This is a genomic window from Sphingomonas sp. CFBP 8760 (assembly GCF_014841615.1).
Classification (GTDB): Bacteria; Pseudomonadota; Alphaproteobacteria; order Sphingomonadales; family Sphingomonadaceae; genus Sphingomonas.
Window position 1 is genome coordinate 1 of the sequence record NZ_JACYUG010000008.1, and the last position, 111857, is coordinate 111857.

The following is a 111857-nucleotide window of genomic DNA, read 5'->3' on the forward strand; positions in this document are numbered from 1 at the left end:
TGAATCACAAGCTGCTGAAATCGCTCAACTCAATTTTCGGTCGGGCTCTCAGATGTCTGCGTGACGTCCAAGTGCCAGATCATGGTGCGGACGATACTGCCCGTTTTATCGCGCGCGCCGCCGAAACGTTCCAAATGACAGCCGGTACGCATGACCTGACACCAGACGTCTTCGACAAGAAGCCGCCCGAACATTGCGATGTCCCAACGTTGTTGGCTTCTGTCAAAGCAACAGGACAGGTTTCGCCGATCCGGCGTTGAAGCTACCAGAAGCAGCCTCCGTTCGAGGTGTGCAACAAGGAAGATTGCATGGGCGAGTTCACCGACAAGGCAGCAGCAGCAGGCAACAAGGTCGCTGGAAGCGTCAAGGAGGCGATCGGCAAGGGCACCGATAACGAACACCTCGAGGCCAAGGGCAAGGCCCAGCAGCTCAAGGGTACCGGCCAGGACGTTAAGGGCAGCGTCAAGGGCGCTCTGGGCGACGAGATTTAAGAAGTTTCCCGTCCTGCGGCCGTCGAGTAGTCGGCGGTCGCAGGATGCGTCTTATTACATGGCAGCGTGACGATCACACGAAGTCCGGGGTGGTTGTCTTTCAGACGCATGGCACCACCATGCGCGGCACTAATCGCAGCTACGAGGTTCAAACCGAGGCCATGACCGTCGTCACGCTCGCGGTCGAGTCTGGCGAAGCGTTGCACGGCGCGTTCCCGATCCTGTTCATGAATACCCAGGCCATCGTCAGCCACCTCCAGGGTAGCACCATCGTCGGTCTGCGTCAGACTAAGAGCGCCTAACAGAACCGTATGATCTGATTGATGGTGATGATGCTGGCGGCGAGGGAGGTGAAGGCCTCGTAGATATCGCTTCGTCGTTCGTGGCGGATCGGGATGCGACGGAAACGGTTGAACCATGCATGGGTGCGCTCGACGACCCAGCGGTGCCTGCCGAGGCGTTCGCCGGTATCGACGCCGCGTCGGGCGATGCGTGGGGTGATGCGTGGGGTGATACCACGGGCGCGACACTCCTGCCGCCGTGCGCGGGCATCATAGGCCTTGTCGGCGTGCAGTTTGGCTGGTCTTTGCCTGGGTCGCCCATGTTGGCCGCGCAGTGGTGGGATGGCATCGAGGGTGGATGCCATCATCACACTGTCGTGGCGGTTGGCGCCGGTCAGCCGGAACCCGAGTGGCGTGCCGCGGGCATCGGTGACGAGATGGCGCTTCGTGCCCGGTTTGCCCCGATCTGTCGGGTTCGGACCTGTCGCGCATCCCCCTTTTTGGCGGGCACCGTCGCACTGTCCAGCGCGGCCCGCGACCAGTCGATCTGCCCTGCGGCATGAAGCCGCTCCAGCAGTAGCCGGTGCAGCTTTGCCCATATCCCTGCAGCCTGCCAGTCGCGCAGCCGCCGCCAGCACGTCATCCCCGAACCGCAGCCCATCTCCGCAGGCAGCATCTCCCACGGTATTCCCGAGCGCAGCACGAACACGATGCCAGTCAGCACCGCACGCGCCGGCACCATCGGCCGGCCACCCTTCGGGCGCGGTCGCTCAGGCGGCAGCAAAGGCTCGATCGTCGTCCATAACTCGTCCGGTATCAGCGTCTTGGCCATAGTCCAAAGTTTGGAACTGATACGTAACGCTTCAAGGTTCTGTTAGGCGCTCTTAATCGGTGCCGTCGCCTCGCCAAGGACTGGGAAGCCTTCATCGCTTCGTCCGAAGCCTGGATGGTCGTCTCATCCATCAGGCGAATGACGCGTCGTATCGCCAAACTCAAATTATGAGGCGGGCTCCTAGACGTTGTAAACCTGCACCAATGACGAGAAGACTTTGCCTCAAGTACAGGTAATATTCATAATTATTGCGCTCATCTTGGTAAGAAATAACTATGCAAAACGCAAAGCTAAGCTATCAATGATCGGAGTGCTGGGCTTGATAGGCCATCCGGCGGCAGGCGCAAATTTTGCATAAGTCGCGGCGCCGTACATTCAAAGCATCTCACGGCCGATCAGGATTGCATCTACTGGCGTACTGCCGCTCAGAGGGGCGACCTTACCACTTTTCCGGTGGTGTACTGTTTTTGCGATGCATCCACGCCATAGAGTGCTTGGGCACAAGGGGGCGGCCAGAGCGTGATGGATCGCACCAAATTCTCCACGGTTGCAGGATGCCGATATTGCCGCCTCGTTTTATTGGGTCTTAAACTCATCAGATTTGCCATATGTTTGAGAGACATATCAAAAAAATCGGCATTCGAAGAGATAATTGGCAGATTTAATATATTTCCCTACTCGGCAGTTTGTTCTGCAAAATAAATTTTACCATCAAATTTTTCTATTTGGGACAATTAAGACTGAAAATGCTGCGTTATAAAGTACTGGCGATAGTATATAGCGGTGGAGGGGAATAAAGGTCGCGAGGGGGCGCCATGGCAGATCGCAAAAATAACGTAGGATTCCTGAGGCTTGTGCTTGCCTGCGCCGTCATTGTCGGTCATGCGCCGGAAATGATTGACGGAAATGTCAGCAGAGAGCCGCTTGCCACGCTAACTAGCGTTCTTACCTTGGGTAGCGTTGCCGTCGATGGCTTCTTTTTGCTCAGCGGCTATTTAATTACCGCAAGCATGACCCGTTCGACCCCATTGCGGTACCTTAGTCGCCGGGTGATGCGGATTTATCCGGCTTTCATCGTAGCTTCTCTTATTAGCATATTTATACTAGGGCCGTTAGTTGGTGCTCAAGTATCGGGGGCATTGCCAAAGGCAATTGCTAAAATAGCATTTCTACGACAGCCCGATTACTATATAGGCCAATTCCCCGGCTTGAAACACTATCCGCTGTTGAATGGTGCGATGTGGACGATCGCCTATGAATTCCGCTGCTACCTGCTTGTCTTCGCGTTGGGGATATGTGGTGTCTTACGAAAGCCAGGGATGATGATGGCAATCACTTTGGTTGTACTCGGCCTGTTCGCTGCACTGGGCATCAAACCGTTCGCTACCTCGCTGGCGGAATGGGGAGATCATGGGGCTATAAAACTGCTGATTGGTGATCCGACGCAGGTCATTCGCCTTACCAGTGCATTTCTGGTTGGCTCCTGCTTATGGGTGCGAGGCGATGGCCGAACGCCGCAGATCAGCGGCAATGTCGCTGCCATATCCGCGATGGCGATGGTCGTCACCATCGTCGCTGTCCCGGTGATGGGGGAGGTCGCGGTACTGACTTTGGGTGCAGTGGGCCTGTTCTGGGCATCGTTCCGGGCGAACTTAGGTGTGTTGCAAACGATTAATGACCGGTGGGACATCAGTTACGGTACGTATCTCTATGGATGGCCTATCGCGACGTACATCCGATGGGCCTACCCCTCGATTGATCCCTGGACATTGGCCGCCAGTACTGTTCCGCTGGCCCTCATCGCAGGGGCGGTAAGCTGGCATCTCATCGAGGCGCCTACGAAGGATATTCGTTTGTTCAGGCGTCTGACGTCGTGGCAACGGCAGAGTCTGGTGGGTTAAATTGTCGCCATTCCCTCTTGATTTAACATTCCCTCTTGATTTAAAAGGTGTGTGTCAGCCAATCGATCCTGACGCCGAGCAGGTGGTCAATAAAAATATATTCGCTGGCACACGTGACAGATTTCCTTGCAGGAAATGTTCACCGAAACTGATCGCAGGTCGGCTTTTTATACGGGGGGAACAGGCTGATCCCTTGAAAAGGTCTTCTCCCCGCGCCGGTTGAGAATTACCCGCCGGTGGCAGCTCGCCAGGTGTTTAGTCCCGGCATCTGGTGGATCGGATCGATGATGAACCGGTTTGGCTCTGACTTCCAGATCTTGGCGATGTACTCGTAGGGTGTGAGGCCGCTGAGCGTCTTGAGCCGGCGGGCGAAGTTGTAGGCCGCCATGAAGTCGGCGAGGTGCGTCCGGAGCTGGTCATGATTTTCGTCGTGGAAGCGTTTGACGGTCGCCTCCTCGATGGTGCGGTTCATCCGCTCGACCTGTCCGTTGGTCCACGAGTGATCTTCCCTCGGTTTGACGGACACCGATGATAGGCTCTGCGGAGTCAGGAGGTGTATGGTGGCGATTACGACAAAGCGTCGGTTCACGGACGAGTTCGAGCGCGAAGCGGTTGCGCTGTGGGAGACGAGGGGTCGGATGCAGGCCGAGGTAGCGGCCGAGTTGGGAATCATGCCGACGATGGTGCGTCGTTGGCAGCGCGAGTTGGGGGATGGCAGCGCTGTGCCGGCAAGCCCGGCGGCGAAGCCGCCAGTATCGCCGCTGGCGTCGCCAGCGGATCAGGCGTCGGAGATCGCGCGGCTGCGGCGCGAGCTGGACCGGGCGCGGTGGTTGCCGCCAGTATCTTGCCGCGAAACTTCAGCGCAGGCTTGCCGTGAGAAGTGCCACAGTCGACGCCAGACTAATTCTTGCCGGCCGCGATGATGGCGGGCCAATCCGTTACCGCATTTTTCCCACAGCCGGATGGTCCGGGAACCTCATGTAAACGCGCCGGCTTCCTGTACCCGGTCAGACGTCAAGACGAAGTCCCTCGGCATAGGGCCGAACCGACCGGCTACGACACGGTCACGATGTTGTCGTCTCCATCCCGATCGATATATTTGTTATAGGGGTCGATGCCGACGAAAGCAGGTTTGCGGGCGGTGACGATCCGCACCTCCTGCACGCCGTTACGGATCGGCTTTTGCTCCATCGCAAGAACGTCGGCGCGGGAAAAGCCTCCGAAACCCGGCCGCGCCGTGAATGCCCCGACATCGAACCGGCCGGCGAGGGGAACCGGCTTCTCATTCCCTTGGCCATCGGCGACAAACTTGGTCGCGTCCACCGTCAGCAGCGTCTCCCAGCGACCGTCCGGCAACCTGCGTGTCGCGGCGGACTTCGCCTTCAGGTCCCACAAGGTGATCCGCTCGAACAGATCCGCGACCAGCGTGCGTTCCTCCGCATCGCGTGCCAGCGAGGCGAAACCGGCGATCAGATCGGTGGAGCGTGGATAGGGCGCCCCCCGGAAACGATAGCGGTCGAGCAGCCTGGCAAGCATCCGGTTGACCCGATCCTCGCCCAGCCGGTCCTGCAACAGGTACAGCGCCAGCGAACCTTTGTTGTAATGGATATATGCCTGGTTCTCCACCCGCATTAGCGGTAGTTCCTCCACCGCCTCACCGCGGCGGCCACGGAGATAGTTGTCGAGTTCGTATTTCAGGAATCGGCGGATTTTGTCGGGGCCGTAGAGCTGCTTCATCACCATCAGTGCCGAATATTGCGCCATGGTTTCCACCCATAGCGTACCGCCCTGCATGTCGGCGCTGATGACTTGATGGGCCCAGTACTGATGGGCGATTTCGTGTGCGGTGACATAGGTGACGTAATCGACGCTGTCCGCCGAGCGCGCATCGGCGATGAAGCCGATCCGTTCCGAATAGGGGATCGTCCCGGCGAATGCCTGCGCATAAGTCGAATAGCCGGGATATTCGACGATCCGGGCATAATCGAACTGATAGGGGCCGAAATTGGCGCGATAATAGCCGAGCGCGGCCTGCATCGCGCCAAGCATCCTGTCGACGTTATAGGGGTGGTGCGGATCGTAATGGACCGACAGCCGGACGCCGTCCGCCATCCGCGTCTTCTCCGCATAGCGTGCGGACTGGATCGAGAAAAAGGCGAGGATCGGCCTGTCCGAGACGAAACGTGCAGTGCGGCGGCCATCGGCGATCGTATCCTTCACCTTGCGGCCGGGGGCGATCGGGACCTGATCGGCATCGGTCGTCAACGTGATGTCCGACCGGACCCAGTCCGCATGGACATAGTTGCGCCACTGCGCCGCGCGATCCTCCAGCTTGGCGAGGCGCAGTTCGGCAGGCAGCCCCTGCTTGCGGCGCTTGGCGCGATCCTGCAGCAGGCCGTCCCGGTCCATCCCGATGACGGGAGCGAACTCATAGTTGTTCAGAAAGGTGCCGTTGCCGACCAGTCGGGTGTCGTCGGTATTGGCGGCGAAGCCCCGCACCGCCCGTTCGGTACGGAAGCGCAGCGTGCCGGTCGCGCCCGACGCCAGTGCCCGGTCGAAGCGATAGATGCGGTACTGATAATCGGCATCGATCATCACCGCACGGGCGCCGGGGACCACCACGTCGGTCAGGCGCGTCCGATCGTCCTGCATCCGCAGGTGGAGATCGCGAAGGGGCGCGCCGGTATCGTTGACGAACGTAAAACTGCCATCCGCTGTCATCCGCAATGCCGCGGGATAAAGCGCGACGTTCAGCCGGATCGCGGTGAGCGTCGGCTGACGCAGCGCGGCATAGCGGAGATATTTACGCTCGAACGCCGCGAGACGGGCTTCCTGCTCCGGCTCGCTGCGATAGGTGTTGAGTACATCCATCTGGCGATAGGCGTAGGTGCCGCTCGCAACGATCACGACCGATGCCGCCGCGATCAGGATGCCGGGCATACCCACCAGCCGCCGTGGTACGCGCCTCAGGCGATGCGCGAGCTTCACATCGGTGCCGCGCCGCCAGAGCAGGTGCGCGCCCACCGCTAGGATCAATGCCCAACCGGTCCAATACAGCCTCAACCACCAGCCGCGCGCGCCGCCGATCGCATCGCCGTTCATGTCCGACAGCTTGGTCGAGCCTACGGAGCCGTACAAATAGAGCGGATGCTCCCAGCCGATCGTCGTGAAGACGCTGGTCGCGACGAAATAGACGACCATCACCGCCCAGCCGAGATATTTGTTGGGGCTGATGGACTGGATGAACACGGCGAGGACGGCGATCAGGACGAAGTCGATCGTCAACGGCGCCACGTACCAGGCGAGATATTCATCCAGACGGAGATCGGTGATGCCGCGTGATAGTTGCACGACGATCGCCGCCAGCATCGATACCAGCAGGGCCGTCACCAGCACGCCTGCGACCGCCAGCGTCTTGGGCACCATATAGGCCCAATTCGGCAGGGCGGTGGCATCGACGATCTCGTTCATGCCACGCTCGCGGTCCCGCCATACCAGCTCGCCCGCATAGTAGATGGCGATGATGAGCGGCATGATTGCGAACGCGCCGGTCAGCTGGTCGATGATCGCGAAGGTCAGCGGATAGGTGGGTGTGCCGTATTGCTCGCCCGAGGACAGCAGTCGGGCGACGGCATTGGCAAGGCCGATCGCCATCATGATGGCGAAGCCGGGGCTGCGGAAGATCAGCGCCATCTCGAACCGGGTCCGCGCGACCAGCTGCGTCCACCCCGCCTTGTCCGGCGTGGTCGACGGCAGTATCGCGACGACTTCGGCTTCGCGCGCGGCGAGCTTTATCGCACGGCGTTGCTGGCGGCGGAGCAGTCGCTTCGACGCCCCCCGTTCGGCGAACGAGAAGCGGGCATAGGCGATGGCCAGTGCGATAGCCCCGATCGACAGACATATCATCCGGTTGATGACCAGAATGCCGGTGAAGATCGGCATGCCCCCATTCGCATCGGCCGCCGTCCAGTAACGGGTGATCCAGCCGAACGCGGCACCGCCGAACGGCTCGACATAGGCGATCGTCTCGCGCCATTCGGGTTTGCCGGCCGCAACCCCCATCAGCGAGGAATAGCATATGATGAAGACGACGACGGCTAGATAGCTGTACGTCATCGATCGGGTGGTCGTCGCCACCGCGAAGAACACGGCAGCGGTCAGGAACAGGTTGGGCAGGGCAAGAAGCGCATAGGCGTAGAGATAATCGCCCAGCCGGTTCGGGCCGAGCGTTTCCGGATCGACCCACGGCATCAGCGAGCCGAGCCAGATCGCCGACGGCACGGCCAGAAAGGCGATGGCCGCCGCGGCGAAGGCACCGGTGAAGCGGGCAAGCAGGTACGATGCCTTGGTGACGGAGGTCGAGCGCACCATCGCGCCGAATCCACTCTCGTCATCGCGCACCACCACGTTCGAGACGAACGCGGTCGTCACGAACATGAAGAAAATCGACATGACGATATGCGTGCGCGCCAGCGCGGTTGCGGCGTTCTTGTGGACGTTGCCGCCGCTGCCGATCTGGATCTGGTCGATCGTCATCGAACCGAAAGCCAGCAGGAAGAACAGGATCGTGACGACCCAGAAGACGGGGTTCCTTAGCTGGTAGCGCAACTCGAACCCGGCGATCGCGGCGAACATGGCCGGTCAGCCTGCGACAGGGGCGGCGGGGGTACGGCGCGAGCTGGCGAGGGTGGAAAAATATACGTCCTCCAGCCCACCGGTCGCCGGATGGAAGCCGTCGCCCGGATCATGGTCGGCGAGGATGTGGATGATGGTGCGACCGGCAAAAAGCCGGGTGGAGATGACCTCGTGGTTCGTCCGTGCGTTATCGAGTTCGTCGCGCCCGATCGTCTTCGCCCATATATTGCCGCGGGTGCGGTCGATCAGGTCGAGTGGCGCCCCTTGCAGCTGGATGCGCCCGGCAGCGAGTACCGCCATGCGTGGGCACAGATCGGCGACATCCTCGACGATATGGGTCGACAGGATCACTACGACGTTCTCGCCGATCTCGGCCAGTAGGTTCAGGAAGCGATTGCGCTCCTCCGGATCGAGTCCGGCGGTAGGCTCGTCGACGATGATGAGGCGCGGGTTGCCGATCAGCGCCTGGGCGATGCCGAAGCGCTGACGCATACCACCCGAGAAGCCCGCGATCGCCTTTTTGCGGTGTACCCAGAGGTTGGTCTGCGCAAGCAATGTCTCCACCGTCGCGCGCCGGTCGGCGGCAGAGACGATGCCTTTCAGCACCGCCATATGGTCGAGCATGTCGTAGGCGGATACGCGCGGATAAACGCCAAAATCCTGCGGCAGATAGCCGAGTGTCTCCCGCAATCGTTCCGGCTGGGCGATCACGTCGATGTCTTCGAACCGGATCGTTCCGTCAGTCGGCGTCTGCAACGTCGCTACCGTGCGCATCAACGTCGACTTGCCGGCACCGTTGGGGCCAAGCAGCCCGAACATTCCCGTCGGGATCGACAGCGACACATCGTCGAGCGCACGCGTGCCGTTGGCGTAGACATGGCTTACGCCGATAAGTTCGAGCATCTGGTCCCCCCGGATATCCGGGCAAACTACATGGTCGTATCGGTGGCGCAACGTATAAACATCGGATCAGACGAGCGCGGCCATCCGGTCGCGCCAGGCATCGGGCAATGCCACAGGCCGCCGCGTGGCGCGATCGACATAGACATGGGTGAAGCCGGCCTCCGCGGCGGCATCGTCGATACCCGCCACGAACGCGCCTAGGCGATAGGTCACGCTCGACGTACCGAGCCGGTCTATCGCCAGCCCGATCTCTACCGGATCGGGATAGCTGATCGATCGCGCATAACGACAGCGCGTCTCGACGACGAGCCCGATCGGGTCGCCCGTCGCCACGTCGAGCAGCCCCGCCTCGATCAGCCAGGCGTTCACTGCGGTATCGAACCAGTGATAATAGATCGCATTGTTGACGTGGCCATAGGCGTCGTTGTCGCTCCAGCGCGTCGTGATCGTCCGCCACCAGCGATAGGTCGCACGTTGTCGCAGCGCCACGTGTGTCATGATGGTCCCCCGTTCCAGGCCGTTTCGATACTCACCACCGGCCACCGTTGCCGTTAATCGGGGCAGCATCTTGCCACCAGCGGTATTCGGCTTCACGGTATGCCGATATTCCGCGACCGAGAGAGTATCTAGCGATGAAGATCGAGGCTGCGGTACTGCGGCGCCGGGGTGCGGCCTACCCCTACGCAAAAAGCCGGCCGCTGGCGATCGAGACGATCGACCTCGATCCCCCCGGCCGAGGGGAGGCGCTGGTGCGGATAGCGGCGGCGGGGCGAACGGGGCCGGCACGTTGCTGGGCGGCCCGACAAGGCTGGGCGACGGGGACGGCATGATCCATCATCATCTCGGCTGCTCCGCCTTCGCCACCCACGCCGTCGTCTCGCGCCGTTCGCTGGTGAAGATCGATCCAGCGTTACCGCTGGCCGAGGCGGCACTGTTCGGCTGTGCGGTCCTGACCGGGGTCGGGGCGGTGGTAAACACCGCGCGCGTCACCGCCGGTCAATCGGTGGCGGTCGTGGGGCTGGGTGGCGTGGGCCTTGCGGCGGTACTCGGGGCGGTGGCGGCGGGGGCGTCGCGGATCGTGGCGGTCGATCTGCTGGAGGACAAGCTGGCATTGGCGCGGCATCTCGGTGCGACCGATACGGTGATGGCGGCAGGCGATACGGCGGCGGCGGTCCGCGCGCTGACCGATGGCGGGTGCGACGTGGTCGTGGAGATGGCGGGATCGGTGCGCGCGCTGGCGGCGGCGGTGGCGATGACCCGGCGTGGCGGCATCACCGTCACCGCGGGGTTGCCCCCGGCCGGAACGGCGCTGCCGGTCGACATCGTATCCCTCGTCGCCGAGGAACGGACGCTGAAGGGCAGCTATATCGGCACCTGCGTGCCCGCGCGCGATATCCCCCGCTATGTCGCGCTCTATCGCGCGGGGCGATTGCCGGTCGATCGCTTGGTGAACGGATATCTGACCCTGGCCGATATCAACGAAGGGTTCGATCGATTGCAGGAAGGGCACGCGGTACGGCAGATCGTCAGAATGACGCCATGAAGCGTGAGGTCTTTCTCGGGATAGACTTTTCCGGTGGAGCGGCGGCGTGGCGACCGCGGTGCTCCCGACCGTCGGTGTGGATCGCCACTGTCGAGGTGGCCGATCGTCCGCGGTTGATCGACGTGGTGCCGGTACAGGCGCTTGCCGGTTCCGGTAAACCGTTCGATCGGCTGGTGCAGTTGCTCCGGTCCGGCGATCATGTCGCGGCCGGCATCGATGCGCCGTTCAGCCTGCCGGCGCGACACCTGCCGCCGGGTGGGCATCGCGGTCTGCTGTCGACGGTAGCGACCCTACCCGACGCACCGGATCGACCATTTCCGTCCGGCGCATCGCTGGTCGCCCTCGCCGCAGCGGTCGCGCCGATCGAAACCGCAAAACCCCTTCGCACCACAGAAAGACACTGGTCATCGCGCGGCGTGAATACCCGGTCAACCTTATGGAATGGTCCCCGCGGCGGCGCGCCGTTCACCGCAGCGTGTCTTACCCTGCTGACCCGTGTGGGGCGGCCGTGTTGGCCTTGGGCGATCGGCTCCGGAATGCTGGTCGAAAGTTTCCCCGCCGCCCAATTGCGGGCATGGTGCCTGTCGCACACTGGCTATGCCGGGCGTGACCAGCGGGCCGCACGCCGGATCATCCTCGACGGACTGACCCACCGCATCGGCATCAGTCATGCGCAGACGGGGCTGCTGCTCGACCATCCCGATGCGCTCGATGCGGTGCTGGCCGCCTTCGGAGCGATCGCGGCATCCACCAATGGTCCGCCGGCGGTGGCGCCGCCCGATGGCCTGATCTCCGTCATGGATGGCTTGATGGCGGTATAAGCCATTGCATTTTTAGAAAAGTTTTACCTCCACCAGTCGCATCGCGCGATTGGGCTGCTGGTCGAACAGGATGCGGATCTGGCTGGTGGTCGCCGGCTTCCAGCGGACATGGGTGATGCCGTTGGCCAAGGGCCGATCGCCGACCGCCGGCAGATCGTACCATCCGCTGCCATTCCAGGCCTGCATGCGATAGCTGACGGGGACCGCAAAACGACCGCCATCGGCAAAAAAGGCGAGTTCGGCTCGCGTCAGCGCGGTGGGCTTGCCGAAGTCGATCGCATACCATTGCTGCCGCGCCTTCGGGTCGGATGACCAGCCATTGCCCAGTTCCGGGAAAAACCAGACCCGTCCATCGATCGCGTCGTGGACGTTTTCCGGATCGGTGGCGGACGAGGTGCTGCCCTTCGGAAAGTCGCCGCGTTTCAATTGCACCGCGCGATCGATCGGTCTTACGATCGGCGGGGGCGCCAGACGCGTAATAGGTACCGTCAACCGGCCCATGGTCGATCGATGCGCGACCTCGCGCCCGTCGATTTCGATCGCCAGTCCTGCGGCCCGCCCGTAATGTCGGCCGTCCGCGTCCCAGGTCACGGCGATGCGATGGCCGTGATACGGCACATCCTGCACCCTGAACCATGACAGCGACTGGGGATCGCCCGTCGGCGGGAGAATGGGATTCACCTCCAGCATGTCATCGGCACGAGGGCGGATACCGACCAGCCCGCCGAGGATCAGATCGACATAGCCGGAATGGAAGTAATGATGGCTGCGCGCCAATCCGACCAGCGGCCTGCCGGTGTCAGGAAAATAATCCTCCTCGATGTCGAGCAATTCACCCTGATAATGCAGCTGCGTGTACTGCCGCAGCAGCCGCGTATAGTCGGATGGGGTTACCACGGTCTGCCGATAATGATCGAGCAGGTTCGCCAGACCCAGCAGGACCTGCGTCGTCTGGAACGGCCAGACTGGACCGTTCCACTGGCATTCCCGCAAGCCCCCGGCGAACGTGCCGCCTTCGTAGCGGTACTGCCGCATGTAATGCTCGTAGCTTGGCTCGACGGTACGCATCCCCGCCGGACCGCCGAGTTCGTCGGGCGATATCAAGTGCGACCAGGCGGTGGCATAGGCCGGATCGTCGTCCACCATGTCGAACGCCCAGGGAACATAGCCGACGAGCTCACGGCCGCGGATCGGCTGCCAGTACGTCACGAACGGCGTGGTCCGCTGATGCCGGTCGATGAAGTGCCGGAGGGCCGGACTCCACAGATCGCGCTGGAACGTCGTCTTCAGCGTCGCGGCACGGTTGTCGAACGTCGCCGCGGTGGCACCGTCGTTCGCCAGCCGCGCGATGCCGGCGATCGCGCGGGCATTGGCGAACATGTACGCGTTGATCGATGGCCGGAACGCCTGACCACCGAAGAAGCCGTCCAGCCCGCCCGATGCATCGATCGATGCGATCGTATATTCCGTCGCATCGGCGAGCGGTTCGGTCCAGTACAGTCCCTTGCCGCGATCGAGATGATCGTCCCACTGATCGTACAGACGGCGCATGGCCGGCAGATGCCGCGTCGCACCGTCCCGATCGCCATCGACCAGATAGCGCCCCCAGACGGAATCAGCCATATAATCGGTGAAGTGGCGGTCGTTGCCCCCGTTATACATGTGGGCGATGTAATCGTCGGCATAGCGCCTATCGCGCAGCCAGCGCCCTTCGCCGATGTGGAAGCCGGTGGCATCGTTCAGGCTCGCCCAGGGTTCCAGTTGCCATGATACGTCGTCGAGGAACTCGGTCGAGATGAACCCTCGCACGCCCAGATCGCGCTGATGCGCACGGAACAGCGACCAGCGGTAATAATAGACCGCGTCGATCCGTCGATCTGCGGATTCGAAGAAGGGAATACGACCTTCATACCATGGCGCATCGTTGCCGAACCGGGTCACGGCGATGCGATGCGTATCCATCGCGGGAAGGGCCGCGGACGACGGGGGCGTCGTCCCGATCAGCAGCGTGGCCGCCGTCGACAGGATCGCGGCCAGCCGTCGTGTCCGGTGTCGGATCATGTCGTTCTCTCCCCCTCGATCACCGTCACCGGTCTGGCCATCATGGTATGACCGGTTCGGCAACGGCGTCGCCAGTGATGGGACAGAACCCGACCATGACGGTCATCGTCCATCTAGTCCTACATATCCAGCGTCGCTCGGGCTTGTAAACGGGAAAGCGGCCGCCGTCGGGAAGTCCCACCGCCAAGTCGTCAGGTAGCCGTCCGGTCGAGAAAGGCTCGGCAGGCGGCATGATCCTCGGCAAGACGGTACAAGGCCTGCTGCGCCGGCCCTTCACTGATCGAAGCGGCAAGGCGGCGGCAGCGCCACGCTTCCGCCTCATGGTCGACACCGGGTTTCATCAGCGAGCGAAGATGGTCTGGCGGATCGTCGGTCATGTCCGGCCCTCGGGCAGGTGGCCGGTCCCATAACCGGTCGTCAGCGAGGTACGATGCCCGCGACAGAAAGATGCGAGACGGATCGTGAGCAGACCGCGATCATCGGCACGGGCCGGCGTTTCGAACGGGCGGCTCGCCGCAGCGCTATTGTCTACCGTTTCGATGGGAATTAAATGGGAAGCACGAAGGATCACCGGTGACGGTCGACCACCGACCGATCCTGTTCCTCGGGAGATATGTCATGGGTTCATTCGCACCGCACGAAACCACCCGGCCGACGTTCCTCACCGTGCCCGGCCTCGGCGGGTCAGGCCCCTCGCACTGGCAGACGCTGTGGGAACGCAGCCGGCCGGGTACGATGCGGGCCGATCTCGGGATGTGGCATACGCCCCATCGTAACAGCTGGGTGACTCGGCTTGATCTCGCCATCCGTCAGGCGGAGGCGCCGGTGATCCTCATTGCCCATTCGCTCGGTTGTCTGGCGGTCGCGTGGTGGGCCGAGCTGAGCCCGCAACCCTATGGCTGGCCGGTTGCCGGAGCCTTGCTGGTCGCACCGGCCGATGTAGACCGGGTGGGAGTGCAGGATGAATTACGTGGCTTCGCGCCCAGCCCGCATACGCCGCTGCCTTTTCCATCGATCGTCGTCGCCAGCAATGACGATCCGTGGATCACCATCGACCGGGCACACAGTCTGGCGGCGAACTGGGGCAGTCATTTCATCGATATCGGCGAGCAGGGTCATATCAACGCCGCCAGCGGTCTGGGCATGTGGCCGGAAGGGCAGGAGCTGCTCGACCGGGTCGTCGCGGCGACGATCGATGGTAGCGGCCGGACGCGGACGCCGGGCGATGCCCATGCGATGCTGCGCCGTTCGGACGCTCCCCGGGCCATGTCCGATCCCGCCGATGAACCGTTCGCGACGATGGCACCGGCGGCACTCAGACAAGGCTTTGCCGCCGGTCGCTGAGCCGCGGCGTTACGCCGGGGAGCCGGCGAACATCCTTGGCGAATGGTCCTGACCCTGGGGGTAGAGCCGATCGCGGGCGGCGGCGCGGGCCTGCATCAACGTCCACAAGCCGTGATGCTGCGCGAGCAACTGCCGGGCGCCAAATGCCATCGCTCGCTCCGCCGCCGCGTTTTCGCCCAAGGCCGTGATCGCCGCGGCGGTGACCGCTCCGGGTGGCAGGATCGCATCGGGAAGGGCGATGCCGCAGTCGACCGCCGCCGCGACCAGGATGGCACGCATCGCCTGCCAATCACTGACCAGCGCGGCCACCGCCCCGGTGGCGCAACCCGTCCGGCCGGATGTCGCCAGCGTCGACAACGCATGGCCGATCCCCGTCACGGCGGCTTCGAACGCCGCCTGACCCGGGGTGGAGGGCAGGGGGCCGACCACCGCCGCCAAACGCACCAGCGCCGCCCGTTCACCGGCGAAACCCGCCGCTACCGCCGTCAGCCATGAATCCGCCTCCGGCTGGGCGCGTTGCGCGACCGCCATATCGACCGGGCCGGGTCGGCTGCCGTGGATCAGGCATAGCGCGTGGACGGCATCGGCCAGATCGCGGCGTGACGGCTGCGGGCCCAGCAGATAGCGGAGATGGGCGTGGCGGGCACTGCCCTCCACCGCTACGATCGCTGCCACCAGGCTCGCCGCGTTTGCCGGCCGTTCGCGCGTCACATTATCCAATTCGTCTTCCCTGGCCTGTCACGGCGGGCGGCCCTGCCGCCCCTCTACCCGTAGCCAGTATCGCTATGGCCGGTGCGTAAAGATCGAGTGTATGGCGACCGCGTGCCAAATGGCGCGGCAGGCCCTTGAAGCCGGCCTCCCTGCCCGCGATAAGGCGGGCGCCTCCGCGACGGTGCGGGAGTGACGATCCGCCGGAGAGAGACGGGATGCGCGCATGGATGCTGGGATTTGCCTTGGCCTCGGTAGGGACGGCGGCGATGGCTGCTGACCAGACGGTGCCGGTTTCACAGGCGCCGGCACCTGTGCCGGTACCGCCCGAGACCGCGGATCTGACCCTGTCCCGCGTTTTCGCCAGCCCAGACCTGTCCGGGCAGCAGCCACGCGCGCTCAGACTGTCGCCGGATGGAACCCTGCTGACCAGCCTTCGTCCTCGCCCCGACGATCGCGAGCGGTTCGACCTCTGGGCGACGGATACCAGTACCGGCGCCGAACGGATGCTGGTGGATTCCGCGAAGATCGGTTCGGGCGCAGAACTGTCCGAAGCGGAGAAGATGCAGCGCGAACGGGCAAGGATCGGTGGATCGAAGGGGGTCGTCGCCTATGATTGGGCACCCGACGGCAAATCGATCCTCGTACCGCTGGACGGCGATCTGTACATCGCCACGCTCGACGGCAACGTTCGCCGGCTGACCGACACTCCCGGTGGCGAACTGAACCCCGTCGTCTCGCCCCGCGGCGCTTTCGTCAGCTTCGTGCGTGATCAGAACCTGTTCGTTCAGCCGATCACCGGTGGCGCGGCGCGTGCCCTGACCAAGGGGGAGGGCGGGACCGTCCACTGGGGCGAGGCGGAATTCGTCGCGCAGGAGGAAATGGATCGTCGTACCGGCTATTGGTGGAGCCCCGACGAACGCTATGTCGCCGTCGAACGGTTCGACGAGGCGCCGGTCCACGTCGCCACCCGCGCCGCGATCGGTGCGACGGGCACGAAGGTGTTCGAACAGCGTTATCCCGCTGCGGGTACCCCCAATGTGCTGGTCGAACTATATGTGATGAAGGCCGACGGCACCGGTCAGGTGAAGGTGAATCTGGGGCCGGAACCCGACATCTATCTGGCGCGGGTCGACTGGATGCCGGACGGGTCCGGCCTGCTGGTCCAGCGTCAGTCGCGCGATCAGAAGCGACTCGATATCCTGCGCGTCGATCCCGCGACGGGGCGGGCGACGATCCTGTTTTCGGAAAAGGCGGGCGCAAAAAGCTGGCTTAACCTTTCCGACAGCTATCACGTCCTGCGCGACGGCAGCCTGATCTGGCGGTCCGAACGCAGCGGCTATGGCCACCTCTACCACTTCGCCGCGGGCAAGTGGACGCAGTTGACCAAGGGCGACTGGGTGGTCACCGGGCTGGTCGGTGTCGACGAGGACAAGCGCCGGATTTATTTCACCGGCACGCGCGACGATGTGCTGGAACAGCATCTCTATGCATTGAACATCGCCAAGCCCGGTGACGTGACCCGCCTGACCGAACGGGGTTATACCAACAGCGCGACCATGGATGGATCGGCGACCCGGCTGATCGTGTCGCGCTCCGGCCCCGCCCAGCCTGCCCAGGTCTATCTGGCCGATGCCGATGGCAAGCGGCTGCGCTGGATCAACGAGAATGCGATCGCACCCGGCCACCCCTATTTCCCGCATCTTGCCAGCCACGAACCGACGAAATTCGGCACGATCAAGGCGGCTGACGGTACCACGCTGCACTGGGAGATGATCACCCCCAAGCTGGAGCCGGGCAAGACCTACCCCGTGTTCTTCCAGCATTACGGCGGCCCCGGTACCGGCCAGCAGGTAACGCGTGGCTGGCAGGGGGCGCTGCCGCAGTTCCTCGTCGATCAGGGGTGGATTTTCTTCCAGATCGACAATCGCGGATCGTACAATCGTGGCAAGGCGTTCGAAGACCAGATCTACCACGCGATGGGAACCGTCGAGGTGGCCGATCAATTGGCGGGCGCGAACTATCTGAAGTCGCTGCCGTTCGTGAACCCGGCCAAGATCGCCACCTATGGCTGGTCCTATGGCGGCTATATGTCGATCAAGATGCTGGAAAAGACGCCGGGCGTCTATGCCGCCGCGGTTTCGGGCGCCCCGGTGACCGAATGGTCGCTCTACGATACCCATTATACCGAGCGATATCTGGGTGATCCGCGGCTCGATCCACAAAGCTATGCCGGATCGGCGGCGATCGTCGATGCGGCGAAGATCACCGATCCGCTGTTGCTGATCCACGGAATGGCCGACGACAACGTCTTCCTCGACAATTCGACGGCCTTCGCATCCCAGATGCAGAAGACGGGCACCCCGTTTGAGATGATGTTCTACCCGGGGCAGACCCACCGCGTCGGCGGACCGGGTGTCGGCGAGCATCTGTGGAAGACGATTCTCAACTTCCTCGATCGCACCGTAAAGAACCATACGCTGGTGACGGCAGCGCCGATGCCGGACCTGAATGCCGCGCCGGCGGAACCGGCGACCAATACCGTCTCCAAGTAAAGCTTGGCTGGTCAGCCGCGCTGTCGCCGATTAGGGCGGCGCGGCAATCGGAGTGAAAGTCATGGGTTACCGGGTCGTGGTCGCGGGGGCGACGGGCAATGTCGGGCGTGAGATGGTCAATATCCTTGCCGAGCGTCAGTTTCCCGCCGACGAGATCGCCGTGCTGGCCTCCAGCAGGAGCCAGGGCGAGCAGATCGAATATGGCGATACCGGCCGGATGCTGAAAATCCAGAACATCGAGAATTTCGACCCGGCCGGCTGGGACATGGCGCTGTTCGCGATCGGATCGGAGGCGACGGCGGTCTATGCGCCGAAGTTCGCCGCCGCCGGCTGCACGGTGATCGACAACAGTTCGCTCTATCGCATGGACCCGGACGTGCCGCTGATCGTGCCGGAAGTGAACGCCGACGCGATCGACGGGTACAAGGTGAAGAACATCATCGCCAATCCCAATTGCTCGACCGCGCAGATGGTCGTGGCGCTGAAGCCGCTGCACGATGCCGCGACGATCAAGCGGGTGGTGGTGGCGACCTATCAGTCCGTTTCCGGCGCGGGCAAGATCGGGATGGACGAGCTGTTCGAGCAGAGCCGCAACATCTTCGTCGGCGATCCGGCCGAGGCAAAGAAGTTCACCAAGCAGATCGCGTTCAACGTGATCCCCCACATCGACAGCTTCCTGGACGACGGATCGACCAAGGAAGAATGGAAGATGGTGGTCGAAACCAAGAAAATCCTGGACCGGAAGATCAAGGTGGTCGCCACCTGCGTCCGCGTTCCCGTCTTCGTCGGCCACTCCGAGGCGCTGAACATCGAATTCGAGAACGAAATCTCGGCGGAGGAGGCGAAGAACATCCTGCGCGAGGCCCCCGGCATCATGCTGATCGACAAGCATGAGGACGGTGGATACATCACGCCGATCGAGGCCGCCGGCGACGACGCCACCTATATCAGCCGGGTCCGGGAGGACCCGACAGTCGAAAATGGCCTATCGCTGTGGTGCGTGTCTGACAACCTCCGCAAGGGTGCCGCGCTGAACGCGGTGCAGATCGCCGAACTGTTGGGGCGCAGGCATCTGAAAAAGGCGAACTGACGGGTTTCCTCACCCTTGTCCTTTCCGTGTTCTCCAAGTCTCTCCTACTCTATCGGGAGCAACTGGTAACATGAGGCGTCGCAGGGGTGGGGCCGGCGGCATGCAGCCTTGCGGTACCGATCGGCCGATATATTTGTGTGCGTATCGATCAAAGCCGGGTGACGTGAACGCCCCGTCAATGACCGATATACCGTCCCGGCCGATGCCACGCGATCAGGATCAGGCTGATTGCCACCGCACTCAGGATCGACCAGCCGAGTTGGGGGCCACTGACGACGGGAATCGCGGCGGCAAGGATCAGCACGTCGATCGCGATCTGCGTCGTGCCGGCATTCCACCCGCGGGTTCGCTGCAACCATAAGGTGACGACGCCGGTACCGCCCACGCCGGCCTGATGCCGCGCCAGGCACAATATGCCCATGCCGATCACCGTTCCGCCGACGATCGCCGCAAACGCGGGATGCACGTCGATGACGTGGATCGATACGCGCGTGAGGCCGGAAAAGGCGGCGATACCCAGATTGACCAGCATCGTCTTGATCGCGAACCGGCTACCCATCGCCCGGTGCGCGAAGGCGATGAACGGGATGTTGATGATCGTGAACAATACGCCTGCCGGCAGCGGCACCAGGTAGGACATCAGCAACGCGATACCGGCGATGCCCCCGGTCACCAGTCCGGCCGCCTTCAGGAACACCAGTCCCACGACCAGCAGGATGCAGCCGATGGCCAGCGCATAGGCATCTTCCGCCACGCTGTGCGGTCTACCGAGCGGCAGGGAGTCTTCGCGTGGCTGCAATACCGGTTCCTCGTAGCTGGACGAGGCATCCCCTGCGCCGCGATGGAAGACGCGATCTGTTCGTCGTTTCCTATCGCGCATCACGCCATGTGCAAGCCCCTGTCCATCATCGTCGTCCAGCTGTCGCCGCCGATCGATGCCCCGGCACCAACCGCCCTCTGGCGCAGCGGCGCCATCTTGGTTACATGGCCCGCCACTTGCCCTTCATGCAGGATTCGGCACACCCCATGAATATCCGCCTCGGCCTGACCTTCGACGACGTGCTGCTCGTTCCCGCGGCCTCGTCGGTATTGCCCAGCCAGGCCGATACGCGGACGCAGGTAACCAAAGGTATCGCGCTCAACATTCCCGTGCTGTCCGCCGCGATGGACACCGTGACCGAAGCGGACATGGCGATCGTGATGGCGCAGTTGGGCGGCATCGGCGTGCTTCACCGCAACCTGACCGTGGCCGAACAGGTCGCCGCGGTACGGCAGGTGAAGCGCTTCGAAAGCGGCATGGTCGTCAACCCGATCACCATCGCCCCCACCGCGACGCTGGCGGCGGCGCAGGGGCTGATGGCACAGCACCGGATCAGCGGCATCCCGGTGGTCGAGGCGGATGGCCGCCTCGTCGGTATCCTCACCAACCGCGACGTGCGCTTTGCCGGCAATCCGAGACAGCCCGTCAGCGAATTGATGACGCATGAGAACCTCGCCACCGTCTCGACCGATGTCGGGCAGGAGGAAGCGCGTCGCCTGCTCCATCAGCGTCGCATCGAAAAGCTGCTGGTGGTGGACGAGGCCTATCGTTGCGTCGGCCTCATCACCGTCAAGGATATCGAGAAGGCGGCGATCCATCCCGATGCGACCAAGGACGGCACTGGTCGACTGCGCGTCGCGGCGGCAACCACGGTCGGCGACAAGGGGTTTGCAAGGACGGAAGCGCTGGTCGATGCCGAGGTCGACCTGATCATCATCGACACCGCGCACGGTCACAATGCCGAAGTCGCCGCCGCGGTCGCGCGGGTCAAGAAACTGTCCGGCTCGGTACAGGTCATCGCCGGCAATGTCGCCACCGGTGCCGCGACGCAGGCGCTGATCGATGCCGGGGCGGACGGGGTGAAGGTCGGGATCGGTCCCGGCTCGATCTGCACGACACGCATCGTCGCGGGCGTGGGCGTACCGCAGTTGACCGCGGTAATGGATTGTGCGGAAGCCGGCGCCAAGGCGGGCGTACCGGTAATCGCCGATGGCGGTCTGCGTACCTCCGGCGATCTTGCCAAGGCGCTGGCGGCGGGCGCATCGGCCTGCATGGTCGGGTCGCTGCTTGCCGGTACCGAGGAAGCGCCGGGAGAGACTTTCCTGTATCAGGGGCGTGCCTATAAATCCTATCGTGGCATGGGATCGGTGGGCGCGATGGGCCGGGGTTCGGCGGATCGCTATTTCCAGGGCGACATCAAGGATCAGATGAAGCTGGTGCCCGAGGGAATCGAAGGGCAGGTCGCCTTCAAGGGCCCCGCACGCGACGTGATCCATCAGCTGGTAGGCGGCGTGAAGGCCGCGATGGGCTATACCGGCGCGGCGACGATCCGCGATCTCCAGCAAAAGGCGCAGTTCGTGCAGATCACCGGTGCCGGCCTCAAGGAAAGCCACGTCCATGACGTGACGATCACGCGCGAGGCCCCTAACTATCCGACGCGCGGCGGATGACACCCGGCGCCCGGGTCGAAGCGGCGATCGAGCTGCTTGACGGCATCATCACTGCCGCCCGTGAAGGTGGTGCGGCGGCCGACACGCTGATTGCCCGCTATTTCGGGACGCGTCGCTATGCCGGATCGAAGGACCGGCGAGCGGTACGGGAACTTGTTTACTCCGCGATCCGGCTGGCGGGTGAACCGCCGGCCAGCGGCCGCGCCGCGATGCTGGCGCTGGCCGATCGTGATCCGGCGATTGCAGCCGGCTTCGACGGATCGCCGCATGGCCCCGCACCGATCGGCCAGCACGAAGCCCGGGCGGAGCCCGGCATCGCACCGGTCTGGCTGGTCGAGGCGCTGACGACATCGGGTGTTCCGGTGACGTCGCTCCCGGCCCTGGTCGAGCGCGCCCCGCTCGACGTTCGCGTCAACACGTTGAAGCCGGTACCCGACCTGCCCGACGCGACACCATTGCCAGCTGCCCCCCATGGCTGGCGGTTGCCCAGCGGCACCAATATCGAGACGCTGCCTGCATGGCGCGATGGCGCGATCGAGGTGCAGGACGAGGGCAGTCAGGTCGTCGGCCTTGCGCTGCCGGCCGCGCCGGGTGACGTGATCGTCGATCTATGCGCAGGCGCGGGCGGCAAGACCTTGGCGCTGGCGGCGCGGATGGACAACCGCGGCACGCTGCTCGCCTGTGACACCGATCGTGCGCGGTTGTCACGCCTGCGTCCCCGTGCGGAGCGCGCTGGCGCGACGATTATCGAGACGAAGCTGCTCGATCCCGGTCGTGAAGCCGCGGCGCTGGCCGATTGGCTGGCGTGGGCGGACGGCGTGCTGGTCGATGCGCCCTGCTCGGGTACCGGTACCTGGCGTCGCAATCCGGAAGCCCGCTGGCGGCTCGATCCAGCGCGGCTGAACCGGCTGATCGACACGCAGGCGCACGTCCTGACGCTGGGGGCGTCGCTGGTGCGGCCGGGCGGCAACCTCGTCTACATCGTCTGTTCGCTGCTGGATGCGGAAGGCCGCGATCAGGTCGATCGTTTCCTGGCGAATCATCCGGGCTGGACGGTCGACGTGCCGACGTTGCCTGCCGGGCAGACGCATGGCGGCGGCATCAGACTTGATCCCGCCAGCGCCGGCACCGATGGCTTTTTCGTCGCGCGACTGATCGCCCCATGCTAACCGACTGACGTTGTGCCCCGTCTGGAGACGATCATGCGCCTTTCGTCCGTCGCCATCGCTGCCGCGCTGGCGACCGTCAGCATTACGACCGCGTTGCAGGGGCAGCGGCCCGACGACCAGATCGATCCACGGTCGTTGCAGTGGCTAGCACAGGGCAAGGTGCAGCGTTCGGCGGGCAACCTCGACGGCGCGACCGATACGCTGGAGACGGCGATCGCGCTCGACCCGCGTAATCGCGCCGCTTTCATCGTGCTGGCCGAGGTGGCAAGCCAGCGAGGCCTGCCGGGCAAGGCGATCCGCCTGTACCGCGAGGCGTTACTGCTGGAGCCAGCCGATCGGATCGCATTGAAGGGGCAGGGTGAGGCATTGGTCGCCAAGGGCGCGGTGGTGCGGGCGAAAGAGAATCTCGCGCGGTTGAAGACGCTTTGCCGTGGCAATTGTCCGGAGGCAGCCAGTCTGGCGGCGACGATCGCCAAGGGGCCGCCGGTCACCACCGCGCAGGTGGCACCAAAGGTCACGGCAGCGAAGCAATAGGCTTATTGGGCGACCGATCCGTCGCTCGCTCGATCCATCGTCCGCGCCAATGCGACGAATTCGTCGATCGTGACAGTTTCCGCGCGTCGGGTCGGCTCGATCCCCAGCACAGCCATCGCGTCGCCCGCGCCGGTCACACCCTTCAGACTCTGCCGCAGCATCTTGCGCCGCTGGCCGAACGCGGCGGCGGTCAGCCGTTCCAGTACGGGCAGGCGCACCCCGGCGGGAGGGTCGGTCGGTACAAGATGGACGACCGCCGACATCACCTTGGGGGGGGGCGTGAAGGCGGAACGATGAACCGGCATCGCGATGCGGGCGGCACTGCGCCACTGTGACAGGATGGCGAGGCGCCCATAGGCATCGTCGTTAGCCGTCGCGACGATCCGGTCGGCGACCTCACGCTGGAACATCAGGGTCAGCGATCGCCACCATGGCTGCCAGTCCGCCGACAACCAGCCGATCAACAGCGCAGTGCCGACATTGTAGGGAAGGTTCGACACGATATGCGGCCGCCCTTCGAACAGGGCAGGGGCATCGATCGCCAGCGCGTCACCTTCGATGACGCGCAGTCTGCCGGGATAGGCGTCGCCCAGTTCCGCAAGTGCCGGGATGCAGCGCCGGTCGCGCTCGATCGCGGTGACCCGTGCGCCCGCTGCCAGCAGCGCACGGGTAAGGCCACCGGGGCCGGGGCCGACCTCCAGCACCTCGGCATCGGTAAGATCGCCAGGTACGGCGGCAATGCGTGCGAGCAATTGACCATCGAACAGAAAATTCTGCCCGAGTGCCTTGGAGGCGTTCAAGCCATAGCGGGCGATGACCTCGCGCAGCGGCGGCAGGTCGACGCTCATGACATGGAACGGCGTGCTGCGGCTTCTGCCGCCATCACGATTGCCGCAATCATCGCGCCCGGCTCCGCCACATTCTGCCCCGCGATGCCGAATGCGGTGCCATGATCGGGTGAGGTACGCACGATCGGCAGACCCATCGTCATGTTGACGCCATCGTCGAAGAACAGTGTCTTGATCGGCACCAGCGCCTGATCGTGATAGGGGCACAGCGCGACATCGTATCTCGCCCGTGCGCGCGGATGAAACATCGTATCGGCGGCATGAGGCCCCGTTACCGACAACCCCTCGGCCAGCAGTTGGGCAATCGCCGGCTCGATCACGTCGATCTCTTCACGACCGAGCGCGCCGTTCTCACCGGCGTGGGGGTTGAGTCCCGCAATGGCGAGGCGCGGCTGATCGATCCCGAAGTTGCGTTGTAGCCCACGCGCGGTAGCGCGCGCTTTCGCCACGATCAGATCGATCGTCAGCAACGCCGGCACTGCCGCCAGCGGCACATGCGTCGTTATCGGCACCACCCGCAGATCGGGGCCGGCCAACAGCATCACCGCATTTTTATAGGCGATGCCACACCGCTCGGCGACGAATTCGGTCTGCCCCGGATGGGTGAAGCCGACCGCGTATAGTTGTGACTTCGATACCGGCCCGGTGACAAGGGCGCTTGCGGCGCCGGTGCGAACAAGGCCGACCGCCAGTTCCAGCGAACGCAGGGCGCATCGGCCACCTTCCAGATCGGGCGATCCCGGTAGGATGTCGCCAGCATCCTCGACGGTCAGTACCGGCAGCGCATCGCCGAACACCGCCGCGGCGGCACGCGGATCGGATATTTCCGCAATCGGCCCCCGCCACACTCGCGATACGGAGCGGGCATCCCCCACCGCGAAGAAGGGGGGCAGCCTGCGGGCATGGCGGGCATCCCACGCCTTGGCCGTCACCTCCGGCCCGATGCCGGCGGGATCGCCCAGTGATACTGCGATCGGCAGCGTCATGACGGCCGCCCCTCCGTCAGCGATATTCGACCACGGCGTCGCGACGCAGATCGCGCAGCTTCTGTTGGGCGCGCAGGTTTACCCGCTGCTGCTGCAACTGGTTTTCGACCTGATCCGATGAGGGAAGCTGACCGGTCTTGGGGTCGTCGCGTCCGCACAGCACCAGGGCACGCACCCCTTGCTCCGCGGACCCGAAGGGTGGCGACGACTGGCCGATCTGAAGCTGAAGCATGATGTCGGCCAGCTGCGGGGGCAGGTCGCGAACGCGGACGGTATCGTTGTCGACGACTTCCGCGTTGACCGATGCGGCGATCTTTTCAACCGTGCCGCAACCCTGGATTTCCTTGATTGCCTTGCCGAACGCTGCCGCGCGGGCGGACGCCTCGGCCTGCGTGATCTTGGGCGGGAAGGGCAGGGTAAGCTGTTTCAGGCTGAGTCGCGCATCGCGCGGATCAGCGGTCAGCACCTGCCGTTTGTCGGTCAGATAGATGATCGAATAGCCACCCGGTATCTCGATCGGCCCCGCGACCTGTCCGACCTGCATCTGCTGCGAAGCGGCCGCCAGCTCCGCAGGCAGCTGTGCCGCGCGGACCCAGCCCAGATCGCCCTCGACCCCGCGGGTCGACGCTTCCGAATATTGCCGCGCGAAATAGCCGAAGGGCTGCTGGCCTTTCTGGATTTCGGCGATCAGCTGCTTGGCGGTCGCGAACACCTGGGTCTTCGTCGCGTCGTTGGCGGACAGATAAATTTCCCGGAGATTGAACTCCTCGGTGCCCTTCGAGGCTTCCAGCCGGTCGAGAATTGCCTTCACCTCGGCATCGCCGATGTTGACGAAGGGCTCGACCTTGCGGCGTAGATAACGCTGCCATGCCAGTTCGCCTTCGATCTGGCGACGCAGCGAGCGATCGGACGATCCCGATTCGCGGAGATACACCGCCATCTGCGCGGGGGTGCGGTTGAAATTGCGGGCTACGCCATTGTAGCTCTGCTTCAATTCGTCCGCGGTGATCGTGATATCGGCGCTCTTCGCTTCCTGAATCTGCAATGTCTCGTCGATCAACTGACGCAGGACCTGAAGTTTCAGGCGATCGAGTTCGGCGGGCGGCAGCTGGGCGACCTGCGGATTCGCGGCACGGATCAACCCGACGCGCTGATCGACATCGGTGCCGGTAATGACCGTCTCGTTGACGATCGCGGTTGGCTTGCGGACATCGGGATCGAACTTGCCGAAAATCTGCGCATCGGCAGGAATATCCAGATTTTCGGCGGAATTGGGCGCGGTGGCCGCAGGCTGCTGCGCCATGGCGGCGGTGGCCACCGCGACCAGTGCCACCATTCCCAGCAATCGGCCCGTCATGGCCCGTCGACGATCATGCTTCACGTAAACCCGATCCCACTCAGCCATACCGGCATAAACCGACGCGACTATCCGCATCTTGCTGAACCGTCGCTTAGCGGCCGAGGTTGGTGAATGCCAGCGTCAGGAGGAAGTTGTTCCCCTTTCGCGCATCACCGATCTGCCGATAATCACGCCGCCACGATACGCCCAGGCGCAGGCAGTCGTCCTCATATTCCACCCCCAGCCGGTGGCGGATCGGATCGAACCCGTCGGCGAGCGACAGCGGGTCCTCGTCCCGGTTGGTCAGGTCGACGATCGCGGACCCGAACACCGACCAGAAGCGGGCGAATTGCAGCCGGCCGGCGACGCGTGCCTCCTCCCGATCACGTAGATCCTCGACGGTGGTGATATCGCGGTTGAGCTTCAGGTAGCCGATCAGCGCATAGGTGCTGCGCGATCCCAATGTCGCATCCACCTCGTTGCGGCGGACCGCGAATCCATCCTTGTCGAGACGGTAGCGATGTATGACCGACACGAGGTCCCGGAACCGCAATTCGGTGCGCCCGACATAATCGGACCAGCGATCGGACAGGCCGGTACCGTCTGGCAGGATCGATTCCCGCTGGGTCAGACGATAGCTTTGCCCCACCACCGCATCGAGCGAGAAGCCCGGCAGGTCCACCGCCCACTGCGCGCCATAGGTCGCGCGGGTAGAATCCTCGAACCGGTCGTATCCGGGAAAGCGATTGAGCGCGAAGAGGTTGGCGTCATCAAGATCGACCGCGCGCGAATCTTCGTTCGGGATCGAGAAATTCTTGATCCGCGGGGCGGCGACGATCTGGAACCGTGGCGTCAGCCGCTGCGTCCCCCAGGCGAATTGGCCGATGAACGGCCATTGGACGTCGATGGCAACCGCACCGATCGCGCGCCCCTGGAAGCCGGCATCGCCGCGGTAGCTGGCGACCGTGGTCGCCAGCGTATCCCGCGCGTTATACGCATCGCCCCGCGCAAACGCGGTGAAGGTCACTTCCTGCCCCCAGGTCGTCAGTCGACGCAGGTCCCAGCGCAGGCTGGTGAATGCCCGCTGCGTATCCTGTCCAGCCGGGCGGGTGAGCGCCAGCGTATTGACCTGGAGATCGAACCGGCCGCCGATCAGTCCGTCCGAAAAGCGGTTGCGCCAGTCGATTTCCGGCAGCGCGATCGGCTGCATACCCTGCGCATCGTTCACCCGAAGCGTCTGCACCGCCCAGCCGGTCAACGCGAAGTAGCTGTTGGTGCCGATGCGTTGCAGGCTGGCGGTATTGCGCAGCCGATCGTCGCGTGAAATGCCGTAGCGGCGCAGGAAGGTCCGGTCGGTGGTCAGGCGCAGCGAGGCGCTGGCACTCCATTCGGGCGTGAACTGATAGCGCAGCGTGCCATCGATATAGCCCCGCAACGCACGCTGGGTATCGCCCAGATCGGTCGTATTCAGATCGTCGCTGCGTCGGCTTTCGGTCAGGTAGCCGCGCAGGCGGAAGGCGCCGGTCTCGCTCAGCTGCTCGTAGGCCACGTCCGCCATCGGCAACACGCCCGAATAGATATGCGGGGTTAGCGTCAGCCCGCGGTTTGGCGCGAGGCGGATGTAATAGGGAAGCGCCAGTTCCAGCCCGTTGACCCGGCTATATTGCGCATTGGGGCTCAACAGGCCGCTGTCGCTGCCGCCGCCGACCGGGTGGGAGAATCGGGGCAGGGGCAGGGTCGGCAGACCGAACAGGTTGATACGCGCACCGTCGTAGAACACCCGCTGCCGGTCGGGGCGATAGGTGACGCGGACCGCCGTGATCTTCCAGCTCGGCTCCTTGGGGCATCCCGCCGCCGTTTCGACCGCGCACGGCGTATAGGCGGCGCGATCCAGCCGGACGGTGCCGTTCTCCTCCCGCGTGCCGCGCACCGCGGCCAGCCGTCCCCCCTGTTCGAGCACGACGAGCATATTGTCGACCACGCCGTCCTTCAGCGAATCGGTCAACTCTATCTGGTCGCCATATGCGATATCGCCTTGCGGGTTGGCGACGGCGATGTCGCCGGTGGCGACCACCTTGCCGGTCTTGCGGTTCCACACCACCTTGTTTGCGCGCAGCCGCTCACCCTGTCGCACCATCCGCACATCGCCGGTCGCAGTGACGATATCGGCCTCGTAGTCATAGTCCAGCGCTGCCGCACTGAACCGGACCTGATTGTCCGACGATGGCGCGTCGGCGGCTCCCGCCGGGGCAGGCGGTGGTACGGGGCGGTCGCCCAAATCCTGCGCCAGCGCGGGTGCGGCAAGGACGATGGCTAGAGCGCAGCCGAAGGGCAGGCCGATACGCGACACGTGGTGATGACCCTTCATGGTCCGCGCCCGCCCCGATACGGCCGCTTCGAACCCGCGCCTATCGCATCGTGCGGCGCGGCCCGCAACGCTGCGCTTGTCGTTCGCGCCCGGCGCCCTAGATGGATCGGGCAAATAGAGGACGCCATGCAGATCAATTTCATCCCCGCCGTTTCGCGCGACGCCGCGCTCGTCGTCATGCCCGTGGCCAAGGACGGGTTGGCACGGACGATCTGGACCTCGGTCGGCGAAGGTGGCGTCTCGATCGCGGCGGCGGCGGCGTCTGCCGCCCGCTTTGCGGGAGAGGCGGGAACGAGCGCGGAACTGTTCGTGCCGGGCGACACCGTACGCCGCGTACTGTTGCTCGGTATCGGCGCTGGTGCGGAGGGTGACTGGACCAAGGCGGGGGGTGCGCTGGTCGCCAAGCTGCTGACATCGGGTACGATTGAAGCGACGGTCGACCTTGGTGCCTTGGCCGCTGCCCCGACCGCAGCGGCGGTGGCGCGCTTCGCCGCCGCCGCGACCCAGCGAGCGTGGCGGCACGATATCTACCGTACCAAGCTGCCCGATACCGCCCGGCCGACTCTGAAGACCGTCACGATTGCCGGCGCCCCGACGGGGATCGACGCGGCATGGATACCGCAGGAAGCGGTCAGTAAGGGGCTGGCACTGACGCGGACGCTGGTCGCGGAGCCGGCGAACATCATCTATCCGGAAAGCTTCGTCGAGCGGGTGCGGGCGGAAACGGAAGGCCTGGGCCTCGACATCACCGTGCTGGATGAGGCGGCGATGCGTGAGCTGGGCATGGGGTCGTTGCTGGCGGTCAGCCTCGGCTCCGTGCGCGAGGCGCGCGTGCTGGCCGTGCGCTGGCAGGGGGCGGGCGAGGGTGATCCCGCACTGGCGCTGGTCGGCAAGGGCGTGACCTTCGACACCGGCGGCATCTCGATCAAGCCGGCGGCAGGCATGGAAGACATGAAGTGGGATATGGGCGGTGCCGGCGCGGTGGTCGGCGCGATGAAGGCGATCGCCGGACGCAAGGCGAAGGCGAACGTCGTCGGCGTCTGCGGTCTGGTCGAGAACATGCCCGATGGCGCGGCCACCCGGCCCGGCGATGTCGTGACCTCCATGTCCGGGCAGACCATCGAGGTACTAAATACCGATGCCGAGGGACGCCTGGTGCTGGCCGACGTCATCACTTGGACGCAGAAGACGTTCCGGCCAAAGACGATCGTCGATCTAGCGACCCTGACCGGGGCGATGATCGTCAGCCTGGGCAATGAATATGGTGGCCTGTTCGCCAACGACGACGCGTTGGCCGATCAGCTGCTGGCGGCCGGGCTGGCCGAAGGTGACAAGCTGTGGCGGTTCCCGCTGTCCGACACCTACGACAAGATGATCGACTCGCCGATCGCCGACATGAAGAATGTCGGTCCGCGCGGGGCCGGATCCATCACCGCGGCGCAGTTCATCAAGCGCTTCGTCGATGAGGGCGTCAAATGGGCGCATCTCGATATCGCGGGCATGGTGTGGTCGGACAAGGCCAGCGCGACGTGGGACAAGGGCGCGACCGGTTACGGCGTGAAGTTGCTTGACCGGTTCGTCGCGGACAATTTCGAGGGGTGATCGGCCTGGCCTGGTCGGGGTGACGGTCGCGATCCCAGCGGCTACACTCCGGCCATGCAGGTCGACTTCTATCACCTCTCCCTGACCCCGCTCGATCGCGCGCTGCCGCAGATCGCCGAAAAAGTGGTGGCATCAGGCGCGCGTCTGCTGATCGTAACGGCACAGGACGAGCGGCGGCGGCATCTCGACCGGCTGTTGTGGAGCTACGCCCCCGACAGTTTCCTGCCGCATGGTCAGGCGGGTTCCGGAGACGACGAACGACAGCCGATCCTGATCGGCGCCGATGTGGCTGCGGCGAACGGCGCGCGTCATATCGCGCTGGTCGATGGCGTCTGGCGCGACGAGGCCCTGACCTTCGATCGCGCTTTCCATTTCTTCGACGACGACAGCATCCGCGAGGCACGGCTGGCATGGAAGGCACTGGCCGACCGTGACGGCGTCGAGCGACGCTATTGGAAGCAGAACGACGCGGGTCGCTGGGAGCAGGCGGCCTGACGGCGGGCGTTCCCCACCGGCGTTGCAAGATCGGTCCCGCCCGACTAGGGCGACGCGCATCCCATCCCGTTCACTTCAGGAGCCCGTGACCATCATGGCCGCGAACCGTACCTTTTCGATCATCAAGCCCGATGCCACCCGCCGCAACCTCACCGGTGCGGTCACCAAGATGCTGGAGGAAGCCGGCCTGCGCGTCGTCGCGTCCAAGCGCATCCAGATGACCAAGGAACAGGCCGAAGGATTCTACGGCGTTCACCGTGAGCGTCCGTTCTTCGACGACCTCGTGTCCTTCATGATCTCCGGCCCGGTCGTCGTGCAGGTGCTAGAGGGTGAAGACGCCGTGAAGCGCAATCGCGACATCATGGGCGCGACCAACCCCGCCAATGCCGAACCGGGCACGATCCGCAAGGAACTGGCCGAGTCGATCGAGGCGAACTCGGTTCACGGCTCGGATTCGGACGAAAACGCGGCAACCGAAATCGCGTATTTCTTCAAGCCCGAAGAACTGGTCGGCTGATGCGCTGGTCCCTGCGACGGGCGACCGCGGCGGATGCGCCGATGGTATCGCTCGTCGCGGGGGCGAGTTTTCTCGAAACCTTTGCCGGCGTACTGGCAGCGGCGGATATCGTCGCGCATCTGGCCGGCAAGAGTTCGCCCGCCGCTTTCGTCGGTTGGGCTGATGATCCCCGCAGCGTCGTCACGCTGGCGGAGCATCCCGATGGTGCGGCTCCGGTCGGCTACACGGTGCTGACCACCCCCGCCGAGGTTGGCGAGACCACCTTCGGAGACCTTGAGCTTCGGCGCATCTATACGCTGGACCTGACCCGCGGGACCGGTCTCGGCACCATGTTGATGGCGCGGGCGATCGGCGATGCGCGAGCGTTGGGCGCAAGCCGGCTGCTGTTGGGTGTTTTCGCCGGCAACAAGCGGGCGTGCGCGTTTTACGAACGTCAGGGTTTTACCGTGTCGGAAGCTCGCCGGTTCAAGGTCGGGGCGACGTGGCATGACGATCTGGTCTACGCCCGATCGCTCTGATCCCCGGCTATTTTACCGGCGGCTTCGGCTTGTCCCTCGCCCACAGAACATCGATCCGCCGCTGGCTGCCCCCGGCCTCCCGTAATCGGAAATCGACCAGCGTCACCCGGCGGCCTCGCAGTAACTGGCCCTCGGTCTTCCACACGATGTCGTAGATCGCGCGGCGGGCGATCGGCTTGTCGTCGGCCATGAACGAATAATCGACCAGTACGGGCAACCGCCCGGTCACGTCGTCTTCACCGCCGTCGGTCTGTTCGCGCAACGGCCGTTCGAACCAGTCGGCCTCGATCGTATGACCGACCGCGTCCTGCGATGCGACGCCCAGCGCGGTGGGAAAGCTGACGCGGACATCACCCAGCGGATGGGCCTCGTCTCTGGTCAGCAGGATCGAGCTATGCCCTGACGCTGGCACCCCGCGCAGTTCGAAGCGGCTGCGATCCCGGGCGGCGGCGGCTCGTTCCTCGATCCTGGTGGTGGCGCTGTCACGGCGTTCCTGCCAGCTGTTGTACAGCGTCAGCCCGGCGATCACGACGCCGGCCACCGCCAGCACCTCGGCCAACGTGACCCAGCGCCGCCTGGTCTGCTGGTCCGACGTCTCCTTCATCGCCCGCCGGCCTCCAGCAGGTGCGCGGGTGCCGTCAGTTCCCAGCTGCGGGCGATGCGGTCTTCCACCGAAATCCAGTCGATATCCCCGGTAAGATCGATCGATATCCATGTTGTCGAGCCATCCGCGCCGTCCCTGACGCGGCGGACCGTCATGGTGGCATCGCCATCGAATTTGACGAACGCCTCGCCGGCTACCGTGAAGACGGACTTGCCGATCAGTTCTTCGGTTTCGGGCAGCGTCAGCGCCACGTCACGCACACGGTCGAAGGGGGTCATGACGAACTCCGATAGGATTCGAGGGTACAAGGCATGTTCGGCGGCCAACACGCGGGCGGCGAGTTCGTCGGCATCGTCGTCCGGCAGGATCGGCACGCGCGACTGACCGAGCACCTTGCCCCCATCCAGTTCCTCGGTAACGACATGGACCGAGCAACCCGCCTCCGCATCGCCTGCCGCGATCGCGCGGGCATGGGTGTCGAGCCCTTTGTAAAGCGGCAGCAAAGAGGGATGGATGTTGACGATCCGCCCCCGCCAGCGCGCGACGAAATCATCCGACAACAGCCGCATATAACCGGCCAGCGCGATCGTACCGACTCCCGCCGCGTGCAATGCCGCATCGAGACGGGCTTCATAGGCGGCCTTGCCGATGCCCTTCGGGCTCAGCGACCATGTCGCCAGCCCGTGCGCAGCGGCCCAGACCAGTCCCGCCGCCTCCGGCTTGTCCGAGGCGACCAAGGCGACACGGTAGCCACGGGCCTGTTCTATCAGCGAGATCATGTTCGACCCCCGTCCAGAGATCAGGATCGCGACCGCTTGTTCATTGCTCATGCGTGGCGGTCCAACCCTGCCGGGCGCTCCATGTTTCCACCGAACCGGTGACGGTGCAGCCGCGCGTGCCACGCTCGATCCGGCCGATCGTCGCGACCGTCTCGCCCGTCTGTACCAGCGCGGCGGTCACCGCCTCCGCTTCGTCCGCCGCGACGATCACCGCCATGCCGATGCCGCAGTTGAAGGTGCGCGCCATCTCCTCCGGCTCGATCGCACCCTGCGCCTGCAAAAACGCCATCAGCCGTGGCTGTTCCCAGGCATCGGCATCGACCATCGCATGGACATGGTCCGGCAATACGCGCGGGATGTTCTCCAGCAGGCCACCGCCGGTGATATGCGCCAGCCCCTTGATCCGGCCGTCGCGCAGCAGCGGCAGCAGGCTGGCGACATAGATCCGGGTCGGCGCCATCAGATGGTCGATCAACAGACGATCCTGATCGAACAGCGCCGGCCGATCGAGCTTCCATCCACGATCCGCAGCGAGTCGGCGGACCAGGGAGAAACCGTTGGAATGTACCCCGGACGATTCGAGGCCGAGGATCACGTCGCCGTGATCGATCGTCCTGCCGGTCAGCAGCCGCTCCCGTTCCACCGCGCCCACACAGAAGCCGGCAAGATCATAGTCACCCGGCGCATACATTCCCGGCATCTCCGCCGTCTCGCCACCAATCAGGGCGCAGCCTGCCTGCCGACAACCCTCCGCGATCGAAGCGATCACACGTTCGGCGATTCCCGCCTCCAGCTTGCTGCTGGCATAATAATCGAGGAAGAACAGCGGCTCGGCGCCCTGCACGATCAAATCGTTGGCACACATCGCGACCAGATCGATGCCGACGCCCTCGTGCCGGTCCCATTCGATCGCCAGTTTGAGCTTGGTGCCGACACCATCATTCGCCGCGACCAGCAAGGGATCGACGAAGCCGGCCGCCTTCAGGTCGAACAGTCCGCCAAAGCCGCCCAGATCGGCATCTGCGCCGGGCCGCCGCGTCGCGCGGGCCAGCGGGGCAATGGCGCGGACCAGCGCGTTGCCCGCGGCGATCGAGACGCCGGCATCGGCATAGGTATAGGGTTGCGTATCGGTCATTCCCGAGCGCCTAGCCACATCGCGCTTGGATTTCCACGCCCGCTTCTGCAAAAGACGCCGACATGCGCCGCGCCCTTCTCGTTTCCCTTGCCGCCGTGGCGTTCGTCGCGGGCAGTGCCACGCTCGCACAGATCGAAGGATCGGGCCGCGGCGTCGCGCCAGTCGACAGTGGCGGCGCGTTCGAGGTGAGCGGTGTTGCGGTCGACTTTGCGGGCAAGACCGCCGATGCCGCGCGCTATGGCGGCTGGCGGCTGGCGCAGCGCAAGGCATGGGTACAACTGTCGCGGCGACTGGGTGGTGGCGGTACGTTGGTGTCGGATGGCACGCTCGATCAACTGGTGTCGGGCATCGTCGTCGAGAATGAGCAGATCGGCACGACACGCTATGTCGCGCGGTTGGGTGTGCTGTTCGACCGCAACCGGGCAGGGGCGTTGCTGGGTGTGGCGACGGATACCGACCGCTCGCCACCGATGCTGGTGATGCCGGTGCAATGGTCTGCAGGGGTAGGGCAGGTCGTGGAACGGCGCTCCGACTGGCAACTGGCCTGGGCCCGGTTTCGCACCGGCAATTCCAGCGTCGACTATATCCGCCCCACCGGGGCGGGCATCGATCCCCTGCTGCTGACGATCGGCCAGACCAACCGGCCCGGGCGCGGCTGGTGGCGGACAATCATCGACCAGTATGGGGCGGCAGACATCCTGATCCCGTCGGTGCGCCTCTACCGGCAATGGCCGGGTGGTCCGGTGATCGGTCAGTTCGAGGCGCGCCATGGTCCCGATAATCGACTGCTCGGTCGCTTCTCGCTCAGGGTCGGCAGCGCACAGGGTCTGGCGCAATTGCTCGATGCCGGCGTCGCGCGACTCGATGGGTTGTATCAGCAGGCGCTGCGGCAGGGACTGCTATCGCCCGACATCGCGCTGTCGCCCCAGCCCGATCCGACTGCCACGCCGACGCCGGTGGCGCTTGAGGGCATCGATGGGATCATCGCCGACCTCAACGATCCTGCGGCAAATACGACGACGGTGACGGTGCAATATGACACCCCCGGCGCATCGAGTGTCGCCAATACCGAAGCCCTGATCCGCACATTGCCGGGTGTCCGCAGCGCTGCGACCACCAGTCTGGCGCTCGGTGGCGTATCCCTCATGCGGATCGAACTTGCCGGTGATCCGGCAGGGTTCGCCGCTGATCTGCAGTCGCGCGGCTATCAGGTCGCGGGATCGGGCACGACGCTCCGGATCAGCCGTCCGGCTGCCGTGCCGGCGACCGGACCCGACGGATGAGCCAGATGGCGCTGCCGCTCGGCTGGCCGGCCGATCCCCGCGACGACGCCTTTCTGGTCACCCCCTCCAACGCGCAGGCGGTGCAACTGCTCGAACGTTGGGGCAACTGGCCGGTCCGCACCGCGATCCTTACCGGGCCGCGCCGTTCGGGCCGAAGCCTGCTTGCCCGTATCTTTGCCGCGAAGAGCGGTGGCATGATCGTCGACGACGCGGAGCGAGTCGACGAAACCGACCTGTTCCATCTCTGGAACCGCGCGCAGGAGGAGCGGCGGCCGTTCGTCATCGTCGCGGACCAGCCACCGCCGATCTGGGCGGTGACGCTGCCCGACCTTCGGACCCGGTTGGCGGCCAGCCCTCATGGCGAACTCCATCCGCCCGACGATGCCCTCGCCATCGCGCTGCTCGACCGGCTGTTCGCCCGCCGCGGCCTCGATGCCAGGTCCGATCTGATCGAATGGCTGGTTGCGCGGATCGAGCGTAGTCATCTTGCCATCGAACGCGTGGTAGACGCACTGGATCAGGGAAGTCTGGAACGCCATCGCCGGCTGACCATTCCCCTGGCTCGCATCACGTTGATCCAGGCCGGGCTGATTCCCGGCAAAGCCGAGGACGCATGACCCGCCCAGCGCATATCGCCCATCTCGACCGGGCCGACGACGATCTCTCGCCAGCCGGTGACGGAGAGCGATATTTCAATCGCGAACTGTCTTGGCTCGCCTTCAACCGACGGGTGCTGGAGGAGGCGTGCAACGGCGCGCATCCGCTGCTCGAACGGCTACGCTTCCTGTCGATCTGCGGATCGAACCTCGACGAGTTCTTCATGGTCCGTGTCGCCGGGCTCAAGGGGCAGCAGGCGCACGAGGTCGATCGCCGTTCCGCCGATGGTCTGACCCCCGGTCAGCAGCTCGGCGCGATCATCGCCGAGGCGGATCGCCTGATGGAAAGCCAGCAGGCGGTATGGGCGGACCTGCGCACGTTGCTCGACGAGGCAGGGCTGTGGGTGCTGCGACGCGATGCGATCGAGGACAATGTCGAGGAGTGGCTGGAGCAGCATTTCCGCGATCAGGTCTTCCCGATCCTGACGCCGCAGGCGCTCGACCCCGCCCACCCGTTTCCCTTCATCCCGAATCGCGGGCTGTCGGTGATCTTCGATCTGGAACGGATTTCCGACAAGGAGCCGATCCGCGAACTCGTCATGCTGCCGGCGGCGACGCCGCGGTTCGTGCGCTTGCCGGGCGAGGTCGCCCGGTACGTCGCGGTGGAGACGATGGTGAAGCGGTTCGCGCCGCTGATCTTCCCCGGCTATATCGTCCACGGGGCGGCGGCGTTCCGGGTGCTGCGCGACAGCGATATAGAGATCGAGGAAGAAGCCGAGGATCTCGTCCGCTACTTCAAGAACGCGATCAAGCGTCGCCGTCGTGGGCGGGTCATCCGGCTGGAACTCGAAACGGGAATGCCCGATTCGCTCGCCGCAGTCCTGAAGACCGAACTGGGCGCCAGCGGCACGATCATCACCGAGAGCGGCCAGTTGCTGGGCATCACCGACCTTGATTCGCTGTATGACGAAGATCGGCCCGACCTGAAGTTCCTGCCCTTCACACCACGTTTTCCAGAAAGAATCCGGGAGTTTGACGGCGATTGCTTTGCTGCGATCGCAGCCAAGGACATCGTCGTCCATCACCCCTACGAAACGTTCGAGGTGGTGCTGGCCTTCCTGAAACAGGCAGCCGCCGGTCCGGACGTGATCGCGATCAAACAGACGCTGTATCGCGCCGGCAAGCAGTCCGCCGTCATCAACGCATTGGTCGCGGCGGCGGAGGCGGGCAAGTCGGTGACCGCCGTGGTCGAACTGAAGGCACGCTTCGACGAGGAGCAGAATCTACTATGGGCTTCGCAACTCGAACGGGCCGGGGTGCAGGTCGTCTATGGCTTCATCGACTGGAAAACCCATGCCAAGGTGTCGCTGGTCGTTCGGCGGGAGAATGGCCAGTTCCGTACCTACTGCCACTTCGGAACCGGTAACTACCATCCGGTTACGGCCAAGATATACACGGATATCAGCTACTTCACGGCCGATCCTCTGATCGGTCGCGATGCCGCACAGATGTTCAATTTTGTGACCGGCTATGTCGAGCCGCATGACATGAATTGCATCAGCCTGTCGCCGCTCGACCTGCGGGCACGGCTGGTAGAACTGATCGATGCCGAGATCGGCCACGCGCGCGCCGGCCGTCCGGCCGGGATGTGGGCCAAGATGAACAGTCTGGTCGACCCGGCAATCATCGACAAATTGTACGAAGCAAGCGCGGCGGGCGTCGAGGTCGATCTGATCGTCCGCGGCATCTGTTGCCTGCGTCCGCAAGTGCCGGGTCTGTCTGAGAATGTCCGGGTCAAATCGGTGATCGGCCGGTTTCTGGAGCACAGCCGCATCTGGGCGTTCGGATCGGGCAAGCGCCTACCCAATGACGGGGCGCGGCTGTACATATCCTCGGCGGACTGGATGCCGCGCAATTTCGATCGGCGGGTCGAATATATGCTGCCGATCACCAACCCGACCGTACATGACCAGATTCTCGATCAGGTAATGGTCGCGACATTGCTCGATGACGAACAGAGCTGGGTGCTGGGCCCGGATGGAGAATATACGCGGGTGATACCGGGCGAGCGGCCGTTCAATCTCCACCGCTACTTCATGACCAATCCGTCGCTGTCCGGTCGTGGCGCTGCCCTGAAGAAGGTACCGACGCTGTCGCTCAGGGCGGCACCATGAGCCTTGCCGTCAACCTGTTCGGACGCAAGCCGGCAGACGCGCTGCCCCGGACCGGGATCATCGACATCGGCTCCAACTCCGTCCGTCTCGTCGTCTATCAGGGGCCGGCCCGAATCCCGGCGGTGCTGTTCAACGAAAAGGTGATGGCGGGGCTTGGTCGCGGCCTCGCCGCCACCGGACGGATGCCGGAAGCCGGGGTCATCCTTGCGCGGACGGCGCTGGCGCGTTTCGCCGCCGTCGCGCGGGAGATGGAGGTCACCTCGCTCCGGACGGTCGCTACCGCGGCCGTCCGGGATGCCGCCAACGGGCCTGAATTCATTGCCTGGGCGGAGCGGCTGGGCCTGTCGATCGAACTGTTGTCGGGCGAACAGGAGGCGATCGGCGCGGGCGAGGGGGTATTGTCGGGCATCCCCGATGCGGACGGTATCGTCGGCGATCTTGGCGGCGGCAGTCTCGAACTGGTGCGGATCAAGGACGGCAGGGTTGGTGATCGCGTGTCTTTCCCCCTCGGCGTGCTGCGCATCGCGGGCAAGCGTGGCAAGCCGCTGGACCGGATGGTCGGGCGTCTGCTGGAACAGGCAGGCTGGCTGGGGCGTGGCAGTGGTTTGCCGCTCTATCTGGTTGGTGGCTCGTGGCGGGCGCTGGCGCGAATCGATATCGGCCTGTCCGATTATCCGCTGCCGATCGCCCACCAGTACACCATGACTGCGGAAACGGTGCGGCGGCTGGGCCGGACGATCCCGCATCTTGGCAAACCGAAGTTGCGGAGCATCCCCGGTCTGTCGACGGCACGCGCGGGTACGGTGGCGGATGCGGCGGCGCTCCTTGGCGTGCTGTTGCGCCAACTTGGCAGCCGCACGACGATCGTGTCGGCGTTCGGCCTGCGCGAAGGGCTGATGTTCGGAATGCTCGATGGGGACACTCGTGCCGCCGATCCCCTGATCGTGGCGACGCGGGACGAGGGGCGGGTGCTGGGCCGGTTTCCCGAACATGGCGATCTGCTCGATCGTTGGGTCGCGCCGCTGTTCGTCAACGATCCGGTGGCGGAAGCGCGCGTTCGCCACGCCGCCTGCCTGCTGGCGGACGTGGGCTGGCGCGCCAATCCGGAGTTCCGCGCGGAGCGGGGGCTGGAGATCGCCTTGCATGGCCAATGGGTTGCGATCGATCCGTCCGAGCGTGGGCAGTTGGCCCAGACATTGTTCACCTGCTTGGGCGGGGGGCTGGCGTTTCCCGATCCCCTGCCGCGACTGACCGATGAAACCGGATTGCGACGGGCGGTCGCGTGGGGGCTGGCAATCCGGTTCGGCCAGCGTCTGAGTGGCGGATTGGCGGGGCCGTTGACGCGCACCAAACTGTCGATCGATCCGCAGACGGTGACGCTGCACATGCGGCCCGCGGATCGGGCGCTTTACGCGGATACCGCGGAAAAGCGCCATATCGCGCTGGCTGGTTTTCTCGGGCGGCGGGCAGTGGTCAAAGGCTGACCACTTGCCCTGGAACGATCAGATCAGCCGCATGTCAGCGCGTTGATCTTGCCATCCTCGCCGAGCAGGATGTTAAGCCGGTCAGTGCGAAAATCCTTCGTCACCGGATCGTCCAGGTGCAGGATGCGGGTGATCCGGGCATTGGCCGCGTACTGGATTTCCTCGCGCAGCGGCATTTTGAATTCGCTGCCGACATAGCGCATCTGGAAGCTCATATCGACGCGGCACGGGCCAGTCGGTTCGGCCGGTCCGGTCATCGTCGTGCATCCGGCCATCAGGCCGAAGAGCGCCGGTATCGTCATCATCCTCACGCGTCATCCTCCGCCCTGGTCATCTTCAACCGTCCGCCCTTGACCGCAAAGGCAAGGCGCCCTTCGACCAGATCGACCGCGTCGCGGCCGAACTGATCGTAACGCCAGCCCTGCAACATCGGCAGCCCGGTTCGTACGCCAGCAGCCAGCGCCTCCAGTTCATCGGACCGGGCCAGCAGCTTCGACGCGACATCGATATCGCGTGAGCGGATTTTCAGGAGCAGCTTGAGCAGGTCCGCGACCAGCGACCCTTCCTTGCCCAGCCCCGGCTTGCGATCGTCGCGCGGGGGCAGCTCGTCGATCGACAGCGGCGTCGCATCGGCCAGCGCCTGCATCAGTCGGGCACCGATATCATTGCCGGCCCAGGTGGCGGACAGACCGCGCACCTTGGCCAGATCGGCCTGCTTGCGCGGCGGGTTGCCGGCGAGATCGCCGAGCGTTTCGTCCTTGACGATGCGTCCGCGTGGCAGGTCCTTGGCCTGTGCCTCCAGTTCGCGCCAGCGCGCCAGTGCCTTGAGGCGCCCCAGCATGTCGGGTTTGCGCCCCGACACCCGCACGCGCTTCCACGCCAGATCGGGATCATTCGCATAATTGGACGGATCGGCAAGCCGCTCCATCTCCTGATCGAGCCATGCACCGCGGCCGGTCTTCCGCAGTTTTTCCAGCATCTTCGGAAAGATCGCCGCCAGATGGGTGACGTCGCCGATCGCATATTCGATCTGGCGCGCGTCCAGGGGCCGACGCGACCAATCCGTGAAGCGCGCGCCCTTGTCGACGACGATGCCCAGCCAGCTGTCGACGAGGTTCGAATACCCGATCTGCTCGCCTTGACCCAGTGCCATCGCCGCCACCTGCGTATCGAACAGGGGATGGGGGGTCTTGCCTGTAAGGTTATAGACGATCTCGATATCCTGACCGCCGGCATGGACGACCTTCAGCACCTCCTCGTTCTCGACCAGCAGGTCGAGCAACGGCTTCATGTCGAGGCCCGGCGCCAATGGATCGATCGCCGCCGCCTCGTTCACGTCGGCGATCTGGATCAGGCAGAGTTCGGGCCAATACGTGCTTTCGCGCATGAACTCGGTATCGACCGTGATGAAGTCGGCCTTGGCAAGCCGCGCGCACAGATCGGCGAGCGTGGCACTGTCGGTAATCAGGGGATGGATATGCATCGGTCCATCCATAGCGGTCTCGCGCGGGTTGACAAAGAGGGGGCGGGAAGGGGAGTGACCGGCGATCCCTTTGGCCGTTCCCCCCGCTTTCGCGCGGACAGGCATATGCGAGAAGACACCATGCACGCCTATCGTACCCACCACTGCGCCGGCCTGACCGCCGCCGACGTCGGCGAAACCGTCCGCCTGTCCGGCTGGGTCCATCGCAAGCGCGATCATGGCGGCGTGTTGTTCGTCGATCTGCGCGATCATTACGGCATCACGCAGGTGGTGGCCGATGCCGATTCGCCAGCGCTGCCGGTGCTGGAGGCATTGCGCACGGAATCGGTCGTTACGATCGACGGCACTGTGAAGGCGCGCGCGGACGGCACCGCCAACACCAATCTGGCGACCGGCGAGATCGAGGTCTTCGCGCGCGGCGTCACGGTACAGAGCGCGGCGCACGAACTGCCGATGCCGGTGGCGGGCGATGCCGAATATCCGGAGGACATCCGCCTCCGCTATCGCTTCCTCGATTTGCGGCGCGAGCGGCTGCACGCCAATATCATGCTGCGCAGCCAGGTGATCGCTTCGATCCGCAACCGGATGATCGGGCAGGGCTTCACCGAATTCCAGACGCCGATCCTGACCGCATCGTCCCCGGAGGGTGCGCGCGACTATCTCGTGCCCAGCCGCGTCCATCCTGGCAAATTCTATGCGCTGCCGCAGGCGCCGCAGATGTTCAAGCAGCTGTTGATGGTCGCCGGGTTCGATCGCTATTTCCAGATCGCCCCCTGCTTCCGCGACGAGGATGCGCGGGCGGATCGATCGCCGGGTGAGTTTTACCAGCTCGATTTCGAGATGAGCTTCGTCACGCAGGAAGATGTCTTCCAGGCCATCGAGCCCGTCCTGCACGGTCTGTTCGAGGAATTTGCGAACTGGCAGGGTAAGGGCCGGCAGGTGTCGGCATTGCCGTTCAAACGCATCCCGTACCGGGAATCGATGCTCAGATACGGCAACGACAAGCCGGATTTGCGCAATCCGATCCTGATCTCCGACGTATCGGATCACTTCACAGGATCGGGCTTCGGGCGCTTCGCGTCGATCGTGGAAGCGGGTGACGTCGTCCGCGCGATCCCGGCACCCAACACCGCCGATCGCAGCCGAAAATTCTTCGATGACATGAATGCCTGGGCGCAGGGCGAAGGCTTCGCCGGTCTCGGCTATGCCACGCGCAAGGGTGGCGAATGGGGTGGACCGATCGCCAAGAACCATGGCGAAGAAGGCATGGCGAAGCTGGCCGAGACGCTCGGCCTCGGCCCCGACGACGGAATTTTCTTCGCCGCCGGCAAGGAAGCGCAGGCCGCCAAACTGGCAGGGCTTGCCCGTACGCGCGTGGGCGAGGCGCTGGGATTGATCGACCAGAATCGTTTCGAGTTCTGCTGGATCGTCGATTTCCCGATGTTCGAATATGACGAAGACAACAAGAAGGTCGACTTCAGCCACAATCCTTTCTCGATGCCGCAGGGCGAGATGAACGCACTGGAGACGATGAACCCGCTCGATATTCTCGCCTATCAATACGATATCGTCTGCAACGGCATCGAGCTGTCGTCAGGGGCGATCCGGAACCATCGGCCGGAGATCATGTACAAGGCGTTTGAGATCGCCGGCTACAGCCAGGCCGATGTCGACACGAATTTCGCCGGCATGATCAACGCCTTCAAGTTCGGTGCGCCGCCACATGGTGGCTCCGCACCCGGCATTGACCGGATGGTGATGCTGCTGGCGGGCGAGCCGAACATCCGGGAGGTCGTGCTGTTCCCGATGAACCAGAAGGCGGAGGACCTGATGATGGGCGCGCCCAACTTCGCAACGCCCAAGCAGTTGCGCGAACTCAACCTGCGCTCGACCGCCGAGCCGAAAAAGGACGTGACGACGATCGTCACGCCCGCTGCCGGCTGACCGGCGCCGTTGCCGCACCACCCGACCGGGTGGTGCGGCAGGTTCTTCAGGCCGCCTCGAAGGTCGTGCCGTTGTCCGACAGCACGCGCAGCTTGCCATCAGCGATCGCGAACACCGCGCCCTTCAGCGCCAGCGTACCGTCGTCGAGGCCCGCCTGAACGAACGGGAAGGTCTTCAGGTTCTCGATCGAAACCTTCACACCCTCCTGCTCCAGCGCAGTCTGGCCTTCGGCGCCCGTCCCATGCTCGGCCACCACGCGTTCGCGCGCATCCTTCAGCAGCTTGATCCATTCCGCGACGAAGCCGCCCTCGCCGGGCTTGGCATCGGTCAGCGCACCCGACAGCGACGCCTTCACGCCCCCGCACTGGCCGTGACCCAGCACAAGGATTTCCTCGACCTTCAGGACCGTGACGGCAAATTCGATCGCGGCGGAAACGCCGTGAAGGCCGCCGCTGGGATCGAACGGGGGTACCAGATTGGCGACGTTGCGAACCACGAACACTTCACCCGGACGCGTGCCGAAGATGGTAGCGGGGTCGACGCGGCTGTCGGAGCAAGCGATGACCATCACCTTGGGCGTCTGCCCGCCGGCCAGTTCGGTCCACTTCTCCCGCTCGTCGATCCATTCGTTCCCGCGGAAGCGGTAGTAGCCGTCGATCAGGTCCTTGAACTTTCGCATTCGATATCAGCCCTTCGTTGTTTCGTGCCACGTGACACGCTATCTTAGACGACATGAACGATCTGTCATCTGTTTCGGCTCCCGTCCGGCAACGTAAACCCGACTGGATTCGCGTAAAAGCGCCCACTTCGGCCGGATTCGCGGCGACCCGTGAGCTTATGCGGTCGAAAAGCCTGACGACGGTGTGCGAGGAGGCGGCCTGCCCGAACATCGGTGAGTGCTGGAGCAAAAAGCACGCAACCGTGATGATTCTGGGTGATACCTGCACCCGCGCTTGCGCCTTCTGCAACGTCAAGACCGGAATGCCGCGTGCCGTCGATCCGATGGAACCCAACAACGTCGCCGATGCCGCCGCGCAGATGGGATTGCAGCACATCGTCATCACCTCGGTCGATCGCGACGATCTGCCCGACGGCGGGGCGAAGCAGTTCGTGAAGGTGATCGAGGCGATCCGGCGGTCGAATCCGACAACCACGATCGAAATCCTCACCCCCGATTTTCGGAACAAGCACGAAGCCGCGGTCGAGGCGATCGTCGCTGCGCGGCCGGACGTCTACAATCACAATCTTGAAACCGTGCCGCGGCTGTACCCGACGATTCGGCCCGGTGCGCGCTATTATGCGTCGATCCGGCTGCTGGAGAGCGTCAAGAAACTCGATCCGTCGATCTTCACCAAATCCGGCGTGATGCTGGGGCTGGGGGAACAGCGGTTGGAAATCCATCAGGTGATGGACGACATGCGTTCCGCCGATATCGATTTCCTGACGATGGGTCAGTATCTGCAGCCGACGCCGAAGCACGCCAAGGTTGCCGAGTTCGTGACGCCCAAGGCGTTCGATGCCTATGCCAGCATCGCGCGGGCCAAGGGTTTTCTGCTGGTCGCCTCGTCGCCGTTGACCCGGTCAAGCTACCATGCCGGTGATGACTTCCAGCGGATGCGTGCCGCGCGCGACGTCAAGCTGGGGCGGGCGCCCGTCGCGGTCTGATGCCCAAGCATCAGGAAACCCGCCATCTGCCCTATACGCCGGAGCAGATGTTCGACCTCGTTGCCGACGTGAAACGCTACCCGGAGTTTCTGCCATGGGTCAGCGCGATGCGCGTTCGCAAAGACAGCGAGACGGAGACGCTGGCAGACATGATCGTCGGCTTCAAGGGGTTGCGCGAGACTTTTACCAGCCGGGTAGAGAAAGAACGGTCGAACCGGATTGTGGTCGATTATGTCGACGGGCCGCTCAAGCATCTGCGCAACGACTGGCGGTTCCGGCCTGAGGGCGATGGGGGTTGCGCGGTCGACTTCTCCGTCGACTTTGCCTTCAAAAACCGGGTGTTCGAGATGCTGGCCGGGCAAGTATTCGGGCAGGCGTTGCGCCGGATGATCGGCGCGTTCGAGACGCGGGCGGCCGCTCTTTACGGCTCCAACCCGGCGGGCGGCGGGGGCGGCAGCAACAATTCCAGCGCACACAGTGCCGCCTGAAGCCTGATTCCGCCACGGCCATTATCGTCGAACTGGCGGCGATCGGCATGGATGTCGGTCGCCTCGCCACCCCGGTCCGCCCGGGCGAAGACGACGGTGCCGACCGGTTTCTTTTCCGATCCGCCGCCGGGGCCGGCGACACCGGTGATCGCGACGGCGGTATCCGCCCCCGTCTTTTCCAGCGCGCCGCGCGCCATGCTCCACGCCACCGCCACCGACACGGCGCCGAACGTCTCCAGCACATCGGTGCTGACGCGCAACAGCGCCGCCTTCGCCTCGTTGGAATAGGTGACGATCGAGGCTTCCAGGACATCGGAAGACCCCGGTATCTCGGTCAAGGCCGCCGCGACGAGCCCGCCGGTGCAGCTTTCCGCCAAGGCGATGCGGCGGTTCGCGGCACGATACGCCTCGACCACGCGGGTCGCGGCCGCGATCAGTTCGGGGGGGAGCAACGTGTCGATCATCGCGGACTCGGACATAGCGGTAATTCCGGCACCGCGACCTTGCCGCCGCGTGCCTTGCTTTCCTTGAAATAGCGCAGGACCGTCACGATCGCGTCGGCGGTGTTGCGCGCCGGCAGCGGTTCGAGATCGGTGACCAGCCGGTCGATCGTGGTACAGTCGGTCAGTTCTATCCGCCCCACGATCTGCGGAGCGATCAGGCTGGTCAGCACCGGGCGGGCATAATCCGATTGCAGCAGCAGATCGACGGCGGGATCACTGAGTTTGACGATCGCCGCGCGGGCCGCGGGCCATGCCCGGTCCGCCGCCGCCTGATACTTGGCGATCACCGGTCCGCCCTCGCGCCGGATCAGGCTGGCCGTCGGCAGGCGGTCGGCACAGACGCGACCGGTTTCACGAATGATCTCGGGAAGCGCGACCAGCGCCAGCGTCTGCGCCTCGTCATCCGACAAGCATAGTCGCTGCGCCGTGGCCGGAGTCGTGAGCAGCGCGATGGCAGCGAGCAGGGCGGAGATTCTCATCGCAGCTGTCCCGGCAGGCTGACCGTCGCTATCGCCTGTGCCGCGATCCCTTCGCCACGGCCCGTGAAGCCTAGTCGTTCGGTCGTGGTCGCCTTCAGGCTGACGCGATCGGGATGGAGGCGGAGAATCTCGGCGATGCGCGCCGTCATCGCCGCGCGATGCGGGCCGATCTTGGGTTCCTCGCACATCAGCGTCAGGTCGACGAAATCGATCCGGCCGCCACGATCGGCGATCAGCGACGCGGCATGCGCCAGGAAATGATCGGATGAGGCACCGCGCCATTGGGGATCGCTGGGCGGGAAATGCGTACCGATATCCCCGGCGGCGATCGTGCCGAGCAGCGCGTCGGTGATCGCATGCAGCGCTACATCCGCGTCGCTATGACCGGACAGCCCCTTGTCATGGGGGATCAGAATGCCACCGAGCCATAATTCCTCACCCGACTCCAGCCGATGCACGTCGAAACCCATCGCGGAACGGGTTTCCCATGTCAGGCGGGCTTCGGCCGCGGCGAAGTCCTGTGGGTAGGTGACCTTGTCGAGCATGATGTCGCCCTGCACCAATGCGACGCGTCCGCCAAGCCGCCGCACCATCTGCGCATCGTCGCTGGCATCCTCATCGATCGGCCATGCCGCGTGTGCACTGGCGAGTATCGCCCTGCCAAATCCCTGCGGCGTCTGGATACGGTGCAGGTCATCACGGCGTACGAGGGCGCCGTCGCCACGGGTCAACGTATCGGCGACGGGCAGCGTCGGTACCGCGCCGTCTGCTTCGTCGAGAGCGCACAACACCCGGTCGATCACCTCCACGGGAACGAATGGCCGGGCGGCATCATGCACCAGCACCCGCTCGATCGCGGGATCCAGTGCGGCCATGCCGATCGCCACCGAGTCGCGGCGCAGCGCCCCGCCGATCACGATTCGCGCCGCCCGCCCCAGCGCAACCCGCGCGAGTTCCTGTTGACCGTCTCCGATCACGGTCACCACCTCGTCGATCAGCGGATGCGCGGCGAAGGCGGCGTGAGCGTGCGCCAGCATCGCTCGCCCCGCGATCGGGGTATATTGCTTGGCCACGGCGGTGCCGGCACGCAGGCCACGGCCGGCGGCGACGATCAGGGCGGCGGTACGGGGACGGGTCATCGCCACGGGGCCTAGCGGGATGGCGCCATGCTTGCCAGTCGGTGCAGTTCCGCGTAAGTAGATGCCTAAATTTCAGGCACATTCATGCGTAAGCTTGCTCCTATCCAGATCGGCCCCGTCCGGATCGATTGCCCCGTCGTGCTCGCCCCGATGACGGGTGTCACGGACATGCCGTTCCGCACCGTCGTCCGTCGCTATGGTTCCGGCCTCAACGTGACCGAGATGATCGCCAGTCAGGCCGCGATCCGTGAGACGCGGCAATCGATTCAGAAGGCGGCGTGGCATCTGTCGGAGGAGCCGGTGTCGATGCAGCTCGTCGGCTGCACGCCGTATGAAATGGGCGAGGCGGCGAAGCTGGCAGAGGAACGTGGCGCCGCCATCATCGACATCAACATGGGCTGCCCGGTCCGCAAGGTGACGAACGGCGACGCCGGATCGGCACTGATGCGCGATCTGAAACTGGCCGCGACCCTGATCGAGGCGGTCGTGAAAGCGGTGAAGGCGCCCGTCACGCTCAAGATGCGAATGGGCTGGTGTCATGACAGCCTGAATGCCCCTGACCTTGCGCGCATTGCGGAAGATCTGGGTATTCGCATGGTGACGGTGCACGGGCGCACTCGCAATCAGATGTACAAGGGGGAGGCGGACTGGCGCTTCGTCGCCGGGGTCAAGCAGGCGGTATCGATCCCGGTGATCGTTAACGGCGACATCTGTTCGATCGAGGATGCCGATGCCGCGCTCGACCAGTCCGGGGCGGACGGGCTGATGATCGGTCGCGGTGCGTATGGCCGGCCATGGCTGCTCGGTCAGGTGATGACGTGGCTGGATGAGGGGCGCCGCGTTCCCGACCCCGATCTCGACGAACAATATCGTACGATCGTCGAGCATTACGAGGCAATGCTGGAGCATTACGGGAACGTCACGGGTGTGAACATGGCCCGTAAACATATCGGCTGGTACACCAAGGGGCTGACCGGATCGGCAGAATTCCGCAACGCCGTGAACCAGATTCCCGATGCCAACCGCGTAAAGGCGATGCTGGCGGAATTCTATGCGCCGTATCTCCGGCGCGCGGCGGCTTGAACCGGCGGCCAGGATTTGCCGAACTGTTTGCCGCGTTGCCCGTCGCGGTGCTTGTTATCGGTCCCGACGACCGCATCGCCCATGCCAACGCACTGGCCGAACAGATGCTCAACCTGTCGGAGCGGGTGATGACCGGGCAGCCGCTGGTCGCGATCCTGCCGCCGCCAGAGGGGGTGGAGGCGCGGGACGGTTATGGTTTCGCGGTCTACGATACCGAAATCGCTACGGCGCGCGGGGTGCGGATGCGGGTCGATTTCGTCGAGGCGAAGATTGCCGATCATGACGGTTGGCGGGCGGTAACGCTGCATCATGCCGCCAATTCGCGCCGACTGGGACAGGCGCCGGATCGCTCGGCTGCTCGTGCCGCGGTGGGGGCGGCCGCGATGCTGGCCCACGAAATCCGCAATCCCCTGTCGGGCATCCGCGGCGCGGCGCAACTGCTGGGTGCTGGCGAACTGACCCGGCTCATCACCACGGAGGTGGACCGGATTGCCGGCCTGATCGACCGGATGCAGGAGTTCGGCGATACCCGTCCCTTGCCGGTCGCCGCCGAGAACATCTATCCGCTTCTGGGTCATGCCCGGGGCGTGGCGCTGGCGGGGTTCGCGCGCGGAGTCCGCATCGACGAGCGGTATGATCCCTCGCTGCCCCCTGCGCGGATCAACCGGGATGCGCTGACCCAGATCGTCATCAACTTGCTGAAAAATGCGTGTGAGGCGGTGCGGGACGAACGTACGCCGTGCATCACGATCACCACCGCCTATCGGCACGGCTTCACCCGATCCGCCGGACAGGGGCATGCCCGGGTGCCGTTGCCGATCGAAATCTGCGTGATCGACAATGGCCCCGGCGCGCCGGCCGATATCGCCGACCATCTGTTCGATCCGTTCGTCTCCAGTCGTCCCGAGGGGCAGGGGCTGGGGCTGGCGCTCGTCGACAAGCTGGTCCGCGATATGGACGGCATCGTTCAATATGGCCGCGAGGGTACGCCGGCGGCGACCGTTCTGCGGCTGCTGCTGCCAAGGGCGGGAACATGAGCACGATTCTCGTCTGCGACGACGATGCCGCGATCCGCACCGTGGTGGCGCAGGCGCTGCGCCGGGCCGGATACGCCGTCGTTACCGCCGACAGCCTGACGCGCCTCGATCAATTGCTCGCGACCAGCACGCCCGACGTTCTCATCAGCGACGTGGTGCTGCCCGACGGTGACGGGATCGAGCGGATGCGTGAAGTGACGAGCCGCTTTCCCGATCTGCCGATCATCATCCTGTCGGCGCGCAACACGCTGACGACGGCGGTGCGCGCGGCGGATGTCGGTGCATATGAATATCTGCCCAAGCCGTTCGATCTCGACATACTTGTCCGTGCGGTCGCCGGGGCATTGGCGCGCGGTGGCGGCGTCACCGAGGCAGAGGCACCGGCGGACGATACGGCACTGCCGCTGATCGGGCGTTCGTCGGCGATGCAGGATGTATATCGCGTGATCGCGCGGGTGGTGTCGAACGACCTGACCGTGCTGGTGTCGGGCGAATCGGGCACGGGCAAGGAACTCGTGGCCCGTGCGATCCACGATCTCGGGCAACGCCGGGCGGCGCCCTTCGTGGCGATCAACATGGCCGCCATACCCCGCGACCTGATCGAGGCCGAACTGTTCGGGCACGAGCGCGGGGCCTTCACCGGCGCTGCGACGCGCACCGCCGGCCGGTTCGAACAGGCCGGTGGCGGCACCCTGTTCCTCGACGAGATCGGGGATATGCCGATCGAGGCGCAGACCCGGCTGCTCCGCGTTCTCCAGACCGGTGAGTTCACCACCGTCGGCGGTACGCGAACCATCCGCGCCGATGTCCGGATCGTCGCGGCCACCAACCGCGATCTGACCGCGCAGGTGGCGGCGGGGTTGTTCCGGGAAGACCTGTTCTATCGGCTCAATGTCGTGCCGATCGCTCTGCCGGCATTGCGGGAAAGACGACAGGACGTGGCATTGCTGGCGCAGCATTTCCTGGGCCGGGCCGCCGATCAGGGGCTGCCGCGCCGTCGCTTGGCCGCGGATACGGTGGCGGCGCTCGAAGCCTATCACTGGCCAGGCAACGTCCGCGAACTGGAAAACCTGATGCGCCGGCTCGCCGCATTGACGCGTGACGAGGTGATCGCGGTCGATGTCGTCGAGGCGATGCTGGGTGTGCCCGCCGGGGCAACCGTCAGCGCGCCGGATATCGAGATGGCTGCCGCCGTTCATGCACTGATCGATCGTATCGCACGCGAACGGCCTGAGGCCATCGACGACGGCACCCTGTACGATCGCGTGATCGGAGAAGTGGAGCGTCCGCTGATCGAGGCGATGCTGGCCCGACACGGTCAGAACCAGCTGCGCGCGGCCCGCGCGCTGGGTATCAATCGCAATACATTGAAGAAAAGACTCGATCTGCTCGGGATCGGGACAGGTCGTGGCTGATCGATGTGATTATGTGGTTTTAATGCAACAGCACAGGTTGTAGAGGGAGCGGTAATGACCGCCACCCCGGCACTCTTCCAATCCGATACTGCCCCGGTCAGGCGCTTCACCGTCACGCCCGCGATCGAGGCATTGGTGCTGGTGGTAGCGATTGGCGTAGCCACTGGCAGCTACATGCTATTGGCCGGGGCGGACGATCCGCAGCGGCTGATCGCCCCGCCTTTCGTAGCGCTGTTGCTGGTCGCCAATCTGGTGCCCGGTATTCTCCTGCTCATGCTGTTCGGCCGGCGCGTGGCACGGCGTCGCGCCGCCCGGTCGCCGGTGGGAGGGGAGGGGCGGTTACACGTCCGGCTGGTCGCGTTGTTTTCGGTCGTGGCGGCGGTGCCGATGCTGCTCGTCACGATCTTTGCCTCGCTGCTGTTCCAGTACGGTGTTCAGTTCTGGTATTCGGACCGGGCGCGCGGCGTGTTCGAGAACGCGACGCAGCTGACCATGGCATCCTACAACATGATTTTGGGGCGATGGGAGGATGCGACCCTCACGATGGCCGACGATCTGGCCTTCACGCTCAGGACTGATCCGATCGACAGCCCGGGGTTCAAGGCATATTTCGCTCGTCAGGTCTATTATCGCAGCCTGTCCGAAGGCGCGCTGTTTACGGTCACATCAAACGGTGACGTGCAGACGCTGGCGATCGTGAATCCGTACGCGACCGATTTCGATAGCCAGATCACCCCCGCGTCGATCGCCAAGCTGCGACGGGGGCAGCGTAGTCCGGTTATCGTCACCGGCGATCGCATTCAGATATTCACGCGGATGCCGGGGTCTGAGGACCTTTTCCTCTACGCGGCACGGGTCAGCAGCAACCCCGGAGAAATGACCGCGCAGACCAAGCGTGCGATGGCTGCGCAGGCGGACTATCGCGCCCTGCTGGTTCGCGCGCGATCGCTCCAGATCCGCTTCAACGCGGCGTTGCTCATCATCTCGCTGTTGATCGTCGGGGTGGCCGTGTGGATCGCGCTGGCGGTGGCTGACCGGCTGGTGAGGCCGGTCGGCGAACTGGTCGATGCTGCGCGACGGGTGGCGAGCGGCGATCTGTCGGCGCGGGTGGCGAATACGCGTGAACGCGACGAGGTCGGTACGTTGGCTAACGCGTTCAACCGCATGACCGAGCGGTTGCAGGAACAGAATACCGCGCTGGTCACCGCCAACGACCAGCTCGAAAGCCGGCGCGCGCTGATCGAGGCGGTGATGGCGGGAGTATCGGCCGGGGTGATCGCGACCGGGCCGGATCGCGTCATCAGCATCGCCAACGCCTCGGCGATCCGGCTGCTGGGCGTCGATGGCGAGGGCATGGTCGGCCGCCGGCTGGCCGACGTCTCGGCCGAACTGGACGCCCTAGTCACACCTGCCAAGCGCGAGGCGGTGGTGCAGGTAGGTGAGGGGACGCAGGCGCGCACGCTGGCGGTGCGGCTCGCAACCACGGATCGCGGCCCGATCCTGACCTTCGACGACGTGACGCAGCAATTGTCGGATCAGCGCCGTGCCGCCTGGGCCGATGTCGCCCGCCGCATCGCGCACGAGATCAAGAACCCGCTGACCCCGATCCAGCTTGCCGCGGAACGGCTTCAGCGTCGCTACGGCAGCAAGATCCAGGCGGACGACGGCACGTTCGTCCGGCTGACCGAAACGATCATCCGTCAGGTCGGCGACCTGCGCCGAATGGTCGACGAGTTCTCCTCGTTCGCGCGGATGCCCAAGCCCGTGTTCCAGCGGGAGGCGCTGGCGGACACGGCGCGACAGGTGATGTTCCTCCATGAAGTGGCGCACCCCTCGATCCGCTTTACGATCCACGGCGACGATCCCGGCCCCAGTCTGGTGTGCGATCGCCGCCAGATCGGGCAGGCGCTCACCAATATCATCAAGAATGCTGTGGAGGCGATCGAGGCACGTGGCACGGGGGAAGACGGGATCGTCACCCTGACGCTGGCGTCGGGCACCGAACCCGGGCAGACCTGCATCGTCGTCACCGACAATGGCGTCGGCCTGCCCGCCGCCCGCGAACGCATTGTCGAACCTTACATGACGACACGGGCGCGCGGCACCGGCCTTGGTCTCGCGATCGTCAAGAAGATCGTAGAGGAACATGGCGGGACGATCGCCTTTACCGACCGGCCCGGCGGCGGCACGGTGGTGACGATGACGTTCGACGCCGCCCGGCTGGAAACGCTGGAGCAGGGCGACGACATGGGCGAGCCGGTCGGAGAGGACCAGCTCGCCGCACTCACATCGAATCGGACATGAACTGATGCCTCTCGATATTCTTGTGGTCGATGACGAACAGGACATCCGCGAACTCGTTGCGGGAGTGCTGGAAGACGAGGGCTATGAAACCCGCAGTGCCGCCGATGCTGATGCCGCGCTGGAGGCGATCGCCACCCGCCGCCCCTCACTGGCGCTGCTCGATGTGTGGCTGCAGGGATCGCGGCTGGACGGGCTGGAACTGCTTGATGAGATCAAGCGGCGCGATCCATCGATTCCGGTGCTCGTCATCTCCGGCCATGGCAGTCTCGACACTGCGGTCGCCGCGATCCGCAAGGGCGCGGTCGATTTCATCGAAAAGCCGTTCGAAGCCGAACGCCTGTTGCTGATGGTCGAACGGGCGACCGAGACCGAGCGTTTGCGGCGTGAGGTCGCCGCTTTGCGCGCGGTGGCGGGGCGCGATGCCGACCTGACCGGCAGTTCGGGGGCGATCAACGGCGTCCGTGCCACCCTGAAACGCGTCGCCGCCACCGGCAGCCGTGTGCTGATCGTCGGCGCGGCCGGTAATGGCAAAGAGGTGGCGGCACGCCTGCTCCACGGCTGGAGTTCGCGCGCGGCCGCCCCGTTCGTCATCGTCAGCGCCGCCAACATGACGCCCGAACGCGTCGAGGAGGAATTGTTCGGTGTTGAGGAAGGTGGCGATCTGGTTCGCCCGGGGCTGCTCGAACAGGCGCATGGCGGCACGCTGTTCCTCGACGAGATCGCGGATATGCCGATGGCCACGCAGGCGCGCATCCTGCGCGTGCTGACCGACCAGAGTTTCAGCCGCGTCGGCGGATCGCGGGTGGTGAAGGTCGACGTCCGCGTGGTCTCCGCCACCTCCCGTGACCTGGCCGAGGAGATCGCGGCGGGTCGGTTCCGCGAAGACCTGTATTACCGGCTCAACGTCGTGCCGGTGGTGATCCCGAAACTGGCCGACCGGCGCGAGGATATTCCACCGTTGGTCCAGCACTTTCTCGCTTATTATGCCGGCGAGCGACGCGTGCCGACACCGGAGATCGCACCCGATGCGATGGTCGCGCTGCAAAGCTACGAATGGCCGGGCAATGTCCGTCAGCTGCGCAACGTGGTGGAGCGGACGATCATCATGGCGCCGGGCGACCGGGTGGGGCGGATCGAACTCGATCTCCTGCCCGCCGAAGTGCTGGGCGGCGAGGCAGGCGGCGATCGCGGTACCACCGCTATCATGGGAACGCCGCTGCGTGAGGCACGCGAAAGTTTCGAGCGCGACTATCTACGGGTCCAGATCAGGCGGTTTTCCGGCAATATCTCGCGCACCGCCAGCTTCATCGGCATGGAGCGATCGGCCTTGCACCGGAAGCTGAAGCTGTTGGGGATTACCGAAACCCGCGACGAATGATCGTCGCACGGCTGGACGCTCGGGGTACGGCACCCTAGATTATGACGGTCGCCTTGCCGGGCGGCGCTCCGACGTCGGGAAACGGCGCATCGTGGATTATCATCCGCCAATAAAAGGGCTGTAGCAATGGCCGAAAAGCAGACATCCTTGCAGGATCTATTCCTGAACGCGCTGCGGCGCTCGAAGACGCCGGTGACCATGTTCCTGGTCAAAGGTGTGAAACTCCAGGGTATCGTGACCTGGTTCGATAATTTCTCCGTATTGTTACGCCGCGATGGTCAGTCGCAGCTGATCTACAAGCACGCCATCTCGACGATCATGCCGGGTGGGGCGTTCGATGCCAATGCGGTGATCGATGCGGTCGGCGAACAGCAGCGCAAGACGCCATTGTTGCAGGAATTGTTTCTAAACGCCGTCCGCAAATCTGAGGACAGCGTGACGATGTTCCTCATCAACGGTGTGATGTTGCAGGGGCAGATCGCGGGGTTCGACCTGTTCTGCATGTTGTTGCAGCGCGAAGGCATGGTGCAGCTCGTCTACAAGCATGCCGTCTCCACCATTCAGCCCGCCCGGCCATTGAACTTGGCCGAGGAACAAGGATCGATTGAAGATTGAGTACCGGATTCGAACGCGATCGTGACGAATTCACCCGTGGTGCACGGGCGATCGTTGTGCTGCCGGACCGGGGCGATTCGTCCCGCGACGCGGACGCTCGTCTGGAGGAGAGCGCCGGGCTAGCGGCGGCAATCGGCGTGGAAGTGGTCGACCGCGTCGCCCTGCGTGTCCGCCAGCCGCGCGCGGCGACGCTGATCGGTAGCGGCCAGATGGAGGAACTGGCGACGCGGGTACGGATGGAGGAGGCGACCCTGGTCGTCGTCGACGCCGCGCTGTCGCCGATTCAGCAACGCAATCTGGAAACCGGACTGGAAGCCAAGGTGATCGACCGTACCGGCTTGATCCTCGAAATCTTCGGGGAACGCGCGGCGACGGCCGAAGGGCGGTTGCAGGTCGAACTGGCGCATCTCGACTACCAGGCGGGGCGGCTGGTGCGCAGCTGGACCCATCTCGAGCGTCAGCGCGGCGGCTTCGGCTTTCTCGGTGGTCCCGGCGAAACCCAGATCGAGGCGGATCGCCGGCTGATCCGCGATCGCATGGCACGGTTGCGCCGCGAACTGGAACAGGTGTCACGTACCCGCGGGCTCCATCGCGAGCGGCGCCAGCGAGCGCCATGGCCCGTGATCGCACTGGTCGGTTATACCAATGCCGGTAAATCGACGCTGTTCAACCGGCTGACCGGCGCGACCGTGATGGCCGAAGACCTGTTGTTCGCGACGTTGGACCCGACGCTGCGGCAGATTTCGCTGCCGGGGCTGGACAAGGCGATCCTGTCCGACACGGTCGGTTTCGTGTCCGATCTTCCGACCCAGCTGGTCGCTGCGTTCAAGGCGACGCTGGAGGAGGTAGTATCGGCGGACCTGCTGATCCACGTTCGCGATATCGCCCATCCCGATACCGAGGCGCAGCGCGCCGACGTCGAGACGGTGCTGGCTGAGATTGGTGTGTCGGAGGCGACACCCCGGTTCGAGGTGTGGAACAAGCTCGACCTCCTCGAAGACGAGCATCGTGAGGCGATGCTGAGCGAGGCGGAACGGCGTGACGGGGTAAGACTGATCTCGGCGCTGACGGGGGAGGGGATCGACGATCTTATCGCCTCCGTTGCGGGCCGGCTGACCCAGGGCCATCGTCGGTACACCATCGCGCTTCCCGCCGGCGACGGGGCGGGCGCAGCATGGCTACATGCCCATGGCGAGGTGATCGGCCATCATCAGGATGGTGACGACGAGGTGTATGACGTGCGCCTTGATGAGGGCGATTACGGGCGCTTCATCCGACGCTTCGTTTAGCGTCCTGCCACCGCGCCTCCTTGTCCGCCAGGTCCAGTCCGGCAAAGTCGGCACCGGCCTGACGTTCCATTGCCGCAAAGCGCCGCTCGAATTTGGCATTCGCGCGGCGTAACGCGGCTTCTGCGTCGATACCCAGATGGCGCGACCAGTTGACGACGCTGAACAGCAGGTCGCCGATCTCGTCTGCGCGCTCCGCCTCGTTTGCCTCGGCTACTTCGATCAGTTCCTCGTCGATCTTCGCACGTGGACCGGTGGTGTCGGGCCAATCGAACCCGACGCGCGCGGCGCGCTTCTGAAGCTTGTCCGCCCGTTGCAGGGCGGGCAGGCCAAGCGCGACACCGGCCAGCGCACCAGCCGTTTCCTTTTTCTCAGTTCGCTCCGCTGCCTTGATCGCCTCCCAATCGGGGCGTTCGGTTGCAGTCGCAAAGATATGCGGATGCCGACGCTCCATCTTGTCGGCGATCGCCGTTGCGACATCGTCGAACCTGAACAGGCCGGCCTCCTCCGCGATGCGGCTCTGGAACACCACCTGGAACAACAGATCGCCCAGTTCGTCGCGAACAGCGTCTGGATCGCCGTGCTCGATCGCGTCCGCGACTTCATACGCTTCCTCGATCGTATAGGGCGCGATCGTCTCCCAACGCTGGGCCAGGTCCCAGTCACAGCCACTCAAGGGATCGCGCAGCCGCGCCATGATTGCAAGCAGCCGGGCGAGTGGCGGACGGGCAGGGGCGATAGGATCAGTCATGATATCGTCTTGCCCGCACATCATCGACGATGGCAACCGCGCGGCCCGAGATCGTCCGTGGCCACGATGGCTTACAATTCCGGGGCACTTGGCCTATATGGGTGATGCTACAGTCGCATATCGACGGTCTACGGCGCCATGCGGCACCTTCTTCCTTCTTTCCCTGCCTCCCACGCGACCCCGCGTCCGGCAGTCGGATGCGGGCCGACAAGAAGGAAGTCACCATGAGCCAGACCGGCACCGTCAAGTTCTTCAACGCCGACAAGGGCTATGGCTTCATCGCACCGGACAATGGCGGCACCGACGCCTTCGTCCACATCTCGGCCGTCGAGCGCGCCGGCATGATCACGCTGAACCAGAACCAGCGGGTCGGTTACGAGCTGGAAGAGGATCGCCGCGGCAAGATGGCCGCGGTCAATCTGCAGCCCGCCGATTGATTCGACGTTGCGGCGGCTCCTGACGGAGCCGCCGTTTTCGTATCGTCTCTATCGTCTAGGAGTTGCCCTTGTCCGAAGCCGCCATCTTCCGTGCCCGCGCCGAGCAGGAACTCGCCAACGCCGCCACTGCGACGCTGAGCAACGTTCGCGATCGCGCAGAACGCTCCGCCAAGGCTTGGGGTGAAATGGCCGACCGCGCCGAACGTACCGTTGCTCTCCGCGAAAGTCGCGAAGCCGCCCGAGTCGTCGTCTAGGCGAACAATCCACACGCCGAATACCCGCTGTCCGGCAATTCAGTTTGCCGGGCGGGCAGGCGCGTTGTGTCGGTTCAAAGTTTGTTATGACGTCATGCTAGATCGTTACGATCTTGCTACATCTCGCGTTCGGCTGGCGGAACGCGTATATTCTGTTCGCTACGAATGCGAATATTTCCCGAATGGTGGAGCCGAGGGGGATCGAACCCCTGACCTCTGCAATGCCATTGCAGCGCTCTCCCAGCTGAGCTACGGCCCCATCCGTCTCGGGAAGGCGGCCCAACTAGCGGGCCTCCGAGTGCTTGGCAAGCGGCGTTTCCACCGCTTGCCAGCTTTTTTATTTCTTCAGATCAATGATCGTCGTCTTCGGTCGGCGCTTCCACGCCGAGATCGTCGTCACCGCCCAGATCGACCTCGTCGTCGGCCGAGGGTTCCTCGTCCTCGCCGGTGATCGCCTCGATATCCTCGTCATCGCCTTCCAGGTCCGCATCGGGCTTGGCCTGATCGGGCTTGGCCTGCTCGAAGGGCAGGGGCTGCTTGGATTTCAGGATCGGTTCGGGCTCCCACGCATACCCGCAATTGATGCAGGTGACGGGATCGTCCTTGGCGAGATCGTAGAAGCGCGTTGCGCATTTCGGACACGTACGCTTCGTGCCCCATTCCGGCTTAATCATGCCGTTCGTGCCTTTCGGAATTGGTAGACGCGGCCGAAGGTGGCCCCTCGTCCGTGACGTGGCCGCGCCTTGCCATAGCGGGGGGGCGGTGTCAAAGCGCGCCTCCCATGTCCCATCCTCCTTCCCAACCGTATCGGGTCGACGCCCGTGGCCCGCTGACCGGCACGATCACGGTGCCTGGCGATAAATCGATCAGCCATCGCTCGCTGATGCTGTCCGCCCTGGCGATCGGCACCAGTCGGATCGACGGCCTGCTGGAAGGGGAGGACGTGCTGGCCACGGCGGCGGCGATGCGCGCGATGGGCGCACGGATCGAACGGCAGGCGGGCGGCAGCTGGCAGGTTGACGGGGTAGGGGTGGGTGGCCTGCTGCAACCCGCCACCGCGCTCGACATGGGCAATTCGGGCACATCCACCCGTTTGCTGATGGGCCTCGTCGCCAGTCACCCGATCACCGCGACCTTCATCGGCGACGCGTCCCTTTCTGGGCGGCCGATGGGGCGGGTGATCGAACCGCTGGAACGGATGGGGGCTGTTATCACCGCGTCGCCGGGTGGCCGATTGCCGCTGATGGTACGCGGCCTCGTCCCGGCTGTTCCCATCGAGTATACGCTGCCGGTCGCGTCCGCGCAGGTGAAGTCCGCGATCCTGCTGGCGGGACTCAACACGCCGGGTATCACCCGGGTGATCGAGCCGGTCGCAACGCGCGATCATTCGGAACGGATGCTGTCGGGCTTCGGGGCGGCACTGACGGTCGAACCGTCACCGGCCGGCCGGATCATCAGCATCCATGGCGAGGCGGAACTGAAGCCGCAGACGATCACCGTGCCCGGTGACCCATCATCCGCTGCCTTCTGGCTGGTGGCGGCGTCGATCGTGCCGGGATCGGACATGATCGTGCGCAACGTCGGCCTCAATTCGACGCGGGTCGGACTGATCGCGGCGTTGCGGATGATGGGTGCCGACATCGTCGAACTGGATGCCCGCACCGTCGGCGGCGAACCGGTGGCCGATCTTCGCGTCCGGCATGCGCCCCTGACCGCGATCGAGGTCCCACCCGATCTGGCGCCGAGCATGATCGACGAATATCCAGTGCTTTTCGTAGCGGCTGCGTTTGCATCGGGCCGGACGATCGCATGCGGCGCTCACGAACTGCGGGTCAAGGAATCGGATCGTATCGCGACGATGGCCGCAGCGCTGTCCGCGTGCGGTGTCGCGGTGACGGAACATGAAGACGGACTGTCGATCGACGGGTCCGGCGGCGACGCGATACCGGGCGGCGCGACGATCGCCTCCAGGCTGGATCATCGTATTGCGATGAGCATGGTCGTGGCCGGCCTGCACGCCGCCCGTCCCGTCACGATCGATGATGCGGCCCCGGTCGCGACCAGCTATCCACGGTTCTTCACATCGCTCGATCGATTGACCGGCATAACCGGAGCGGATGCGTGATCATTGCCGTCGATGGTCCCGCCGCAAGCGGGAAAGGAACGATCGCACGTGCGCTGGCGCGGCATTATGGTTTGCCGAACATGGACACGGGGCTGCTCTACCGCGCCGTGGCGGCGACCGTGCGGCACATGGCACTGGACCCGACGATCGAGGCCGATGCGGTGGCCGCGTGCGATTTCGACGAGGAATTGCTGGCCGATCCGACCCTGCGCGACGACGAGACCGGGCAAATGGCCTCGATCGTGTCGGCCCATCCATTGGTCCGGGCATCGCTGCTGCAACGGCAGAGGCGCTTCGCGGCGCAGCCGGGTGGTGCGGTGCTGGACGGTCGTGACATCGGCACGGTGATCGCGCCCGATGCCGATGCCAAGCTGTTCGTTCGCGCGACGCCCCAAATTCGCGCCCGACGCCGCCATGCCGAGCTTCAGGCAAACGGATCGGTGCTCAGCTTCGACAAGGTACTGGCCGACATCCGCGCGCGTGATCTGCGTGATTCCGGTCGCGCCTCGGCACCACTGGTGCAGGCGGTGGATGCGGCTACGCTCGATACGAGTTTCCTGTCGATCGAAGCGTCTATCCAACGAGCGATCGAGATCGTGACAGAACAAACTGGGCAAAAGTTCGTTACCGGCTGAACTTTAACCATAATTTGTATCGCTATGGGATTGTTGGTCCCGACCAGCTTGTTGATCGTGAACGCGAATATCGGGAATAGCCCCTCATCATCATGAGGGTTCGATCCTTGAACAAGCTTATTTGCATTGCAATCGCCACTGGCACCTTGCTGTCAGCCGCACCGGCTAGCGCGACCGAATTCACGTTCGATCTGCGTAATGACGGCATCGGCACGCCAGCCGTCGCATGGGGCAACGCCTTTAAATATCAGGCGACGGTCGGTAACGAAACGCTCGACGTCATGGTCAGCGGCTGGTCGCGTCAGTTCGACAATACGATCAAGCAGGGCGCGGTCGCATCCTGGGACCCGAATGGTCTCGGCATCTTTCAGCAGGGTGAACCAGATCGCGGCGCGCTGCACCAGGTGGATAACGTCAATGGCTGGGAATTTCTGTCGTTCCAGTTCAGCAAGGCGGTAACGCTGACGTCCGGCGTGTTCAATTCCTACCAGCTGGCTGCAACGAACCCCGACGGTACCCTGCAGCTGAACTGGCGCGGCGATACGATCGGCCGCGGTTATATCGATAACGACGCCTTCATAGGGTGGGGCAACAGCCCGGTCAGCTGGAACAGCAATCTGGGTCTGAACAGCTACAATCAGCAAACGGTGTTCGGTCAGCTTTCCGGCAGCATGAACACCAATTCCGATGGCACCGCCTATCAGAAGCTGAACCTCGGTACCGCGTCCGGCAACACGTGGCTCATCGGCGCGTCGATCGACGGCCCCGACTGGCGGAACGATGCGTTCAAGCTGGCGGGCCTCACGGTCCGTACCGTCGGCGGGACGAGCGTCGTCTCCCCGGTGCCGGAGCCGGCGACGTGGGCGATGATGCTCGTCGGATTCGCGATGGTCGGCGCCGCCGCCCGCTATCGCCGTCGCAAGACGACCGCCGTCATCGCCTGACAATACCAACAATAGCGATCGGCCGGTGATTGACGCCGGTCTTCTGACGAAGCCGGTGCGCCCGATTGCGGCGTGCCGGCTTTGTTGCTATGATGAACCATCCGATGGGCAGGCGCCCGTGGAGGTCCGGCGCGGGAGGGTAATCCTCCACGCGCCCTTTTCGCATACGCGTCTTGACTCTCCACCCGCCTTTCCGAAGGATGCCGCGACCGGCACGGGGTCGACGCGGCGTTTTGGCCAAGACCATCGGACCCAACCGATTGGCCGGAAACAACGACCGAGGAATACTGCTCTTTATGGCTACCCAGGTTCAGCCCACCCGCGACGATTTCGCGGCGATGCTCGATGACATGTTCGGCGGCGCCGACAGCTTCGAGGGGCGCGTGGTGCATGGCACCGTTACCGCAATCGAAAACGACATGGCCGTCATCGACGTCGGCCTGAAGTCCGAGGGTCGTGTACCCTTGCGCGAATTCGCGCCCGCCCCCGGCCAGAAGGCCGAGTTGAAGGTCGGTGACGAAGTCGAGGTCTATGTCGACCGCGTCGAGAACATGCACGGCGAAGCGATGCTCAGCCGCGACCGTGCCCGTCGCGAAGCTGCATGGGACAAGCTCGAACTCGAATTCTCCAAGTCGGCCCGTGTCGAAGGCACGATCTTCGGTCGCGTCAAGGGCGGCTTCACCGTCGATCTGTCGGGCGCCGTCGCGTTCCTGCCGGGCTCGCAGGTCGATATCCGCCCGGTTCGCGACGTCACGCCGCTGATGGACATTCCCCAGCCGTTCCAGATCCTGAAGATGGACCGCAAGCGCGGCAACATCGTCGTATCGCGCCGCGCCGTACTGGAAGAAACCCGCGCCGAGCAGCGTTCGGGCCTGATCCAGAGCCTGGCCGAGGGCCAGATCATCGACGGCGTTGTCAAGAACATCACCGATTACGGCGCGTTCGTCGACCTGGGTGGCATCGATGGCCTGCTGCACGTCACCGACCTGAGCTACAAGCGCGTCAACCACCCGTCCGAGATGATCAACATCGGCGATACGGTGAAGGTGCAGATCATCCGCATCAACAAGGACACGCAGCGTATCTCGCTGGGCATGAAGCAGCTCGAGTCCGATCCGTGGGATGGCGCCAGCGCCAAGTATCCGGTCGGCGCCAAGCTGTCGGGCCGGGTCACGAACATCACCGAATATGGTGCGTTCGTCGAACTGGAAGCCGGTATCGAAGGCCTTGTCCACGTTTCGGAAATGTCCTGGACCAAGAAGAACGTCCATCCGGGCAAGATCGTCTCGACCTCGCAGGAAGTCGATGTCGTCGTGCTGGAAGTCGATCAGGACAAGCGGCGCATCTCGCTGGGCCTGAAGCAGGCACAGGCCAACCCTTGGGAGGCATTCGCCGCCGCCCATCCGATCGGCTCGACCGTCGAGGGCGAAGTCAAGAACGCCACCGAGTTCGGCCTGTTCATCGGCCTGGACAACGACGTCGACGGCATGGTCCACATGTCGGATATCGCTTGGGGCGTGTCGGGTGAGGATGCCCTCAACCTGCACCGCAAGGGCGAGACCGTGCAGGCCATCGTTCTCGACATCGATGCCGAAAAGGAGCGTATCTCGCTCGGCATGAAGCAGCTCGAGCGCGGTGGCCCGTCGGCCGGTGGCGTTGCGGCCGCGGGTGATCGTCTGGGCAAGAGCCAGGTCGTCACCGTCACCGTCCTCGAAGTTCGCGATGCGGGCCTCGAAGTGCAGGCGGGCGACGATGGCGCGGCAGGCTTCATCAAGCGTACCGATCTCGGCCGTGATCGCGATGAGCAGCGTCCGGAGCGTTTCCAGGTCGGGCAGAAGTTCGATGCGATGGTGACGGGCTTCGACCGTTCCAAGAAGCCGACCTTCTCGGTCAAGGCGATGCAGATCGCCGAAGAGAAGCAGGCCGTGGCGCAGTATGGCTCGTCCGACTCGGGCGCATCGCTCGGCGACATCCTGGGTGCCGCGCTGAAGGCCCAGAACGAAAAGAAGTAAGCGTCAGCACTCCTATGCGAGGGGCCGGGTTCATTCCCGGCCCCTTTTTTATGTCCGCACCGGTATAATTTTTACCGAATGATCTGTTCGAAACACATGTTAATCTGTATCAACCTGGTCACATTCAGACCGGGGGGTCGATTTTGATTCGTTCAGAACTCGTGCAGTCGCTGCTGGAAGACCACCGGACGCTAAGTCCGCGGGAAGTCGAAACAATCGTTTCCACCTTCTTCGATACGATCACCATGCGCCTGGCTGAAGGGGGCAGGGTGGAGATTCGCGGGTTCGGGGCTTTCTCGACCCGGCCGCGCGAGGCCCGTGTCGGACGCAATCCCCGCACCGGCGAAACCGTCGATGTTTCCGCCAAGCGCGTTCCCTATTTCAAGCCCGGCAAGGAAATGCGTGCTCGGCTCAACGTCTGACGTCGTTCTGGCTTGACGCTGGGCTGCGGCCACGCTTTCGGGTTGATGCGCGGCGGACGTGGCGGAATGGTAGACGCTACCGACTTAAAATCGGTTTCCTTATGGAGTGCGGGTTCGAGTCCCGCCGTCCGCACCACTAGGTAACGAAGGGAGGGAGATTACCCTCCCAACTCCGTCAGCCCATTTATTCGATAATATATATTATGTTAAATTGGGTTATCGAACGACATGGATAGCGAGCATCCCCAAGCCGAATATGATGACCCAAGCCAAGGCCGACTTGATGAGCGTGGTTGCAGGTACCCGTCGTGCTATCAGCGCCGTGATCGGTAGAATCAGTAACAGCGCATAAAACAGCAGCGCCGGTCCGTCGCTCACAACTCCACCACCATCCCGTCGTATCCGGGTTCGACTCCCTTGGGCAGCGATCGGCATAGCGTCACGTAATCCATGCTCTGGTCCATATGGATCAGTATCGTCCGGCGCGGCTGGAGTTCCTCTACCCAGCCCAGTACGGCCGTGACGGTGGCATGGGCCGGATGCGGCGCATAACGCAGCGCATCGACGACCCACAGGTCGAGCCCGGAATACAGATCCCGCATCGCCGGCGTCATGTCGTGAAAATCGGTCGCGTAACCGATGGTTTTGCCCGACGCGGTGAACCGGAGGCCCGCACTGAAGATATTGCCATGCGGCTGGTCGGTGACGTCCAGCTCGATCCCGCCGATCGACAGGCTATCCGGTAGCGTCTCGGCCGTGATCGTCGGCGGATACCCAGGTCGCCCCTGAAAGGCGTAGGCGAAGCGTGACTCCAGTGTCTGCATCGTCGATGCTCGCGCCAGTCCGCGAACAGGTGCCCGCATCGCGTGAAACAATTGCCGCAGATCATCGATGCCATGACAATGATCGGCATGATCGTGCGTCCAGATTACCGCATCGACCCTTGAAGCATCGGCGGCAAGCAGCTGTTCCCGCATATCGGGACCGGTATCAATCAGCAGACGCGTCGCACCTTCCTCGACGAGGATCGACGCTCGGCTACGCCGGTTACGTGGTTCGGCGGGGTCGCAGGCGCCCCAGTCGTTGCCGATCCGCGGCACGCCGGACGAGGTGCCGGACCCAAGGATCCGGACCCTCACGAGGTGGTCTTGCCGAACAGTCTGTGGAAATTGGCCGCGGTCGTTGCCGCCAGCGCGGTCGGCTCCTCGCCTCGCAACTGCGCGAGAAAGGCAAGCGTATCGGCGACGAAGCCGGGTTCCCCAGTCTTCCCCCGGTGTGGCACCGGTGCCAGGAAAGGCGCGTCCGTCTCCACCAGCAGCCGATCGGCCGGCAGATCGCGGGCGATCACCTGAAGATCGGTCGCATTTCGGAACGTCACGATGCCGGAGATCGAGATGTACAGGCCAAGTGCCAATGCCTTGTCCGCGAAAGCCCTGCTGGCGGTGAAACAATGGATGACGCCGGGATAGGCCCCCTTCCCCATCTCTTCCGTCAGGATCGCCGCGGTATCGTCTTCGGCGTCACGGGTATGGACGATCAATGGCAGACCAGTGTCACGGCACGCGGCAATATGGGCGCGGAAACTCGCACGCTGCCGATCGCGATCGGAGTGGTCGTAATGATAATCCAGCCCGGATTCACCGATCCCGACTACCTTGGGATGGGCGGCGCGATCCACCAGCATGGCCCGGTCGACATGCGGGTGCTGATCCGCTTCATGCGGATGGATGCCGACCGTCGCCCACACATCCGGCTCGCGCTCCGCTGTTGCGATCACCGCATCCCATTCGCTTTCCCGCGTCGCGATGTTGAGCATCGCGGTGACGCCGCGTGCGCGTGCGCGCGCCAGTATGGCCGGCTGATCCTCCTCCAAGCCCTTGTAATTCAGATGACAGTGGCTGTCCGCAAGCATCAGCCCGCCTCCACCACGGCGGGCATTTCCAGGCGTGGAAAAGCGGGTGTCGGCGTACCGAGCCGAAAGCCGGATGCCGCCTGCCGATCGTACCAGTCATCGTCGTCGATCGCGGCATGGTCCCGCGTCTCGGCGCCCAGCAGGTCGAGAATGCGCCCCGCCCCTTCCGGTACCACCGGCAGGATCGCGATCGCCAGCATCCGGATCGCCCGGACGAGCGTACCGAGAACGGCATGCATCCGTTCGGGATCGGCCTTTCGCAAGGCCCATGGCGCCTGCGCATCGATATACTGGTTGCAGGCATGGACCCCGCGCAGCCACGCCTCGATGCCATGGCTCAACGCCAGATCGCCGAACGCCGCCTTCATCGCGGCGCAAGCCACCAGCACTTCTTCGACCAGTATCGCGTCGGCCGGGTCGGTCCGGCCCTCTGCCGGCAGCGTGCCATCGAGATTCTTGGCGATGAACGACAGCGTCCGCTGCGCCAGATTGCCGAAGGCGTTCGCCAGTTCGGCATTGATCCGCGTCACGATGGCGTCGGCCGAATAGCTGCCGTCCTGCCCGAAACTCACCTCGCGCAGCAGGAAATACCGCAGCGCATCGACGCCGAACGCCCCTGCCAATTCGCCCGGATCGACCACGTTGCCGAGCGATTTCGACATCTTCTCGCCCCGGTGGAGCAGGAAGCCATGGCCGAACACCTGCTTCGGCAGGGCAATATCCGCCGACATCAGGAAAGCAGGCCAATAGACGGCATGGAAGCGCACGATATCCTTGCCGATCAGATGCAGGTCGGCTGGCCAGTACCGCATGTCAGAAGTTTCCCGCGGGAAACCCAGACCCGACAGGTAATTGGTCAACGCATCGACCCATACGTACATGACATGCCCATCGCTACCGGGCACCGGCACCCCCCAGTCGAAGCTGGTCCGCGACACCGACAGGTCGTTCAGGCCACCCTCGACAAAGCGGACAACCTCGTTGCGGCGGCTGTCGGGGCGGATGAAATCGGGATTGGCGGCGTAGAAATCGAGCAGGGGCTGCTGATATTTCGACAGGCGGAAAAACCACGTCTCTTCGGCGGTCCATTCCACCGGGGTACCCTGCGGCGACAGCTTGCCGTCCGTTCCGTCGACCAGTTCCGTCTCGTCGTAAAACGCCTCGTCGCGCACCGAGTACCAGCCCTCGTAGCGGCTGAGATACAAGTCGCCACTGGCCGCCATGCGCTCCCACAATGCCTGACTGGCACGGTGATGGTCCGGCGCCGTGGTCTGGACGAACTGATCGTAACTGATGTTGAGTGTGTCGCACATCATCTTGAAATGTGACGACATTTCTGCGGCATAGTCGCGTACCTCGCGGCCCAGATTGCGCGCGGTCTGGACCATCTTCAGTCCGTGTTCGTCGGTACCGGTCTGGAAGCGCACGTCACGCCCCGCCTGTCGTTGGAAACGCGCGATGGCGTCGGCTGCGATCGCTTCATAGGCATGGCCGATGTGCGGCCGACCGTTGGGATAGCTGATCGCGGTGGTGATGTAGAAGGGTTCGCCCATCCGCGCGCACCTAATGCATCGCGGTGCCGTCGTGAAGCCTTGCGACGATCCCCGCCATCTCGATGACCGTGGCCTGCGGATCGAGTGACAGACCGCGTGCCGCGCCGGCCAGATCGCGGGCAGCGACATGGGCATCCAGCGCGGTGAGCAGGGCATGGCCGGTACGGATACGCGCCTGCCGCGCGATGAACCCGGGGACCCGGTCCAGAAACGCCTCGTATCGGGGTTGTGCCGCCTTTCCCATCAGTTGCCGGGCCAGCGCCGTGCGACGGCCATTGTCGCGGTCGCCATCACCCGCGATCGCAGCGATCGCCTGATCCACCGCACCTAGATCGAGCCCGGCAAAGCGCAATGCTCGCCCGGGTGCTCCGTCCGCCGCAGCCATTAAGACCGCGATCTCCGCGTCGTCGGCATCGGGCAATGCCGCCCGCAATGCCTGCGCAACCTCCGGCTCACGCATCGCTTCGAACCGGAGCAGTCGACAGCGCGACCGGATCGTCGGCAGCAGCTTGCCGGGGGCATGACTGACGAGCAGGAAGATCGTGCCGGCCGGCGGCTCCTCCAAATTCTTGAGCAAGGCGTTGGCGGCGTTGCGTTCCAGATCGTCGATCGCATCGATCACCACGACGCGCCGCTTGCTCAGCGCGGGCATCGTGGCGAATAGCGGCTGGAGCGTGCGAACCTGTGCGATGGTGATCGAACGGGCCAGCTCGCCATCCGGCTTTTCGGCATCCTTGGCCAGCCGCGCCAGCATGCGGAAATCGGGGTGGGAGCCTGCATCGAGCAGCGAAGCGATGCGATGCCCGGCCGGCACGTCCAGCCCGGGCGGCAACATCGGATCGACTGCTGCCGCCAGCATCCGCCGGGCGGCGGCCTTGGCAAACAACGCCTTGCCGACCCCTTCCGGCCCCACCATCAGCCAGGCATGATGGAGCGAGCCACTGTCCAGCGCCGCAAGAAAGGCGGCATGGGCAGCGGCATTGCCAATCGGAACCGTCACACCCCTTCTCCGTCAGGCGAAGAACGAGGTCAGTCCGTTCCAGGCCCGACGAAAAAACCCCGCCTCGCCCACGTCGGTCGCGGCGACCAGCGGCAGCCGTTGTTCGGGAACATCGGGCGAGGTGATGACCAGGTCGGCAATATGCTGGCCCGCCTTGATCGGGGCCTTGATCGGGCCCTGATAGACCACCTTGGCGGACAGTTCGGGGGCCAGCCCGGCGGGCAGCGTGACCTTCAGGTCCTGCCCGGCGATCAGCGCTACGCTACCGGCATCGCCCGCCTGCACCTCGGCGGTTTCGACCTGCTTGCCCTTGGTGGCGATTGGCTTGGCCTGCCAGGCACGGAAACCCCAGTCCATGAAACGGACCGATTCCTCGATCCGCTGATTGGCGCTGGTCAGCCCCGCCATCACCATCACCAGCCGCCGGCCGTTCTGATCGGCCGATCCGGTGAAGCCATAACCGGCCTCCTCGGTATGCCCGGTCTTCAGTCCGTCTGCACCGGCAACCCGACCCAGCAAGGGGTCGCGATTGGCCTGGGTGATCGCGCTGCCGCCCATCGTCTTGCCCCAGGTGAAATCCCGGCGAGAATAGAACTGCTTGTACAACTGCGGATAGTTGGTGATCGTCTGCTGCGCCAGCCGCGCCAGATCGCGGGCGGTAACATAGGTGACGCCATTGTCGGGCCAGCCGTTCGACGTGCCGAACTGGCTGTTCTTCAGCCCGATCTGCTGCGCGACGCGGTTCATCCGTTCGACGAACGCCTGCTCGGAGCCCGCGATGTGTTCGGCCAGCACGACGCAAGCGTCGTTACCCGACAGGGTGACGATACCGTAGAGCAGATTGGCGACGCTGACCTGTTCGTTCACCGACAGGAACATCGTCGATCCGGCAGCCGGTCCGTGCCAGCGCTTCCACGTTTCCGGCCGCACCGTCGCCGTGTCGGTCAGTTTCAGTTCGCCACGACGGATCAGGTCGAACGCGACATAGACCGTCATCATCTTTGCCATCGACGCGGGCGGCATGCGCCGGTCGGGATCGCGTGCGAACAGTACGGCGCCCGTCGACAGGTCTTCGAGATAGGCGACCGGCGCAGCCGTCTGGAATTGCGGCGCGGCCGCGGTCGACGGACAGGCGAGCAGTGCCGTCATGACGGGGGCCATGACGAGGGTTTTGATGGGGGTAGCGAACGGCGTCTTCATGGGGCGGCAGGTCCGTTATCGGTCGGTGGCACAGGAACGGCGACCGGCATAGCGACGCATCACGGCGACGTCACGCGGGGATGACGGATGACACGCCATCAGCCCGCGCGCAGGCTCCATGCCAGCCACAGCCAGCCGCCGATCAGCAACGCCCCGCCGATCGGGGTGACCGCCCCCAGCCAGCGTGGCGCGCCGAAGGCCATCGCGTAGAGCGTGATCGCGAAGACGGCCCCCCCTGTCACGAACAACGTCGCGGGGCCGCGCGCTTCCCAGCGCAAGGCAATGAGGGCGGCGACGGCATGGATCAGTTGATATTGCCCGCCGGTGCGTAGCCATTCCGCCGCCGGGCCGGAAGCACCATGGGCGCCGAACGCTCCAGCGGCGACCGCCAGCGCCCCCGACAATGCGGCAAGCACCGCCAGCATCATACCGGCCGCGACGGTTGCGTGATGATCTGGTCGCTCGCCGCCTTCAGGTCACCCGCCTCGACCTGGGCATGCAGCCGCTCCTTGTCGCGGGCGCGATAGAGTTGTTCGGTCCGGTCGATCTGCCCCGTTTCGACACCGAGTGCCCCCAGCGCGCGTCGTGCCATCGACACCGCCGATTCCAGCACCTCACGCACGACATATTCCACCGGCGCACCGCGCAGCTTGATGAGCGCGCGTCGGTCGAAGGCGCGGACGAAGATCGTCGCGTCTGGAAACGCGGCATGGACGCCTTCGAGCATGGTCGGCTCGATCTGGTCGCCGTCGAGGCAGAACAGGATCAGTTCCGCCTCCGCCGCGCCGGCCTGTCGCAACAGGTCGAGCCGGGTCCCGTCACCGTAATAGACTTTGGCCCCGAATTCGCCGGCGATGTCGATCATCTCGATATCGCGATCGATCAGCGTGACGGGCACCCCCTCCGCGATCAGCATCTGCGCGACCGTCTGCCCGAAACGACCATAGCCGACGATGATCGCATTGGCGCCATCGGTCTGCGGCCCGTCGCGATGCTGGTCCGCCTTCACGATCGGGGCGGTGCGGAAACGGCGGGTGGCGCTCATCAGGAATGGCGTCGTCGCCATCGACAGGGTGACGATCGCGCCGAACAGGCTGGCCGCCTCCGGCTCGATCAGCAGCCCGATCTGCGCCTGCGCGAACAGCACGAACCCGAATTCGCCGCCCTGGCTGAGCAACAGGCCCAGCGCGAGGGCGCCGCGCCACGGCATCCGGAAGGCAAGGCCGATACCAAACACCACCAGCGCCTTGGTCGCGATCAGGGCGAACGCCATCGCCATCACGAACAACGGCCGATCCGCGATCGCCTGAAGGTCGAGCATCATGCCCACCGCAAGGAAGAACAGACCGAGGAGGATCGACCGGAACGGCTCGACATCCGCCTCCAGTTCATGGCGATAGGGGCTGTCGGCCAGCATCACCCCGGCAATGAATGCACCCAGCGCGGTCGACAGGCCCAGCACTTCCATGACGGCGGCGCTGGCGATGACGGTAAACAGCGCGGCGAACACGAACATCTCGCGTTCGCCCAGATTGCCGATCAGGCGGAAGAAGGGTCGCAACAGGAAGCGCCCGGCCAGTACCAGTCCGACGACGGCGGCGGCGGTGTAGAGGCCGAGCAGCCAGCCCGGCGGTGCCCCGGCATCGGCCGGGTTCCGGCTCATCGCGGCGATGATGGTGATGAGCGGAACGATCGACAGGTCCTGGAACAGCAGGATGGCGAAGGTCCGCTCGCCGAACGGCGTCCGCATCCGCCCGGCCGATTGCAGCATCGGCAACACCTGCGCGGTCGACGACAGCGCCAACGGCAGCCCCAACGCCAGTGCGGCGGCCGGTGAAAATCCGGCGATCCAGATGATCGCGGTGATCGCCAGCCCGCACAGCACGACCTGCAACAGACCAAGCCCGAAGATTTCCTGCTTCATCCGCCACAATCGCGACGGGTTCAGCTCCAGCCCGACGATGAACAGCAGCAGGGTGATGCCGAGTTCGGCGATGCCCATCTTGGATTCGGCATCGCCGACCAGCCCCAGCACATGCGGCCCCACCACCGCGCCGGCCACGAGATAACCCAGCGTCGCCCCGAGACCGAGCCGCCGGAACAGCAGGACGAACAACAGTCCTGATCCCAGCAGCACCGCGCCGTCGCGCAACAGCGAGAAGCCCGCCTCTTCATGCATCAGGTATGGGCCGACATATGCTCTGCCGCCAGCGCCGCCGCTTCGGCCGCCGCCTCGAACGCGAGGCGGATCGAAGGATGGCGGGCGGTGTAGGACAGGGCCGGCGTGAAGATGGCGAGACCCGGCCAGTCGGGTGCGTCGCCCTCGCCCGCTGTCAGCCATGCCGTCATCGCGTCGCGGGCGACGGCGAGTTCCGCAGGGGTCCGGCCGATCACTTCCGCCGCCAGCAGCGATGCGGATGCCTGACCAAGGGCACAGGCGCGGACCAGCAGCCCGATTTCCTCGACCCGGCCGTCCGCATCAAGGCTGACGTCGACGGTAATACGGCTGCCGCAGATCGGCGAACGCCGCTCGCTCGTCCCCATCGGCGCGTCGAGGCGGCGATGATGCGGGATCGAGGCGGCGAGGCGCAGAATATCGGTATTGTATAGAGCGGCGCTCATCGACCGTTGCCTGTGCGGGTGCTGCTGTCCGGGGTTTCACCGACCATGGTCGACCGGGCGCCGAATACCGGCAGGCCACGACGACGGCGATCGACGAAATCGGCGATACCCGCGCTGGTCGCATTCAGCAGCGGATAGGTGCGACTGGTGGTCATCCATGCCGGCCGTCGTGACGGACCGCCGCCGACCGTGTCGGTCACCAGGGCGACGAGAAGAAAGGCGAGGCTGGACAGGATCAACCCCTTGAGCGCGCCGAACCCGAAGCCGAGTGCGCGGTCGACCGGGCCCAGTATCGAGGTCCGCGTCCGCGCCCCGATCGCGCGAGCGACCAGTCGACCCCCAAACCAGGTGACGCCGGCGATGAGCGCGAAGGCCAGCACGGCCGCGCCCGAGGCGGTGCCGACATAGCCGGTCAATGTCTGCGCGACCGCGATGTGGAACAGCTTCAATGCCGCGACCACCGCGACCCAGGCGAACAGCGACAGCACCTCCGTCACGAAGCCGCGCAACAGCCCCAGGACCGCCGCTCCGACGACCGCCAGCAATACGATGATGTCGAGTGAGGTCAGGCCCATCTAAGGACCCGCCTAGCCCCGCCCCAGCATATGGTCAACGAACTGTCCGAGCGTGCGGAACCCCGTCAGGCGAAGCGGGCCTTCCCCCTTGGCATCCTTCGCCACGCCGATCGGCACCAGCGCGCGCTCGAATCCCAACTTGCCCGCTTCCTTCAGCCGCAACGGCCCATGCGCGACGGGGCGTAGTTCGCCGGACAGCGCGACTTCACCGAACGCGACCGACTCGGGCGGCACCGGCCGTTCCGACAGTGCGGACACTAGCGCCGCCGCGACCGCCAGATCGGCGGCGGGGTCCTGTACCCGGTAGCCGCCGGCGATGTTGAGATAGACCTCGGCGGTCGAAAAGCTGAGACCGCACCGTGCCTCCAGCACCGCCAGGATCATCGCCAGCCGACCCGAATCCCAGCCCACCACCGCACGACGCGGGGTGGCCCCGCTGGCGAGGCGGACGACGAGAGCCTGGATCTCGACCAGCACCGGCCGCGTCCCCTCCAGCGCGGGAAACACGGTCGCGCCGGTCACTCCCTCCTCACGGTGGGTGAGGAAAAGCGCGGAGGGGTTGGCAACCTCCGCCAGCCCTTCGGCCTGCATCGAGAACACGCCGATCTCGTCGGTCCCGCCGAAGCGGTTCTTGATCGCGCGCAGGATGCGATACTGATGCGACCGCTCACCCTCGAACGCCAGCACGGTATCGACCATATGTTCCAGCACGCGGGGGCCGGCGATCGTGCCGTCCTTGGTGACATGGCCGACCAAGACCAGCGCGGTACCCCGTTCCTTGGCGAAACGGATCAGTTCCTGCGCCGAGGCACGAACCTGGCTGACGGTGCCGGGGGCGCCCTCGATCAGGTCCGAATGCATCGTCTGGATCGAGTCGATCACCAGCAGGTCGGGCGGTGTGGCGCTGGACAAGGTCGTCAGGATATCCCGCGTCGAGGTGGCCGATGCCAGTTGCACGGGCGCATTGCCCAGCCCGAGCCGGCGTGCGCGCAACCGGACCTGATCGGCCGCCTCCTCGCCCGAGACATAGGCCACCCCCCTGCCCGCCATCGCCATGCGCGCCGCTGCCTGCAACAGCAGCGTCGATTTGCCGATGCCCGGATCGCCGCCGATCAGCGTCGCCGATCCCTCGACGAAGCCGCCGCCCAGCGCGCGATCGAACTCGGCGATGCCGGTCGCCATCCGGTCCGGCAGCGTGACGTCGGCGTCGAGCGACGACAGCAGGATGGTCCGTCCGCCCCCCTGAAGGTGGTGCTTCGCGGCGAACGGCGTCACGGCCGCGCCTGCCTCCTCGACCAGCGTGTTCCATTCGGAACAGTCGGCACACTGCCCCTGCCATCGCGACGATACCGAGCCGCACGCCTGACACACATATCGCTTCTGCGGTTTTGCCATGCATGGGATATAACGGAACGGGACGGGAACAACAACGGCCGTGCATCGGGTTCCACCCGATCCGCGGTGGTATTCGGTTCGCCGCAGCGCTATCGGCGGGTCTCCATGCAGCCATCCGACCTTCGCGTCGCGCTTTTCAGCGGCAATTACAATTATGTGCGCGACGGAGCCAACCAGGCGCTGAATCTGCTCGTCGGTTATCTGATGACGCAGGGGGTGACGGTGAGGGTCTATTCGCCCACGGTCGCCCGACCGGCCTTTCCCGCCACGGGCGACCTTGTCGGGGTTCCCGCGATCGCATTGCCGGGCGGGCGTGGCGAGTATCGGGTCGCATGGGGAATGCCGGGATCGATCCGCCGCGATCTGGCGGCGTTCGCCCCCAACATCGTCCATGTCTCCGCCCCCGAGCTGCTCGGCCACCGTGCGTTGAGCTGGGCGCGACGGCACGGCGTCCCCGCGATCGCCTCACTCCATACCAGGTTCGAAACCTACCCGCGCTACTACGGATTGTCGGTGCTGGAACGGCCGATCGAGCGACTGCTGACCCGCTTTTACGACCGGAGCGACGCGGTACTGGTGCCGGGACAGTCGATGGCGACGATCTTGCGCCATTGGGGCGTGCGGGCCCCGATATCGATCTGGTCGCGCGGCGTCGATCACGACCGTTTCAACCCAGACCGCCGCGATCTTGGCTGGCGTCGTGAGCTGGGCATTACCGACGATGCGGTCGCGATCGGCTTCCTCGGCCGATTGGTGAAGGAAAAAGGGCTCGACGTCTTCGCGGAGGTCGCACAAGCGCTGACCAGGCGCGGGGTGCCGCACGAGGTGCTGGTGATCGGTGACGGCCCGGCGCGCGAATGGTTCGCCGCGCAGGTGCCGGGCGCCCGCTTCGCCGGTTTCCAGCGCGGCGAGGCACTGGGCCGGGCGGTCGCGTCGATGGACGTGCTGTTCAACCCGTCGGTCACCGAAACGTTCGGCAACGTGACGCTGGAGGCGATGGCCGCCGGGGTTCCCGTCGTTGCCGCCCGCGCGACGGGTGCCATCGATCTCGTCGAGGAAGGGCGAACGGGCTTCCTCGTCCCCCCGCGCGACGCGACCGCCTATGCCGACGCCATTGCCCGGATCGTCACGAAGCCCGGTCTGCGGCATACCCTGGGCGATGCCGGTCACGCAAAGGCCGCGGGTTATCGCTGGGATCGGATCAATAGCGCGGTGCTGGATACCTATCTGTCGACGATTGCCGCTCGGGGGTAGCCTACCCGTCATGCCAGTCGAACGGTAGCGGCGCCTCGCGAAACGCGAAACGGTCGAGATGGCTTGCCACCACTTCCCGCATCCGTGCCACGTTGCCGTCGGCAGGGACCGTCAACACGACCTCCAGCATCTCGGCAGCGGCGGCCATCGTGAGTCGCGCGCCGTTCGGAAAGTCGATCGTCGCCTCCTCCGGCGTGACGACGACCGCCATCTTGTGGCTCCAGTGCTTGGCGAGTTGCTGGAGATAGCGGCTGGCCGACCCGGTCGGCACATGGGCGATGGAGATACTCATTTCAGGCGCTCGATCTTCTGTGCGACCTCGTCGATCAGGGCGACGATCTCGTAGCGGCGTTCCTCCGACAATTCCTCACGCCGCAGCTTGCCGCGTACCACCTCGCCCAGATTGCGCATCGCGCGGCGCGCCGCCTCGCTGTCGGTCCGCTCGTGATGTTCGGCGAGCGCGGCGAGCCGGGCCGTCAATGCCGCGACCTGTCCGGCATGATCGGTCAGGTGGGCCATGCCGTCATCGGTGACGGCGAAACGCTTCTTCGCCCCATCGCTTTCCCGAGCGGCGATCAGGCCCATCTCGTCGAGCAGCGCGATCGTCGGATAGATCACGCCGGGGCTCGGCGCATAGGCGCCGCCGGTCAGTTCCTCGATCCGGCGAATCAGGTCGTAGCCGTGGCGGGGTTCGTCGGCGATCAGCTTCAACAGCACGAGCCGCAACTCGCCACCATCGAACATCCGTCGTCCTCGTCCGCCGCCGCCGCGAATGCCACGGTCGTGGCCATGCATATCTGCGAACATATCACTCCTATCTCTTCAAGATGCTGCCAAGATATATTTTGTATTCATAACGTCAAGATCGTTTGAGATATATCTTTGTTACCGGACAGGAGCCGAACAGGTGACGGATGGGCCGGCAGGTCCTACATCGGCGGCCATCGCCGGCCTGTTGGCGGCGGACGATGGTCTCGGCCCGTCAGAACGGTGATATCATGCAGGATACGTTATTCGCCCATCACGCTCCCCGGCCCCTTGCCGAGGAATTGCGCCCGCAGACGCTGGCGGAGGTGATCGGGCAGGAGCATTTGCTGATGCCCGGCGGATCGATCGGCAGGATGGTCGCGACCGGGCGGTTGAGTTCATTCGTCCTGTGGGGCCCCCCCGGCGTGGGCAAGACCACGATCGCCCGGCTGGTGGCTGACGAGGCGGGGTATGAATTCGTTCAATTGTCGGCGGTATCGACCGGGATCGCCGATCTGAGGAAGGTGCTGGCGCAGGCGGTCCGTTCGCGGGAGTCGGCGGGCAAGGCCACCGTCCTGTTCATCGACGAGCTTCACCGTTTCTCCCGACCGGTCCAGGACGCGCTGCTGCCGGCGGTCGAGGATGGCACGATCGTGCTGGTCGGCGCCACCACGGAAAATCCCAGTTTCAGCCTGGTGGCGGCATTGCTGTCCCGTGCCAAGGTCTACACGCTCGACCGGTTGAGCGGTCCGCAACTCGCCCGCGTGATCGAACGGGCGGAGGCGCGATGCGCCCGCCCCCTGCCCCTCACGCCCGAAGCGCGCGCCACGCTGATCGGCATGGCGGATGGCGATGCGCGCTATCTGCTCGGCCTGTGCGAGGAGATACTGGCGCTCGACCGGGAAGGCGATCTCACCCCCAAGGATCTGGTCGAATTCCTCCAGAAACGCGCGCCGCTCTACGATCGAGGTCAGGAGGAGCATTTCAATCTGCTCAGCTGCTTCCATAAAAGCCTGAGAGGCAGCGATCCCGACGCATCGTTGTACTGGGCCGCCCGGATGCTGGAAGGCGGCGAGGCACCGGACGTGATCTTCAGACGGCTGGCCTGCGCGGCGTCGGAGGATGTAGGGATGGCGGACCCCCAGGCGCTGATCCAGGTCGTCACCGCGTGGCAGGCGTTCGAGCGGATCGGCCTGCCGGAGGGGCGCCTGTTCATGGCGCAGGCGATCAATTACGTCGCGACCGCCCCGAAATCCAACGCGTCATATCTGGCGTTCGATCAGGCACGATCGCTCGCCCGTGCCACCGGATCGGTGCCGCCCCCGAAACGCATCCTGAATGCCCCGACGAAGCTGATGAAGGAACTCGGCTATCATGACGGGTATCAATATGATCACGATCACCCCGATGCGTTTTCGGGCCAGGGATTCTTCCCCGACGAGATCGCCCGGCCCGAGGCCCCCGTCTTTTATCGACCCAACGAACGCGGATTCGAGCGGGACATCAGGAAGCGGCTCGACTTCTGGGCGCGGCGCAAACGACCGCCTGAACCACCCCAGGGCTGATTTCCGCAGCCTGACCTGCAACCGGCGCCTTCGCGCGGCGTTTCGATGGCGTAATGATAAAGGTCGCCAGCTACAACATGCACAAGGGGGTCGGTGCAGATCGCCGGTGCAACCCCGAACGGATCGTCGACGTCCTGCGCGAGATCGATGCGGACATCATTGCCTTGCAAGAGGCGGATCGACGGTTCGGTACGCGCGAACGGGTGATCCCGCTCCACCTTCTCGATGAGCAGAGCGACTGGAAACCGGTCGCGGTCGGTCGTCGGATCGGATCGATGGGCTGGCATGGCAATGCGATACTGGTCCGCAAATCGGCCGAGGTGGTGGAATGCGATGCCATCCACCTTCCCGCGCTCGAACCCCGCGGCGCGGTGACGGCGGACATCAGGCTGGCGGGATCGGCAATCCGCGTGGTGGGCATGCATCTCGACCTGTCCGGGCTGTGGCGGCGCAGGCAGGCCGCCGCCATCCTGGCCCATCTGGCGCATCGCAATACCCCCTCTCCCACGCTGTTGATGGGCGACCTCAACGAATGGACCGCCGCGGCGGGGTGCTTGCGGGATTTCGGGCGGGATTTCCGGTTCGCCGCCACCGGGCCGTCCTTTCATGCCCGGCGCCCGATCGGACGGCTTGACCGCATCATGGCATCCACCGACCTCACCATCGTCGATTGCGGCGTCCACGCCAGCCCGGCGGCACGCAAGGCATCGGATCACCTGCCGATCTGGGCTATCCTGGAACCGGCCCGGTGATGCGGGCAATGATGCCGGCAACGGCGGGGGCGGGATGATGCGGGGCTGATGCGCGAGAAGGAGCTTCGACTGGCGCTGGTCTGCTATGGCGGGATCAGTCTGGCCGTCTACATGCACGGCATCACCAAGGAAATCTGGCATCTGGCGCGTGCCAGCCACGCCTATCACGCAGGCGATGATCCTGCGGGTGGCACGGCCACGGTCTATCGCGCGCTGCTGGCCGAGATCGAGGAACGGGGTGATCTGCGGCTGCGCGTGCTGGTCGATATCGTCGCAGGTGCCTCGGCGGGCGGGATCAACGGCGTGTTTCTGGCGCAGGCGATCGCCACCGGCCAGTCGCTCGACCCGTTGACCGACCTCTGGCTGGCCTCCGCGGATGTGGAGGCACTGATCGATCCTGCGGCCGCGCCGGCGTCGCGCTTCGCCAAGGTCTGGGCCCTGCCGATCGCCTGGATGGCGGCGGGACGCAGTGCGGAGGCGGTGGACCATCTGGACGAGGCGGCGACGCGCGATGAAGTGCGCGCGAAGCTGTCGCATTTCGTGCGTTCGCGCTGGTTCGAGCCGCCTTTCGGCGGCGCGACGTTTACCGGACTGCTGCTCGATGCGCTGACCGCGATGGCCGCCAGCGAGCGCGGGCCACGGCTGCTCCCGGCCGGGCAGCCGCTAGACCTGTTCGTGACCGTCACAGACTTCGCCGGTCATCCCGAACGGCTGGCCCTCAATTCGCCGCCGGAGGTGGTGGAAACCGAACACCGCATCGTCATCGGGTTCTCCGATGGCGGCGCGGCCGCGGATACGCTGGCGTCGATGCCCGATCTGGCTTTTGCCGCGAGGGCGACATCCAGTTTCCCCGGCGCCTTCCCACCCTTTTCGGTCGGCGAACTGGACGGGGTGCTGGCCGACCGCGCGATCGACTGGCCGGAGCGGCAGGCCTTCCTCGCCCGTGCCCTGCCCCGCCATGCCGCTGCCGGTCAGGCCGAGCGGGCGATCCTGATCGACGGATCGGTTCTGGCCAACGCGCCGTTCCGTCCGGCGATCGATGCCTTGCGCGAACGCCCCGCCCGGCGCCAGATCGACCGGCGGTTCGTCTACATCGATCCGTCACCGGGCATGAAATTCCGCTTGTCGGCGCAACAGGGGCCGCCGGGATTCTTCCAGACGATCCTCGGCGCGCTGAGCGAACTGCCCCGGCAGCAGCCTATCCGCGACAACCTCGATACACTGGCCGACCGGTCGCGCCGGGTGGAACGGCTCGCCACCATCGTCGAGGCGATCCGACCCGCGGTGGAGACGCAGGTGGATCTGCTGTTCGGCCACACGCTGTTCCTCAATCGACCCACGCGGAGGCGGCTTGCGACATGGCGTCGCCGCGCGCAGGCCGCCGCAGCGGCCCAGGCGGGATATGGCTTTGTCGCTTATGGCCATCTCAAGCTGGCGGGTGTGGTCGATCTGCTCGGCCGGATCGCCGACGGTATCGCGGGCGAACGTCCCGCTTCAGCCCAGCACCGCGCGGAGGCGATCCGTGCCGTCGCGCCCGGCGATGCTGGCGGTGATGTGGCGGTCGCCTTCCTGCGCCGGTTCGATACCGGCTATCGCATCCGCCGGCTGCGACTGCTGGCGAGGCGGCTCGGGGAACTGGAGGAAAGCCGGGATCCCGGTTCGCTCGGATCGATGCGGGATGCGATCTACGACTCCCTCGCGGCCTATCTCGATGCGCAACGTAGCGAACCGCACGCACCGCTGACGGCCGCGGCAAAGGCGATGCAGCCTGACGCGACGACCTTCCTCGAAGGGCTGGCGGCGTCACTCGATCTGCCGCGACTGGACGCGGAGGCGGACGCCCGGTTGGCGACGGCGCTGGCAGGGCTCGATCGCGACGCGCAGCGGCCGTTGATCCTCGCCTATCTCGGCTTTCCGTTCTTCGATGCCGCGACCCTGCCGTTGTTGCAGGGAGAGGGTCTGGATGAGTTCGATGCGATCAGGGTCGACCGCATCGCTCCGGATGACGCCGTCGCGATTCGCCCCGGCGGGGCGGAGGCGACGTTGAAGGGCATCCAGTTCAGCAATTTTGGTGCATTCTTCAGCCGTGCCTATCGCGAGAACGACTATCTGTGGGGGCGGCTGCATGGCGCCGAGCGGTTGATCGACATCGTCGTCTCGACCATGCCGTCGCCGGCCAGACTGGGGCCGGGCCGGATATCGGCGATCAAGCGTCGCGCTTTCCTCGCTATTCTGGACGAGGAGCAGGCGCGCCTGACCGCGATCCAGCCGCTGATCGCGTCGCTCCGCACCGAACTGGGGTAGGCTGGCCAAAACCCGCCGCAATCGCTAGCTTGCGCCCCCCGAGGGAGAACCGCATGCAGTTCCTGAAAATCCTGTTCTGGTGCCTGCTCGCCTTTCTGGCGGCGGTCTTTACGCTCGGCAACTGGACGTCGGTGCCGATCCGATTGCCCGGCGGGCTGATCGCGGACGTGAACCTGCCCTTCCTCCTCGCCATCACGTTCCTGCTCGGACTGTTGCCGACGCTCGGCTGGCAGGGTGCGCGCCGCTGGCGATTGCGGCAGCGGCTGACCGCCTGCGAGCGGGTGTTGGCCGAAACCCGTGCGGCCGCCCTGGTGGCGCCTCCCGCCGGTCTGGTGATGCCCGGCCCCGCGATGATGGCGGACGATCGCACCTCGTCCTCCGGCCCGGCGCCGATCGTATCATGAGCAATCCCATCTACGTCGCCATCGACACCCCCGATCTCGACCGCGCGAAGGCGATGGCGGATCGGGTTCGCCGCCATGTCGGCGGGCTGAAGCTCGGTCTGGAATTCTTCGTGGCGCATGGGCAGCCGGGGGTGCGCGAGATGGCGCGGTTCGGTCTGCCGATCTTCCTCGACCTGAAGCTGCATGACATTCCCAATACCGTGGCCAAGGCGGTGCAGGCGCTTGCCCCCCTCCAGCCGGCGATCCTGACCGTCCATGCCGCCGGTGGCCGCGCCATGCTGGAAGATGCGAAGGCCGCCGCCGCACCGGGAACCAAGGTGGTGGCGGTGACGATGCTGACCAGCCTGGACACGGCCGATCTTGTCGCGACCGGGGTGGCGGGCAATGCCCACGATCAGGTCCTGCGGCTGGCCGACCTGGCGCGGGAGGCCGGCATCGACGGCATCGTCTGTTCCGGCGAGGAAGTGGGCGCGGCGCATGCCCGCTGGCCGAAGGGGTTCTTCGTCGTGCCCGGTGTGCGGATGGCGGGCGGCAGCGTCGGCGACCAGAAACGCGTCGTGACCCCGCGCACGGCGACCGACGCCGGTGCCTCGATCCTCGTGATCGGCCGGCCGATCACGCAGGCGGACGATCCCGATGCCGCGGCACGGGCGATCGCCGCCACGCTATAGCACCGCCGGGCGACATGGCCTTTGCCCCGGCCACGCCGGGGGAGTAGGCCGCCCGTCATGACCCTTGCCAAGATTTGCGGACTGACCACCCCCGCCACGCTTGATGCGGCGTTGCGCCATGGCGCGAGCCATGTCGGCTTCGTGTTCTTCCCCCCCTCCCCCCGGCATCTCGGGCACGACACCGCCGCCGGGTTGTCGGCGCGCGTCCCTGGATCGATCGCCCGCGTCGGGGTCTATGTCGACCCTGACGAGGACCTGCTCCAGCGTACCGTCGGGCTGGTCGATGTGGTGCAGGTGCACAAGGTGACCGCCGCGCGGGCGGCCGACATCCGCACCCGCTTCGGACGCGAAACCTGGGTCGCGATCGCGGTTCGGACACAGGCCGATCTGGCGGAGGCCACCGGCCACGTCGGCGCGGCCGACCGCCTGCTCTACGATGCGAAGACCCCGCCCGGCGCGGCCCTGCCCGGCGGCATGGGATTGCGGTTCGACTGGTCGCTGCTCGACGGCTTCCGTCATCCCCTGCCCTGGGCGCTGTCCGGCGGGCTCGATCCCGCCAATGTCGCCGACGCCATCGCCCGTACCGGCGCTTCCCTGGTCGACGTGTCGTCGGGTGTGGAAAGCGCCCCCGGCGTCAAGGATGTGGACAAGATCGCCGCATTCCTTAAGGCCGCCCGGTCATGAACACCGTCCCCAACAGCTTCCGCGCCCAGCCCGACGATCGCGGGCATTTCGGCCAGTTCGGCGGCCGTTACGTCGCCGAGACGCTGATGCCGCTGATCCTCGAACTCGAACGCGAGTACCGCGCCGCCAAGGCCGACCCGGCGTTCCAGGCCCAGTTCGACGACCTGATGGAGCATTATGTCGGCCGCCCTAGCCCGCTCTATCACGCCGAACGGCTGAGCGAGGCGCTGCGCACCGGTGCGGAACCAGGCATGGGCGCCCAGGTCTGGTTCAAGCGCGACGAGCTGAACCATACCGGCGCGCACAAGATCAACAACTGCATCGGCCAGATCCTGCTTGCGATCCGCATGGGCAAGACGCGGATCATCGCGGAGACGGGCGCGGGCCAGCACGGCGTCGCCACTGCCGCGGTCTGCGCACGCTTCGGCCTGCCCTGCGTGATCTACATGGGTGCCAAGGACGTCGAGCGGCAGCAGCCCAACGTGTTTCGCATGAAGCTGCTCGGCGCTGAGGTCCGGCCCGTCACCTCGGGTGCGAAGACGCTGTCGGATGCGATGAACGAGGGGCTGCGCGACTGGGTCGCGAACGTCCACGACACCTTCTATATCATCGGCACCGCCGCCGGCCCGCATCCCTATCCGGAGCTCGTCCGCGATTTTCAGAGCATCATCGGGCGCGAGGCCCGCGCGCAGATGCTTAGCCGCACTGGCCGCCTGCCCGACCTGCTGGTCGCCGCGATCGGCGGCGGATCGAACGCGATCGGACTGTTCCACCCCTTCCTCGACGACAAGGAGGTGGCGATGCTAGGCGTCGAGGCGGCGGGCCATGGGCTGGAAGGCAACGAACATGCCGCCAGCCTGGCCGGTGGTTTCCCCGGCGTCCTCCACGGCAACAAGACCTATCTGCTACAGGACGAGGACGGGCAGATCGCCGAGGGTCATTCGATCTCCGCCGGGCTGGATTATCCCGGCATCGGTCCCGAACATGCGTGGCTGCGTGATATCGGCCGGGTAGAATATGCCAACGCCACGGACGTCGAGGCGCTGGATGCGTTCCAGTTGCTCTGCCGTACCGAGGGCATCATTCCCGCACTGGAACCGGCCCACGCCATCGCCGCCGTCGCCCACCGCGCGCGGACGATGCCCGCCGATGCCATCATCCTCGCCAATCTGTGCGGACGCGGCGACAAGGACATCTTCACCGTCGCCTCCGCGCTGGGGGTGGCGATATGACCGCACGGCTGAGTGCCGCCTTCGGGCATGACCGGCCCGCGCTGATCGCGTTCGTCACCGCGGGCGATCCGACCCCGGCGGCGACGCCGGCGATCCTCGATGCAATCGTCGCGGGCGGGGCGGACGTGATCGAACTGGGCATGCCCTTCACCGATCCGATGGCGGACGGCCCCGCCATCCAGAACGCGAATATCCGGAGCCTCGACGCCGGCACCCGCACCGCCGACATCCTGTCGATCGCGACCGGTTTCCGGCAGCGTCATCCCGACGTGCCGCTGGTGCTGATGGGCTATGCCAATCCGATGCTGCGGCGTGGATCGGCATGGTTCGCGCAGGCGATCGCCGCGGCGGGCGTCGACGGCGTGATCTGCGTCGACATCCCGCCCGAGGAGGACGACGCGCTCGGCCCCGATCTGCGCGCCCACGGCATCGCACCCATCCGGCTCGCCACCCCCACCACCGATGCCGCGCGCCTGCCGCAGGTACTGGATGGTGCGGGCGGCTTTCTCTATTACGTCTCGGTCGCGGGGATCACCGGCCTGCAGCAGGCGGCGGCGGGATCGATCGAGCAGGCGGTCGCCCGGCTGAAGGCGGCGACCGATCTGCCCGTCGCGGTCGGCTTCGGCATCCGCACCCCCGATCAGGCCGCTGCCGTCGCCCGTGTCGCCGATGCGGTCGTCGTCGGCTCCGCGATCGTCGAGGTCGTCGCGCAGCACGGCGCCGATGCGCCCGGCCCGGTCACCGCCTATATCCGGACGCTGGCAGAGGCGGTCGCCTCCGCGCGTCATCCCGTCAACGAGGAATCCGGCCGATGAGTTGGCTGAACAACGTCCGCAACGCCCTCGCCTTCAAATCCAAGAAGGAACAGCCCGAGGAAAATCTCTGGCACAAGTGCAAGGGCTGCGGCCAGATGGTCTTCACCAAGGAACTGGAGGAGAACCTCCACGTCTGCCCGCGATGCGAGCATCATGAACGGATCGGGCCGAAGATCCGGTTCGCGCAGATCCTCGATCAGGGCAGCTATGCCGAACTGCCCAGCCCCAAGGTGCCGGAAGACCCACTGAAATTCCGCGACTCGAAGAAATATGTCGACCGGATCAAGGCGGCGCGCACCGCCACCAACGAAGCCGATGCGCTGTTGAACGCGCGCGGCACGATCCTCGGCCACCGGGTGGTGATGGGGGTGCAGGACTTCGCCTTCATGGGCGGGTCGATGGGGCTGGCGGTGGGCGAGGCGTTCGTCCGTGGCGTCGAGAACGCGATCGCGGATCGCTGCCCCTATCTGATCTTCACCGCCGCCGGCGGCGCGCGGATGCAGGAGGGTATCCTCAGCCTGATGCAGATGCCGCGCAGTACCGTCGCGATCCAGATGCTGCACGATGCCGGCCTGCCCTATATCGTCGTGCTGACCGATCCCACCACCGGCGGCGTCACCGCCAGCTATGCGATGCTGGGGGACGTGCAGATCGCCGAGCCCAACGCGCTGATCGGGTTCGCGGGGCAACGCGTGATCGAGAGCACGATCCGTGAAAAGCTTCCCGAAGGATTCCAGCGGGCGGAATATCTGCTGGCGCACGGGATGCTCGATATGGTCGTGCATCGCCGTGATCTGCGCGAACGGCTGGCGCAGGTGATCGGATATCTGTGCGGCAACCGGGACGCGGCGGCGGCCTGATCCGCCTCCGCGTCGTTGCCATGGCCGATCACGCGATCTCGTCCCATCCCGCCGTACAGGCGCAGCTAGACCGTTTGGCGCGGCTGTCACCCGGTGCGGATGTACTGGGGCTGGAGCGGATCAGGGCGCTGCTAGCGCGGCTGGGCGATCCGCACCGCTCGCTCCCGCCCGTCTTTCATGTCGCCGGCACCAACGGCAAGGGGTCGACCTGTGCCTTTCTGCGCGCCGCGATCGAGGCGGCGGGGCTGTCCGTTCACGTTTACTCCAGCCCGCATCTGGTGCGGTTCAACGAGCGTATCCGGCTGGCCGGTACATTGATCGGGGACGAGGCGCTGGCCGGCCTGCTCGCCGAGGTGCTGGATGTCGCGGAGGGTATCCATCCCAGTTTCTTCGAGGTGACGACCGCCGCCGCGTTCCTCGCCTTCGCCCGCACGCCCGCTGCCGCGACGATCGTCGAGGTCGGTCTGGGTGGTCGGCTGGATGCGACCAACGTCATCCCCGATCCCGCCGTCACCGGCATCGCTGCGCTCGGTATCGATCACGAGGCGTTTCTGGGGCGCGGCGCCGCCACCATCGCGGGCGAGAAAGCGGGTATCGCCAAACGCGGCATCCCGCTCGTCACCATGGATTATGCTGCCCCCTTGCGTGGCCGGATCGCGCAGGTCGCCGATGCGGCGGGCGCGCCGGTGATCGCGCGTGGCCGCGACTGGCACAGTGAGACCGCACGGACGACGACGCGATATCGCGACCCGGGTTTTTCGGTGGTGACGCACCGCCCGCGCCTGGTGGGCGCACACCAGTCGCGCAATCTGGCGCTGGCGATCGCGATGCTGCGCCATCAGGGCACCGTCACCGTGCCAGAAGCCGCAATGCGGGCCGCCGCCGATTGGGCGCAGTGGCCGGCGCGGATGCAGCGGCTGGGTGCCGGCCAGCTTACCGATCGTCTGCCGGCGGGAAGCGAATTGTGGCTGGACGGCGCGCATAACCCCTCCGCCGCCGCCCCGGTCGCCAGGGCAATGCGAGGCCTCGCACTCGGCCGGCCGGTGACCGTGATCCTCGGGATGCTCGCCAACAAGGATGCCGATGGCGTGCTGCGGCTGCTTGCCGCGTCGACGAACCGGCTGATCGCCGTGCCGGTTCCCGGTCACGAACACCACGCCCCCGCCGATCTGGCCGGGCATGCCGCCTCTTTCGGGATCGACTCGCAATCGGCCGCGTCGATCGAAGCCGCGATTGCGCAGGTCGCGATGCCGGGCGTGGTGATGATCGCGGGCTCGCTTTATCTCGCCGGCACCGCGCTGGCCGCCAATGGTGAACCACCCATCTAGTTGCTATTGACTTGCAATAACTAACGCGCGAGTTTCGGGCATTCCCGAGCGGAGCCGCGTGATGACCGAAACGATGACGATCCTGCCCCACAGCCTGCCGGCCTGCGCCAATGCGCGCATCGTGCTGTTCGCGATGCGGCGCATGGGCGCGAACGGGCTGGCCGATGCCCGTGCGGCGCATGTGATGTTCACCGCCTTCGGGCAGGGATTCCGCCGGCCACTGGTGCTGATGCGCGCGCTGATGGCGGAACTCGCCAGCTCCGCTGCCGGCACGATCGCCATCGCGCCGTGCTGCTGCGCCCGGATGACGCCGGCCGAGGCGGCGCTGATCGCGATTGTCGCGCGGGTGGAATCCGCGCCCGACACCGCCCGTCTGCTGACCGCCGACCTGCTCGGCGTGCGCCGGGTCGAGCACGTCCTGATGGCGGCGGGGGCGGTGGCGACCGCCTTTGCCGACGAGGGGCGGCCGGTCGCGGGCTAGGCGGCGTCACCGGTGCGGGCGTCGCCTTCCCCGGCGACGCCCGCGCTGCCGATCGAGCGATCGATCATCCCCGACCGGCTCATCCACCAGAACAGGGCGACGCCCGGCAATGCCAGCGCGGTGGTGAGCAGATAGAAATCGACATAGCCGAACCGTTCGATCAGCGCGCCGGCGGTCGTACCCGTCACGATCCGCCCGACGATGCTCGCCGCCGCAGAGATCAGCGCGAACTGCGCGGCGGTGAAGCGCAGGTCGCACAGCGCTGAGAAATAGGCGATCACGACGACGCCGCCGAACCCGCTGGCCGCGTTCTCGAAGCCGATCGCGCCCGCCATGCCCCAATTGCTGTGCCCCGCCGCCGCCAATGCCGCGAACGACAGGTTCGACACCGCCATCAGGATCAGCGCCAGCAGCACCGATCGCTTCATCCCCATCCGCGCGTACAACACGCCCCCGATGAAGATGCCGATCAGATAGGCGAAGAAGCCGATCCCGACGTCGTAGAAGGCGATTTCGTCCCCGGTGAAACCCAGATCGTCGAACAGCAGCCGCAGCGTCAGGTTGGCGAGCGTATCGCCGATCTTGTGGATCAGGATGAACAGCAGGACGAGCAACGCCCCCTCCCGCGCAAAGAACTGGACGAACGGACCCCAGATCGCTTGCAGCCCCTCGGCAAATCCACGCCGCGCCACCGGCTTGCGCCGCCGTGGCGGTTCGCCCAATGCCAGTCCCGCCAGCATCGCCGGCAGCGCGAAGGTGGCGCAGGCGAGATAGCCCACGCTCCATCCCGCCCGTGTGGCGATGACCAGCGCCAGCGCGCCCGCACCGGCGGAACCGATCCGCCAGCCATATTGGCTCATCCCCGATCCGATGCCCAGTTGGCGCGGCTCCAGTATCTCGATCCGATAGGCGTCGATCACGATGTCGAACGTCGCGCCGGCCGCGCCGACCAGAATGGCCGCCGTCGCCGCCGCACCGATGCTGGCGGCGGGATCGACCAGCGCCAGATTGACCACGGCGGCGATCACCAGCCCGCCGGCGACGATCAGCCACGATACGCGCTGGCCCAGCCGGCCGATCAGCGACAGCTTCACGCCATCGACCACCCACGCCCACAGGAATTTCAAATTGTAGACGAGAAAGGCGAGACTGAACGCCGTGACCGTCTTCTTGTCGATCCCGTCCTGCGCCAGCCGGGTCGTCAACGTCGCGCCGATCATGGCGTAGGGGAAGCCCGACGAGATACCCAGCGCCAGCGCGGCCAGCGGCTGTTTCTCGACATAGGGGCGAATGCCGTCCCACCAATTCCCCTGCCGTACCGTGTCGTTCATTCCCGCTCCTCGCTCGCCGCCGGACCATACAGCCCCGTGACGGCGAGGGAAGCGATCACACGGCGAACAGGCGAAAGCCAGGCGGCAGGCGTTTGGGGGGATTGCCTTGCAACCCCGCCTCGATCGCGCCGATCGCGGCGAGCAGCGTGCGCGGATTGTACGGTTTCGACAGGCAACCCGCAGCCAGTTCGATCGCCTCGGGCGGGCAGGCGCCGGTCACGAACATCACCGGCACGCCGCGTGCATGCGCAGCCCGCGCCACATCGACCCCCGATCCGTCGGCGAGATTGACGTCGACCAGCACCAGATCGACCCCGCCTTCCGCCAATATGTCGATCGCGTCGCTGACCCGGTCGACGGTGGCGACCACGCTGTAATCGGCCTCCGTCAGGACGTGCTCGTTATCGAACGCGACCAGCGGCTCGTCCTCGACCAGCAGCAACCGGACGATCTGCCGCTTCTTCTTCCCGAACAGCATGGCGCCCGCCCTTTGTTACGCAACCCGAACATAACGCGTACCGGGGCCAAGGGTCGCAAAGATTTTTCGCCTGATCCCGCCAGACGCTGTATTCGCCGCGTCATGACCGACCAAGAGCCCCCGAAGGGCGATCGCATCGCCAAACTCCTCGCCCGTGCAGGTATCGCCTCGCGCCGCGATATCGAACGGATGATCGACGAGGGGCGCATCGCGCTGAACGGCGTCACCCTCGATACGCCCGCCACGGTGCTAACCACGCTGGACGGCGTCACCGTTGACGGCCACGCCGTCGCCGCACCACCGCCCGCGCAGCTGTTCCTCTATCACAAGCCGCCCGGCCTGCTGGTGACCGAGCATGACCCGGCGGGCCGCCCGATCATCTACGATCACCTGCCGCGCGACCTGCCGCGGGTGGTGCCGGTCGGCCGGCTCGATCTCAACACCGAAGGCCTGTTGTTGCTGACCACCGATGGCGGCTTCAAACGGCAGCTAGAACTGCCCGCCACCGGCGTGGAGCGTACCTATCGCGCCCGTGCCTACGGCGACGTGACGCAGGCGCAACTGGAGGACCTGATCGAGGGGATCGAGATCGAGGGCATGCGCTACGGCCCGATCGACGCCAATCTGGAACGCCGCACCGGTGCGAACGTCTGGATCGAGATGACGCTGACCGAAGGCAAGAACCGCGAGGTACGCCGCGTGCTGGAACATCTCGGGCTGCAGGTCAGCCGGTTGATCCGGACGCGCTATGGCCCCTTCGTGCTGGGCGATCTGATGCCGGGCGAGGTCGGCGAGGTGCGCGGGGCGGATATCGGCGCCTTCCGCCGGACGCTCGACAGCCCCCGTCGCGCGCGCGAGCCGATGGCCAATGTCGAGGTGGAAGCCCGCGCCAAGACGGCGGCCCCGGCCCCCGCCGCGCCGCCACCCCCGGCGGCACCCCAGGTGGAGGAGGCAAGACGACCACGACCAGCACCGACCGCGTCGGCCCGGCCCGCTGCGGCCGGCGGTGGCTGGGGTAGCCGGACGCGGCCCAGCCGGCCGGCGGCGAACGCTGCCCCCGCCCCGACCGACCGGTTTCGCAGCGACCGGCCGCGCGGCGATGGACCACGCTCCGATCAGACCGGTGCTACCGCCCCGCGCCCCGGCAATGCCCCGGGCAATGTCCGCAGCGACCGGCCTTATCGGGACGCATCGCCGCGCCCCGACCGGCCAGCCGTCGATGCGCCCCGTCAGGGTGGTGGCCGCAGCGACCGACAACGTCAGGCGGGCGGACGTCCGACCGGTAATGGCTTTCGCGGTGCATCCTCGGGCACCGATTTCCGGCCGCAGCCCGATCGGGCGTCACCCCGCGCCGACCGGTCAGCGGTCGATGCGCCTCGTCAGGAGGGTGGTCGCAGCGATCGTCCGCGTCAGGCCAATGGTAGCCGCCCGGCCGGCAATGGCTTTCGGGGGACCTTCTCCGGTGGCGATGCCCGGCCTCAGAGTGATCGGGCGTCGCCGCGCGCCGACCGGTCGCGTAACTTTCGCGATCGCCGGGACGATGATGGCGCACCGCCGCGCCCGACGGGCGACCGGCCCCGTGGCGCAGCCCCGGCCTATGGTCGCGACGACCGGAACGGCGCATCGCCACGCGGGCCTGCCCGCGCCGGCGCCGGCGCCGGCCCTAACCGCACGCCGGGTGCCGCCCGTCCCGGTGGCAAGCCGCCCGGCAAGGGTGGATCGGCCAAGGGGCCGGCCGGCGGCCGCGGACATCCGCCCCGCGCCCCCAAGGGAAAGCGCTGAGCGATGCGGGTGATCGCAGGACAATGGCGGGGCCGCCCGCTCGTCGCCCCCAAGGGCGATGCGACGCGCCCCACCGCCGATCGCACGCGCGAGGCGCTGTTCTCGATGCTGATCAGCCGGCTGGGCAGTTTCGACGGCCTGTCGGTAGCGGATCTGTTTGCGGGATCGGGGGCGCTGGGGATCGAGGCGTTGTCGCGCGGCGCGGCGACATGCCTGTTCGTCGAGCAGGACCGCGCCGCGCTGGATGCGTTGAAGGCCAATCTCGCCAAGCTGGGCACGCGGGCGGATGTACGCGCCACGTCGGTGATGGCACTGGGGCCGGCGCCCGCGCCGCTCGACGTGATGATGCTCGATCCGCCCTATGGCAGCGGCGCGGGTGAGGTCGCGATCGACAAGCTGGCCCGGCTGGGCTGGATCGGCCCGGCGACCTGGGTCAGCATCGAGACGGCCAAGCCCGAGGAGGTCACGATCGCGGGCTTCGACATCGATGTCACGCGCGTCCACGGCAAGGCGCGGCTGACGTTGCTGCGACGGATGGCTGCGTGATCGGCAGGGCGGCGCTGGACAGCGTCGCCCTGCCCCGCCAAGCTTCATCCCATGTCGATTCCCGCCATCTTCAATCGTCTGCGCCTGCCCGTGATCGGGTCGCCGCTGTTCATCATCTCCGGCCCGGAGCTGGTGATCGCCCAGTGCAAGGCGGGTATCGTCGGGTCGTTTCCGGCGCTCAACGCCCGGCCGGCGGCAATGCTCGACGAATGGCTGCACCGCATCACCGAGGAACTGGCGGCGCATAACCGCGCGCATCCCGAGCGGCCCGCCGCCCCTTTCGCGGTCAATCAGATCGTCCACCGGTCCAACGACCGGCTGGAGGCGGACATGGCGGTCTGCGCGAAATGGCAGGTGCCGATCGTGATCACGTCACTGGGGGCCCGCGAGGACCTGAACACCGCCGCCCATGGCTGGGGCGGGATCACCCTGCACGACGTGATCGACGACCGCTTTGCCCGCAAGGCGGTGGAAAAGGGGGCGGACGGCCTGATCGCGGTGGCGGCCGGTGCGGGTGGCCATGCCGGGCGCCAGTCCCCCTTCGCGCTGATATCCGAGATACGGGCATGGTTCGACGGGCCGCTTGCCTTGTCCGGCGCGATCGCAACGGGTGGCGCGATCCTCGCGGCCCGGGCGATGGGGGCGGATTTCGCCTATATCGGTTCTCCCTTCATCGCGACGGACGAGGCGAATGCCGATGCCGCCTACAAACAGGCGGTGGTCGATTCGCGGGCGGCCGACATCGTCTATTCCGACCTGTTCACCGGCGTGCACGGCAATTACCTGCGCGCATCGATCGTCGCCGCCGGCCTCGATCCCGACCATCTGCCGCAGGGCGACCTGAAGACGATGGATTTCGGCGGCGGCAACGGCAGCAAGCCCAAGGCATGGCGCGACATCTGGGGCGCGGGCCAGGGCATCGGCGCCATCGATGCGGTGGAATCGGTGGCAAGCCGGGTCGAGCGGTTCGCGCGCGAGTATGATACGGCGCGGGCGCGCCTGATCGCCTGACCGGCGGCGACCGTTCGTTCAGAGTGCCGCCGCCAGCCGTCGCTGCATCACCAGTGCCGGACTGACGGCCGGGGTCCGCGCCATCGCCTCGTCCAGAAATGCCGCCCGGCGATAGAGCGCGATACCATCGTCGATCAACGCCCGCGCCTGATCGGGGAAACCGGCGAGCGCCGCGATGTCGGGCAGCGGCATCGCCTCCAGCCGTGGCCGCGCGTTTTCGTCCATCTCCCCCGCGTCGATCGCGCGCCATGCCAACAGCCACGCCAGTACGATCATCAGCCGCGTCGTCATCCGCAACTGCTCACATGACAGCAATACGCGCCCCAGTGGATCGAGACGACCGTCGCCCTGCTCGTCCGGATGTTCGATATGGGCCCGCGTGTCGTCGGCGAGCAGCATCGCATCGGTGTAGAGCGCGGCGAGCAGCGGGCGGCGGATACGGGCAGCGTCGGTTTCGATCATGACGATGTCGTCGCATGGCATCGCCGCCCTGCCCAGCCGGTGCGGCCGTCCCGCCTGTCCCGTCGCGGAGCATCCGCCCGGCCGCGTTAACGATCAGGCGATGATGTCGGGCAGCAGATAATCTTCGAGCATCGCGATCTCGTCGCGCAACCGCAGCTTGCGTTTCTTCAGGCGGGCGAGCTGCAATTGGTTGGGCACGCCGTGGTCGGCCAGTGCCGCGATCGCCGCGTCCAGATCGCGATGCTCCTGCCGCAGGGCATCCATCCGTCCCCTGATCTGTACCTCGTCCACCGATGCCCTCCGCTATCCCGCCCCCTGTAGCGCAGAAGGGCGGCAGCGGGCGAGGGCAAACGGCCTGCGGAGAAAACGACACGGGGCATCGCGTTCGGCGAAAAACCGGGCGACAATCGGTGATTGGCGTGTTCTACTTCCTGTCCCAAAGCATGAAAGGAGATCTGCCCATGCAGTCCACACCGCACCAGCACGCCCTGGAAGCGAAACATGCCACGTTGGATCGGCGCATCGCCGAGGAAACCAACCGTCCCCTTCCCGATACCGCGACGATCGCCGACCTGAAGAAGCAGAAATTACGGCTGAAGGAAGAGATCATCAGCCTGTAGCATCGATCGTGCCGTCGCCCGGTAACGGGCGACGGTATTCCGGGTGCGGGATTTATTCTCCGGCCACCGCGCGCTGAACCTGTTCGGGATCGATCGTCGTGTCCAGTGCGACACCGATCCGTCCCTCCGCATACCAGGCGACCTGACCGGTGACCTCGCCGATCCCGGGCAGCGTCAGTACCGCACGGGTACCCGCCATGACCGGATAGCCCGGTTCCGCCATCAACCCACGATCGGACAGATTACGGATGCGAACCTCCTGCGGCCCCTCTTCATCGTCATCGAGGCGCAGCCAGGCGGTCATCATCGCCGGGCTACGCTGATGCGCGCGCTGATCGGCCGGGTTCACCACGCGGATATGATCCGTCCGCCTGCCCGGATCGCGCGTCGAGCCATTGGTGCCCATCCTGTTTCCTGCCATTGCCGCGGTCGATGCCCTGCGCCCCGACATCGCGTCAAAGATTTAACATACCGGAAACATGCCCTGAGGGATATGGGCGGCAGGCCCTATTCGTCGCGTGAGATCTTTTCGTGGCGTTCGTGGCGTTCCTGCGCCTCGACCGTCATCGTCGCGATCGGTCGGGCTTCCAGCCGGGCGAGGCTGATCGGCTCGCCGCTGACTTCGCAATATCCGTATTCGCCCTCTTCGATGCGGCGAACCGCAGCGTCGATCTTGCTGATGAGTTTGCGCTGGCGATCGCGGGTGCGCAGTTCGATCGACCAGTCGGTTTCGCTCGACGCCCGGTCGGTCAGGTCCGATTCGCGCAGTGAGTCGAGTTGAAGCTGCGACAGCGTGCCCTGCGCTTCCAGCAGGATGGCTTCCTTCCAGTCGATCAGCTTGTTGCGGAAATAGGCCTGCTGCCGCGGGTTCATGAACGGCTCATCGGGCGACGGCCGGTAGCCATCGTCATTGGCCGCCCGTCGGCCAGTGGAAAGGACGTCTGCGCGATCAAGAACCGTCGCCATATCGTTCTCCCTAGGGCCCGGTGGCACGGTTGGTTCCGTATCGCCTGAGCCGCCCCCTTATGATGCTGGGCCTATAGAGGCACAAAACCCGCGTCACAAGCGACAGCCCTGCCGTTCCGTACCGTTTAGGATGGAATGTTGCGTCGATATCACGTCAGGCTTTTCCCGTGATGGATTCGACTGCCGTCGCGGTACGGAACCAGGCGATCAGGCGTCGGCGATCGCCTTTTCGATATCGGGCACGGGATGCCCGGTCAGGTCCTTCGCCAGTTCGCCGGTGATGCGATCGCTGACTGCCTTGTGATAATGCTTGCGCAGTTCGCCGAGCGTCCGGGGCGGCGCGATCACGATCAGTCGTTCGAATTCGTTGCCGAGCGCACGGCGCTTCAGCAGGTCGGCGGCACTGGCGGCGAAGCGATCCTCCTCGATCTGGTGCGCGTCGGCCCGGCCCATCGAACTCTGCGAGGCGCCCTGCGGCGACGATGCCCGGCCGGCGTCGTCCGTCGTCTGTTCGCGATCGGCGGGGTTCGCCTGCTCCTCGGCATGTTCGACGACCAGATTGGGGTTCTGGGCATCCCCTTCGTTGCGGAGGAACAGCATCTTGCGGCCATCGGCGACGAGGACGACGGCGTCATGGGGAAGCTGCAAGGGATGTCTCCTTCATGGTGGTTGCTGCGGGGATAACGCGCCGCCCGCGGCACGGGTTGCGCCGCCCCGCCCCTGCCGCCATAGCCCATCGCCATGCACGACATCCGCCTGATCCGCGAGAATCCCGCAGCCTTCGACGCCGGGCTCGCCCGGCGCGGGCTTCCCCCCCGATCCGTCGACCTGATCGCGCTGGACGAACGTCGACGCACGACGATCGCCGCCGCGCAGGACGCACAGACCCGCCGCAACGACCTGTCGAAGCAGATCGGCCAGGCCAAGGCCGCGAAGGACGAGGCGCGGGCCACGGCGTTGATGGCCGAGGTGGCGGCCCTGAAGGCGCGGCTGCCGGAACTGGAGCAGGACGAGCGGACGATCGCGGCGGAACTGGATGCCGCCCTCGCCGCGATCCCCAACCTGCCCGCCCACGACGTGCCCGAGGGGGGTGACGAGGACGGCAACCGGCTGGTCCACGAACGCGGCGAGAAACCCGGTTTCGCCTTTACCGACATTCGCGAACACGACGCGATCGGCCCGGCGCTGGGGATGGATTTCGAAACGGGGATCGCGATCGCCGGTGCCCGCTTCACGCTGCTGCGCGGCCCGGTCGCGCGGCTGAACCGCGCGCTGGGCCAGTTCATGCTCGACCGGCTGGTGGCCGAATACGGGTATGAAGAGGTCGCGCCGCCGGTGCTGGTCCGCGAGGAAGCGTTGTTCGGCACCGGGCAGTTGCCCAAATTCGCCGAGGATCTGTTCCGCACCACCGACGACCGCTGGCTGATCCCGACCGCCGAGGTATCGCTGACCAACATGGTGCGCGAGCGGGTACTGGCGGATGGCGAGTTGCCGCTGCGTTTCGCCGCGCTGACCCCCTGTTTCCGGTCGGAAGCCGGCGCGGCGGGGCGGGATACGCGCGGGCTGATCCGCCAGCACCAGTTCGACAAGGTGGAGATGGTGTCCATCGTCACCCCCGATGCCTCCGACGACGAGCATGAGCGGATGACCGGCGTGGCCGAAGGCGCGCTGGAGGCGCTGGGCCTGCCCTATCGCCGGATGCTGCTGTGCACCGGCGACATGGGGTTCTCCGCCGCGCGCACCTATGATCTCGAAGTGTGGTTGCCGGGTCAGGGCCGGTATCGCGAGATTTCCAGCTGCTCGACCTGCACCGATTTCCAGGCACGGCGGATGAATGCCCGATTCCGTACAGACGGCGGCAAGCCGCAGTTCGTGCATACGCTGAACGGCTCGGGCCTGGCGGTCGGCCGCACGCTGGTGGCGGTGATCGAGAATTACCAGCAGGAGGACGGGTCGGTCGCGGTGCCGACGGTGCTCCAGCCCTATCTGGGCGGGCTGACGATGCTGGAGCGGCCGCGCTGATGCGTATCCTGGTCACCAACGACGATGGCTATCATGCGCCGGGCCTGACGGTGGCGGAGCGGATCGCGGCGGCCTTTTCCGATGATGTCTGGGTCGTCGCGCCGGCCGAGGAACAGTCGGGGGCGGGCCATTCGCTGACGCTGACCCGGCCGCTGCGCGTGCGCCGGTTCGGGGAGAAGCGCTTTGCCGTATCCGGCACGCCGACCGACGCGGTGATGATGGCGGTGGCCAAGATCATGAAGGATACGCCGCCCGACCTGATCCTGTCGGGCGTCAACCGCGGGGCCAATCTGGCGGAAGACGTGACCTATTCGGGCACCGTCTCCGCCGCGATGGAGGGGGCGCTGGCGGGCATCCGCTCGATCGCGCTCAGCCAGGTCTACAGCCGCGAGGGGATGGGCGATGCCGTGCCCTTCTCGGTCGCGGAGGCATGGGGCGAGCGGGTGCTGCGCCCGCTGATCGCGGCACCGCTGGCCCCCCGGTCGCTGGTCAACGTCAACTTCCCCGCCGTGCCGGCGGACCGGGTGAAGGGGGTGAAGGTGGTGGCACAGGGCCTGCGCGATTACGGGCGGCTGCGGATCGTGACCAACACGGATCCGCGCGGCTACGACTATCACTGGTTCGCCCTGGGGCAGATGGAACAGGTGGCCGCGCCGGATACCGATCTGGCGGCGGTATCGGACGGCTATGTCGCGGTCACGCCGCTGCACCTCGACCTGACGCACGAGGCGTCGCTGGCGATGCTGGCCCGGGCCTACGGATAAGATGCGGGCAGCGGCGATCGGGGTGGGAATGGCGCTGGCGCTGGCCGGCTGCATTCCCGCTGTCGATCCGCCGCCCCGCCCCATCGGACCTGCCGGTCAGGAGCCGCCCGCCCCCCTCGACGACGATCGCCCCGCGCGCGGCGTGGTCGACGTGCCCGCCCCCCGCCCCGCCCGGCCATCGTGGGAGACGCGCCCGGTCGCGGCGGATGCGCAGGAGGTGCCCGAATCCACCGTCACCGTCCGCCGTGGCGAGGGATTGCGCGCGGTGGCGGAACGGACCGGCGCAAGCGTCGACGCGATCGCGCGGGCCAACGGCATCGCCCCCCCTTATGTGATCCGGGTGGGACAGCGGCTGACGGTGCCGGCCGGGCGCTATCACCTCGTCCGCCCCGGCCAGAGCGGCATCGCCATCGCCCGCGCCTACGGCGTGCCATGGCCACGCATCGTGACCGCCAACGCGCTGGCCGAACCGTATCTGCTGAATGCGGGACAGCGCGTGCTGATCCCCGGTGACGAGCCGGCCGGCCCCAGTCGGGCGGCGGAACGGGCGGCGGCGTTCCGGCTCGACGTGGACAGCATCCTGACCGGGGGCGAGCCGGCGCTGGCGGCGAATCAGGCCCCGACCCGCCCCGTATCCCGCCCGACCCGGCCATTGCCGTCGAGCGCGGCGGTGGCGCCGCCGGTCAGGCTGGCGGGCGGCGGTTTCGTGTGGCCGGTGCAGGGGCGCGTGGTGAAGCGGTTCGGGCCGGGCGCCAGCGGCGAGCGCAACGACGGGATCAAGATCGCGGTGCCGATCGGCACCCCGGTGGGGTCGGTGGCGGACGGCGTCGTCGCCTATGCCGGCGACGGGATCGCGGCGCTGGGCGGCCTGGTGATCGTCAAGCATGGCGGCGGCTGGACCAGCGTCTATGGCCATGCCTCGCGCCTGCTGGTCAGCCGGGGGCAGAGCGTGAAGCGCGGACAGGCGGTGGCGCTGTCGGGCGATACCGGCTTCGCCGACCGGCCGGAACTGCATTTCGAACTGCGCAAGGGCCGGACCCCGGTCGATCCGCAGACGCAGTTGCCACAGCGCTGACGACCGGCCGGGGCGGCGGAAAGTCACGCCGGAAAGTCACGAAAGTCCTATCCTACAGGGGTGCGGCCCGCGGTCGCTCCCTTTCGCCATCCACGAGGCAGCTACATGGCACGAGACGCGCCTGTAGGACAGTGACGGGAGCCGTGCGGCTTGCTAACCGGCGGGCATGTCCTACCGGTCCGAGCTTCTCACCCTCCTGTCGCAGCGCGGCTATATCCATCAGATGACCGATGCGGTCGCGCTCGACGCGCTGGCCGTGAAGGGCGTGGTGCCCGGCTATATCGGGTTCGATCCGACCGCGCCGTCGCTGCATGTTGGCAGCCTCGTCCAGATCATGCTGCTGCGGCGGTTGCAGCAGAGCGGCCACAAGCCGATCGTGCTGATGGGTGGCGGCACCGGCAAGATCGGCGATCCCAGTTTCAAGGACGAGGCGCGCAAGCTGCTGGGCGAGGACGGGATCGCCGCCAATGTCGCGTCGATCCGGCGCATCTTCGAACGGTTCCTGACGTTCGGGGACGGGCCGACCGATGCGGTGATGCTGGACAATGCCGAGTGGCTCGACGCGCTGGAATATATCCCGTTCCTGCGCGAGGTGGGGCAGCATTTCTCGGTCAACCGGATGCTGTCGTTCGATTCGGTGAAGCTGCGGCTGGACCGGGAACAGTCGCTCAGTTTCCTCGAATTCAACTACATGATCCTGCAAGCCTATGATTTCATGGAGCTTTCGCGTCGCGCCGGGTGCCGGTTGCAGATGGGCGGCAGCGACCAGTGGGGCAATATCGTCAACGGCATCGAACTGGCGCGGCGGATGGACGGGACCGAGGTGTTCGGGATCACCACCCCGCTGATCACGACCGCCGACGGCGGCAAGATGGGCAAGACGATGGCGGGTGCGATCTGGCTGCACGAGGACCAGTTGCCGCATTTCGATTACTGGCAGTTCTGGCGCAACACCGACGACCGCGACGTCGGCCGGTTCCTGCGCCTGTTCACCGACCTGCCACTGGACGAGATCCGTCGGCTGGAGGCCCTGCCGGGCGCGCAGATCAACGAGGCGAAGAAGATTCTCGCCACCGAGGCGACCGCGATGTGCCGGGGGCGCGCCGCAGCCGACGAGGCGGCGGACACCGCGCGTCGCACCTTCGAGGAAGGTCAGGGCGGCGATGCCCTGCCCCGGTTCGCGGTGACGGGCGAAGTGGCGCTGGTCGATGCGCTGGTCGGGCTGGGGTTCGCCAAGTCGCGTGGCGAGGCACGGCGGCTGATCGCGGGCGGCGGCGCGCGGGTGGCCGGCGAGAAGGTGAGCGACGAGGCCGCGACGATCACCGTCGATGCGGCGCCGGTGAAGGTGTCAGCGGGCAAGAAGCATCACGGGCTGCTGGTGCGGGCATAACCGGCAGGACGGAATGATCGGCCGGAAGCAGGCCATCGTCCAGCAGCCACGCCGTCGCTTCCTCGATCGTCATGAAATAGGCGGCGTCGCGACTGGCGGCCGCCCGCTTGATCTGCATCCGCGCCAGCGACCGCGCGACGACGAAGGCGATCCGCCGCGACCGGGTGGCCGGATTGACCAGCATCGCCTGGAACCGGTCGACGCTTTCCTGCGACTGGATGACCATGCCGCGGATGTCGACCAGCGTGAGGTGGCGGTTCGGCAGGCAGCGCAACTGCATATGGGCGCGGTCACGCTCTGCGACGAAGCGCGCGATATCATCGACCGTAAAGAATCCGGCCATCGTCAGGCAGATCAGATCACGGGGCACATCGGCCGTGATGGAGAAGGTCGCGGTCATCATCACCGAATAGCCCGGCAATGTTGCCGATCCGTTTATCCCGTCGCGATACCGGCCCGATGCGGGCGCGTGCCGTCCTAACCCTTTATCAATGCGCGATCCGATAGGACCGGTTCGGATCGCACCGTCATGATAACGTCGGCGCGCGAAGATAGGACGGGACGGGCTTGGCGCAACGATTACCGGAAGATGATCGGCGCGAGCCGCGGCAGCCCGTGCTGCACCGCACCCGCGCGGCGCAGGTGAACGGCGCGGAACTGCCGGTGGTGGTCGTCAACATCTCGCCCCGCGGCTTCATGGCGCGCAGCGAGGCACCGCACGAGGCGGGCGATCTGCTGGCGATCCACATGCCGGTGATCGGCGCGCTGGAGGCGGAGGTCCGCTGGTCGCTGGGCGGGCGGATCGGTTGTCGGCTGTTGCGGCCGATCGACCCCACCGACTACATCCTGATGCTCCAGATCATGATGCGGGGCATGACGGCGCCGTCAGCCTGATCGCAACAGCGCGACGCCCGCGTCGCGTTCGAACAGGTACAACGCCACCCGTGCCGCCTGTCCGCGCGGCCCCGACAGGCCACCGTCCCGGTCGATCAACAGCCGCGCATCGTCGTGCGCGCATTGCAGCAGGTCCGGCAGCATCTCCGGCGTGGCGAGGCGGAAGCCCGCCTCCCCCGACTGGCGGGTGCCGAGCATCTCGCCGCCGCCGCGCAGGCGCAGATCCTCCTCCGCCAGCCGGAAGCCGTCGTTCGATTCGCGCATCAGGGCAAGGCGGGCGCGCGACGTCTCGCTGAGCGCATTGCCGCGCAGCAACAGGCAGATCGACCGACCGCCGCCGCGCCCGACCCGCCCGCGCAACTGATGAAGCTGGGCCAGGCCGAAGCGGTCGGCATGTTCGATCACGATCAGCGTGGCGTTGGGCACGTCGACCCCGACCTCGATCACCGTCGTCGCGACCAGCACGCCGGTGCGCGCCCCCGCGAACGCCTCCATCACCGCGTCCTTCTCCGCCGGCTTCATGCGGCCGTGGATCAGGCCGACCCGTTCGCCGAACCGCGCCGTGAGCGCCTCCGCCCGCGCTTCGGCGGCGGCGAGATCGGATTTCTCGCTCTCCTCGACCAGCGGGCAGACCCAGTACGCCTGCCCCCCTTCGGACAGATGCCGGCCGAGCGCGTTCACCACCTCGTCCAGCCGGTCCTCCGACAGGACGCGGGTTTCGATCGGTTCGCGGCCGGGCGGCATCTCGTCGAGGCGGCTGACGTCCATGTCGCCATATTGCGCCAGCGTCAGCGTGCGCGGGATCGGCGTCGCGGTCATCGCCAGCAGGTGCGGGCTGCGGCCCTTTTCCTGCAGCAGCATCCGCTGCGCGACGCCGAAACGGTGCTGTTCGTCGACCACCACCAGCGCGAGGTCGCGGTAGCGGACCGCCTCCTGAAAGATCGCGTGGGTGCCGACCAGCAGGTCGATCGATCCGTCGGCCAGCGCCATCAACGTCGCCTCGCGCGCGCGGCCCTTGTCGCGGCCGGTCAGCACGCCGATCTCGATCGGCAGGCCGGACAGGGTTCGGCGTAGCGAATCATAATGCTGGCGCGCGAGGATTTCGGTGGGGGCGAGCAACGCGCCCTGCGCCCCCGCCTCGATCGCGATCAGCAGCGCCATCGCGGCGACCAGCGTCTTGCCCGATCCGACATCGCCCTGCAGCAGGCGGAGCATGGGTGCCTCCTGCGCCAGATCGCCTGCGATCTCCGCGACGGTGCGGGTCTGCGCGCCGGTGGGGGTATAGGGCAGGCGCAGCAGGTCGCGCAGGCGGCCGTCGCCGGTGAGCGCGCGCCCCTTGCGCTTGCGGGTGTCGGCGCGGACCAAAGTCATCGCGAGTTGGCTGGCGAACACCTCGTCATAGGCGAGGCGTTCGCGTGCCTTCGCATCGGCGGGGTCGGCGTGGATGCGTTCCAGCGCGGCGCGCCAGTCGGGCCAGTCGCGCTTCGCCTTCAGCGTCGGCTCGATCCATTCGGGCAGATCGGGGGTACGGGCGATCGCCTGTTCGATGAACCCGGCGAGCCGGCGGGAGGTGACGCCTTCCGACAGCGGATAGATCGGCTCGCGTTCGCGCAAGGGGTCGCCGGGATCGGCGAGGTCGGGATGGACGATCTGGAGGTCCTGCCCATATTGGTCGAGCCGCCCCGACACGAGTTTGGTCTCGCCGATCGGCAGCAGCTTCTTCGCCCAGCCGGGATGGCCGCCGAAATAGACGAGGCTGACGATGTTGCCGTGCGCGTCCGCCGCCTGCACCCGGGTCGGCGTGCGGCCGTTGCCGTCGCGGATGCTCTGCGGCGTCAGGGGGATCGCGATGATGCGGCCGGCATCGGACGCCATCAGTTCGGTGCGCGGCACCCGGTCGACCCAGCCGGTCGGCAGATGGAAGGCGATGTCGATCACCCGGCGCAGCCCCAGCCGGTCGAGCGGGCGGGCGAGCGCAGGGCCGACGCCCTTGAGCGCGGTGATCTCGGCGAACAGCGGATTGAGGATATCGGGACGCATGACTACATGACCGCATACACCAGCCGACGGCCGCCGCCAGCGTCCGCCGGCCATATCCCGTTGGAGTTTGGCGCGATGGATCACGACATACGCCTGAAGCGCACCTATTTCCGCGCGTGGCACCGCGGCACGCGCGAGGCCGACCTGATGATCGGCGGATTCTTCGACGCGCACCATGCCAACTGGTCCGCCGCCGATCTCGACTGGTTCGAGGCGCTGCTGGAGGAACAGGACGTCGATATCATGGGCTGGGCGATCGGATCGATCCCCTGCCCGCCCGAATGGGACACGGCGATGATGCAGACGATGCGGTCGCTGGATTTCGTGCCGTTGCCGGAGTGATCTTCTCCCCGGCGAAGGCCGGGGTCCAGTTGGGTGAGGGTAGTAAGCACTTCACCGAAGCCATCCCAACTGGGCCCCGACCTCCGCCGGGGAAGCAAGCAAGTTGTGCGGTGAAACCCCGTCAGGACGAAGAAAGAACCCGATGCCCGATCTGAAATCGATCCTGACGGCCAAGGCGCCGCTGACGCTGGCGGGGGTGCCGACCGGGTTCCAGCCGTCGCTGCTGGCCGATCTGGCGCGGGCCGCCGGGCGAGTGGTGTTCGTCGCGCCCGACGATGCGGCGATGCGGGCGATAGCGTCGACCGCGCCGTTCTTCGCGCCGGAACTGGAGGTGGTGACGTTCCCGGCCTGGGACTGCCTGCCCTATGACCGCGCCTCGCCGACGCTGCGTGTGATGGCGGAGCGGGTGGCGGCGCTGTACCGGTTGCAGGGGAAGGCCAAGGGTCCGCAACTGGTGCTGACCACCGCCAATGCGGCGACGCAGCGGGTGCTGACGCCGTTCCGCATCCGGCAACTGGTCGCGACGCTGGCACCGGGCGAGCGGATCGGGCGCGACGATCTGGCGACATTGTTGCAGGCCAATGGCTATGTCCGGACCGAGACGGTCCACGATCACGGCGAATATGCGGTGCGCGGCGGGCTGGTCGACCTGTATCCGTCGGGCGAGGAACACGCGCTGCGGCTCGATTTCTTCGGTGACGAGATCGAGAGCGTGCGGACCTTCGACGCCGCCGACCAGCGGACGACGGGGCGGATCGACGGCTTTACGCTGCTGCCGGCGTCGGAGGCGCTGCTGGATGCCGAATCGATCAAGCGGTTCCGCACCCGCTATCGCGAGGCGTTCGGCGCGACCGCGACGGGCGATCCGCTGTACCAGGCGGTGTCGGACGGGCGGCGGCAGGCGGGCATGGAGCATTGGCTGCCGCTGTTCGAGGAAAAGCTGGCGACGCTGTTCGACCATATCGGTGAGGCGGTGGTGATCCGCGATGCCTCCGCCGCCGCCGCCGCGGAAGGCCGGTTCGAGGCGATCGCCGACTATTACGAGAACCGCAAGCGCGCCGAGGCCGCGCAGCCGGGCAGTTACCGGCCGCTGCCCGCCAAGGCGCTGTACCTCGACCTCGATGCCTGGACGGACGGGATCGCGGGGGCGACCGCGCATCTGACGACGCCGTTCCACGAACCAGAATCGAGCCGGGTGCTGGATTTCGGCGTCGACGGCCCGCGCGATTTCGGCGCGGAGCGGGCGGCGCAGAGCAATGTCTACGAAGCGGTCGTCGCGCATATCGAGAAGCTGCGTCGCGACGGGCGCAAGCCGATCCTCGCCAGCTATTCGGCGGGCGCGCGCGACCGGCTGGGCAGCCTGCTGAAAGACCACGGGCTGAAGGGCGGCAAGCACGCGGAGACCTGGCCGGAGGCGCTGGGCATCGCCGACACCACCAAGAGCTTCGGTGTCGGGCTGGTCGTGCTGCCGCTGGACCATGGCTTTACCGCGCCGGGCGTGGCGGTGCTGACCGAACAGGACATGCTGGGCGACCGGCTGATCCGGCGGAACAAGCGCAAGAAATCCGCCGATGCCTTCCTCGCCGAACTGGCGACGCTGTCCCCCGGCGATCTGGTGGTCCACAGCGACCACGGCATCGGCCGGTACGAGGGGCTGACCTCGATTCCCGTCGGCAAGAGCCCGCACGATTGCGTCGCGCTGTCCTATGCCGGTGGCGACAAGCTGTACGTGCCGGTCGAGAATCTGGAGGTGCTGACCCGCTACGGATCGGGTGAGGACGGCGCCGCGCTTGATCGTCTCGGCGGCGAGGCGTGGCAGCGGCGCAAGTCGCGGATGAAGGAACGCATCCGCGAGATCGCCGGCGAGCTGATCGCGGTGGCGGCGGAACGCGCGCTGCGCCCGGGCGAGGTCGCGGAACCCGATGCCAGCGGCTATCCGGCGTTCGTCGACCGCTTCCCCTACGATCCCACCGACGATCAGGACCGGGCGATCGACGACGTGCTGGGCGATCTGGCGGCGGGCAAGCCGATGGACCGGCTGATCGTCGGCGATGTCGGCTTCGGCAAGACCGAGGTGGCGTTGCGTGCCGCCTTCGTGGCGGCGATGGGCGGGATGCAGGTGGCGATCGTGTGTCCGACGACGCTGCTCGCCCGCCAGCATTACAACAATTTCTCCGCCCGGTTCGAGGGCTTCCCGATCAAGATCGGCCGGATCAGCCGGCTGGTCGGCACGGCGGAGACGAAAGCCACCAAGGAGGGCACCGCGTCGGGCGATCTGGACGTGGTGATCGGCACCCACGCCCTGCTGGCGAAGAATGTCGAGTTCAAGCGGCTCGGCCTGGTCATCGTCGACGAGGAACAGCGGTTCGGCGTGACCCACAAGGAACGGCTGAAGGCGCTGAAGGCGGACGTGCATATGCTGACGCTGACCGCGACGCCGATCCCGCGCACGTTGCAGATGGCGATGTCGGGCCTGCGCGAACTGTCCGTCATCCAGACGCCGCCGGTCGACCGGCTGGCGGTGCGCACCTATGTGATGCCGTGGGACCCGGTGGTGCTGCGCGAGGCGTTGCTGCGCGAACATTATCGCGGTGGACAGAGCTTCATGGTCACGCCGCGCGTCGCCGATCTGCCCGATATCGAGGAATTCCTGCGCAACGAGGTGCCGGAGATCCGCTACGTCATCGCGCATGGCCAGATGAGCGCGTCGGAGGTGGAGGAGCGGATGAGCGCCTTCTACGAGAAACGGTTCGAGGTGCTGGTGTCGACCACCATCATCGAGAGCGGGCTGGATATCCCGTCCGCCAACACGATGATCGTGAACCGCGCCGACCGGTTCGGGCTGGCGCAGCTGTACCAGTTGCGCGGGCGGGTCGGCCGGTCGAAGACGCGGGCCTATGCCTATATGGTGACGCCACCCGAACGGCAGATGACCGAGGCGGCGGACAAACGGCTGAAGGTGCTGAGCGATCTCGACACGCTGGGCGCGGGGTTCCAGCTGGCCAGCCACGATCTGGACATTCGCGGCGCGGGCAACCTGCTGGGCGACGAACAGTCGGGGCATATCAAGGAGGTCGGCTACGAACTCTACCAGTCGATGCTGGAAGAGGCGATCATGGACGCCAAGGCGGGCGGTTTCGCCACCCGGCCGCGCGATTTCTCGCCACAGATCACCGTCGACGCGCCGATCCTGATCCCGGAGGATTACGTCCCCGATCTCGACCTGCGGATGGGGCTGTACCGCCGCCTGAACGACGTGGCGGACGCGCGCGAGGTGGAGGCGTTCGCCGCCGAGATGATTGACCGGTTCGGCGCGCTGCCCGATGCGACCGAGAACCTGATCCGCGTCATCGAGATCAAGTTGAACGCCAAGAAGGCGTGCATCGCCAAGATGGATGTCGGCGCGAAGGGCGTGCTGGTGTCGTTCCACGACGACAAGCCGCCCAATGTCGGCGGGCTGATCGCCTATGTCGACCGGCTGGGCGGCGTCGCCAAGCTGCGGCCGGATTCGAAGCTGGTGCTGCAACGCGCCTGGCCCGATGCGAAGTCGCGGCTGCACGGCGCGCTGCAACTGTCGAAGGGGCTGGCGAAGGCGATGGCCTGACGGTCGGTCGCCACCCCGCCGTGGATCGGGCGATGGCGATCCCCGTCTTTTGATGATGATCCCGCGATCGACTCCCCGGTGGGGGTAGGATAGCATCGCCCCGTCAAGACCGGGGGGCGGCATGGCAACTATTTACGATAGAACGCGAACATCCGATCACCGATTCTTCGTGATCACGGCGTATATCATGGCCGGGATCATCGTTGCCGGTTTCGGCATGCAATGGCTGATGGGGCGATCGAGTTTTCGGTCACCGCCGATGCTGCATATCCATGCCGTCGTCTTCATGGGATGGACGATATTATATGTCGTCCAGAACCATCTGGTCGGGCGGGGATCGGTGGCGGTGCATCGGCGACTGGGCTGGATCGGGGCCGGCTGGGCCGTCGCGGTGGTGATACTGGGCCTGTACATGACCGCAATGATGGTTCGTCAGGGAAGGACGCCGTTCTTCTTCCAGCCCGGCTATTTCCTGGTCATGAACTGGTTGACCGTGCTGGGTTTCGGCGCATTGACGGCGGTGGCGATCCGGCTGCGGCGGCGGACCGACTGGCATCGCCGGTTGATGCTGTGCGGGATGGCGATCCTGACCGGGCCGGCATTCGGGCGGCTGCTGCCGATGCCGCTGCTGATCCCGTTCGCGGCATGGGGCGTGACCCTGTGCGTGATGCTGTTGCCGATCGCGGGCATGATCGCGGACATCAGGCGGTACGGCACGATCCACCGCGCATGGTGGTGGGGTGCAGGCACGATCGCGGCGTTGCAGCTCGCGATCGGCATCGTCGCGTTCAGCCCGTTCGGCCTGACCGTCTATCGCGCGGTGACGGCCGGCGCGGCGGGCGAGACGGTGGCGCCGCTGGCCTTTCCACCGTTTCCCGCGGCGCGGCCTCCCGGAACACCGCCCGGCCGGTGACCTATGCTCAACTGCTATGGTCGGTGACGATGCGCCAATGGCCGTCCCGCCGGGCGAAGACCAGGGTGGTATAGCCCGATTGCGTTTCCTTGCCCGTCAGCGTCCACCGCGCGATGAGGACGCGGTGGGTGGCATCGATCGGGCGTTTCACCAGCATCGCGAACGACAGCTTGCCGCGGGTGTTGCCGCCACCGGTGAAGCCGGGCGCATACCGCGCGGCGATCGCCGCCTTGCCGCGCACCACGCCCCTGGCGGTGACGTAGACCGCATCGTCGGCATAGACCGCCATGAAACGATCGAGGTCGCCGGCGTTCCACCCCGCCGCGCTGGCGGCCATCGCGGCGGCGATCGTCGTCGCCTCCGCCAGTTGCACCATCGCCGCGATCATCGTTCGTTCTCCACCATCGCGATCAGCGCCGCCTCGTCCAGCGCGCCGGCACGCAGGAACCCCTGATACGAGCCGCACCCCTCCGCCGTCAGCCGGGCGAGTTGCTCGGCCGTTTCCACCCCCTCGGCGATCACCGCCAGTCCCAGCCCACGGGCGATATCGATCACGCCGCGCACCACCACCCGGTCGCGCGGGTTGCCGACGATGTCGCGGGCCAGCGCCTTGTCGATCTTCAGATAATCGAGCGGCAACGCCTTCAGATAGGCGAGGCTGGAATAGCCCGTCCCGAAATCGTCGATCGCGACCCGGCACCCCGCCCCCCGCAGTTCGGCGAGGACGGTGGCGGCACAATCGAGTTCGAGGATCAGGCCGGTTTCCGTCACCTCGACGGTCAGCCGTCCGCGCGGAAAGCCGCTGGCATCGACCCGGTCGAGGAACAGGCGCGCGAAACCGGGCCGGGCGAGATCGGCGGCGGTGAGGTTCAACGACAGCCGCAGCGTCGCCAGCGATCGCGGCCAGCGTGCGGCACATCGCAAGGTCAGTTCCTGGATGTGATCGGACAGCGCGATGCCGAGATCGGCCCGGTCGGCGGCGGCGAACAGCGTGTCGGCCCCCAGCGAGCCGAGCCGGGGATGCTGCCACCGCGCCAGCGCCTCCACTCCGACGATGCGGCCGCTGGCGATCTCGACCTGTGGCTGGAACAGGATCGCGATGCCGTCGCCCGTCACCGCGTGGTGCAGATCGGCGGCGAGCGCATCCAGCGACCCGGCTTCCTCCGGCGCGGCCATCCGCACCGTCGCGCCGGCGCTGACCCGCGCCTGTGCCAAGGCGGCGTCGGCGCGGCGCAGCAGGGCATCGGCATCCTCCCCCGGTGCTTGGCCAGCGACGCCGATGCGGTGGCCGATCAGGATCGGCCCGCCCTCCACCGCGAAGGGCCGGGCGAGCGCCGCGCCGATCGCGCCGAGCCGGGTGATGGGCGGGCCGTCCAGCCCGATCAGGAAATGATCGCCCGCGATCCGCGCCACGACGGTGTCCGGGCCGGCGGCGTCGGCGATCCGTGCCTGCGCCAGCGCGATCACCGCATCCACCCGTTCACGTCCATGCGCGGCGTTGACGAGGTCGAGTCGCGACAGCGTGACGGCGACCAGCGCGCAGCTGCCGCCGGCGGCGATCCGGGCGTCGAGCCACGCGCGCAATCGCCGCCCCTCCTCGCCGTCGACCGCCGATGTTTCACGCCGGTCGACGGGGCCGGCAGCCCGCATGGTGGACAGCATCGTGGCGATCGCCGGTTCGCCATGGGGGCCGGCGAGGAAGCCGGCGGCGCCTGCCGCGACGAACGGCACGGCCGCCTCGGCGGTATCGGTCAGGACCAGCACCGCCCTGCCCGCGGCGGCGGCGACCCGAACCTCGCACAGCGCCGCCGGTTCGCGGCCACGGGCGTCGATGATGACGATGGCGCGGTGCTGATCGGGGCTGTCCATGTCCGCAGACCCTAGCGGTGCGTGGACGCACCCTCAATCCGTTACGCATCGGTCACGTCCTGTCGGTCACGCTCTTGCCGATCGACGATGCAGACCCTAGCTGGGGCGGTACGATGGCGACGGTCCTATCCCCTTCCGATACGCCCGCTTTCGACAGGCTGGTCGACGCGCACGGGCGGGCGATCCGGTATCTCCGCATCTCGGTGACCGATCGCTGCGACCTGCGCTGCCGGTACTGCATGGCGGAACAGATGACGTTCCTGCCGAAATCGGCGCTGCTGAGCCTGGAAGAGATCGCGATCATCGCCGAGCGATTCGTGGCGCGCGGCGTGACGAAGATCCGGCTGTCGGGCGGGGAACCGCTGGTGCGCCGCGATGTCGGCGAACTGGTCAGGCGGCTGGGCGATCTGGTCGGCCACGGGCTGGACGAACTGACGATGACCACCAACGGCACGCGGCTGGCCGATCATGCGCCCGCGCTGCTCGCCGCCGGGATGCGGCGGATCAACGTCAGCCTCGACAGCCTCGATGCCGACCGGTTCCGGCATATTACCCGCCACGGCGACGTCGCGCAGGTGATCGGCGGTATCCGGGCCGCGCGCGATGCCGGCCTGCGCATCAAGATCAACATGGTCGCGCTGAAAGGGCTGAACGAGGACGAGATCGGCCCCATGCTGCAATGGTGTGCCGACGAGGGGCTGGACCTGTCGCTGATCGAGACGATGCCGCTGGGCGCGATCGACGAGGACCGGGTCGATCGCTTCCTGCCGCTGACGCGGGTGTTCGACGATCTGTCGGCGCGTTTCCCGCTGGAGCGCGATTCGCATCGCACCGGCGGACCGGCGCGATACTGGCGGGTGGCGGGAACGGACACGCGGCTGGGGCTGATCTCGCCGCTGACCGCGAATTTCTGCGACGGGTGCAACCGGGTGCGGCTGACGACCGAGGGCAAATTGTACATGTGCCTGGGTCATGACGATCAGGTCGATCTGAAGGCGGCGCTGCGCGATGGCGGCATCGGCGCGCTGGACGCCGCGATCGACCGTGGCCTGCGCGAGAAGCCGTTGCGCCACGATTTCCGGATCGAGGCGGGATCGGCCCCGGCGGTGACCCGGCATATGAGCGTCACGGGCGGATGACCGTTTACCAGCGGTGGGCGCTGGCCGCCTCACCCACCGGCCCGGCGCAGGCCGCGGCCGCCGAACTGGCCGATGCCGCCGATTGGGTGCCGCTGGACGAGGCGGACGTGGTGATCGCCCTGGGCGGCGATGGTTTCATGCTGCACACGCTGCACCGGATGCTGGAACGGCGTATGGCCCCCGGCGCGGCGCCGGTGCCGGTGTTCGGCATGAATCTGGGTACGGTCGGCTTCCTGATGAACGAGTGGCGCCGGCACGGCCTGCAGGAACGGCTGGCCCGCGCGCGCCGGTTTCAGGTCACCCCGCTCCAGATGACCGCGACGGCGGTGGACGGTCGTATCTGCACCCTCCCCGCGATCAACGAGGTGTCGTTGCTGCGCGAGACGCGGCAGACCGCCAAGCTGGAGGTGCGGGTCAACGACCGGATCGTCCTGCCCGAACTGGCGTGCGACGGCATCCTGTGCGCGACACCGGCGGGATCGACCGCCTATAATCTGTCCGCGCAAGGGCCGATCCTGCCGCTCGGCTCCGGGATGCTGGCGCTGACCCCGATCAGTCCGTTCCGGCCGCGGCGCTGGCGCGGGGCGATCCTGCCCGACAAGACCCGCATCTCGCTGACGGTGCTGGACCCCGCCAAGCGCCCCGTCTCCGCGGTCGCGGACCAGCGCGAGATGCGTGACGTGGCGCAGGTCGATATCTCGATGGACCGTGCCCGCGACCTGACCCTGCTGTTCGATCCCGAACATGCGCTGGACGAGCGGATCACGATG

Annotated in this window: 108 protein-coding genes, 2 tRNA genes and 5 pseudogenes (1 of these 115 running past the window's edge); 66 read left to right on the plus strand and 49 right to left on the minus strand. The window is 65.9% G+C overall.

Annotated elements, in window-relative coordinates; translation table 11 throughout:
• Together IFT82_RS20560 and IFT82_RS11315 are read left to right on the plus strand one after the other, a co-directional pair.
• Nucleotides 1–260 (plus strand): hypothetical protein (locus tag IFT82_RS20560; protein WP_207105783.1); only part of this gene is annotated, 260 nt, incomplete at its 5' end.
• Nucleotides 261–308: 48 nt separating this feature from the next.
• A complete protein-coding gene (locus IFT82_RS11315) occupies nt 309–491 on the plus strand; it encodes a CsbD family protein (RefSeq protein ID WP_192126767.1) in 183 nt (60 codons plus the stop codon).
• Here IFT82_RS11315 and IFT82_RS20900 read toward each other — a convergent pair.
• Nucleotides 488–745 (minus strand): ATP-binding protein, encoded by a 258-nt coding sequence (locus tag IFT82_RS20900; RefSeq protein ID WP_192126770.1) that lies wholly within the window; start codon nt 743–745, stop codon nt 488–490. The genes IFT82_RS11315 and IFT82_RS20900 overlap by 4 nt on opposite strands.
• A gap of 44 nt (nt 746–789) precedes the next feature.
• A pseudogene (locus tag IFT82_RS11325) lies at nt 790–1604 on the minus strand (IS5 family transposase).
• A gap of 51 nt (nt 1605–1655) precedes the next feature.
• Here IFT82_RS11325 and IFT82_RS20905 point away from each other — a divergent pair.
• Together IFT82_RS20905 and IFT82_RS11330 are read left to right on the plus strand one after the other, a co-directional pair.
• Nucleotides 1656–1775 (plus strand): annotated as a pseudogene (locus tag IFT82_RS20905) (IS5/IS1182 family transposase); the annotation flags it as partial.
• A 644-nt stretch (nt 1776–2419) separates the two neighbouring features.
• A complete protein-coding gene (locus IFT82_RS11330; protein ID WP_192126773.1) occupies nt 2420–3505 on the plus strand; it encodes an acyltransferase family protein in 1086 nt (361 codons plus the stop codon).
• Between the two features lie 226 nt (nt 3506–3731).
• On the opposite strand, the pseudogene IFT82_RS11335 reads toward IFT82_RS11330, so the two are convergent.
• Nucleotides 3732–4010: pseudogene (locus tag IFT82_RS11335) on the minus strand (integrase core domain-containing protein); the annotation flags it as partial.
• A gap of 52 nt (nt 4011–4062) precedes the next feature.
• Between IFT82_RS11335 and IFT82_RS11340 the strand changes: the two are divergent.
• Nucleotides 4063–4332: pseudogene (locus IFT82_RS11340) on the plus strand (transposase); the annotation flags it as partial.
• Between the two features lie 226 nt (nt 4333–4558).
• Here IFT82_RS11340 and IFT82_RS11345 read toward each other — a convergent pair.
• The 3 genes from IFT82_RS11345 to IFT82_RS11355 form a co-directional block, all read right to left on the minus strand.
• On the minus strand, nt 4559–8140 hold the full coding sequence (locus IFT82_RS11345) for an ABC transporter permease/M1 family aminopeptidase (RefSeq protein ID WP_192126778.1): 3582 nt from the start codon (nt 8138–8140) through the stop codon (nt 4559–4561).
• 6 nt (nt 8141–8146) lie between these two features.
• Nucleotides 8147–9043: an ABC transporter ATP-binding protein gene (locus tag IFT82_RS11350; RefSeq protein WP_192126780.1), complete on the minus strand. Its 897-nt coding sequence runs from the start codon at nt 9041–9043 to the stop codon at nt 8147–8149.
• Nucleotides 9044–9109: 66 nt separating this feature from the next.
• Nucleotides 9110–9541, minus strand: coding sequence for an acyl-CoA thioesterase (locus IFT82_RS11355; RefSeq protein ID WP_192126781.1), 432 nt, complete (start codon nt 9539–9541; stop codon nt 9110–9112).
• A gap of 134 nt (nt 9542–9675) precedes the next feature.
• On the opposite strand from IFT82_RS11355, the gene IFT82_RS20910 reads away from it, so the two are divergent.
• The 3 genes from IFT82_RS20910 to IFT82_RS11365 all read left to right on the plus strand — a co-directional run bounded on the left by IFT82_RS20910 (nt 9676) and on the right by IFT82_RS11365 (nt 11407).
• The gene (locus tag IFT82_RS20910; protein ID WP_244646695.1) at nt 9676–9873 is read left to right on the plus strand and encodes a hypothetical protein; all 198 of its coding nucleotides are present in this window, start codon (nt 9676–9678) and stop codon (nt 9871–9873) included.
• Nucleotides 9870–10586, plus strand: coding sequence for a zinc-binding dehydrogenase (locus IFT82_RS11360; protein ID WP_244646696.1), 717 nt, complete (start codon nt 9870–9872; stop codon nt 10584–10586). The genes IFT82_RS20910 and IFT82_RS11360 overlap by 4 nt, the downstream gene beginning before the upstream one ends.
• A 95-nt stretch (nt 10587–10681) precedes the next feature.
• On the plus strand, nt 10682–11407 hold the full coding sequence (locus tag IFT82_RS11365) for a DUF429 domain-containing protein (protein ID WP_207105784.1): 726 nt from the start codon (nt 10682–10684) through the stop codon (nt 11405–11407).
• A 12-nt stretch (nt 11408–11419) separates the two neighbouring features.
• Here IFT82_RS11365 and IFT82_RS11370 read toward each other — a convergent pair whose 3' ends face one another.
• Nucleotides 11420–13468, minus strand: a complete 2049-nt coding sequence (locus IFT82_RS11370; protein WP_192126785.1) for an MGH1-like glycoside hydrolase domain-containing protein — start codon at nt 13466–13468, stop codon at nt 11420–11422.
• A gap of 191 nt (nt 13469–13659) precedes the next feature.
• Nucleotides 13660–13845 (minus strand): hypothetical protein, encoded by a 186-nt coding sequence (locus IFT82_RS11375; RefSeq protein WP_192126786.1) that lies wholly within the window; start codon nt 13843–13845, stop codon nt 13660–13662.
• Nucleotides 13846–14086: 241 nt separating this feature from the next.
• Here IFT82_RS11375 and IFT82_RS11380 point away from each other — a divergent pair, with 241 nt between their 5' ends.
• Entirely contained in the window at nt 14087–14812 is a 726-nt protein-coding gene (locus IFT82_RS11380; protein WP_192126788.1) for an RBBP9/YdeN family alpha/beta hydrolase, read from the plus strand.
• A 9-nt stretch (nt 14813–14821) separates the two neighbouring features.
• On the opposite strand, the gene IFT82_RS11385 is transcribed toward IFT82_RS11380, so the two are convergent.
• On the minus strand, nt 14822–15487 hold the full coding sequence (locus IFT82_RS11385) for a DUF6975 family protein (RefSeq protein ID WP_342355103.1): 666 nt from the start codon (nt 15485–15487) through the stop codon (nt 14822–14824).
• A 302-nt stretch (nt 15488–15789) separates the two neighbouring features.
• Here IFT82_RS11385 and IFT82_RS11390 point away from each other — a divergent pair, with 302 nt between their 5' ends.
• Together IFT82_RS11390 and IFT82_RS11395 are read left to right on the plus strand one after the other, a co-directional pair.
• Entirely contained in the window at nt 15790–18075 is a 2286-nt protein-coding gene (locus IFT82_RS11390; RefSeq protein WP_244646698.1) for a S9 family peptidase, read from the plus strand.
• Nucleotides 18076–18136: 61 nt separating this feature from the next.
• Nucleotides 18137–19165 (plus strand): aspartate-semialdehyde dehydrogenase, encoded by a 1029-nt coding sequence (locus tag IFT82_RS11395; protein ID WP_192126792.1) that lies wholly within the window; start codon nt 18137–18139, stop codon nt 19163–19165.
• 175 nt (nt 19166–19340) lie between these two features.
• Here IFT82_RS11395 and IFT82_RS11400 read toward each other — a convergent pair whose 3' ends face one another.
• A complete protein-coding gene (locus IFT82_RS11400) occupies nt 19341–20045 on the minus strand; it encodes a YitT family protein (RefSeq protein WP_192126794.1) in 705 nt (234 codons plus the stop codon).
• A 146-nt stretch (nt 20046–20191) separates the two neighbouring features.
• Between IFT82_RS11400 and guaB the strand changes: the two genes are divergently transcribed.
• The 3 genes from guaB to IFT82_RS11415 are packed head-to-tail and all read left to right on the plus strand — an operon-like array spanning nt 20192 to nt 23358.
• Entirely contained in the window at nt 20192–21655 is a 1464-nt protein-coding gene (gene guaB / locus IFT82_RS11405) for an IMP dehydrogenase (protein WP_192126796.1), read from the plus strand.
• Nucleotides 21652–22824 (plus strand): RsmB/NOP family class I SAM-dependent RNA methyltransferase, encoded by a 1173-nt coding sequence (locus IFT82_RS11410; protein ID WP_192126798.1) that lies wholly within the window; start codon nt 21652–21654, stop codon nt 22822–22824. The genes guaB and IFT82_RS11410 overlap by 4 nt, the downstream gene beginning before the upstream one ends.
• 33 nt (nt 22825–22857) lie before the next feature.
• The gene (locus IFT82_RS11415) at nt 22858–23358 is read left to right on the plus strand and encodes a tetratricopeptide repeat protein (protein WP_192126800.1); all 501 of its coding nucleotides are present in this window, start codon (nt 22858–22860) and stop codon (nt 23356–23358) included.
• Nucleotides 23359–23360: 2 nt separating this feature from the next.
• Here IFT82_RS11415 and rsmA read toward each other — a convergent pair whose 3' ends face one another.
• From rsmA to IFT82_RS11435, 4 genes are all read right to left on the minus strand, one after another.
• A complete protein-coding gene (gene rsmA / locus IFT82_RS11420) occupies nt 23361–24206 on the minus strand; it encodes a 16S rRNA (adenine(1518)-N(6)/adenine(1519)-N(6))-dimethyltransferase RsmA (protein ID WP_192126802.1) in 846 nt (281 codons plus the stop codon).
• Nucleotides 24203–25192, minus strand: a complete 990-nt coding sequence (gene pdxA / locus IFT82_RS11425) for a 4-hydroxythreonine-4-phosphate dehydrogenase PdxA (RefSeq protein WP_192126803.1) — start codon at nt 25190–25192, stop codon at nt 24203–24205. Before pdxA ends, rsmA begins: the two co-directional genes overlap by 4 nt.
• A gap of 16 nt (nt 25193–25208) precedes the next feature.
• Nucleotides 25209–26549 carry a peptidylprolyl isomerase gene (locus tag IFT82_RS11430; RefSeq protein WP_244646699.1) on the minus strand — a complete coding sequence of 447 codons (1341 nt, stop codon included), beginning with the start codon at nt 26547–26549 and terminating at the stop codon, nt 25209–25211.
• Nucleotides 26550–26643: 94 nt separating this feature from the next.
• Complete coding sequence (locus tag IFT82_RS11435; protein ID WP_192126807.1) at nt 26644–28899, minus strand: LPS-assembly protein LptD; 2256 nt, start codon at nt 28897–28899, stop codon at nt 26644–26646.
• Nucleotides 28900–29025: 126 nt separating this feature from the next.
• On the opposite strand from IFT82_RS11435, the gene IFT82_RS11440 reads away from it, so the two are divergent.
• From IFT82_RS11440 to IFT82_RS11455, 4 genes are all read left to right on the plus strand, one after another.
• Nucleotides 29026–30501 (plus strand): leucyl aminopeptidase, encoded by a 1476-nt coding sequence (locus IFT82_RS11440; RefSeq protein ID WP_192126809.1) that lies wholly within the window; start codon nt 29026–29028, stop codon nt 30499–30501.
• A gap of 54 nt (nt 30502–30555) precedes the next feature.
• Entirely contained in the window at nt 30556–30996 is a 441-nt protein-coding gene (locus tag IFT82_RS11445) for a DNA polymerase III subunit chi (RefSeq protein WP_192126811.1), read from the plus strand.
• A gap of 94 nt (nt 30997–31090) precedes the next feature.
• Nucleotides 31091–31513, plus strand: coding sequence for a nucleoside-diphosphate kinase (ndk, locus tag IFT82_RS11450; protein ID WP_192127039.1), 423 nt, complete (start codon nt 31091–31093; stop codon nt 31511–31513).
• Nucleotides 31513–32031 (plus strand): GNAT family N-acetyltransferase, encoded by a 519-nt coding sequence (locus IFT82_RS11455; protein ID WP_192126813.1) that lies wholly within the window; start codon nt 31513–31515, stop codon nt 32029–32031. Before ndk ends, IFT82_RS11455 begins: the two co-directional genes overlap by 1 nt.
• Nucleotides 32032–32038: 7 nt before the next feature.
• Here IFT82_RS11455 and IFT82_RS11460 read toward each other — a convergent pair whose 3' ends face one another.
• The 3 genes from IFT82_RS11460 to purM are packed head-to-tail and all read right to left on the minus strand — an operon-like array spanning nt 32039 to nt 34549.
• On the minus strand, nt 32039–32635 hold the full coding sequence (locus IFT82_RS11460; protein WP_192126815.1) for a hypothetical protein: 597 nt from the start codon (nt 32633–32635) through the stop codon (nt 32039–32041).
• Nucleotides 32632–33465, minus strand: coding sequence for a phosphoribosylglycinamide formyltransferase (purN, locus tag IFT82_RS11465; protein WP_192126816.1), 834 nt, complete (start codon nt 33463–33465; stop codon nt 32632–32634). The genes IFT82_RS11460 and purN overlap by 4 nt, the downstream gene beginning before the upstream one ends.
• Nucleotides 33455–34549 carry a phosphoribosylformylglycinamidine cyclo-ligase gene (gene purM / locus IFT82_RS11470; protein ID WP_192126818.1) on the minus strand — a complete coding sequence of 365 codons (1095 nt, stop codon included), beginning with the start codon at nt 34547–34549 and terminating at the stop codon, nt 33455–33457. The genes purN and purM overlap by 11 nt, the downstream gene beginning before the upstream one ends.
• Before the next feature lie 62 nt (nt 34550–34611).
• Between purM and IFT82_RS11475 the strand changes: the two genes are divergently transcribed.
• Genes IFT82_RS11475 through IFT82_RS11490 form a run of 4 tightly spaced genes read left to right on the plus strand, consistent with a single transcriptional unit; the run spans nt 34612 to nt 40086 of the window.
• Entirely contained in the window at nt 34612–35832 is a 1221-nt protein-coding gene (locus tag IFT82_RS11475) for a heavy-metal-associated domain-containing protein (protein ID WP_192126820.1), read from the plus strand.
• The gene (locus IFT82_RS11480) at nt 35829–36449 is read left to right on the plus strand and encodes an HdaA/DnaA family protein (protein WP_192126822.1); all 621 of its coding nucleotides are present in this window, start codon (nt 35829–35831) and stop codon (nt 36447–36449) included. Before IFT82_RS11475 ends, IFT82_RS11480 begins: the two co-directional genes overlap by 4 nt.
• Nucleotides 36446–38602 carry an RNA degradosome polyphosphate kinase gene (locus tag IFT82_RS11485; protein WP_192126824.1) on the plus strand — a complete coding sequence of 719 codons (2157 nt, stop codon included), beginning with the start codon at nt 36446–36448 and terminating at the stop codon, nt 38600–38602. The genes IFT82_RS11480 and IFT82_RS11485 overlap by 4 nt, the downstream gene beginning before the upstream one ends.
• Nucleotides 38599–40086: a Ppx/GppA family phosphatase gene (locus IFT82_RS11490; RefSeq protein WP_192126825.1), complete on the plus strand. Its 1488-nt coding sequence runs from the start codon at nt 38599–38601 to the stop codon at nt 40084–40086. The genes IFT82_RS11485 and IFT82_RS11490 overlap by 4 nt, the downstream gene beginning before the upstream one ends.
• A 23-nt stretch (nt 40087–40109) precedes the next feature.
• Here IFT82_RS11490 and IFT82_RS11495 read toward each other — a convergent pair whose 3' ends face one another.
• A complete protein-coding gene (locus tag IFT82_RS11495; RefSeq protein WP_192126827.1) occupies nt 40110–40343 on the minus strand; it encodes an I78 family peptidase inhibitor in 234 nt (77 codons plus the stop codon).
• A gap of 50 nt (nt 40344–40393) precedes the next feature.
• Complete coding sequence (gene rnd, locus IFT82_RS11500) at nt 40394–41569, minus strand: ribonuclease D (RefSeq protein WP_192126829.1); 1176 nt, start codon at nt 41567–41569, stop codon at nt 40394–40396.
• A gap of 120 nt (nt 41570–41689) precedes the next feature.
• On the opposite strand from rnd, the gene aspS reads away from it, so the two are divergent.
• Nucleotides 41690–43513, plus strand: coding sequence for an aspartate--tRNA ligase (aspS, locus tag IFT82_RS11505; protein ID WP_192127041.1), 1824 nt, complete (start codon nt 41690–41692; stop codon nt 43511–43513).
• A 46-nt stretch (nt 43514–43559) separates the two neighbouring features.
• Here the strand turns inward: aspS and IFT82_RS11510 are convergent, their stop codons facing one another.
• Nucleotides 43560–44192, minus strand: coding sequence for a carbonic anhydrase (locus IFT82_RS11510; protein WP_192126831.1), 633 nt, complete (start codon nt 44190–44192; stop codon nt 43560–43562).
• A gap of 53 nt (nt 44193–44245) precedes the next feature.
• On the opposite strand from IFT82_RS11510, the gene lipA reads away from it, so the two are divergent.
• Complete coding sequence (lipA, locus tag IFT82_RS11515) at nt 44246–45178, plus strand: lipoyl synthase (RefSeq protein WP_192126833.1); 933 nt, start codon at nt 44246–44248, stop codon at nt 45176–45178.
• A complete protein-coding gene (locus tag IFT82_RS11520) occupies nt 45178–45666 on the plus strand; it encodes a type II toxin-antitoxin system RatA family toxin (RefSeq protein WP_192126835.1) in 489 nt (162 codons plus the stop codon). The genes lipA and IFT82_RS11520 overlap by 1 nt, the downstream gene beginning before the upstream one ends.
• Here IFT82_RS11520 and IFT82_RS11525 read toward each other — a convergent pair.
• From IFT82_RS11525 to IFT82_RS11535, 3 genes are read right to left on the minus strand one after another with little or no spacing between them, the layout of a single operon-like run.
• Nucleotides 45600–46145 (minus strand): CinA family protein, encoded by a 546-nt coding sequence (locus tag IFT82_RS11525; protein ID WP_244646700.1) that lies wholly within the window; start codon nt 46143–46145, stop codon nt 45600–45602. The genes IFT82_RS11520 and IFT82_RS11525 overlap by 67 nt on opposite strands.
• Nucleotides 46127–46648 (minus strand): hypothetical protein, encoded by a 522-nt coding sequence (locus IFT82_RS11530; protein ID WP_192126837.1) that lies wholly within the window; start codon nt 46646–46648, stop codon nt 46127–46129. The genes IFT82_RS11525 and IFT82_RS11530 overlap by 19 nt, the downstream gene beginning before the upstream one ends.
• Complete coding sequence (locus tag IFT82_RS11535) at nt 46645–47787, minus strand: bifunctional 2-C-methyl-D-erythritol 4-phosphate cytidylyltransferase/2-C-methyl-D-erythritol 2,4-cyclodiphosphate synthase (RefSeq protein ID WP_192126839.1); 1143 nt, start codon at nt 47785–47787, stop codon at nt 46645–46647. Before IFT82_RS11535 ends, IFT82_RS11530 begins: the two co-directional genes overlap by 4 nt.
• Before the next feature lie 84 nt (nt 47788–47871).
• Between IFT82_RS11535 and dusB the strand changes: the two genes are divergently transcribed.
• From dusB to hflX, 7 genes and pseudogenes are all read left to right on the plus strand, one after another.
• Complete coding sequence (gene dusB, locus IFT82_RS11540) at nt 47872–48870, plus strand: tRNA dihydrouridine synthase DusB (RefSeq protein ID WP_192126841.1); 999 nt, start codon at nt 47872–47874, stop codon at nt 48868–48870.
• The gene (locus IFT82_RS11545; protein WP_199860462.1) at nt 48867–49907 is read left to right on the plus strand and encodes a two-component system sensor histidine kinase NtrB; all 1041 of its coding nucleotides are present in this window, start codon (nt 48867–48869) and stop codon (nt 49905–49907) included. The genes dusB and IFT82_RS11545 overlap by 4 nt, the downstream gene beginning before the upstream one ends.
• Complete coding sequence (gene ntrC, locus IFT82_RS11550) at nt 49904–51322, plus strand: nitrogen regulation protein NR(I) (protein ID WP_192126843.1); 1419 nt, start codon at nt 49904–49906, stop codon at nt 51320–51322. Before IFT82_RS11545 ends, ntrC begins: the two co-directional genes overlap by 4 nt.
• Before the next feature lie 54 nt (nt 51323–51376).
• On the plus strand, nt 51377–53626 hold the full coding sequence (locus IFT82_RS11555; RefSeq protein WP_192126845.1) for a sensor histidine kinase: 2250 nt from the start codon (nt 51377–51379) through the stop codon (nt 53624–53626).
• 4 nt (nt 53627–53630) lie between these two features.
• Entirely contained in the window at nt 53631–55004 is a 1374-nt protein-coding gene (gene ntrX, locus IFT82_RS11560; protein ID WP_192126847.1) for a nitrogen assimilation response regulator NtrX, read from the plus strand.
• Nucleotides 55005–55061: 57 nt separating this feature from the next.
• A pseudogene (gene hfq, locus IFT82_RS11565) lies at nt 55062–55619 on the plus strand (RNA chaperone Hfq); the annotation flags it as partial.
• Nucleotides 55616–56908 (plus strand): GTPase HflX, encoded by a 1293-nt coding sequence (gene hflX / locus IFT82_RS11570; protein WP_192126851.1) that lies wholly within the window; start codon nt 55616–55618, stop codon nt 56906–56908. The pseudogene hfq and the gene hflX, both read left to right, overlap by 4 nt.
• Here hflX and mazG read toward each other — a convergent pair.
• A complete protein-coding gene (mazG, locus tag IFT82_RS11575) occupies nt 56889–57602 on the minus strand; it encodes a nucleoside triphosphate pyrophosphohydrolase (protein WP_244646701.1) in 714 nt (237 codons plus the stop codon). The two genes, hflX and mazG, sit on opposite strands and share 20 nt — an antisense overlap.
• A gap of 278 nt (nt 57603–57880) precedes the next feature.
• Between mazG and IFT82_RS11580 the strand changes: the two genes are divergently transcribed.
• Together IFT82_RS11580 and IFT82_RS11585 are read left to right on the plus strand one after the other, a co-directional pair.
• Entirely contained in the window at nt 57881–58093 is a 213-nt protein-coding gene (locus tag IFT82_RS11580; protein ID WP_192126854.1) for a cold-shock protein, read from the plus strand.
• 68 nt (nt 58094–58161) lie between these two features.
• Nucleotides 58162–58347, plus strand: coding sequence for a hypothetical protein (locus IFT82_RS11585; RefSeq protein ID WP_192127079.1), 186 nt, complete (start codon nt 58162–58164; stop codon nt 58345–58347).
• 183 nt (nt 58348–58530) lie between these two features.
• On the opposite strand, the gene IFT82_RS11590 is transcribed toward IFT82_RS11585, so the two are convergent.
• A tRNA-Ala gene (locus IFT82_RS11590) sits at nt 58531–58606 on the minus strand.
• 91 nt (nt 58607–58697) lie between these two features.
• Nucleotides 58698–59021 (minus strand): TIGR02300 family protein, encoded by a 324-nt coding sequence (locus IFT82_RS11595; protein WP_192126856.1) that lies wholly within the window; start codon nt 59019–59021, stop codon nt 58698–58700.
• Nucleotides 59022–59128: 107 nt separating this feature from the next.
• Between IFT82_RS11595 and aroA the strand changes: the two genes are divergently transcribed.
• The 6 genes from aroA to IFT82_RS11625 all read left to right on the plus strand — a co-directional run bounded on the left by aroA (nt 59129) and on the right by IFT82_RS11625 (nt 64621).
• Entirely contained in the window at nt 59129–60472 is a 1344-nt protein-coding gene (gene aroA, locus IFT82_RS11600; protein WP_192126858.1) for a 3-phosphoshikimate 1-carboxyvinyltransferase, read from the plus strand.
• Complete coding sequence (cmk, locus tag IFT82_RS11605; RefSeq protein WP_192126860.1) at nt 60469–61107, plus strand: (d)CMP kinase; 639 nt, start codon at nt 60469–60471, stop codon at nt 61105–61107. Before aroA ends, cmk begins: the two co-directional genes overlap by 4 nt.
• A 281-nt stretch (nt 61108–61388) precedes the next feature.
• Nucleotides 61389–62051: a PEPxxWA-CTERM sorting domain-containing protein gene (locus IFT82_RS20915; RefSeq protein WP_244646702.1), complete on the plus strand. Its 663-nt coding sequence runs from the start codon at nt 61389–61391 to the stop codon at nt 62049–62051.
• A gap of 296 nt (nt 62052–62347) precedes the next feature.
• On the plus strand, nt 62348–64063 hold the full coding sequence (rpsA, locus tag IFT82_RS11615; RefSeq protein WP_192127049.1) for a 30S ribosomal protein S1: 1716 nt from the start codon (nt 62348–62350) through the stop codon (nt 64061–64063).
• A gap of 143 nt (nt 64064–64206) precedes the next feature.
• Nucleotides 64207–64485, plus strand: a complete 279-nt coding sequence (locus IFT82_RS11620; RefSeq protein ID WP_192126862.1) for an integration host factor subunit beta — start codon at nt 64207–64209, stop codon at nt 64483–64485.
• 52 nt (nt 64486–64537) lie between these two features.
• Nucleotides 64538–64621: transfer RNA gene (locus IFT82_RS11625), tRNA-Leu, on the plus strand.
• 238 nt (nt 64622–64859) lie between these two features.
• Here IFT82_RS11625 and IFT82_RS11630 read toward each other — a convergent pair.
• The 10 genes from IFT82_RS11630 to radA form a co-directional block, all read right to left on the minus strand.
• Nucleotides 64860–65624 carry an MBL fold metallo-hydrolase gene (locus IFT82_RS11630; RefSeq protein ID WP_192126864.1) on the minus strand — a complete coding sequence of 255 codons (765 nt, stop codon included), beginning with the start codon at nt 65622–65624 and terminating at the stop codon, nt 64860–64862.
• Nucleotides 65621–66397: a TatD family hydrolase gene (locus tag IFT82_RS20920; protein ID WP_192126866.1), complete on the minus strand. Its 777-nt coding sequence runs from the start codon at nt 66395–66397 to the stop codon at nt 65621–65623. The genes IFT82_RS11630 and IFT82_RS20920 overlap by 4 nt, the downstream gene beginning before the upstream one ends.
• Nucleotides 66397–67950 carry a methionine--tRNA ligase gene (metG, locus tag IFT82_RS11640; RefSeq protein ID WP_192126880.1) on the minus strand — a complete coding sequence of 518 codons (1554 nt, stop codon included), beginning with the start codon at nt 67948–67950 and terminating at the stop codon, nt 66397–66399. Before metG ends, IFT82_RS20920 begins: the two co-directional genes overlap by 1 nt.
• A gap of 10 nt (nt 67951–67960) precedes the next feature.
• A complete protein-coding gene (locus IFT82_RS11645; RefSeq protein ID WP_192126882.1) occupies nt 67961–68950 on the minus strand; it encodes an AAA family ATPase in 990 nt (329 codons plus the stop codon).
• Between the two features lie 12 nt (nt 68951–68962).
• Complete coding sequence (locus IFT82_RS11650; protein WP_244646703.1) at nt 68963–70099, minus strand: D-alanyl-D-alanine carboxypeptidase family protein; 1137 nt, start codon at nt 70097–70099, stop codon at nt 68963–68965.
• Between the two features lie 149 nt (nt 70100–70248).
• Nucleotides 70249–70575 carry a DUF423 domain-containing protein gene (locus IFT82_RS11655; RefSeq protein ID WP_192126885.1) on the minus strand — a complete coding sequence of 109 codons (327 nt, stop codon included), beginning with the start codon at nt 70573–70575 and terminating at the stop codon, nt 70249–70251.
• On the minus strand, nt 70575–72329 hold the full coding sequence (locus tag IFT82_RS11660; protein ID WP_192126887.1) for a cation:proton antiporter domain-containing protein: 1755 nt from the start codon (nt 72327–72329) through the stop codon (nt 70575–70577). Before IFT82_RS11660 ends, IFT82_RS11655 begins: the two co-directional genes overlap by 1 nt.
• A complete protein-coding gene (locus tag IFT82_RS11665) occupies nt 72329–72772 on the minus strand; it encodes an iron-sulfur cluster assembly scaffold protein (protein WP_192126890.1) in 444 nt (147 codons plus the stop codon). Before IFT82_RS11665 ends, IFT82_RS11660 begins: the two co-directional genes overlap by 1 nt.
• A complete protein-coding gene (locus IFT82_RS11670) occupies nt 72769–73347 on the minus strand; it encodes a CvpA family protein (RefSeq protein ID WP_192126891.1) in 579 nt (192 codons plus the stop codon). Before IFT82_RS11670 ends, IFT82_RS11665 begins: the two co-directional genes overlap by 4 nt.
• 12 nt (nt 73348–73359) lie before the next feature.
• Nucleotides 73360–74742 carry a DNA repair protein RadA gene (radA, locus tag IFT82_RS11675; RefSeq protein ID WP_192126893.1) on the minus strand — a complete coding sequence of 461 codons (1383 nt, stop codon included), beginning with the start codon at nt 74740–74742 and terminating at the stop codon, nt 73360–73362.
• A 105-nt stretch (nt 74743–74847) separates the two neighbouring features.
• Here radA and IFT82_RS11680 point away from each other — a divergent pair, with 105 nt between their 5' ends.
• Nucleotides 74848–75996, plus strand: a complete 1149-nt coding sequence (locus IFT82_RS11680; RefSeq protein WP_192126894.1) for a glycosyltransferase family 4 protein — start codon at nt 74848–74850, stop codon at nt 75994–75996.
• 1 nt (nt 75997) lies between these two features.
• Here the strand turns inward: IFT82_RS11680 and IFT82_RS11685 are convergent, their stop codons facing one another.
• Entirely contained in the window at nt 75998–76288 is a 291-nt protein-coding gene (locus IFT82_RS11685; RefSeq protein WP_192126895.1) for a DUF2218 domain-containing protein, read from the minus strand.
• Nucleotides 76285–76803: a PadR family transcriptional regulator gene (locus tag IFT82_RS11690; protein ID WP_244646704.1), complete on the minus strand. Its 519-nt coding sequence runs from the start codon at nt 76801–76803 to the stop codon at nt 76285–76287. Before IFT82_RS11690 ends, IFT82_RS11685 begins: the two co-directional genes overlap by 4 nt.
• A gap of 191 nt (nt 76804–76994) precedes the next feature.
• On the opposite strand from IFT82_RS11690, the gene IFT82_RS11695 reads away from it, so the two are divergent.
• From IFT82_RS11695 to IFT82_RS11745, 11 genes are all read left to right on the plus strand, one after another.
• Nucleotides 76995–78308 carry a replication-associated recombination protein A gene (locus tag IFT82_RS11695; RefSeq protein WP_192126896.1) on the plus strand — a complete coding sequence of 438 codons (1314 nt, stop codon included), beginning with the start codon at nt 76995–76997 and terminating at the stop codon, nt 78306–78308.
• Between the two features lie 53 nt (nt 78309–78361).
• Nucleotides 78362–79060, plus strand: a complete 699-nt coding sequence (locus IFT82_RS11700; protein WP_192126897.1) for an endonuclease/exonuclease/phosphatase family protein — start codon at nt 78362–78364, stop codon at nt 79058–79060.
• A gap of 48 nt (nt 79061–79108) precedes the next feature.
• The gene (locus IFT82_RS11705) at nt 79109–81364 is read left to right on the plus strand and encodes a patatin-like protein (protein ID WP_192126898.1); all 2256 of its coding nucleotides are present in this window, start codon (nt 79109–79111) and stop codon (nt 81362–81364) included.
• Nucleotides 81365–81417: 53 nt separating this feature from the next.
• Complete coding sequence (locus IFT82_RS11710; protein ID WP_192126899.1) at nt 81418–81768, plus strand: hypothetical protein; 351 nt, start codon at nt 81418–81420, stop codon at nt 81766–81768.
• Nucleotides 81765–82439, plus strand: coding sequence for an orotidine-5'-phosphate decarboxylase (gene pyrF, locus IFT82_RS11715; protein ID WP_192126900.1), 675 nt, complete (start codon nt 81765–81767; stop codon nt 82437–82439). The genes IFT82_RS11710 and pyrF overlap by 4 nt, the downstream gene beginning before the upstream one ends.
• Before the next feature lie 57 nt (nt 82440–82496).
• Nucleotides 82497–83123 carry a phosphoribosylanthranilate isomerase gene (locus IFT82_RS11720; protein ID WP_192126902.1) on the plus strand — a complete coding sequence of 209 codons (627 nt, stop codon included), beginning with the start codon at nt 82497–82499 and terminating at the stop codon, nt 83121–83123.
• Nucleotides 83120–84355, plus strand: coding sequence for a tryptophan synthase subunit beta (trpB, locus tag IFT82_RS11725; protein WP_192126905.1), 1236 nt, complete (start codon nt 83120–83122; stop codon nt 84353–84355). The genes IFT82_RS11720 and trpB overlap by 4 nt, the downstream gene beginning before the upstream one ends.
• Nucleotides 84352–85170, plus strand: a complete 819-nt coding sequence (trpA, locus tag IFT82_RS11730; RefSeq protein ID WP_192126907.1) for a tryptophan synthase subunit alpha — start codon at nt 84352–84354, stop codon at nt 85168–85170. Before trpB ends, trpA begins: the two co-directional genes overlap by 4 nt.
• A complete protein-coding gene (gene accD / locus IFT82_RS11735) occupies nt 85167–86030 on the plus strand; it encodes an acetyl-CoA carboxylase, carboxyltransferase subunit beta (RefSeq protein ID WP_192126909.1) in 864 nt (287 codons plus the stop codon). The genes trpA and accD overlap by 4 nt, the downstream gene beginning before the upstream one ends.
• Before the next feature lie 20 nt (nt 86031–86050).
• Complete coding sequence (locus IFT82_RS11740) at nt 86051–87358, plus strand: bifunctional folylpolyglutamate synthase/dihydrofolate synthase (protein WP_192127053.1); 1308 nt, start codon at nt 86051–86053, stop codon at nt 87356–87358.
• 73 nt (nt 87359–87431) lie between these two features.
• Complete coding sequence (locus tag IFT82_RS11745; RefSeq protein ID WP_244646705.1) at nt 87432–87839, plus strand: DUF6628 family protein; 408 nt, start codon at nt 87432–87434, stop codon at nt 87837–87839.
• On the opposite strand, the gene IFT82_RS11750 is transcribed toward IFT82_RS11745, so the two are convergent.
• Together IFT82_RS11750 and IFT82_RS11755 are read right to left on the minus strand one after the other, a co-directional pair.
• Entirely contained in the window at nt 87836–89170 is a 1335-nt protein-coding gene (locus IFT82_RS11750; RefSeq protein ID WP_192126912.1) for an MFS transporter, read from the minus strand. The genes IFT82_RS11745 and IFT82_RS11750 overlap by 4 nt on opposite strands.
• A 55-nt stretch (nt 89171–89225) precedes the next feature.
• Nucleotides 89226–89648, minus strand: coding sequence for a response regulator (locus IFT82_RS11755; protein WP_192126914.1), 423 nt, complete (start codon nt 89646–89648; stop codon nt 89226–89228).
• A 102-nt stretch (nt 89649–89750) separates the two neighbouring features.
• Between IFT82_RS11755 and IFT82_RS20925 the strand changes: the two genes are divergently transcribed.
• Genes IFT82_RS20925 through IFT82_RS11770 form a run of 3 tightly spaced genes read left to right on the plus strand, consistent with a single transcriptional unit; the run spans nt 89751 to nt 92987 of the window.
• Nucleotides 89751–91430 carry a pseudouridine synthase gene (locus IFT82_RS20925; RefSeq protein WP_244646706.1) on the plus strand — a complete coding sequence of 560 codons (1680 nt, stop codon included), beginning with the start codon at nt 89751–89753 and terminating at the stop codon, nt 91428–91430.
• A gap of 3 nt (nt 91431–91433) precedes the next feature.
• The gene (gene rsmD / locus IFT82_RS11765; protein ID WP_192126916.1) at nt 91434–91976 is read left to right on the plus strand and encodes a 16S rRNA (guanine(966)-N(2))-methyltransferase RsmD; all 543 of its coding nucleotides are present in this window, start codon (nt 91434–91436) and stop codon (nt 91974–91976) included.
• A 51-nt stretch (nt 91977–92027) separates the two neighbouring features.
• On the plus strand, nt 92028–92987 hold the full coding sequence (locus IFT82_RS11770) for an NAD(P)H-dependent flavin oxidoreductase (protein WP_192126919.1): 960 nt from the start codon (nt 92028–92030) through the stop codon (nt 92985–92987).
• Nucleotides 92988–93005: 18 nt separating this feature from the next.
• Here the strand turns inward: IFT82_RS11770 and IFT82_RS11775 are convergent, their stop codons facing one another.
• Complete coding sequence (locus tag IFT82_RS11775; RefSeq protein WP_192126921.1) at nt 93006–93449, minus strand: DUF1465 family protein; 444 nt, start codon at nt 93447–93449, stop codon at nt 93006–93008.
• A 93-nt stretch (nt 93450–93542) separates the two neighbouring features.
• A complete protein-coding gene (locus IFT82_RS11780) occupies nt 93543–93713 on the minus strand; it encodes a DUF465 domain-containing protein (protein WP_199860468.1) in 171 nt (56 codons plus the stop codon).
• Nucleotides 93714–93742: 29 nt separating this feature from the next.
• On the opposite strand from IFT82_RS11780, the gene IFT82_RS21485 reads away from it, so the two are divergent.
• Nucleotides 93743–94069 (plus strand): YdcH family protein, encoded by a 327-nt coding sequence (locus IFT82_RS21485; protein ID WP_446740967.1) that lies wholly within the window; start codon nt 93743–93745, stop codon nt 94067–94069.
• Nucleotides 94070–94121: 52 nt separating this feature from the next.
• On the opposite strand, the gene IFT82_RS11790 is transcribed toward IFT82_RS21485, so the two are convergent.
• The 3 genes from IFT82_RS11790 to IFT82_RS11800 all read right to left on the minus strand — a co-directional run bounded on the left by IFT82_RS11790 (nt 94122) and on the right by IFT82_RS11800 (nt 95683).
• The gene (locus IFT82_RS11790; protein WP_192126925.1) at nt 94122–94475 is read right to left on the minus strand and encodes a PilZ domain-containing protein; all 354 of its coding nucleotides are present in this window, start codon (nt 94473–94475) and stop codon (nt 94122–94124) included.
• Nucleotides 94476–94576: 101 nt separating this feature from the next.
• A complete protein-coding gene (gene dksA, locus IFT82_RS11795) occupies nt 94577–95035 on the minus strand; it encodes an RNA polymerase-binding protein DksA (RefSeq protein ID WP_192126927.1) in 459 nt (152 codons plus the stop codon).
• A 207-nt stretch (nt 95036–95242) separates the two neighbouring features.
• Nucleotides 95243–95683, minus strand: coding sequence for a host attachment family protein (locus IFT82_RS11800; protein ID WP_192126929.1), 441 nt, complete (start codon nt 95681–95683; stop codon nt 95243–95245).
• A gap of 93 nt (nt 95684–95776) precedes the next feature.
• Between IFT82_RS11800 and serS the strand changes: the two genes are divergently transcribed.
• The 4 genes from serS to tyrS all read left to right on the plus strand — a co-directional run bounded on the left by serS (nt 95777) and on the right by tyrS (nt 100286).
• Complete coding sequence (gene serS / locus IFT82_RS11805; protein WP_192126931.1) at nt 95777–97057, plus strand: serine--tRNA ligase; 1281 nt, start codon at nt 95777–95779, stop codon at nt 97055–97057.
• Entirely contained in the window at nt 97057–97821 is a 765-nt protein-coding gene (gene surE, locus IFT82_RS11810; protein ID WP_192126933.1) for a 5'/3'-nucleotidase SurE, read from the plus strand. The genes serS and surE overlap by 1 nt, the downstream gene beginning before the upstream one ends.
• Nucleotide 97822: 1 nt before the next feature.
• Nucleotides 97823–98896 carry a M23 family metallopeptidase gene (locus IFT82_RS11815; RefSeq protein ID WP_244646707.1) on the plus strand — a complete coding sequence of 358 codons (1074 nt, stop codon included), beginning with the start codon at nt 97823–97825 and terminating at the stop codon, nt 98894–98896.
• A gap of 166 nt (nt 98897–99062) precedes the next feature.
• Nucleotides 99063–100286, plus strand: a complete 1224-nt coding sequence (gene tyrS, locus IFT82_RS11820; protein WP_192126935.1) for a tyrosine--tRNA ligase — start codon at nt 99063–99065, stop codon at nt 100284–100286.
• Here tyrS and IFT82_RS11825 read toward each other — a convergent pair.
• Complete coding sequence (locus tag IFT82_RS11825) at nt 100216–100707, minus strand: STAS/SEC14 domain-containing protein (RefSeq protein WP_192126937.1); 492 nt, start codon at nt 100705–100707, stop codon at nt 100216–100218. The two genes, tyrS and IFT82_RS11825, sit on opposite strands and share 71 nt — an antisense overlap.
• A 146-nt stretch (nt 100708–100853) precedes the next feature.
• Here IFT82_RS11825 and IFT82_RS11830 point away from each other — a divergent pair, with 146 nt between their 5' ends.
• Nucleotides 100854–101180: a PilZ domain-containing protein gene (locus tag IFT82_RS11830; RefSeq protein WP_192126939.1), complete on the plus strand. Its 327-nt coding sequence runs from the start codon at nt 100854–100856 to the stop codon at nt 101178–101180.
• On the opposite strand, the gene recG is transcribed toward IFT82_RS11830, so the two are convergent.
• Nucleotides 101172–103220: an ATP-dependent DNA helicase RecG gene (gene recG, locus IFT82_RS11835; RefSeq protein WP_192126940.1), complete on the minus strand. Its 2049-nt coding sequence runs from the start codon at nt 103218–103220 to the stop codon at nt 101172–101174. The genes IFT82_RS11830 and recG overlap by 9 nt on opposite strands.
• A 75-nt stretch (nt 103221–103295) precedes the next feature.
• On the opposite strand from recG, the gene IFT82_RS11840 reads away from it, so the two are divergent.
• From IFT82_RS11840 to IFT82_RS11850, 3 genes are all read left to right on the plus strand, one after another.
• On the plus strand, nt 103296–103562 hold the full coding sequence (locus IFT82_RS11840) for an FAD assembly factor SdhE (protein WP_192127059.1): 267 nt from the start codon (nt 103296–103298) through the stop codon (nt 103560–103562).
• A gap of 142 nt (nt 103563–103704) precedes the next feature.
• Nucleotides 103705–107166 (plus strand): transcription-repair coupling factor, encoded by a 3462-nt coding sequence (gene mfd, locus IFT82_RS11845; RefSeq protein WP_192126941.1) that lies wholly within the window; start codon nt 103705–103707, stop codon nt 107164–107166.
• 187 nt (nt 107167–107353) lie between these two features.
• Nucleotides 107354–108079, plus strand: a complete 726-nt coding sequence (locus IFT82_RS11850; RefSeq protein WP_244646708.1) for a hypothetical protein — start codon at nt 107354–107356, stop codon at nt 108077–108079.
• 7 nt (nt 108080–108086) lie between these two features.
• Here the strand turns inward: IFT82_RS11850 and IFT82_RS11855 are convergent, their stop codons facing one another.
• Together IFT82_RS11855 and IFT82_RS11860 are read right to left on the minus strand one after the other, a co-directional pair.
• On the minus strand, nt 108087–108467 hold the full coding sequence (locus IFT82_RS11855) for a YybH family protein (protein WP_192126943.1): 381 nt from the start codon (nt 108465–108467) through the stop codon (nt 108087–108089).
• Entirely contained in the window at nt 108464–109948 is a 1485-nt protein-coding gene (locus IFT82_RS11860) for a GGDEF domain-containing phosphodiesterase (protein ID WP_192126944.1), read from the minus strand. Before IFT82_RS11860 ends, IFT82_RS11855 begins: the two co-directional genes overlap by 4 nt.
• A 113-nt stretch (nt 109949–110061) precedes the next feature.
• Between IFT82_RS11860 and moaA the strand changes: the two genes are divergently transcribed.
• Together moaA and IFT82_RS11870 are read left to right on the plus strand one after the other, a co-directional pair.
• Nucleotides 110062–111087, plus strand: a complete 1026-nt coding sequence (gene moaA / locus IFT82_RS11865; protein ID WP_192126945.1) for a GTP 3',8-cyclase MoaA — start codon at nt 110062–110064, stop codon at nt 111085–111087.
• Nucleotides 111084–111857 carry the 5' portion of an NAD kinase gene (locus IFT82_RS11870; protein ID WP_192126947.1) on the plus strand. The gene runs 18 nt beyond the window's last position, so the window shows 774 of its 792 coding nt (coding positions 1–774); the start codon lies at nt 111084–111086; its stop codon lies beyond the right edge, outside the window. The genes moaA and IFT82_RS11870 overlap by 4 nt, the downstream gene beginning before the upstream one ends.

Coding starts and splice junctions, on each gene's coding strand:
- IFT82_RS11315 (WP_192126767.1), top strand. CDS start 309: ATGGGCGAGTTCACCGACAAGGCAGCAGCAGCAGGCAACAAGGTCGCT.
- IFT82_RS11330 (WP_192126773.1), top strand. CDS start 2,420: ATGGCAGATCGCAAAAATAACGTAGGATTCCTGAGGCTTGTGCTTGCC.
- IFT82_RS11345 (WP_192126778.1), bottom strand. CDS start 8,140: ATGTTCGCCGCGATCGCCGGGTTCGAGTTGCGCTACCAGCTAAGGAAC.
- IFT82_RS11350 (WP_192126780.1), bottom strand. CDS start 9,043: ATGCTCGAACTTATCGGCGTAAGCCATGTCTACGCCAACGGCACGCGT.
- IFT82_RS11355 (WP_192126781.1), bottom strand. CDS start 9,541: ATGACACACGTGGCGCTGCGACAACGTGCGACCTATCGCTGGTGGCGG.
- IFT82_RS20910 (WP_244646695.1), top strand. CDS start 9,676: ATGAAGATCGAGGCTGCGGTACTGCGGCGCCGGGGTGCGGCCTACCCC.
- IFT82_RS11360 (WP_244646696.1), top strand. CDS start 9,870: ATGATCCATCATCATCTCGGCTGCTCCGCCTTCGCCACCCACGCCGTC.
- IFT82_RS11370 (WP_192126785.1), bottom strand. CDS start 13,468: ATGATCCGACACCGGACACGACGGCTGGCCGCGATCCTGTCGACGGCG.
- IFT82_RS11375 (WP_192126786.1), bottom strand. CDS start 13,845: ATGACCGACGATCCGCCAGACCATCTTCGCTCGCTGATGAAACCCGGT.
- IFT82_RS11380 (WP_192126788.1), top strand. CDS start 14,087: ATGGGTTCATTCGCACCGCACGAAACCACCCGGCCGACGTTCCTCACC.
- IFT82_RS11390 (WP_244646698.1), top strand. CDS start 15,790: ATGGCTGCTGACCAGACGGTGCCGGTTTCACAGGCGCCGGCACCTGTG.
- IFT82_RS11395 (WP_192126792.1), top strand. CDS start 18,137: ATGGGTTACCGGGTCGTGGTCGCGGGGGCGACGGGCAATGTCGGGCGT.
- IFT82_RS11400 (WP_192126794.1), bottom strand. CDS start 20,045: ATGCGCGATAGGAAACGACGAACAGATCGCGTCTTCCATCGCGGCGCA.
- guaB (WP_192126796.1), top strand. CDS start 20,192: ATGAATATCCGCCTCGGCCTGACCTTCGACGACGTGCTGCTCGTTCCC.
- IFT82_RS11410 (WP_192126798.1), top strand. CDS start 21,652: ATGACACCCGGCGCCCGGGTCGAAGCGGCGATCGAGCTGCTTGACGGC.
- IFT82_RS11415 (WP_192126800.1), top strand. CDS start 22,858: ATGCGCCTTTCGTCCGTCGCCATCGCTGCCGCGCTGGCGACCGTCAGC.
- rsmA (WP_192126802.1), bottom strand. CDS start 24,206: ATGAGCGTCGACCTGCCGCCGCTGCGCGAGGTCATCGCCCGCTATGGC.
- pdxA (WP_192126803.1), bottom strand. CDS start 25,192: ATGACGCTGCCGATCGCAGTATCACTGGGCGATCCCGCCGGCATCGGG.
- IFT82_RS11430 (WP_244646699.1), bottom strand. CDS start 26,549: ATGACGGGCCGATTGCTGGGAATGGTGGCACTGGTCGCGGTGGCCACC.
- IFT82_RS11435 (WP_192126807.1), bottom strand. CDS start 28,899: ATGAAGGGTCATCACCACGTGTCGCGTATCGGCCTGCCCTTCGGCTGC.
- IFT82_RS11440 (WP_192126809.1), top strand. CDS start 29,026: ATGCAGATCAATTTCATCCCCGCCGTTTCGCGCGACGCCGCGCTCGTC.
- IFT82_RS11445 (WP_192126811.1), top strand. CDS start 30,556: ATGCAGGTCGACTTCTATCACCTCTCCCTGACCCCGCTCGATCGCGCG.
- ndk (WP_192127039.1), top strand. CDS start 31,091: ATGGCCGCGAACCGTACCTTTTCGATCATCAAGCCCGATGCCACCCGC.
- IFT82_RS11455 (WP_192126813.1), top strand. CDS start 31,513: ATGCGCTGGTCCCTGCGACGGGCGACCGCGGCGGATGCGCCGATGGTA.
- IFT82_RS11460 (WP_192126815.1), bottom strand. CDS start 32,635: ATGAAGGAGACGTCGGACCAGCAGACCAGGCGGCGCTGGGTCACGTTG.
- purN (WP_192126816.1), bottom strand. CDS start 33,465: ATGAGCAATGAACAAGCGGTCGCGATCCTGATCTCTGGACGGGGGTCG.
- purM (WP_192126818.1), bottom strand. CDS start 34,549: ATGACCGATACGCAACCCTATACCTATGCCGATGCCGGCGTCTCGATC.
- IFT82_RS11475 (WP_192126820.1), top strand. CDS start 34,612: ATGCGCCGCGCCCTTCTCGTTTCCCTTGCCGCCGTGGCGTTCGTCGCG.
- IFT82_RS11480 (WP_192126822.1), top strand. CDS start 35,829: ATGAGCCAGATGGCGCTGCCGCTCGGCTGGCCGGCCGATCCCCGCGAC.
- IFT82_RS11485 (WP_192126824.1), top strand. CDS start 36,446: ATGACCCGCCCAGCGCATATCGCCCATCTCGACCGGGCCGACGACGAT.
- IFT82_RS11490 (WP_192126825.1), top strand. CDS start 38,599: ATGAGCCTTGCCGTCAACCTGTTCGGACGCAAGCCGGCAGACGCGCTG.
- IFT82_RS11495 (WP_192126827.1), bottom strand. CDS start 40,343: ATGACCGGACCGGCCGAACCGACTGGCCCGTGCCGCGTCGATATGAGC.
- rnd (WP_192126829.1), bottom strand. CDS start 41,569: ATGCATATCCATCCCCTGATTACCGACAGTGCCACGCTCGCCGATCTG.
- aspS (WP_192127041.1), top strand. CDS start 41,690: ATGCACGCCTATCGTACCCACCACTGCGCCGGCCTGACCGCCGCCGAC.
- IFT82_RS11510 (WP_192126831.1), bottom strand. CDS start 44,192: ATGCGAAAGTTCAAGGACCTGATCGACGGCTACTACCGCTTCCGCGGG.
- lipA (WP_192126833.1), top strand. CDS start 44,246: ATGAACGATCTGTCATCTGTTTCGGCTCCCGTCCGGCAACGTAAACCC.
- IFT82_RS11520 (WP_192126835.1), top strand. CDS start 45,178: ATGCCCAAGCATCAGGAAACCCGCCATCTGCCCTATACGCCGGAGCAG.
- IFT82_RS11525 (WP_244646700.1), bottom strand. CDS start 46,145: ATGTCCGAGTCCGCGATGATCGACACGTTGCTCCCCCCCGAACTGATC.
- IFT82_RS11530 (WP_192126837.1), bottom strand. CDS start 46,648: ATGAGAATCTCCGCCCTGCTCGCTGCCATCGCGCTGCTCACGACTCCG.
- IFT82_RS11535 (WP_192126839.1), bottom strand. CDS start 47,787: ATGACCCGTCCCCGTACCGCCGCCCTGATCGTCGCCGCCGGCCGTGGC.
- dusB (WP_192126841.1), top strand. CDS start 47,872: ATGCGTAAGCTTGCTCCTATCCAGATCGGCCCCGTCCGGATCGATTGC.
- ntrC (WP_192126843.1), top strand. CDS start 49,904: ATGAGCACGATTCTCGTCTGCGACGACGATGCCGCGATCCGCACCGTG.
- IFT82_RS11555 (WP_192126845.1), top strand. CDS start 51,377: ATGACCGCCACCCCGGCACTCTTCCAATCCGATACTGCCCCGGTCAGG.
- ntrX (WP_192126847.1), top strand. CDS start 53,631: ATGCCTCTCGATATTCTTGTGGTCGATGACGAACAGGACATCCGCGAA.
- mazG (WP_244646701.1), bottom strand. CDS start 57,602: ATGGCGCGGCTGCGCGATCCCTTGAGTGGCTGTGACTGGGACCTGGCC.
- IFT82_RS11580 (WP_192126854.1), top strand. CDS start 57,881: ATGAGCCAGACCGGCACCGTCAAGTTCTTCAACGCCGACAAGGGCTAT.
- IFT82_RS11595 (WP_192126856.1), bottom strand. CDS start 59,021: ATGATTAAGCCGGAATGGGGCACGAAGCGTACGTGTCCGAAATGCGCA.
- aroA (WP_192126858.1), top strand. CDS start 59,129: ATGTCCCATCCTCCTTCCCAACCGTATCGGGTCGACGCCCGTGGCCCG.
- IFT82_RS20915 (WP_244646702.1), top strand. CDS start 61,389: ATGGTCAGCGGCTGGTCGCGTCAGTTCGACAATACGATCAAGCAGGGC.
- rpsA (WP_192127049.1), top strand. CDS start 62,348: ATGGCTACCCAGGTTCAGCCCACCCGCGACGATTTCGCGGCGATGCTC.
- IFT82_RS20920 (WP_192126866.1), bottom strand. CDS start 66,397: ATGCTTGCGGACAGCCACTGTCATCTGAATTACAAGGGCTTGGAGGAG.
- metG (WP_192126880.1), bottom strand. CDS start 67,950: ATGGGCGAACCCTTCTACATCACCACCGCGATCAGCTATCCCAACGGT.
- IFT82_RS11650 (WP_244646703.1), bottom strand. CDS start 70,099: ATGACGGCACTGCTCGCCTGTCCGTCGACCGCGGCCGCGCCGCAATTC.
- IFT82_RS11655 (WP_192126885.1), bottom strand. CDS start 70,575: ATGCTGGCGGTGCTTGCCGCATTGTCGGGGGCGCTGGCGGTCGCCGCT.
- IFT82_RS11660 (WP_192126887.1), bottom strand. CDS start 72,329: ATGCATGAAGAGGCGGGCTTCTCGCTGTTGCGCGACGGCGCGGTGCTG.
- IFT82_RS11665 (WP_192126890.1), bottom strand. CDS start 72,772: ATGAGCGCCGCTCTATACAATACCGATATTCTGCGCCTCGCCGCCTCG.
- IFT82_RS11670 (WP_192126891.1), bottom strand. CDS start 73,347: ATGGGCCTGACCTCACTCGACATCATCGTATTGCTGGCGGTCGTCGGA.
- radA (WP_192126893.1), bottom strand. CDS start 74,742: ATGGCAAAACCGCAGAAGCGATATGTGTGTCAGGCGTGCGGCTCGGTA.
- IFT82_RS11680 (WP_192126894.1), top strand. CDS start 74,848: ATGCAGCCATCCGACCTTCGCGTCGCGCTTTTCAGCGGCAATTACAAT.
- IFT82_RS11685 (WP_192126895.1), bottom strand. CDS start 76,288: ATGAGTATCTCCATCGCCCATGTGCCGACCGGGTCGGCCAGCCGCTAT.
- IFT82_RS11690 (WP_244646704.1), bottom strand. CDS start 76,803: ATGTTCGCAGATATGCATGGCCACGACCGTGGCATTCGCGGCGGCGGC.
- IFT82_RS11695 (WP_192126896.1), top strand. CDS start 76,995: ATGCAGGATACGTTATTCGCCCATCACGCTCCCCGGCCCCTTGCCGAG.
- IFT82_RS11700 (WP_192126897.1), top strand. CDS start 78,362: ATGATAAAGGTCGCCAGCTACAACATGCACAAGGGGGTCGGTGCAGAT.
- IFT82_RS11705 (WP_192126898.1), top strand. CDS start 79,109: ATGCGCGAGAAGGAGCTTCGACTGGCGCTGGTCTGCTATGGCGGGATC.
- IFT82_RS11710 (WP_192126899.1), top strand. CDS start 81,418: ATGCAGTTCCTGAAAATCCTGTTCTGGTGCCTGCTCGCCTTTCTGGCG.
- pyrF (WP_192126900.1), top strand. CDS start 81,765: ATGAGCAATCCCATCTACGTCGCCATCGACACCCCCGATCTCGACCGC.
- IFT82_RS11720 (WP_192126902.1), top strand. CDS start 82,497: ATGACCCTTGCCAAGATTTGCGGACTGACCACCCCCGCCACGCTTGAT.
- trpB (WP_192126905.1), top strand. CDS start 83,120: ATGAACACCGTCCCCAACAGCTTCCGCGCCCAGCCCGACGATCGCGGG.
- trpA (WP_192126907.1), top strand. CDS start 84,352: ATGACCGCACGGCTGAGTGCCGCCTTCGGGCATGACCGGCCCGCGCTG.
- accD (WP_192126909.1), top strand. CDS start 85,167: ATGAGTTGGCTGAACAACGTCCGCAACGCCCTCGCCTTCAAATCCAAG.
- IFT82_RS11740 (WP_192127053.1), top strand. CDS start 86,051: ATGGCCGATCACGCGATCTCGTCCCATCCCGCCGTACAGGCGCAGCTA.
- IFT82_RS11745 (WP_244646705.1), top strand. CDS start 87,432: ATGACGATCCTGCCCCACAGCCTGCCGGCCTGCGCCAATGCGCGCATC.
- IFT82_RS11750 (WP_192126912.1), bottom strand. CDS start 89,170: ATGAACGACACGGTACGGCAGGGGAATTGGTGGGACGGCATTCGCCCC.
- IFT82_RS11755 (WP_192126914.1), bottom strand. CDS start 89,648: ATGCTGTTCGGGAAGAAGAAGCGGCAGATCGTCCGGTTGCTGCTGGTC.
- IFT82_RS20925 (WP_244646706.1), top strand. CDS start 89,751: ATGACCGACCAAGAGCCCCCGAAGGGCGATCGCATCGCCAAACTCCTC.
- rsmD (WP_192126916.1), top strand. CDS start 91,434: ATGCGGGTGATCGCAGGACAATGGCGGGGCCGCCCGCTCGTCGCCCCC.
- IFT82_RS11770 (WP_192126919.1), top strand. CDS start 92,028: ATGTCGATTCCCGCCATCTTCAATCGTCTGCGCCTGCCCGTGATCGGG.
- IFT82_RS11775 (WP_192126921.1), bottom strand. CDS start 93,449: ATGATCGAAACCGACGCTGCCCGTATCCGCCGCCCGCTGCTCGCCGCG.
- IFT82_RS11780 (WP_199860468.1), bottom strand. CDS start 93,713: ATGGATGCCCTGCGGCAGGAGCATCGCGATCTGGACGCGGCGATCGCG.
- IFT82_RS21485 (WP_446740967.1), top strand. CDS start 93,743: ATGCCCTCCGCTATCCCGCCCCCTGTAGCGCAGAAGGGCGGCAGCGGG.
- IFT82_RS11790 (WP_192126925.1), bottom strand. CDS start 94,475: ATGGGCACCAATGGCTCGACGCGCGATCCGGGCAGGCGGACGGATCAT.
- dksA (WP_192126927.1), bottom strand. CDS start 95,035: ATGGCGACGGTTCTTGATCGCGCAGACGTCCTTTCCACTGGCCGACGG.
- serS (WP_192126931.1), top strand. CDS start 95,777: ATGCACGACATCCGCCTGATCCGCGAGAATCCCGCAGCCTTCGACGCC.
- surE (WP_192126933.1), top strand. CDS start 97,057: ATGCGTATCCTGGTCACCAACGACGATGGCTATCATGCGCCGGGCCTG.
- IFT82_RS11815 (WP_244646707.1), top strand. CDS start 97,823: ATGCGGGCAGCGGCGATCGGGGTGGGAATGGCGCTGGCGCTGGCCGGC.
- tyrS (WP_192126935.1), top strand. CDS start 99,063: ATGTCCTACCGGTCCGAGCTTCTCACCCTCCTGTCGCAGCGCGGCTAT.
- recG (WP_192126940.1), bottom strand. CDS start 103,220: ATGCGTCCCGATATCCTCAATCCGCTGTTCGCCGAGATCACCGCGCTC.
- IFT82_RS11840 (WP_192127059.1), top strand. CDS start 103,296: ATGGATCACGACATACGCCTGAAGCGCACCTATTTCCGCGCGTGGCAC.
- mfd (WP_192126941.1), top strand. CDS start 103,705: ATGCCCGATCTGAAATCGATCCTGACGGCCAAGGCGCCGCTGACGCTG.
- IFT82_RS11850 (WP_244646708.1), top strand. CDS start 107,354: ATGGCCGGGATCATCGTTGCCGGTTTCGGCATGCAATGGCTGATGGGG.
- IFT82_RS11855 (WP_192126943.1), bottom strand. CDS start 108,467: ATGATCGCGGCGATGGTGCAACTGGCGGAGGCGACGACGATCGCCGCC.
- IFT82_RS11860 (WP_192126944.1), bottom strand. CDS start 109,948: ATGGACAGCCCCGATCAGCACCGCGCCATCGTCATCATCGACGCCCGT.
- moaA (WP_192126945.1), top strand. CDS start 110,062: ATGGCGACGGTCCTATCCCCTTCCGATACGCCCGCTTTCGACAGGCTG.